A 115,343-nucleotide genomic window follows, 5' to 3' on the forward strand; every position below is an offset into this window, starting at 1 on the left:
AGCACCCACACTTATCGGCTGTTGATTTTTAAAGAACATTCGCTAAAAGGCGCTGTTTTGCGCTGCTTTTTTGCGTCCTCAGCAACGAGGGAGGCGAATTTTGAGCCACCAGACACGCGGCGTCAAGGGAAATTGGAAAATATTTTTTTGATCATGCCGACTTCAAATACGAGCGATGACACACACCAGGACTAAAAGGACCGAAGTCCCTTCATGCCTAACGTCGTCGATGGCGCGAAAGATGCTCGACGATGCCTCTCATATCAAGCATGTGCCTAAAGCAGATACATCAGGACATGGGCTACGTGCGCGCGAACTCTGTCTCCTTCACGGCTTCGGCCAGATAGTCGACGAACGAGGCGATCCGCGCCGAGATTGCCGTGTTGCGATAGTAGACGGCATGAATGGGTTGCCGGACATCCTGTGTTTGCCGGGGAAAAAGCTGGACGAACCTGCCTTCGCGACGGTCACGTCCCGTCATGAAGTCCGACAGGCAAACGATGCCGGCGCTCTCCAGCGCAAGCTGCCGCAATGTTTCGCCGCTGGATGAAGCGATGGTCGGATTGATTCGATAGAGCTCATTGTCCGTCCCGACCAATGGCCAGACATTGAGCGACTCGGGCTGCGTGAATCCGAGCAGCGAATGATTCGCGAGGTCATCCACGCGTTTCGGATGACCATGTTTCTTCAGATACGCCGGTGTCGCGAGCACCCGTATCCGGCTGCTGCCGACCGGCCGGCTGTGCAACGTCGAATCCTTGAGCCTGCCGATCCGGATTGCGACATCGGTACGACGCTCGATCAGATCGATGATGCCTTCGTTGCTGTTCAATTCCAACTCGACCTGCGGATAGCGCGCCCGATAGCCCGCCAGCAGCGGCACGATCACATGCAGCATGAACGGCGTGGCGGCATCGATGCGCAGCCGGCCCGAAGGCTTCTCGCGGCGCGCGGCAAGCTGTTCTTCCGCGTTCTCCACCGCGTCGATGATTCCCCGCGCATCGTGCAGAAACGCCTTGCCTTCCTCCGTCAACTCGAGCCGCCGCGTGGTCCGGCGCAGCAGCGTGGTTTGCAGCTTTTCTTCAAGTCTTCCGAGCGTCCGGCTCGCGCCCGACACGGTCTGGTTCAACTGTTCCGCGGCGGCCGTGATCGAACCCGTATCGACCACGGTCGCAAAGGTCTGCAATTCGTCGAGGGTGACTTTCATATTTGATTTGAAATCAAAAGTGTTTCGTTTATAGACCAGTTTTTCCGCAAAAGTAAAGTTGGCACACTTCGTCCGTCCAATCAAGATTCCTGGTAGACGACCATGCCACTCGCACTTTTCGCGCTGACGCTCAGCGCTTTTGCAATCGGGACGACCGAGTTCGTCATTGTCGGCCTCATCCCGACGATCGCCGCCGACCTCGGCGTCAATCTGCCGTCGGCGGGCCTGCTCGTCAGTCTGTATGCGTTGAGCGTCGCCGTCGGCGCGCCGCTACTGACCGCGCTGACGGGGCGCGTGCCGCGCAAGGCTTTGCTGATCGCGCTGATGGCGCTCTTTACGATCGGAAATCTGATCGCATGGCGCGCGCCTTCGTATGAATCGCTCGTCGTCGCGCGCATTCTGACGGGACTGGCGCACGGCGTGTTCTTCTCGGTCGGCTCGATCATTGCGACGACCCTCGTGCCAAAAGAAAAGTCCGCGAGCGCAATTGCAACGATGTTCAGCGGCATGACCGTCGCGTTCGTCGCGGGCATTCCGCTCGGCACGTTCATCGGCCAGCATTTCGGCTGGCGTGCGACGTTTTTCGTCGTCGCGCTGTTCGGCCTCGCCGCGCTGCTCGGCGCCCTGTTCTTCATGCCGAACAACCTGCCGCACCAGCGCCCGGCAGCGCTTCTCCAGCAAGTGCGCGTCATTGCTCACCCGCGCCTGTTGCTGGTGTATGCGATGACGGCCGTCGGTTACGGCGGCTCGTTGATTGCGTTCACGTTCATGGCGCCAATTCTGGAACAGATCTCGGGATTCACACCGTCGCAGGTCAGCATGGTGCTCGTCGCGTACGGCGTGTCCGTCGCGGTCGGTAACGTGTGGGGCGGCAGGATCGCCGACGCGCTAGGACCCGTGAAGGCATTGAAGCGCATCTTTCTGCTTCTTGCCGCCGTGCTTCTGGTGTTCACGTTCACTTCGCACAATGCGTGGCTCGCCGTTCTGACCATGCTCGCGTGGGGCGCTGTTGCATTCGGCAATGTGCCAGGTCTTCAGGTCTACGTCGTCAAGCAGGCCCAGCAGTTTGCGCCGCAGGCGACCGATGTTGCGGCGGGCTTCAACATCGCCGCGTTCAACCTCGGTGTCGCAGGCGGATCGTCGCTGGGCGGTCTGATCGTCGCGCACCTCGGGCTTGGCCATACGCCCTGGATCGCCGCTGCCGTAACCGTCGTGGCCTTTGCGCTGACTGCGCTGAGCGGACGCCTCGATCGGCGCACGCGACTGCCCGGGCACACAGCCGCGGCCGTCGCGGTGACCCATTGAATCCCATTCGAATCTTTGCGGAGTCAGTCCCGCTCGTTCTTCAGACCGCGAACTCGATATGCACCGCCCTGAAGGCAGCTTGTGCGGGATCTGACTGGCAGCACGAGCCTGCTCGCACTGGCTCGATCCACCCTTGATCAAAAATCACGCTATCAAGCTGGAGAGCAATTCCATGAATCACATTCCGCCATTCGGCCTCGGCACGTTTCGCCTGCAAGGCCAGGCCGTCATCGATTCCGTGCGCAATGGCCTCGAACTCGGCTATCGCACGATCGACACCGCTCAAATCTATGGCAACGAAGCGGAAGTCGGCACGGCGATCGCGGCCTCGGGCGTCGCGCGCCACGAGCTGTTTCTGACGACCAAGATCTGGGTCGATAACTACTCGCGTAGCAAGCTCGTTCCCAGCCTGAAAGAGAGCCTGGCTAAACTGCGCGCCGATCACGTCGACCTGACGCTGATTCACTGGCCCGCTCCCGATAACGGCGTCCCGCTAGAAGAATTCATGAGCGCGCTTGCGGATGCAAAGGCACAAGGGCTCACGCGACAAATCGGCATCTCCAACTTCAACATTGAATTGACGAAGCAGGCAATGGCCGTGGTCGGCAAGCACAATCTGGCGACCAATCAGATCGAATTGAGCCCGTATTTGCAGAACCGCAAGCTCGTCGAGTTCCTTCGCGAGCAAGGCATTCATGTCACGTCATACATGACGCTTGCCTACGGCAGGGTGCTGAAAGACCCCGTGATCGGCGAAATCGCAAAGCGACACAACGCGACTGCGGCGCAAGTCACGCTCGCGTGGGCGCTGCAACTGGGTTACTCGGTGATTCCGTCGTCGACGAAACGCGAGAACCTCGCGAGCAATCTGCTCGCGCAACAACTCGAACTGACTGCCGAAGACATCGCGCAAATCTCCACGCTAGAACGCGACGGCCGCGAAGTCAGTCCGGCAGGGCTCGCACCCGTGTGGGACTGAAGCAATACCGCAATTTCAACCTGAACGCTTGCAGCGAAACACGCCGCAAGCGGCGCAAGGAATCTGCATCATGAAGAATGACCCGCTTTTCGAACCTCTCGCATTGGGTGAACTCACGCTTCCCAACCGGATCGTGATGCCGCCAATGACACGCTCGCGCGCAAGCCAGCCCGGCGATGAAGCCAACGATCTGATGGCCGCTTATTATGCGCAGCGTGCGAGTGCCGGGCTGATCGTCAGCGAAGGCACCTATATCTCGCCGCTCGCGAAGGGCTATGCATGGACACCCGGTATTCACACGCACGCGCAGACCGCCGGCTGGCGCAAGGTCACCACGGCTGTGCACAATGCGGGCGGACGCATCTTCGCACAGCTGTGGCATGTCGGCCGACTGAGCCATACGAGCCTGCTCGATGGCGAGCAGCCGGTTTCGTCATCCGCGATTCAGGCCAAAGGCGTCAACGTCTTCATTGCCACTGCAGACAGCGGCAACGTGCCGGGATTCGTGCAGGCTTCGGCGCCGCGCGCCCTTACGACGCTGGAAATCGCCGAGGTCGCCGGCCAGTTTCGCGACGCGGCCCGCAACGCGATACTGGCGGGATTCGACGGGGTCGAACTGCATGCGGCCAATGGCTACCTCGTCAATCAGTTCATCGACTCCAACGCGAACAACCGCACCGATGAATACGGCGGCTCGCTCAAAAATCGCCTGCGGTTCCTGGACGAAGTCACGCGGGCGCTTGTCGAAGGCACCGGCGACGCACGGCGCGTCGGCATCCGGCTCGCGCCGCTGACGACGTTGAACGGCTGCGTCGACGCAGATCCCGAAACGACCTACCTTGCGGCTGCGAGGAAGCTCGGCGAAATCGGCGTCGCTTACATCCATATCGCAGAGGCCGATTGGGACGACGCGCCGCATATGCCCGTCGAGTTCAAGCAGAAGCTTCGACAAGCCTATCCGGGCGTGCTGATCTACGCAGGCAAATACACAGCCGATCGTGCCCGTGAAGCAATCGATGGCGGCTGGGCCGATCTCATCGCCTTTGGACGTCCATTCGTTGCGAATCCCGATCTTCCGCAACGCCTGCGCACGGGCGCCGATCTTGCCGAGCATCATCGCGAAACGCTGTTTGGCGGCGGCGCTGAGGGACTGACTGACTATCCGGCCCTGACGGGCACGACGGACTAACGAACGAATATCGGGCGCTGTCCGTCGCGTGATAACGGAGTACTCAACGCAACGTCTGATCCTCGACGAGCACGAGGCGACTGCGAGGCGCGACCTCGGTGCTCGGCCGGCGTCATCAGCCCGAACGCTCCGACCCCGGCTCTCTGAAGCGTGACGGCATCGCGTAGTCAGGTGCGTTCAACATGAGCGCAGTGCCCAGCCAGTCGCTGGCGATGCTCGTGCAGATGGCTACGCGCCAGCCTGCTCACGGACCATGAATCCGGCATACCAGTCGGGCCAGTTTTCATCATGCTTGCCCGTCTGTTTCTCGTGCTCGCCGTGAGCGGCCGCCGCGCGGCGCAGCGCACCCGCGAGTTCCGTCGCCGAAGCGAACGTCGTTTCCTGCTCCACACGGCCGGGGAGCCGAGCGGTCACCTCCTGGAAAACCCAGCCGTTTCCATCTGGGTCGCTGAAAGACGCGAAAGAACCGTAGCTTTTTCGCTCCGGATGCGGGCCGCTAACGCGGCCTTCTTCGCCAGCATGATGGAATACGCCGCCGACGTCGTGAAAGATTTCGCTCACATCGACGCCCCGACCGACAAGCTCTGCGCGCGCTGCTTCGACGTCCGACACGATGAGATGGAGTCCCTGTACGGAGCCGGGCTCCTCCGTCGTGACACCCTTGCCGAACAGCACTGAGCATTGCGAGCCTGGAGGCGTGAAGTGTACGACCCGAAACTGATCGTCCTTCGCGATATCGACGTCGAGCCTCCAGCCTAAACCCGCGTAGAACTGCTTCGCGCGATCGACGTCCGACACGGGAATGACGACTACCTCGAGCTTCATGGTCTGTGTGTTGCTCATGTCAAGCTCCTTACGCCTAGGCTATGCAAGGGTGGCACATGCAAACGGGCAAACTACAAGCGAGACAGGCGGCCGAGACGAGTACCGGCCTGATGCCGCGGTTGCGTGCAGGACTGAATCCTCGTACGAGAGGCTTCGAGTGAATTGCTGTTCCTTACGCAAAAGTTTCTAAAAGACCTCTGCTCACGTCAAGAACATTTGCTGCGCGATTGCAGGCGCAAATTCAGGCCGCGGGTGCCATCCGCCATATGACCGTTGGCCGGACATTCTTTAGCTTGTCATCGCAAGCGACACGAAGCGCGCAACCCCGCGAAGCATTCGGGCCGCGCGCCTGCATGCGTCATTGCCGGCTCGACTCAGGCCTTCGACAATTCGCCATCGGTGAGACGCCAGATGCCTGACGGATTGCCGCGCTTCAACGCTTCCGGTAGCAAATCGTCCGGGAAACCCTGGTAGCAAACTGGCCGCAGAAATCGCTCGATTGCCGTCATGCCGACTGAAGTGAAGCGACTGTCGGAGGTTGCGGGGAACGGTCCGCCATGAATCGATGCGTACGACACCCTCTTGCGGATGCGAGAACGCATTGATAACGATGCGCCCCGTACGACGTTCGAGAATAGGCACCAGCCGCGCAGCAAGCGCGTGGTCGGCGGGATCGATTTGCATCGTTGCAGAGAGTTGTCCGCGAAACTGCCTTGCAATAGCAATCATTTGCTCGACGTCTTTCACGCGCACCAATAACGCCGTAGGGCGAAAGACTTCCTCCGACAGCAATGGGTCTTCCAGCATGCGCGCGCCATCGACTTCGAAAAGTACTGATTGGCCGTCCCACTTGCCTTGGGGCTCGCCACCCGTGGCGATGCGTTGCGCACCCGAATTGTGCTGGCGCTCGAGGTTCTTGCGAAACGCCGAATTGATGCCGGGCGTCAGCATCGTTCGGGCAGGCGCGTCCATGACGCGGGGACTCGTCGCTTTGCGCAGCTCGTCGTGGCCAGGCCCGCCGATGGCCAGCAGGATTGCAGGCTTCAGACACGCCTCGCCGACCGTGACGAGCATGCGCTCAGTGAAGCCATCGCCGATTTCAGCACCGCGCGCCGCGAGCGCCGCCGGCAACGCTCAACTTTTTTGCGCCGAAGCGGCGCCGCGGAAGTCGACCGCGCGGCACGGCTGGCCGACGAAGCGACCTCGTCCATCTGGCCGATTGCCTGATTCAACTGTTCAATGCCGCGTCGCTGCTGGTCGGATGCCGCGCTGATCTCCTGGTTGACGCCTCATATCGCCCCAGCAATCGCGTCGAAATGTCGCTTTGACTACCAAAGCCACGAGCCTATCATTTAGTTGATATGTCCACCAGAAGATTCGAATATTTCGCGCAACCGCAGCCGGACATAAATTGGACGTTTTCGATCCTACCCGTATATTTCGTCACTTTTTCGACATTGGTCTTCCGACACCCATTTTTGATGATAAGTCAATCAACTGTCACGAACCCGGAATTGACGCTCAAGATCAGCCCGCCCCGTGCACCGCGGCACATGCTGGCCCGCGCACGCCTGAGTTCGGACAGCGGGCGCTTCCGCGACATTTCCGCGACCATCGTGCAGGCGCCGCCCGGGTTCGGCAAGACGTCTCTATTGATCCAGTGGCGTCAGGAATTCCTGATGCGCGGAAGTACGGTCGCGTGGCTCTCGCTCGACGGCCACGACGATCCGTCGCGCCTGCTCGCAGGCCTCACGCTTGCGGTGCGCGCGGGGTCCGGGCGGGCTTCGTTCGGAAGACGTCTGCTGGAAGGAAGGACTTTGTCCGACTCACCATTTGAAGGCGTGGCAGCCTGGCTGGCCGAAGTCGATCGCACGGCGCTCGATATGGTCCTGATGCTCGACGAAGCCGAGCAGTTGGCACAGGCGAGTATGGAAACGCTCACCTACGTTCTTGAGAACCTGCCTTCAAATCTGCGCATCGTGATCGCGTCACGCACCGGGTTTGACAAGATCATCAAGCGCCTGGGCCCCTATGGACAATGCGCCGCCGTAGATGCCGCGGCGCTGCGCTTTCGGTTAGACGAAACGATGGATCTGATCGGCGGCCGCATGGGCGCAAAGGCCGATGCCGAGGCATGCGCGCGCTTGCACGACATCACGGAAGGCTGGCCGCTTGCTTTGCAAATGGCGCTGGCTGCGATCGCGGACACGGACGATCCCGTCTCCAGCTTCGACGCCTTCGCCGGCAGCACCGTCCATATTCGCGAACAGTTCGTCACTGCACTGCTAGAGCGGCTCAGTGGCGAGGATATCGACTTGCTAACCCGTCTTTCGGTCGTGGACCTGCTGCATGAAGATCTGTGCGAAGCGCTTACCGGAATGCCTGACGCGAAGCGGCGACTCTTGCAGCTCGCCCGGGATACACCGCTCTTTTCCAGCCCGCACGGAGGTGGCAAGTGGTTTCGCCTGCACCGGATCGCACGTGAAGCGTTACGCAGCCGTCTGGCGGCTCTCCCGTGTGCGGCGCAAGCCGACCTGCATCGACGCGCGACGCACTGGCTAGCCGATCACGGCATGACGGAGTCCGCCGCGCGCCACGCGCTTGCATGCGGGCAGGAGGATACCGCCTGGCTGCTCGCGCAGCGGTCTTTGCACGAGGCGGTCACGCAAGGTCGGCTGGCCGCTGTACTCGAATGGCTCGAATGGTTGCCCGAGCCCATACTGGAGCGCCATCCACGGCTGCGGCTTGCCGTCGCCTGGGCGCTTGCATTGAGCGATCGTCAGCAGCAGGCTCAGGCGCATGCGCAAGCGATCCTGCGCAGCGCAGCACCCGACGAAGCGATGCGCTACGAGATCGACCTCATTCTGAGTGCGGCCGCCTATTTCGAGGATGAACCCGACCGCGCCGCCAGACTGATGGATCGCTGGGGCGAGACGCCGCCAGTGAGTGACGCGTGGCTGCAACAGGTGCATGCGAACCGGCTCGCCGTGCGAGCGCTCACGGAGGGCGAATACGCAAAAGCCCGCCGATACTGGCGGCACACACCGCCAGGGGACCAAAGCGCCGCCTACCGGTACGTGGTTCGTTGGCGAGCCTATATGACGGGGCTCGGCTATCTGCTCGAAGGGCAAATGGTGCTGGCCGAACGCACGCTGCGCCCGGCCCTGCTGCAAGCAGACGACGATCTCGGCCGCCGACACCCATTTTCCTGCATGATCGCCGCGCTGCTTGCGACGACCCGGTTCAAGCGCGGCGCGTTCGACGAAGCGGCTGCATTGCTGGCTAACCGGATGGATGTGCTCGAACGCAGCGGCACACCCGACGCAGTGATTTTCGCCTATCGGACGGCCGCGCGCGTCTTCGCTGCGAACGGCGCGGAATACCGTGCGCTGGACTTGCTCGAAACGCTTCACGCGATTGGCGCCGCGCGTCGGATGCCAAGGCTATGCGTGGCGAGCCTGACAGAGCAGATCAGGCTGCACAGCGGCCGCTTCAGATCGGCGACCTGTCGCACGCTGTTCCGCCGGCTGGAGCAACTGGTGGCTGAGCACGCGGCGCCCGAATGTCCGCTCAGGCGTCGCACGCTGCTTCTGCATCAGCATATCGCGCAGGCTTTCGTCGCGATCGCAGGGCAAGACTGGGGCGCGGCCGACCATGCACTCGCGCTGGCGGAGGAAGGCGCGGAGGCCACCAAGCTCGGCAGTGTCGGCGTTGACTTGATGGCATTGCGCGCTTTCGTGCAGGACAGTCTCGGCGAAAGCGGCACCGCGCTGCTCTGTGAAGCCGTGGATCTGGGCGCCGCGTACGGGATGAGTCTCGCTGCGCCCGACCTCCATCCGGCATTCACCGAATGGCTGCAAGAGCGCGGCGCGGACGGCGCACCGCGACCCGGCGCCATGCTCAAACCGCAGTCCGCACCCGAGGCGGCCTCACCGGTGAGACCCAGGTCTGATGTCGCGCCGCGCGCGACCCCGAGTCAGACGCTGACGCCGAAGGAACGCTGCGTGCTGGAGCTGGTCAGCCGCCACCTCACCAACAAGGAAATCGCACTCGCGATGGGAGTCGGCCAGGAAACGGTGAAGTGGCATATGAAGAACCTCTTCCAGAAACTGGACGTGACTTCGCGCCGGCAGATCGTGCGTAGAGCGCAGATGATGGGTCTTTTGCAGGAAGCCGCCTGAGCCTTTGGTTTATGGAATTCAATCACCGGTAAAGTTGAATAAACAATTATAAGAATGATAATTCAACATATGTATGACCTGAAATTCCTGCGAGGCTAATGTCTTCACCTCCCTGTTTCGTCACCAATCTGCAACATGAATGAGCACTTTCACCGCCCGATGAACGCGAGCGCGATTTGACGGGTGGCTTGCAACCCCTATCACATAAGGCTGGACCACCGTCTCGATACGCCGGTATTACGACAAACCCTCCCCCCCACCGGTGGGGGCAGTACAAATGAGTGGGGGTCAGTATTCTTCGTGTATCAGATGCTGCGCGCTTTCATCCGAACGCGGGTGTGGCATCCAGCAGTTGAATATCATTACGCAGGAGACCACATGAAGTTGAGGATTACGGTAGCCGCAACATTCCTTGCAGCCGCGGCAACCGCACACGCGCAGTCGTCAGTCACGCTTTACGGCACGGTTGATTCCGGCCTGCTCTGGCAAAGCACCGCAGCGGCGAATTTTTTGCCGATCGCATCGAGAAACCCTAACCTCGGGCACGTCTTCCGTTTCAAGGACGGCGGTATCTACTCGAGCCTCTTCGGACTGAAGGGCAGCGAAGACATCGGCGGTGGCTACAAGATCAACTTCCGGCTCCAAGGCTCGTTCGACAGCGGTACGGGTAAGTTCACGCTAAGCGACACGGCAAATACCCCGGCGCTGTTCAACCAGATCGCGACGGTCGGCGTGTCAGGCCCGTTCGGCAAGTTCGACGCCGGTCGACAGCTTGCGCCTATGGCTTACGCTCTTGCGGAAACCGACGTGCGCAACGCGTGGTTCTTCGGCAGCGTGCTCACCGCATGGCTCACGATGAACCAGCAGTCGGGCTGGACGGCCAACAGCACGAACGGGAGCATCGGTGCGCTGTACGACAGCAATGCGCTTGTCTACAACTCGCCATCCTTCTATGGCGTGTCGGTCGCGCTCGAGTATGCGCCTGGCGGCGTGCCGGGCCATTTTCAGGGCGGCACGCGCGAGTCGGCCGTGCTCAAGTACTCGAATTACGGTCTGAATGCCGCAGCCGTCTACTACAACGGGCATGACGCAAGCCCATTCACGTACGCGGGCACGACCGTCCCCGCGACGGGCGTGAACAACAACCGCTTCGTCTATTTCGGCGCAAAGTACACGTGGAAGGGCATCTCGGTTTCCGGTTCGTTCAGCAACGGGCGCAACCCCGCGAACCCGAACGGAAACCTTGCTGCGGGAATCGCCTCTGGTGATTTCGACATGTGGACGGGTGGCCTCGGCTATCGCTTCAACCCAGCCTTCGAGGTCACGTCGGGCATCTACTACGTGAAGGATGAGAAGCACAACCAGAACCAGTCGACCGCCTACGTGCTGGGCGCCGATTACAACCTGTCCAAGAGCACGACGTTGTACGCTCAGGGCGGCTACGTCTCCAACCGTGGCACGATGAACCAGACGCTCGTGTACGGACAACCTGTCGCGGTCGGCAAGAATACCGCCGCAGGCATGGTGGGTATCCGTCACGCCTTCTGATGTCCAAACCTGCGCGGGCACCAATGCCGGTTGCCCAGCATGCCGTGCCCCGTACCACACCCGAAGCCACCCGCCCAGGCGAGGTGGCTTTTTCGCCTGTGTCGGGTTAATTGAGTTATCAACTGTAAACGTATTGACGCAACACAGCGCGCCTGCCGTCCTGGTTCGGGAAAAATTGACCTTACCCACCGTTCGGGAGCAACATAGTCGAGTTTATCCCTGCAAATCCTGAGTTACATTTTTGAGCGACACTATGGTGACGATTGAGTCCAGTCCCGACGAATCCCTGACCTACCGGCTAAAGGCGCTAACCAAGATAGCCGACCGCATGAGCGCCGAGTTGTCCCGGGAAAAGCTCGGCGTGCCTTACCCGGAGGCAAGCATCATTGGGGTAATCGGTACATTCGGTCCGCAGACCATCATGGATATTTCCCGGCGCGCCAACCTCGACAAGAGTCAGGCGAGCCGCACCGTGGACGCCCTGCTCGGAAAGGGAATCCTCGGGCGCGCGAGCAGTGAGGAGGACGGGCGCAGCGTCATCATTTCGCTGACAGCGGAGGGGAAGAGGATCTTCAAGAAAGTTGGCCCAACGATGGACCGGCGCGACAAGGCGCTATTCGAGTGTCTGAGCGAGCCAGAAGCTGAAGCGCTGCGTTACTTGCTGGACAAGATCCTGGCAGCGAACGGCTGGGAGGCCAGCTGATTTACAGGCGGCGCGCGCACGGCCGTGCGCGGCGCCTGGATGATGCAATATCAACTGAAGGTTCACCGACGCGGCAGGGCCTGGCCGCCTCGGCGTGTTTTTTCCAACCTGTGAGGTCGCGAACTGATCCGGCTTACATGCCGCCAAACGGCTTCTGCACCGTGAGCTTGTTGGTCACGGAAGTCACGCCGGGAACACCCTTCGTAATCTCCACAACCTTGTCGATCTGCGAAGCATCCGTAACTGAACCATTCAGCGTCACTGCACCGTTTTTCGCGGTGACACTGATGTTCCCGGCGCTGATCTCCTTTTGCTTTCCGATCGCGGCATACACCTTCCGGCGCAGCGCGCGATCTGCTTTCTTGCCGTTGGCGGGTGCGACTGCGCCGGACGCCGCCGTCGCCGATGCACCCGGCGCGTTGGCAGGCGCACTGGCCGTCTGGCCCGACTGCGACCACGCATTCGTGGACATGACAACTATCAGGGTGGCGACCGCCAGTTGAACTGCCTGATTGCTTTTCATCGTGTACTCCCGTTGTTATGGATGGCGGAATCAGAAGGTGTGGCGAACGCCCATCATCACCGCAGTGGTGGACGTTCCCGGCGCAACCGGGGCGCCGTAGATGATCGTCTGGTTCATGGTTCCCTTGTTGTCGACATACCCTACCTGCGCGTATGCCTTCGTCCTTTGCGACAGGTTGTATTCCGCGCCCACTGCGAATTCGCTCGAGTGGTTTGACGAATTGTTCCGGTCTTTCAGGTAGTAGTAGCCGGACGTGACCTTGAAACGCGGGCTGAACTGGTAGCCAAGGCCACCCGACACCATCTCGAAGTCCGCGGTATTGCTCTTCGCGGGGTTCTTGCCGATGCCATACGAGGCGGAGACAGAAAATCCGCTGATCGTGTACATCGCGCCGAAATAGTAGAAGCGGTTATTGGCCAGACCCGTCGCCGGCACGGCGGGAGCGGCCGGATAGGTCAGCGGAAATGGATTGGTATCGTGTCCGTTGTAGTACACAGCGGACAGATTCAGACCATAGTTCGAATACTTGAGCACGGCAGACTCGCGCGTGCCGCCCTGGAATTGGCCGGCCACGCCGCCCGGCGCGTACTCGAGCGCGAGCGACGCACCATAGAATTTCGGCGAGTTATAGACCAGCGCATTGCTGTCATACAGCGCGCCGATCGGCGCGTTCGTGCTGGTGCCGGGCCAACCGGCCGCCTGATTGATGCCGAGCCACGCGGTCAGGATACTGCCGAAGTACTGTGCGCCGCGCACATCGGTTTCCGCCATCGCATAGATCATCGGGATGATCTGCCGGCCGGCGTCGAAGGTGCCGAAAGGCCCGGACACGCCGATCGTCGCGAACTGGTTGAAGATCGCCGTGGTGCCCGGCGTGTCGGCGAGACCGAACCTGCCGTTGGTGGAATTGAACACGCCTTGCAGCTTGAAGTTGACCTTATAGCCGCCGCCGATGTCTTCGCTTCCCTTCAGGCCCCAGTAGCTCGCGTAGATCCCACCATCCTTGAGTTGCCACACATGGCCCAGGTTCGGCGCATGCGGCTGAAACGTGGCCGCCGACGTGCTCTGATACAGCAGGCCGCTGTCGATCACGCCATACAGCGTGACCGACGATTGGGCATGGGCTGCGTTGGCGACCAACGCCATCGCCGCAATCCCGCTTAATTTAAACTTTGATTTCATTGTTGTCTCCTCCGGACTCGATCGCGCCGGACAGGTCGGCGTGTCACGCCGTCAGGTAGTAGTCCCCAAACTGATCTCGCAACTGGTGCTTGAGCACCTTGCCCGTTGCACCAAGGGGAACCGTATCGACGAACACGACTGCATCGGGCTTCCACCACTTCGCAACACGGCCGTCGAAGAAGCCTAGCAGTTCGTCCGCGCCCAGTGCGCTGCCCGGCCTCTTCACGATCAGCAGCAGCGGCCGTTCGTCCCACTTCGGATGCCGCGCAGCGATACACACCGCCGCCGTGACTTCCGGGTGCAGGCACGCGACGTTCTCGATCTCGGTCGAGCTGATCCATTCTCCGCCGGACTTGATGACGTCCTTGCTGCGATCCGTGATCTGCATGAAACCGTCGGCGTCGATCCTTGCGACGTCACCCGTCGGAAACCAGCCGCCGCGCAGCGGCGACGCGTCATCGCTGCCGAAGTACTGCCGCGTGACCCACTGACCACGAACCATCAGATCGCCCGCGGCTTTGCCGTCCCACGGCAATTCTTCGCCATCCGGGCCGACGATCTTCATATCGATGCCGAAGACCGAGCGCCCCTGCTTCGCCTGAACCGCGTAACGCTCGTTCGTCGGCAGGGCAACCTGATGGGCCTTGAAACTGCAAACGGTGCCGACCGGGCTCAATTCCGTCATGCCCCATGCGTGCAGCACGTCGACCCGATAGCGGCTCTGAAATGCGGCCGTCATCGCTGTCGGACAAGGCGCGCCGCCGATGATCGTGCGCGTCATCGACGAGAACGCGCCGTCGATCGCCTCGACATGCGCGAGCAGTCCCTGCCAGACGGTCGGCACACCCGCCGACAGCGTGACCTGTTCCGTTTCGATCAGTTCGTAGAGCGACTTGCCGTCGAGCGCCGGTCCCGGAAAGACCAGCTTTGCGCCGACCATGCAGGCGATGTACGGCAGTCCCCACGCATTCACATGAAACATCGGCACGACGGGCAGAATCACGTCGCGCGCCGAACAGTTCAGCGAATCAGGCAGAGCGGCCGCATAGGTGTGCAGCAGCGTCGAGCGGTGGCTGTACAGCACGCCCTTCGGGTTGCCCGTGGTGCCCGACGTATAGCACAGCGACGATGCACTGTTCTCGTCGAGCAACGGCCAGTCGAAGGCGTCGTCGTGAAGATCGACGAGGTCCTCGTAGCACATCAGCATCGACGACAGGCCGTGCGTTTGCGGCATGTGTGCGCGGTCGGTCATGGCCACGAAAACCTTCGGGCTTTTCACGCGCGGCGCGACGCTCTCGATCAGCGGGAGAAACGTCAGGTCGAAGAACACGACGCGATCGTCGGCATGCTCGATGATGTACGCCAGCTGATCGACGTGCAGCCGGGGGTTGAGCGTATGCAGCACGGACCCGGACCCCGACACGGCAAAATACAGCTCCATGTGACGATAGCCGTTCCATGCGAGCGTCCCCACCCGCTCGCCCTGTTCGATGCCGAGCGCGGCCAGCGCGTTCGCCATGCGGCGCGCGCGTTGCGCGAGCTCGCGGTACGTATAGCGGTGAATGTCTCCTTCGACTCGTCGCGAGACGATTTCCTGCTGACCGTGATGGCGTTCGGCGTGCATGAGCAGCGAAGCGACCAGCAGCGGCTGCTGCATCATCAAACCTTGCATCGTTCCTTCTCCTGATTGGTTTTCGGGCCCACGCCCTTGATCACGTTGACGCTCTGCACGTTTGCGCACGCAAGGGCGTCGCGGCCTGCCCGTCGAGACTCACGACCAGTTGCCCATCGATTGCATGGACCGGGAAAGTCGTCACACTCAACCCGCCTGCCCCCGGCATGCAGCCCGTGCGCACATCGAACCGCAGGCCGTGCGCGGGGCAGCGCAGCACGCAGCCGTCCAGTTGGCCGCTCGCGAGGGAAGCCCCGTTGTGGGGGCACGCGTTGTCGATTGCGTGAATCGTGCCGTCGATGTTGAACAGGACGATGCTGCCGCCATCAATAAAGGCGAGCTTGCGTTGACCAGGTCCGAGCTCATCGACTCTGCCCACATGTATCTGACGTGACATCCCAGATTCCTTTTTTCGATCTGACGCGACCTGCGCCGGATCACAGCAACTCATGAATCAGCATCTCCGCCATCGGCCATTCGCCAAAGCCCGCAGCGGGATTGAGGTGACCGACTTCGCCGAGGTCGACGAGGCTGCTGCCCCAATCCTTCGCCATTGCTTCGACACGCTCGAACTTCGCGAGTGGATCGTTGCGGCTGGCTCCGACGATGCTCGGGAACGGCAGCGGCGTGCGCGCAACGGGATGCCAGCCGTTCTGCGCGAGCGCGTCAATGGTCGGATAGCCGGCCGGCAACGGTGTTTCGAGGTCCGCGGGCGCGGCCAGCAGTGCACCGTGAATCTTGCGCTTGTGCCGCTGCGCCCACTGCACGGTGATCATCACGCCCGCGCTGTGCGCGACGAGGATCACCGGGCCGTCGATTTTCGCGAGCGCCGCATCGAGTGCGGCAACACGCGCCGCGCAACTGAGCTTGTCGTGCTCGAGCGGCGGCACCGACGCCGCCTTCGAGAGCTTTTTCTCCAGCAAGGTTTGCCAGTGCTGTGCGACGTGGTCGCGCAAGCCAGGCACCATCAGAATGGTCGGTGTTGTATCGAGGGACATGAATCAGCTTCCTGCGCGATCAGTACGGCTTGTCGCCGATAATCCCGGCGCGCTCCATCTTGCGGTGGCACGGCGGGTAGTCCATCACCGCGTAGTGCTGCGTGCTGCGGTTGTCCCAGATCGCGATGCTGTTCTTCTGCCAGCGCCAGCGCACCTGGTACTCGGGGATGTACGCCTGGCTGATCAGATAGCGCAGCAGATCGCCCGCACCCGGATTCGCGTCCTGCCCGAAGCGCACCCGCGACGGCGTGTGATAGTTCGTGAAATGGGTGGTGAACGCGCTCACGAACAACACCTTCTCGCCCGTCTCGGGGTGCGTGCGCACCACCGGATGCTCCGCGTCGGGGAATTGCGCCTTCAGCGCAAGACGCTTCTCGATGGGCATCACCGCGCCAAAGCTCGCCTCGATGCTGTGGCGCCCGCGCAGGTCCGCGATCTGCGTCTTGATGTGCTCCGGCAGGTTCTCGTAAGCGAGCACCATGTTCGCCCACATCGTATCGCCGCCGACGGGCGGACACTCGACGCAGCGCAGCACCGCGCCGAACTGCGGCGCCTCGCGCCAGGTCGCATCCGCGTGCCACGCGTTTTCGTAGCGGTCGTTGGGCTGGTCCGGCGTCTTGTAGATACGCACGAGGCCCGGGTGTTCCGGATCGCTGCCCGCGACGGGATGATCTTCCAGTTCGCCAAAGCGGCGCGCAAACGCGACATGCTCGGCGCGCGTGATCTCCTGTTCACGCACGAACAGCACTCGATGCTTCAGCAGCGCGGCGCGGATTTCGGCAAACAGGCCGTCATCGTGGATCGCATCGGCGAGATTCACGCCGACCAGTTCCGCGCCGATCGCACACGTCAATTGTTCGATTCGCATGACTGGCTCCTCAGATAACGAAGACCGACGAACCCGTCGTCTTGCGCGATTCCAGGTCGCGGTGGGCTTGCGCCGCGTCCTCCAGCGCGTAACGCTGGTTCAGTTCGATCTTGATGCGGCCCGCAGCGATATGCCCGAAAATTTCGCCCGCGAGTTCGTTCTTCTCGGCGGGATCGGCAATGTAGTCCGCCAATGCCGGGCGTGTCATATAGAGCGAGCCCTTGACCGCGAGGATCTGCGGATTGAACGGCGGAATCGGGCCCGACGCCGTGCCTACGCAGACCATCAGGCCACGACGCTTGAGCGAATCGAGCGAGGCCTCGAAAGTATCCTTGCCGACGCTGTCGAACACCACGTTCACGCCGACGCCCTCGGTCAGTTCACGCACGCGTTTCGCGACGTTTTCCTTGCTGTAGTTGATGATGTGGTCGCAGCCATGCGCGCGCGCGACCTCGGCCTTGGCTTGCGTCGACACCGTGCCGATCACCGTGAGACCCAGCAGCTTCGCCCATTGCGACACGATCAGTCCGACCCCGCCCGCGGCCGCATGCAGCAGAATGGTGTCGCCCGCCTTGAAGTCGTAGATGCGGCGCATCAGATACGACGCAGTCAGGCCGCGCATCGTCATGCCGGCAGCCGTTTCGCAGCTGATCCCATCGGGCAGCTTGATGAGGGGGGCCGCCGGAATCAGGCGTTCGGTGCTATAGGCGCCAAGCGTATTGACAAAGCCGGTATAGGTCACACGATCGCCCGGCGCCACGTTCGTCACGTCGGGACCGATCGCTTCCACCACACCCGCCGCCTCGACGCCCATCCCCGCGGGCAGCGGAACGGGATACAGGCCGCTGCGGAAGTAGGTGTCGGCGAAATTCAGGCCCACCGCTTCATGGCGCAGGCGGACCTGTCCGGGGCCGGGGTTGCCCACTTCAACGTCCTCGTAGCGCAACACTTCGGGACCACCGGTTTCATGGAAGCGCACTGCTTTGGCCATGTTGAATCTCCTATCTTTTCAAACTGCGGTTCTAGTCAGTTTCCATGTCAACTTAACCAGTTGACATATCAATTATATGGCCGAACGAGCTTACCTTTCAGGTGACTTACTGTCGCATGCCAAGGTGCTGCTTCCGATGCCCGGCCCGGTGACGCGAGTGGGAACTCTGTCTTCAGCGAACGGCCTGCTCGCGCAGCGCGTTCACGCGATCCAGATCCCGCGAGTAATTCCGCCTGCCGATGAAAAATGCGATCGAGGCGACGAGCGGCGCAATGGGAACGAGCTGCAACGCCCCAAGCAGGCCGATCCGGTCGGCGATCAAACCCGTCAGAACGGCGGCGGGCGCGAGGCCCAACAGGTTGTTCGCGAGTGTCAGGGTTGCGAACGCCGAGGCGTGAATCGACGGCGGCGTGAGGTTCGCGACCATTGCGCCCGAGGGACCCGTCGCGCCTGCGCTGAAGAACATGCCGACGCCGATCACGATGAGCTGCAACGGACCTGCGGGCAGGCAAAAGCCGATCGCGAGCAATGCGAAGCAGGTCAGGCAGTAGGCGATCGCGGTCGCCCACTTTCTTTCCCGCACATTCTTGCTGAGCCGGTCGGCCAGATTTCCGCACACCACCATGCCGAGACCCGTCACCAGCACGAACAGCGCCGCGCTTGCTGCTGCCTTGCCGGCAGGCATGCCGTAGTAGCGATTCAGGAAGCTCGGCATCCACGCCCAGACAGCGGCGGGAACCAGCAGATGAATGCCGCTGCCGACATACGCGCATACAACCGACTTGGTCGAGAAGAGACCCTTCATCAGCGCACGGAAGCTCATGCGCACACCGAGTCCTTCGCCTTGCCGGCTCACGCCTGCCGGTTGCAGCGGCGCAAGACGTTTTTCAGTGACGACGAATCGGTAGACGATGACGAGTACGATGCCCATGACGGCCATCGCGCCGAATGCCCAGCGCCAGCCCATGTGAGCCGCGACCGCGCCGCCGAGGGCCATGCCCAGCACCGAGCCGAACGCGCCGCCCGCCATGAAGGTGCCCGTGAGCGTCGAGCGCAGCCGCGCCGGGAAAATGCTGAGGACGACCGCGATCCCGACACTACCGTAGGCCGCTTCGCCGATGCCGACGAACGCACGCGCCAGCAGCATCTCGCCGTAGTTCGTCGAAATCGCGCAGCCCAGCGTCGCGAGGCTCCACATCGCTGCCATCAGGACGATGCTTTTGACGCGGCCCCAGCGGTCGGCGAGCACCGACAGCGGGAACGTCAGCACGCCGACCATCAATGCGACCACGCTGCTAAGCGAACCCAGCCGTGTGTCGGAAAGATTCCATGCCGCCTTGAGCAACGGAAACACGGCATTCAGCACCTGACGCGACATGTAGTCGGAAAGCAGCAATCCGACCGTCAATGCAAATACGACCCAGGCATAGGCGCGCACATCCGTTTTTGTTGCCGACAGATCGCCCGTCGTGGGCTCGGCATGCTGCATCAGCATGGTTTGTCTCCTTCACGTCTCGTTCAGTTCGCGGCCGTCGTTTTCCGCACCGGGAAAGTGCCGCTTATTGATACCGCTCGCTCTCCGGCTCGCGCCGGGAAGCACTGTCATCAGAACCCGGCGTCAGCGGATGCATCGGCCGGGGTTCGTTCCGTCATGCCGCGCGCAGCGGCAGATTCCGGACGCCCGCCTGGCGGTTCGGCGCCATGCCGTTCGCAGCGAGCGTTTCTTCGACCGTCTCGTACTGCACGCCGATGCGGTAGATCTCGCGCGCTTCCTTGCCCGTGGCGATCTCGCGCCCGAGTTCACGCGCGACGCGCACGCACTGTTCGATCTGCTGCACCGACGTAAAGCGATTGCCGTGCTGGTCGATGATCGTGTCCTCGATGCCGCAGCGCGGATGCAAGCCCATCGCCATCGCCATCATGTTGAACGGCAGCACGTTCTTGAGCAGCGATTCCGCCGTGAGCGTGCAGCCATCCGGCGCGCGATGCACGAAGTTGAAGAAGTTAAACGGGTTAGGACCGTCAAAGCCGCCACCGATGCCGATCCACGTCAGGTTCAGCGGACCTTTGTAGACGCCCTTGCGCACCAGCCGGTCGAGCGTCTCGAGCGCGTGGATGCCAGTCAGCTGGAAGTGCGGCTGAATGCCCGCCGCCTGCAGACGACGCAGATGCTCCTCGACCCACGCCGGGCCCGCCGGTACGGTCATTTCGCTATACGCTGCCATGAACGCAGGATTGGACAACGAAGTGCCTTCCAGATACTCAGGATAGAGCAACTCCATGATGTTCATCTGCGTGGTGTTGATCGCAACCGTCACCTGATCCGGCGCCGGTTCGAGATCGGCAAGCATGTGACGCGTGTCGTCGGACAGCCACTTCGCGGCCTGGCCTTCGTCTTCCGGTGCAAACGAAATCGAGCCGCCGACCTGGATGATCATGTCGGGCACAGCGGCTCGCACGCCCGCGATCAGTTCGTTGAACTTCGACAGGCGCTTCGAACCCTTGCCGTCCAGTTCACGCACATGCAGATGCAGTACCGTGGCGCCCGCGTTATAGCAGTCGACGGCTTTCTGGATCTGTTCGTCCATCGTCACCGGAATGTCTTCCGGAAAATCTTCGGGCATCCATTCCGGGCCGTACGGCGCCGTGGTGATGACTACCTTGTCCTGATTCTCGGGGTGAAGCGAATCGTCGAGAAACTGCATCTCGTTCTCCAAAGTGAGGTGATGGACTTCCGACGTTTGCGACACGATGAATCGCGTTTGCGAGTCGGAAAATGAAGTACCGTTGAGATCGCACGATACGGCAATCACGCATTACACTTTTATGATTGAGCGCCAACGTTTTAGCAGTTGATGCCACTACGCGTTAACACCAGTAAGCGTGCGCAGTAGGCATTTCATTACGGAACGGCAGGCGCAGTGTCAGTTGCGTGCGGAGAGACAACAATGGAAACGATGCTGCGGTCGGTGGCGATGAGCGGCTACTTCGACGTGACGCGGCGGCTCGGACTGAACCCGGTCGAGCTCGCTCACGAAGTCGGGATCGATGCCGTGGCGCTGGCGAATGCGGACGATCGCATATCCGCTGCCGGCGCCTGCCGGCTGATGGAACTCACCGCCGAAAAGGCGTCATGTCCAACGTTCGCGCTGCAGATGGCCGAGACGCGACAGAAGTTCGGGACGGGCGTGGTCAACGTCCTGCTTGCGCACAAGCGCACGCTGCGTGAGGTGTTGCTGGCCGCGGTCGAATACCGGCATCTGATCAACGAAGCACTGGCCATCTATGTCGAGGACGCGGGCAAAACGGTGACCATCCGGGAAGAGCTCGTCGTCGAACCGGGTACGCCAACGCGGCAGGCCATCGAACTTGCAATCGGTGTGCTCGGCCGTCATTCGAGCGCTCTGCTCGGCACTCACTGGAAACCGCGCGCTGTCCATTTCGTTCATCACGGGCCCGCTGATCTGACTTTTCACCGGCGATTTTTTGGCTGTCCGCTGGAATTCGACAGCGACTTCAACGGTTTCGTGTGTTCGTCCGCCGATCTGGACTATCCGAATCCCGTCGCTGATCCCGAACTGGTGCGGTACGCCGAAAGCCTTGTCAATCCGCTCAACGTAACGGGCGCGGATTCGACCGCACTCGAAGTGCGCAAGGCGATCTATCTGCTGCTGCCCCTCGAACAGGCCACTGTCGAACTGGTTGCGCATCATTTGCGCATGAGCGTGCGCACCATGCAGCGCCAGCTTGGATCGCTGAAGATCAGCTTTTCAGCGCTCGTCGATGAAGTTCGGCGCGAGCTTGCGGTGCGCTACATGAGCAACCCACGCTATCCGATAGGACGGGTTGCCACGATGCTCGGCTATGCACAACAGGGTTCGTTCACGAACTGGTTCACACGACAGTTCGGCATGACGCCACGTGACTGGCGCAACAGCCATATGAAATAACGCCTCTCCACACTTAGGACGCCGTGCGCGCCGCCTTGGGCGCGCCTTTCCTGGTGGTCCTGGTGGTGCTCGTCCTCTTCGGCGCCTTGAGCGGGATCTTGCGTCGAAAGTCGATGCCGGCTTCCTCTAACAGTCTGACGGCGGGCGACTCGTCACGCGCGCCGGTGGCCGCCGGCGTCACGATTGCGACGGAAGCCGCACCTCGATTCTTCGCACGCGTCCCCCCGCGCACGGCGGGCATCGGATCGCGCAACTCATCGGCGGAGATGTCATAACGCGCCATCTCCGCGCGAATCCTCCCGATCGCTGCGTCGCGCTCCTCACTGCGCACGGCGGCTGCTTCCCGTTGCAGTTTCTGGATCTCCGCCTGAATCGCATCGTAGGATCGTTTCATCACATGACTCCGGCTGATTATGTGTGGCCGAATTATAAGCCTCGGCCTGCCGCGAGGATGCCGTTGACCAATGTCCAGTTAGAGGATATCTCATCCAAATAGGTTGACTAATCTACTTAATTGTTATTAAGTGACTACTGGCTCCAGGTGCGGCAGAACGCCACTCACGCCTGCGCGCCGGCTTTATAGACTTACAGATAGCAAAGTTAAGTAAGCAATGCAGGAGATCAGCATGGTTGAGCAAGTCAGGAAAGAAGTTCATTGGGAGCCGCTCATCGCAATCGCCAGCGAGGAACTTGGCATTCATTCACTAACGGAGTCAGGCAAGGCCACAGCCGACATTCGGCTCGTCCGCGTTTCGAGTGTCGCCAAAGCCCTCGAGCGGGCCTACGACTTCGGCCTGTTGATGGGTCATAGCGTCGGTCGAGCCGAACATCCGAAGACAAGGCGATCTGAATTGACGTCTCACGCGGAACGGGATAGGGTGCGAGCCGCGGCCGCGGACATTCTCGACAGCTATTGGCGCTAATGCCGAAAACTGGAAGTAAGCATGGTCCATAGAATCAGGAAAGAGACTTACTGGCCGGCGCTGCTCGCGATTGCCGACCAGGACATCGAAATCAAATCGTTCGAGCAGACGGGAAAAAAGCTGGTCGACAACAGGCTGCTTCGCATGACGGACGTCGCGAACGCGCTCGAGCAGGCCTATTCAGATGGGGGTCGTGACGGGTTACAACGCTGAGCCGATGTAATCCGGCGCAAAGAAAAAATTTGAGGGAACCCTACGGTTTTGCAGGCGCGTGCCGATAAGACCGCTCACAAGCCCCTGCAAGACGAGGTTCCCCATGCCATTCGATACTATCGCCAGACCCTCGGCCCGACTCGGACGCACTGTCGTCATTCTCATTGGCTGTGCCGGCGTGCTCGCCAGCCTGTCGATCTGGGGCAGGGTCCCTGCCGATGTACTCGCTGACGCCGACCGGGAGGCGGCCAACTTCGGCCCCGCACTGACGGGGGCCGCGTGCCAGGCCGAAGGGGCCGTCTCGAGGGACTCTCGCGGCGCCCTCCTGATGTGCTGGAAACAGGTCTGGAGCAAGCCGTAGCGTTTGCTCCCGTCCTGACCCGGCGCTCGTGCGCACAGTCAGGCGTCCATGTCCTTCAGTTCGATCAGAAGGTCCTTCGCGGCCACCCGGTCGCCCGGCTGGACGTGGACCGCGGCAATCTCGCAGTCGCGCTCAGCCGCGATGTGCGTTTCCATTTTCATCGCCTCCAGAGCGACCAGCGTGCTGCCGGCCGACACACGCTGCCCGGGCCGCACCGCGACCGTGACAACCGATCCCGGCATCGGCGCGGCGACGTGCTGCGCATTCGCCGGATCGGCGACGGGCCGGCCTTTGCGCGCGGGTCCCGCATGCACCGCGCTGCGCTTTTCCACGACGGCCGTGCGCGACTGTCCGTTCAGCTCGAACTGGACTTTGACCATGCCCTCTTCGGCATCGGCATTCTGTCCCTGTAGCGACACCAGCAGCGTCTTGCCCGCGTCGATATCGACGGCGACTTCTTCCTGCGGCTGCAGGCCATACAAAAAGGCTGGCGTCGGCAACACGGAGGTGTCGCTGTATGCGCGCAGATGCGCGTGGTAGTCGACTGTCTGCTTTGGATACATCAGGTATGACGCAAGCTGCCTGTCGTCGAGGGGATGTTCGCAGGCCGCCTCGCCTTGTGCGCGTGCCGCGTCCAGGTCGACGGCCGGAAGCTGGTCACCCGGCCGATACGGCGCGGGCGGTTCGCCTCGCAAGACCTTGCGCGACAGGCCCGCTGGAAAGCCGTCCGGCGGGAAGCCGAGTTCCCCTCTGAACAACGAGACAACCGATTCCGGAAACGCGATTTCCTTCGACGGGTCGCACACGTCAGCCGCGCTCAGGTCGTTCGCCACCATCATCAGCGCCATGTCGCCGACCACCTTCGAGGTGGGCGTCACCTTGACGATATCGCCGAACATCCGGTTGACGTCCGCATACGCGCGCGACACCTCCGTCCAGCGATGTTCGATCCCGAGCGAGCGAGCCTGCTCGCGCAGGTTCGTGTACTGTCCACCCGGCATCTCGTGCCGATAGACATCCGCCGTGCCCGCGCGGATCTCCGATTCGAACGGTGCATAGTAGCGACGCACGCCTTCCCAGTACATCGACGCTTCGTGCAGCCGTTCCAGACTGAGCCCCGGATCGCGCCCGGTGCCCGCGAGCGCGGCGGCAATGCTCGACAGATTCGGTTGCGAGGTGAGGCCGCTCATCGCGTCGAGCGCGCCGTCGACGGCATCGCATCCGGCATCGATCGCCGCGAGCGCCGACGCGGCGGAAATGCCACTGGTGTCGTGCGTATGGAAGTGCACAGGCAAGCCCGTCTCTTCCTTGAGCGCCTTCACGAGCGCCGCGGCAGCCTGTGGACGGCAGATGCCCGCCATGTCCTTGATGCCCAGAACATGCACGCCGGCGCGCTGGAGTTCACGCGCGACGCCGACGTAGTATTTCAGGTCGTACTTCGGCCGCGAAGCGTCGAACAGATCGCCCGTATAGCAGATGGCGCCTTCGCACAGCGCACCGCTTTCGCACACCGCGTCGATCGCGACGCGCATATTGCGCACCCAGTTCAGCGAATCGAACACGCGGAACACATCGACGCCCGCGCTCGCGGCCTGCTGCACGAAGAAGCGCACGACATTGTCCGCGTAGTTCGTATAGCCGACGGCATTCGAGCCACGCAGCAACATCTGGAAAAGGATGTTGGGCACGCGTTCGCGCAACTGCGCAAGGCGCTCCCACGGATCTTCCTTCAGGAAGCGCAGCGCCACGTCGAAGGTCGCCCCGCCCCAGCATTCCATTGAAAAGAGCTGCGCAAGCTCGCGGGCGTAAAACGGTGCGATCGGCAGCATGTCGGCCGTGCGCATGCGCGTGGCAAACAACGACTGGTGCGCATCGCGCATGGTCGTGTCCGTCAGCAGCACCTGCTTCTGGTCCAGCATCCAGCGCGCGAACTTTTCGGCGCCCAGTTCGCGCAGACGGTCGCGAGTCCCTGTCGGCAACGGGCCGGAAGTATCCACGGCGGGAAGCACGGGTCTCGCCAGCGGCAGCGACGGCAGCGAGCGTCCGCCCATTTCCGGATTGCCGTTGACGCACACCTCGCCGAGATAGCGCAGCAGTTTGGTCGCCCGGTCACGCCGTTTCGTAAACGCGAGCAGCTCCGGCGTCAGGTCGATGAAACGCGTCGTCACGTCGCCTCGCCCAAAGGCCGGATGGTTGATCACGTTCTCAAGAAACTGCAGGTTCGACGCGACACCTCGAATGCGGAATTCGCGCAGCGCGCGGTCCATCCGCCGGATCGATTCGGCGGCAGTCGGCGCCCACGTGGTCACCTTCACCAGCAGCGAATCGTAATACGGCGTGATCACCGCGCCGCCGTAAGCCGTGCCCGCATCGAGGCGCACGCCGAATCCCGCGGCGCTACGGTAGGCGGTGAGCCGCCCATAGTCGGGCAGGAAGCCATTGTCGGGATCTTCCGTGGTGATCCGGCATTGAAGCGCATGCCCGTTCAGCGGAATCTCAGCCTGCGCCGGCACACCGGCGGCACGCGTGCTGACGGCGCCGTCGTGATCCAGCCTGTCTTCCGTGAGCCCGATCGTGCCGCCTTCCGTAATGCGGATCTGCGCCTTGACGATGTCGACGCCGGTGATCACCTCGGTCACCGTATGTTCGACCTGGATGCGCGGATTCACCTCGATGAAGTAGAACTGGCCCGAGTCCGCGTCCATCAGAAATTCGACGGTCCCGGCGTGCGTGTAGCCGACCGCGCGCATCAACCGCAGCGCGGACTCGCATAACTCGGCACGTTTCGCGTGATCCAGGTAAGGGGCGGGCGCCCGCTCGACGACTTTCTGATTGCGCCGCTGCACGGTGCAGTCCCGCTCATGCAGATGCACGAGATTGCCGTGCGCGTCGCCGAGCACCTGCACCTCGACGTGGCGCGCATGCCGCACCAGCTTCTCGACGTACACCTCGTCATTGCCGAACGCGGCGAGCGCTTCGCGCCGCGCCGCGGCCAGGGCCGTTTCGAGATCCCGCTCGGTTTCGAGCACCCGCATGCCCCGCCCGCCGCCGCCCCAGCTTGCCTTGAGCATCAGCGGATAGCCGATTCCGGCCGCGAGGCGCTTGCATGCGTCCAGGTCGCGGGGCAACGGGTCCGTGGCGGGCATCACGGGCACCCCGGCCGCGATCGCCGCGTTGCGCGCCGCCACCTTGTTGCCGAGCATGCGCATGACGTCCGGCGTGGGGCCGACCCAGCGTATGCCCGCATCGATAACAGCTTGCGCGAACTCAGGGTTCTCCGAGAGAAAACCGTAACCCGGATGAATGGCGTCGACCTTTGCCTGTCTTGCGACGCGCAGAACATCGTCGATATCGAGGTAGGCGGCGAGCGGCTTTTTGCCCTCACCCACCAGATAGCTCTCGTCGGCCTTGAAACGATGAAGCGCGAGCCGGTCTTCCTTCGAGTAGATGGCCACGGTCCGGATGTCCATCTCGGCGGCCGCGCGCATCACGCGGATCGCGATCTCGGAACGGTTGGCGATTAACAGGGATCTGATCGGGGCGTAGTTCATGTAGACGGAAACTCTTAGATGGTCGCGACACGCCCGCAAACCAGGGTGTCGCAAGTGGGCAGCCGTTCGCACTCACCTTCAGCCGCGCTCGGCGCAAAGGCGGCCGATGGAACTCATTGCATACTAGGCCCGCGAAGCGGACCGTGATTGTCAGAAAGCGCCATTGGCATGTGCGCGCGAGCCACACCGCGCACGCGCATGTTCAGATTAGATCGAAAGCCGCGCCGTTGCGCGCTGAAGCCGATCGTGAGGAGGAAACGGCGCGGCAGCGATCTATTCAACCGCTAGTCGAGGGTTGCGAATGGCACGTGGGAATCCATCCAGTCGTAGTGACCTTGTCCCGTTGACCATGCCCAGTTCGTGAAGGATTCCGATGGGCCCTTTTTGCTTTCGTCGCCCGCATCGCGCTGTTGCGCGCTCGCCTTCAAATCGTAATCGACGTGTACCGATTGTCCCCTGCCTGCTACGCGATTCATTGCGGTCCTTCCTGTTAAGTTTGGCTGAAAAATTGCTCCGCTACTGGACAGCAAGAACCAAGCCAGCTTGCATGACCGCTCGAAGCGGTTGATTTATCAACCTTCCACCGTTCACGGCGTCAAAGTCTGGTTTCAGTATTGAACTCTGGCATTTCGGATTTGAGTAATTCGCGCGCACGGCGGGCACCGCTGCGCTTCTCCAATGCGCCGCCAAAGTCTCGCCACAGACTCGGTTAGCCAGCGAACTTAACGACACTTCAGACGTTTGCCTGTCACGCACGGCGTTGTACGATTCCTTATCAATAACCATAAAGGGAGGGCTTCATGGACAGAAGCTCGAGGCGGACCTCGGCCGTCGTATTACTGGCCGCAGGCTGTGTGTTTTCGGCGTCGTCGCACGCGTACAACGCAGCCGAGGATGCCGACGCGCAGGACCGGGAAGTGAAGGCCGCCTACGATCGCGGCTACAAGGCGGCAAAAGAGGAATACGCGCGCGAGGCCGCCACCCGGCAGAGTGCCTCGCCGAACACAGCCAACGCGCCGCCCGCAACGGCAGCGCCAACTCAAAAGACTTCGACGCCGCCCGTGCGCAAGCCGATCCTCGACATCAAGCACGTGTACAGCGACACGAGCGACGTCGAAACCGTGCAGGAGGTGCCCGTCACGGCAAGACCGCTACCCGGCCAGCAAAGCACGCAGACGCCTCCCGCCACCGAAGCGCACGCCGCGCCGCCGCAGCCGGCGGCCCGGCGCTTCACGGCCGATGCAGCCGAAGCCGCCGACGCCTCGGCTGCGCCCGCGCCGCGACAGAACCAGCAACCGGTCCGAAGCGCGGATGCGCAAGTGCGCAACAGCAGTACGCGGCCCTATACGGGACGCACGGCGCAGTATGTGACGCCGCCGCCGCAGGTCGCCGACGACGAAGACGAAGCCGGCGATGAAGCCGTCGCGCCGCGCGCGGCACAGGTGTACACCACGCAGCCTCGCTACGCACCCCGGCCGCAGCCGCAATACGCGCCGCCACCCGCGGCGATGCGGCCAGCGCCGCAGCCGTACGGCTATGTGCAGCAACCAGCGTATGCGGCTCCGCGCCCCTATCCGTACTATTCGCCTCCCGCGCCCTGGGTTGCCCAGTATCAGCCGGCACCGCAAACCGGCCGTTGGTACTGGTCGCCGGAATATGGGCGCTGGCTTTACTACTGAACGGTTGAACCGTCGAAGGGGACGGCGTGGCCGAAAGCAGAGCGGCATCCACCCGCTCGCGGCTGTCCCCGATCGATTACTTCCAGTCCGGCTGCTGCAGCGTCAAGCCGTGCTGACCCTTGTAGGCAGCGACGGGCGGCGGCGACCATCCGTCGAGCAATTGCGGCGCGAGCCGGTAAACATCGACGCCGAGCGGCCTGCACACTTCGAGCGGATCACGCGCATCGGGGCCCCACATCGGCAGCGACAGGTCGCCGCCCGGACACGTCGATAACGCACACAGCAAGTCGATCTCCGCAAAGAACTCCAGATAGTCGCCCTTTTTTGCCGGGCATGCCTTCATGAAGTACTTGTCATCGAGATTCAATCCCGTGCACTGGAAGACGTTCAGGACATCGTGGACGTCGTACTCGGTCAGTCCATATGGCGCGATGGCGCGAGTCAGGTTCGAATGGCAATGAAAGTGGAAGTCCTCCCCCGTCAGCATGCGGTTCACGTAGGGATCGCAACGGGTGCCAAGCAGATCGTGAACGCGGCCGCCATGCTCGTCGATGCCATAGTCTGCCAGGCTGTCGTCCGTGATCGTCACCATCGGGCGCAGAAACGGAAGCGTCGACCATAGCCGGTCGAAGGTGCTCACGTGCGCCGCCTGAAGCTGGCGCGTGCGCGACGCCCACATCCGTTCGCGCGGATTGTGCAGATTCCATAGATTGAGGTCCGCAACCTGCGGCCCCTCGATCGTCACAATGCGGAAAACATGCCCGGCTGGCACCGTCCACGCGCGGCCCGAACGTATCGGAACGACGATCGACTCGACCAGCTCACGGCCATCGTGCTCGGCCGCGATGCGCCGATAGAAGTCCTTGTCGACGTCGAGCGCGGAACCTGTTGTCGACTGATAGGCGGCAGGGTAGTTCAACATGAGGTCGCTCCTTGAAAAAGCGGTCAGCGTGCGCAGCCTGGCACGGCGCCGGCACCCGTCACATTCACGTGATGCCGGCACAGGCCTCGCCCGTCAAGCCGCCGACGACGCACTGCCTCCAAGATACGCGGCGCGGACCCGGCTGTCGTTGACGAGATCCCGCGACGCGCCCGACAGCGCCATGCTCCCGCCTTCCAGCACATACGCCCGGTGCGCGATGCGAAGCGCCTGTCTGACGTTCTGCTCGACAAGCAGCACCGCCGCGCCTTCCGTACAGACATCCGCGATCATGCCGAAGATCGCGCGGACCAGTTTCGGCGCGAGCCCCATCGACGGCTCGTCGAGCAACACGAGCCTCGGCTTGAGCATCAACGCGCGCGCGATGGCGAGCATCTGCTGTTCGCCGCCGCTGAGCGTGCCCGCCAGTTGGCCGCGCCGCTCGCCGAGCCGCGGAAAGGTCTCATAGAGGGAGCCGACACGGCGTTCGAGCGCGGCAGCGTCGCGGCGCAACAGATAGCCGCCAAGCCGCAGGTTCTCTTCGACGCTCAGCGCGCCGAACACGCGCCGCCCTTCAGGCACGTGTCCGATGCCGAGCGCGACGATCTGATGGGAATGCATGCCCGTCAGCGGCCGTCCGGACAGCGCAATCCGTCCGGCGCGCGGCCGGATCAGGCCCGAGATGGTCCTGAGCATCGTGGTCTTGCCCGCGCCATTGGCGCCCAGCAGTGCAACGATCTCGCCCGCTCCGACATCGAGCGAGACGCCATGCAATGCCTCGATATTGCCGTAGCTCACGCGCAGATCGCGGACTTCTAGGAGTTCCACAGCGACTTCTCCCCGCTGGCGACATCGCCCGTGTCATCTTCGTCAGCCGTGCCGAGATAAGCATCGATCACACGCGGATCGCTCTGGACCTGCGCGGGCGGACCCTCGGCGATGATCACGCCGTGATCCATCACGATAATCCGGTCCGACACGCCCATGACCAGCGTCATGTCGTGTTCGATCAGCAGCACCGTGACGCCCAGCGCGCGAATGCGCCGGATCAGCTCCATCAGCGCGTGCTTCTCGGTCGGGTTCATCCCGGCGGCCGGCTCGTCCAGCAGCAGCAGGCGCGGATTGCTGGCCAATGCGCGCGCGATTTCGAGCCGGCGCTGATCGCCGTACGGCAGATCGGCCGCGTATTCGCGCGCCCGCGCGGCAAGGCCGACCATGTCGAGCCAGCGCATCCCTTGCGCCTCGTGTTCGGCCGCCTCGGCGTGGGCGGACGGCGTCCCCATCAGTTCGGCGGCAAGCGGCGTATGCAACCGGTGGTCCATCCCCGTCAGCACGTTCTCGAACGCGCTCATGTGCCCGAACAGGCGAATGCCCTGAAAGGTGCGAGCGATGCCGCGATGCACGTTGCGGTGCGGCGCGCCGCCGCCGAGCGGGGCGCCGCACCAGAACAGACGCCCGGCGCTCGCGCGGATCACGCCCGTCAGGCAGTTGAAGACCGTCGTCTTGCCCGCCCCGTTCGGGCCGATCAGCGCAAGAATCTCGCCGCCGCGCACGTCGAAGCTGATTCCTCCCACCGCCAGCACGCCGCCGAAGCGGCACGCCAGATCGCGAACCTCGAGCAGTGTTTCGCCCGCCCCGGTCGTGACGGCGGGCGGTGCGGGCGCAGGCGCCACGCCCGACAGATCCGCCTGCGGCATCGCGTGTTTTGCGCGGACAGGCCACAGGCCTTGCGGTCGCAGCAGCATCAAGATCACGAGCGCGACGGCAAAGCCGAAGATGCGCCACAGGTTCAGAAAGCGCAGCAATTCCGGCACACCGGCGACGATGATCGCGCCGAGAATCACGCCCGGAATGCTGCCCCGTCCGCCGAGCACGACGATGATGAGAATCGTCACGGATTGCAGATACGTGAAGCCCGTGGGATCGATGGTGCCGAAGCGCGCGGCGAACAGACTGCCCGCACTGCCGCCGATCAGCGCGCCCATCACGTACGCGAGAAGCTTCACGCGCAGTGTCGGAACGCCGACCGCCTCGGCGGCCGCCTCGTCCTCGCGGATGCTCGTCCACGCACGCCCGAGCCGCGACCGGCCAAGACGCACGGCGAACAGCAGCACGACGACGAGAAACGCCATGCCCAGTTCGAACACCGCGCGCGGCGAGCTGATCTCATAGCCGAACAGACTCGGGCTCGCGATCCCGTAGATTCCGTTCGGACCGCCCGTGATGTCGAGATTGGTCGCGACGATGCGCGTAATCTCGCCGAAGCCCAGCGTGACGATGGCCAGATAGTCGCTGCGCAGACGCAGCGTCGGATAGCCGATCACCACGCCCGACACGCCCGCAAACGCGAGGCTGAACGGCAGCGTCTCCCAGAACGAAAAGCCCAGCAGTGTTTCGAGCAGGGCCGTCGTGTACGCGCCGATCGCGAAGAATGCCGCGTAGCCGAGATCGAGCAGCCCCGCATAGCCGACGACGATATTCAGCCCGAGGCCGAGGATCGAGTACGTGACGATGGTCAGCGCGACATCGACCACGTAGTTGCTGGAGAAAGCCGGCAGCGCGACGGCGATGGCGAGCAGCCCGACCGTGACGATCGTCGGCCATGCTGGCATCGAAGCCGGTGCGCGCATGGGCTACATCCTCTCGACGACGCGCTCGCCGAACAGGCCCGTCGGCTTGACCACCAGCACCGCGATCAGCACGCCGAACACGAACACGTCCGTCCATTGCGACGACACATAGCCCGCGCCGAATGCTTCGAGCAGGCCGATCAGCAGGCCGCCCGCCATCGCACCGGGAATATTGCCGATGCCGCCGAGCACGGCCGCCGTGAAGGCGCGCAAGCCGAGCACGAAGCCCATGAAAAAGTTGATCTGCGTATAAAAGAGACCCTCCATCACGCCCGCGACGGCCGCGAGAACCGAGCCGATGAAGAAGGTGAGCTGGATCATCCGCTCGACGTCGATCCCCATCAGGCGGGCCGCATCCTGATCGATGGCGAGCGCGCGCATCGCGGTGCCGAGGAACGTGTGATGGACGAAAAAGTAGAGCCCCAGCATCAGCGCGAAGCTCGCGGCAACGATGCCGATCTGCGCAAACGTGATTTGCACGTCGAGCAGATTCAGCCCCGTGTGCGTGAGCAGGTGCGGATAGGTGCGAAAGCCGGCGCCATAGATCAGCAGCACGGCGTTTTCGAGCGCCAGCGAAATACCCAGCGCGGTAATGAGGATCGACAGGCGCGGCGCGCGCAGCAGCGGCTGATAGGCGACGCGCGCAATCGCGACACCGAGTGCGCCTGTCGCGACCATCGAAGCCGCGAATGCGGCGAGCAGCGCCAGCGCGAGGGGCAGATGCGCGCTGGCGAGCGCCGCGAGGCTGGTCCAGCCGATGAACGCGCCGACCATGAACAGGTCGCCATGCGCAAAATTGATGAGCCGGATGATGCCGTAGACCATCGTGTAGCCGAGGGCCACGAGCGCGTAGAACGAGCCGATCGTCAGCCCTTCGACGACGTACTGGAAAAAGGTGCTCATGGCCTCGACAAGTCCGCCGCAGCGCCTATTTCATCGCCACCCAGTTACCGGCCGCGTCCTGTCTCTGGTAGGCCGTGAACTGGTCGTTACGCACGATGATCGTGATATAGACGGCGCGGGTTCGATCGCCCTTGGGATCGAAACCGATCGTGCCTGTCAGGCCTGGATAGTCCTTGATCTTGTGCAGCGCGGCGACGATTGCCTTCGGATCAGCCGATTTCGCATCGGCGATCGCCTTCGCCGTGACGGCGACGGCGTCGTATTCGTACACCGAATAGGGGCCTGGGGCCTGGCCGTAGGCCTTCGTATAGTCGTCGACGTAGCCGTGCGCGCCGGAAAGGAATTGCGCGAGCGGAGAGGTCGTGATGATCATGCCGTCGGCGGCCGGTCCGGCCGTTTTCATCAGCGTCGGGTCGTTGGTCGCGTCGCCGCCCATGAGCGTCATCTTGAGGCCCAGTTGCCGCGCTTCCTTCACGAGCAGTCCCGCTTCCGAGAAGTAGCCGGTGTAGTAGATCACGTCCGGTTTCAGCGACGCGACTTTGGTGAGAGTCGGCGAGTAGTCCATCTGGCCAGGCGTGATCGAGTCGGCATAGACGACCTCGACGCCGCCTTTTTTGAGGGCTTCGACCGTGTTCTGCGCCAGTCCCTTCGAGTAGGTTGTGTTGTCATCGATGACGGCCGCGCGCTTCGCGTGCAGCGAATTCTTGATGAAGCTGGCCGCGAACGGGCCCTGCTGATCGTCACGTCCAATGGTGCGGAACACATTGTCGTAACCCATTTCGGTGAGCTTCGGGTTGGTCGACGCATCCAGCACGAAGGGAATGCCGGAGCGGTGAAGCGCCGTCAACTCGGGCAACGCGGCACTGGAGCAATATCCGCCCGCCACCGCGACCACGCCCGCGTCGATCAGCTTCTGCGCGGCCTGCACGGCCGTTTGGGCGTCGCAGGCGTCATCCTCCGGCACGAGTTCGATCTGTTTGCCGAGCACGCCGCCCGCCGCGTTGATCTTCGCTGCCGCCAGCTTCGCGCCGTTCACGATATCCGCCCCGGCATTGGCGCTGCTGCCCGACAGCGGCACGGGTACGCCGATCTTGATGGTCTGGCTGTGCGCCGCTTCGGGCGTGAGCGCTGCGAGAGCCGCCAGCGCGACGATCGCGGCGCTGACGGTTTGCCGCAGAACGCGGACGGCGTCGGGCATGCCATTGTTCTGAGTATTCATGTTCGTGGCTCCTGACTGTGAATCCGACCGGACGCCCCGCGAGGCGGGTAAGCCAGCGGTCAGTTAGCGCAACGTAATGGATCGTCATGTTGCGGTATCGCGCGAGCTGGGATACAGCTGTCGCGCTAGCGGCGCAAAAGCGCCTTCTCCATGATAGATCCCGAAGTCCGCAAGGCCGGTATAGGGTATGCGCGTATAAATCACCCCTGCAGGCGGCGGCAGACTTATATTTCGTAGATCACGGCAGGAGGCGCGCGTGAAGAGCATCGTGCTGGGCGCCGGCATTGCAGGCGTGACCACGGCGTACTACCTCGCGCGGGACGGCCGCGCCGTCACCGTGCTCGATCGCCGTCCGGGCGTTGCGCTCGAAACCAGTTTTGCCAACGCCGGACTCGTCGCGCCGGGGCATTCGTACACCTGGGCTTCGCCGCGCGCGCCCAAAATCCTGCTGAAATCGTTATTCGTCGAAGGACAGGCGCTTCGGCTGCGGCTCAACGCCGATCCGCACATGTGGGCGTGGTGCGTGCTGTTCCTGCGCAACTGCACGGCGGCGCGCTCGCGCGAAAACACCGCGCGCAAGGTACGGCTGTGCCGCTATGCGCAGCATCAGCTGCAGCAGTTGACGGCAAACGAGCAGCTGCAATACGACGGGATCAGGCGCGGGCTGCTGTATCTCTATCGCGATGCGGCGTCGTTCGAGCGCGGCCGCGCGAACATGACGATCCTCGTCGAAAACGGCTTGCAACTCGAAACGCTCGATGCCGCGCAAGTCGCGCAACGCGAGCCGGCGCTCGCGCAGGCCCGCGAGCGCATTGCAGGCGCGATCTACTGTCCGACCGACGAAAGCGGCGACGCGCATCAGTTCACCCGGCAGTTGCAACGCGCGTGCGAGCGTCTCGGCGTGCGCTTCGTGTTCGACGCGCCCATCAGCAGGATCGAAGCCACGGCGGACAGGATCACAGGCGTCCGTACGTCGGCGGGGCTCATGGAAGGGGACGACTACGTGCTGGCGCTCGGCTCGTATTCGCCGATTCTCGCGCGGCCGCTCGGATACAGGCTGGCCATCTATCCCGTCAAAGGCTATTCGGCGACCTTTCCGGTCGGGCCCGCGCATCGTCCGCCGCAAATGGGCGGCGTCGACGAAAACCATCTCGTTGCGTGGGCGCGCTTCGGCGAGCGGCTGCGCTTCACCGCGACGGCCGAGTTCGCGGGCTATGACACGCATCACACGCCCGCCGACTTCGATTCAATCCTGCGCACGGCACGCGAGCTCTTTCCCGACGGCGCCGATTACACGAAGCCGGGCTATTGGGCCGGGCTGCGTCCGATGACGCCCGAAGGCACGCCGCTGATCGGCGCGACGCGCCACCGCAATCTGTTTCTGAACACGGGTCACGGACACATGGGGTGGACGATGGCGTGCGGCACCGCAAGACTGCTCGCCGACATCATGGCCGGGCGCACACCCGAACTCGACATGACAGGGATGACGATCAAATGAGCACGACCTCACTGCGTCAGGACGCCTATATGAAGCTCGATTGCGAGTTCGACGACGGGATCGCAAGCCGCGCCGCGATCGGTCTCGTCGTGCTGGCAACCGACCACACGATCGAACACGAATGGCGGCAGCTGCTCCGGCAAGACGGCGTCGCGTATTACGAAAGCCGTCTGGAGAACTCGCCCGACATCACGCCGGCGCGACTCGCGGAAATCGAGTCCCGCATCGCGCCCGCCGTCGGCCTGCTTCTGCCCGGCGAGCGGCTCGACGTGGTGGCATTCGGCTGCACGTCGGCATCCATGGTGATCGGCGAGGAGCGCGTGTTCGAACGCATACGCGAGGCGCGTCCCGGCATCGCGTGCACGACGCCGATCACGGCAGCCATCGCGGCGCTCGCTGCGCTGGAGGTGCGGCGGGTCGCGTTGCTGACACCGTATGTGCGCACCATCAACGACTTCATGCGCGACTACATCGACGCACGTGGAATCGGCGTGCCGCGCGTGGCGTCGTTCGAACATGCGGACGATAACGAAGTCGCCCGCATCGATGCCCCATCGATCCGCTCGGCAATCGCGCAACTCGCGCAGCACGACGATACGGACGCCGTGTTCGTCTCCTGCACGAGCCTGCGGGTCGCATCGTTGATTCCGCAACTGGAGGCACAGACGGGCAAGCCCGTTCTATCGAGTAACTTCGCGATGGCCTGGCATGCGTTGCGGCTTGCAGCCGTGCGCGACAGCGAGCCGCAGCTCGGACAGCTGTTTGCGGTGTAGCGGCGGGAAGCGCACCACGCGCGTGCCGGCCGCACCCGCCTGCCCCGCTGCGCGAAACTAGAAGCGGTGGGTCATGCCGAGCACAGCCAACGTCTGCGACGTGCCTTTCGCCTTGACGCTGACGAACGGCCAGCTCGTCGTCGCTTCGCCATGATTCTTCATGTAGCCGGCGCGGACGCAGAGGCTCGTGCGCTTCGACAGAAAATGGTCGTAGCCGGCCTGGATTCCCCAGGTGCTGTCGTCGGCGCCGCGCACGTTGCGGTTGATGCCTGTGATTTCGAACACATCGGCGGGCGTCGCCTGGATCGCCGCGCCCACTTCGGCAAGACTGTACGGATGCGAAGCGTGCAGCAGCGCCGCCAGCGAGCGCGCCGGCACATCCTTCGCGCGGTTGTACGAATAGTTGGCTTGAAGATTGACGATGCCGATGCGATACGCGAGCCCCGCCGAATAGTGCTCGGTATCGGCGAGCGTCAGCGCGACGGGCAGACCCGGAATGGTCTCGAACCCGAATGCTGGTACTGATGGGCAATGCCGGCGCACAGTCCGTAGCCGCTATACGATGCCGAAACATCGAGAATATTGCCCGTCGTCGCAGGCGTTCGAACCTGTTTCTGGTTCCGCTCGACGGCGAGCGCAACTGGTATCGCTATCACCGGCTGTTTGCGAGTTTCCTGCGTCACCGGCTGCACGCCGGTCATCCGGAGCGCGAAGCGCAGATCCATCGGGCAGCCGCACGCTGGTTCATCGAGGAAGCGCAGCCGATTCCCGCAATCGAGCATCTGCTGGATGCCGAAGAGCACGAGGCAGCGCTGGCGCAAATCGTCCGGCACTCGCGACGCCTGCTCGGCGCGGGCCGCATCCGTTTGCTAATGCGCTGGCTCGACCGCATCGGGCCTGCGCTGCTCGCGTCGGAGCCGCGCATCGGACTGGTTTACGCATGGGTGCAATGCGAAGCTCGGTGCGCACAACGGGACCCAGGCCGTCGCGATAGGACGAGAAAAGGGTTGGATCCCATGACGGCAGGCTTCGCAGTGCGCGACGCCGTGCACGGCTGCTTGCCCATGTCGAACGGGCGAGCCGCGTGTACGATAGAAAGTGTTGACCAGAGGGTTCAAGGAGGCGTCATGAAAGCGGTGTGCCCGCTGCACGGGCCAACGACCATCATCCGCACCAACGCGTACGGGTTTCCTGTGTATGCGTGCTGCTGCGAAGACGTGCCCTATGTAATGCCCCCGGACGCATGCACGAGGGCGCCGACTCAACGCGGCTCCGACCCGCAGCAGAAGCGGGAGCAAGAGAAGACGAAAAGAGAATGACGGCGGAGAATGACGGCGGAGAACGGGTCCGTCGTCCGGATACTGCAGCGGCTTCGGACGACGGACGTGCGCATTGCACTGGCAGGCAATACGGCTTGCACTCCCGTGCAAACGTTCATTTCAGCCCGGCGATATCGTTGTCTCACTCACACACCCGCTGAACTTTCCCGACCGGTACATAGAAAGAAGCGGCCTGCTCATCAGTAGGACGTTCCCTATCGCACCCTTTTATTCGAAGCTAGAGTTGCCGCGAGCGGGAAAAGCTACCCTCATGTGAAGCAGCCCGGCAATTGTTGCGCCGCGTAATTCGCATGAGCGTCGGCTGAACGCGTGCAACGCCAGCCGCGCTCTACCATGCATGGGTTCCCGCTAATTCGCCGCGCCCGAATAGGCCGCTTTCAGCGCGGCGACGTCGAACTTCGTCATGCTCATCATGGCCTGCGCAACGCGTGTGGCTTTTACTGGATCGGGGTCGGCCATCATCCCGATGAGATCGTTCGGAACGATCTGCCATGAGACGCCGAAGCGGTCCTTCAACCAGCCGCACGCCTCGGTCACGCTGCCACCTTCGAGAAAGGCGCCCCAATAGCGGTCGAGTTCCGTCTGATCGTCACAGTTGACCATCAGCGATATCGCGTGATTGAACGAGTCGGGTCCCTTGGAGCTCATCGCGATGAACGGCTGTCCAAAGAGCTCGAACTCGACGACCTTCGTCGAACCAGCACTTGGCACCTCCGTGACCCGAACCACGCGTGAGTCGGGAAAGATAGCCGTATAGAACGCAGCAGCCTCCTCAGCTTGCGTGGAGTACCAGAGAAAAGGCGTGATCTTTTGAATCGTCATCGAGAATCTCCTGTCAATGTTGGCGAAATGCGAAAGCAAGCCGCATGCTGCCGTTTGAACGACGAGGGAAGACCATCAAATTCGACATGCCGGGAACTCAATTTTCGACGACCGGCTCAGACGTGCTCAACGCCGCAAGAGCCACAGCAGCGCCGACAGCACGGCCGAAATCACGATGCACGTGACGATCGGGAAATGAAAGTTGAATCCGTCCCGGACGATATGAATGTCGCCGGGCAACCGGCCAAACGGGATGCGCGCGAGCCAGTGCCATCCGAGGCCAGCAAGAATGCACAGCATGCCAACAACGATGAGGAAGCGGTTCATGGTGCGTAGGGTCGCCGATGCCGTCATCATAGCCCAGGTCGAACCGTTCGAAGCGAATCAAAACGGGCGTTCGAGCCTACGGTCTGGACACGCCAGCACAAGCCGCACGCAATCGTTCGATATCCAGAATATTGATCTCGCCGAATTTCAGGCTCACTATCCCCTGGCTTTCAAGATTCTTGAGCAACTGATTGGTGGTCTGCCGTGTCAGCGAGACCATCGATGCAAGGCTGTCTTGCGAGAGCCGGATCTTGCTCTGTGTCGCATTGAGCCCGTCATACCCTTCGGCGATCATCAGCAGGCGGCTCGCGACGCGTTGCGCCGCCGGCAGCAACGTCAACGACTCGGCATTCTTGAACGACACCCTCAGGCGCTGCGCCATCAACAATGCGAAATCACGCCAGTAGCGCGGCGTCGTGTCGAGAAGGCTTTGCAACGCGGCTTCCGGCACATGCATGAACAACGCACGGGTCGCGGCGATCGCGTCGTGTGGACGCGGCAGCCCGTCGAACATCGAGATTTCTCCGACCCAGGCAGTCGGCCCCAGCACCGCGAGCAACGCTTCCTTGCCGTCGGCGCCAACCGTCCCGACCGCGAGCGCACCTTCGAGCACCGCATACAGGCCGTAAGACGGATCGCCGTATCGATACAGCACTTCTCCCTTTTCCAGCCGGAGCAGCGTCGCGTGGCTCACCAGATAGTCCCGCAACTCGACGGGCAGGCTGCGGAACCATGCAGTCGATTCAAGTTGTGGACGATAGCGCAGCAGCGTGGATTCCATGGACATGTCGACGTGTCGGCTATCCGACAGATTTTACGCGCGATTCCCGCCATCATGCGGCCACGGCGTCTGAAGACGCAGCGAGGCCGGCCGGCGCATCGCATTTTGATGCAAGCGTGCCCGATGCAAGTGCGCGCCGCGCCGTTGCAGTTTTCCGAATTGCTGGAACCCATTGAATAAGGAGTGTCGACGTGGCCTCAACTGATGTCAGCCTGAAGCACGCAGTTTCATCTGCCGAATGGGAAGCCCGGGTCAATCTTGCGGCGGCCTACCGTCTTGTCGCGCTGTTCGGCTGGGACGACCTCGTGTTCACGCATATTTCCGCGCGCGTGCCAGGCCCGGAGCACCATTTCCTGATCAACCCGTACGGGATGATGTTCGACGAGATCACCGCGTCATCGCTGGTCAAGGTCGATCTCGACGGCCGCAAGGTGTCCGACTCGCCGTATGACGTCAATCCTGCCGGCTTCAACATCCATAGCGCGGTGCATGCGGCGCGCGAGGACGCGCTGTGCGTGATGCACACGCACTCGATCAACGGCGTCGCCGTGTCCGCGCAGCAAGCGGGCTTGCTGCCGCTTTCCCAGCAGTCGCTCATCGTGCTCGCGTCGCTCGGCTATCACGACTATGAGGGCATCGCCCTCAACGAAGATGAGAAGCCGCGTCTCGTGCGCGACCTCGGCAGCAACACGTATCTGATGCTGCGCAACCACGGCCTGCTGACCGTCGGCGCGACGCCCGCGGACGCATTCGCCGCAATGTACTTCTTCGAAGCGTCGTGCATGATCCAGGTGCGGGCGCAGTCGGGCGGGTCGAAGCTCTCGCCGATCGCGCAACCGATCCTCGACGGCATCCGGCATCAAGCGATGCAGGCGACGCGGGGTGTCAGCGCAGGCGCGCTCGTATGGCCGGGGCTGCTGCGCCGGCTCGACCGCGCGAATCCCGGCTACGCGAGCTAACCCGCGCACTCGACGACGACAACAAGCGATGCGCAAAGCGAACGGCACGAGCGTAATGAGCCGGTCTTGCTGTTCAGCGCATCAATAGTGTCACCAGTCGGCTCAATCGGACATGGCATGGCAAAGATCTGTATCTACGGCGCGGGCTCCATCGGCTGCTACATTGGCGGACGACTGCTCGCGGGAGGAAGCGACGTCAACTTCGTTGCGCGTGAGCGCGTCGACAATATGCTGCGCACGCATGGGCTCACGCTGTCGCAGTTCGGCGAGCGCCGCTGGTCTGTGCCGCCTGCGCGCATCGATGCGTCGACGGACCGCGCCGCGGCCGCTGCGGCTGATCTGGTGCTCGTCACGGTGAAGTCCGCGGCGACACCGACCGTCGCGGTGGAGTTATCGAGTGTGCTGCGCGCCGATACGATCGTGGTCAGCTTTCAGAACGGCATTGGCAACGCCGACGTTTTGCGCGCCGCGTTGCCGCGCAATACGGTGCTCGAAGGCGTGGTGCCGTTCAACGTCGTCGAACGCGGCCCGGGCGCCTTTCATCAGGGCTCGGCAGGCGAGCTGGAAATCCGGCGCGCGCCCGGTATGCAGCCGTTCGCCGGCGACTTCGAGAAAGCGGGACTTCCGCTGGTCCAACACGTCGATATGCTGCCCGTGCAGTGGGCCAAACTGCTGCTCAACCTCAACAATGCGATCAACGCGCTGTCGAACCGGCCGCTAAAGGAAGAACTCGCCCAACGCGCTTACCGTCTGTGCCTCGGCATGGCGCAGAAAGAAGCGCTGGCGCTGCTTGCACGGGCGGGCATCGAGCCGGCGAGGCTGACGGCGATCCCGCCCGCGTGGATGCCGCGCGTCCTCGCGATACCCGATGCATGGTTCGCGCGGCTCGGACGCGCGATGTTGACGATCGATCCGTTGGCGCGCTCGTCGATGTCCGATGACCTCGCGGCGGGACGCGCGACGGAAATCGACTGGATCAACGGTGAAGTGGTCAAACTCGCCCGGCGCGTCGGGCGCAGGGCGCCCGTGAATGAGCGCTTGTGTGAACTTGTACGGCAAGCCGAGCGTAGCGACGTGCGTCCTTCATGGACGGGCGACGCGCTATTGGCCGAGTTGCGCGCCGCGACAAGCGGCTCCAGATAGATAAAAAGAAGGCCGCCCGTCACTCGTTGACACCAAGCAGATTCTCAATGTGTCCTTCGATGCGAGCGCGCGCCTCCGCGGCCGCCTGTTCCGTCGTGCGGGAAACCAGCGGAAAGGCGAGACCATTTCCCTTGAACATGCCCGCGTGGTGCACCCACGAGTTGTACGCGTACACGCCGGAATCACGCCGGACGAGGTTGATGGTCACGTTGTACGTGCGTTGCATTCCTCCCATTCGCGTGTAGGGGAATCTGTAGATCTCCGAGTGAATCATGAAATGCCTTCTCCTATCTCTCGCACTTCCAGCAATGACTTAATTGGCCAGGATCTCACATGGAGGACGCGGCATCGGCTCGTCGTCCACGAACGCGGTGCCGCATCGCACAGCAAATGCAAATGCCGATTGCCGGTTCGCGAAATGCCCCAGATCACCGAGCGATGTCGCTTCGCCATCCTCTTCGAGAATGGAAACGCGTGCGACAAAGGTATTCCCGCTTCTCGCAACGGACGGTTGAATCGCGATACCTCGATGATAAAAGTGCATGACGTCTCCTTGGTGTCCGGATGTATCTGCCAGTTCGCCCCCCACTTCTTGAATGCCAGCAACGCGATGAGAGAGCTCAGTGCGCAGTGTAAGGCATTTGTTAGCTACAACCAAGATGCATTGCGATCGGCTGCGTGCTTTATTGCCGCACGGGCAGGTAATGGAGTGTTGACATCAATTGCGCGCCGGCGGACGCAATCCTTTGGGCGTTCAATAAGGGGCATACCCTGGAAAAGACCGTCAAGCGCTGTGCGGCGAACGAGTACCGCAATTCTCATTCGACCCGTTTCTAGTGGCGCACAACAGCCGCGCGAGACGGATAAAGCGATTCGATTTCGTGTTGAAACGTCGCTCGTGAAAACGGTCCGAGATGAACCGCTAGCAGTCTGCCGTGTTCGTCGAAGAACAGGGTAGTTGGAAATCCACGGGCATGCACCGACTGGGCAACTGCGAGCGTCCGATCGAGTATCACGTTATCTGGCGCCAGCTTCTGCGCTGAAAGAAAGTCGCGCACCGCTTCGGGCGATTCTCCCTGATTGACGAAGTCAAGTTCGATATTGCGCAGTTCGTGCTGTGCGCGGGTCAACATCGGCATTTCCGAGCGACACGGCGCGCACCAGCTCGCCCACAGATTGACGACGACAGGTTTGCCATTTGCTCCGCCAAGCGTGCGGGAATTGCCGTCGATATCGACGAGTCTGACGGCTGGCATCGTCTGTACTTGCGTCGATGCACCAACGGCGGCTGTCAATGCGAGCCAGCTTGAAACACCTGCTGCAGCGGCGAACATCAAAGCGCGCCGTAAGCGTGGCCTACGGGCGAACACGAACAGCAGCATCGCCGCACCGGCGACGATGCCCGCCATCGGATCGAAGCCCAGATCCCGAAAGTCGAAAATGCTGAGCCAGTCCTCGCGGTAAGCAGGCAGATAGCGCGCGACGAACGAGATTCTAGACACGACCAATGCGGCCAGCACGATGTTCACGATTGGCGCTTCGGAATCGACAGCATGTCGGCTGATGAGCCGCCCAACCATCAGTGATATTGCAACGCTGGCAACCAGAATGAGTGGCGCGACCGGAATGACGAGTTCACCGATTTTCATTACGCCACGCACTTTTGATGACACGCGCGGCGTTGCAACACTGCACTGAAAGACATGATCGAACGCCTCGAAAGTTGAAGTCGCGGTTCGGCCATATCGTAGAGTTTTGCTGCGTGAAAGACCACGTCGACGAGGCTCACGAACATGCTCTTGCGTCTCAACATGCCCGCGGTTCTCAAAAGCTCATCTTTAGTCCAACGCGTGTACTGAGTTGACGGATGCACCCGATGGTTCGAGTACACCGCCGACGAGTGCTTGCGCGCCTGAGTTGGTCCGCTGATAAACGGCCTCGGCGTACGCTACTGTGCGCTTTTACAATACGTAGGCGGCGATTGCGCTGACCTGGTGCGCGTGTCCTTACCGCACGGCCGGCTGCCCGCAGTGCGCACGCTGGTCGACTATCCTGCCGTCGTGATGCCCGAGGTAACGGCGTTCGACGGGTGCTAGAAGGAGCACAGCAATGAAGATCCAGTATTTCCTCGTGGCGGCAGGTGTCGCCATGATGGCCTGCCCGGCGTTTTCCCAGCCGCAGACGTCGGTCGAGATCCAGCGAGGAACGGACAAGACCACCGTGACAGGAACGGCAACCGTCATTGCCACCGTCGTCGCCATCGATCCCGCTACCCGGACCGTCACGCTCAAGGACAAGAACGGAAAGATCGAAAAACTCGAGGCGGGCAACGAAGTGCACAACTTCGACCAACTCAAGATCGGCGATGTGGTCACCACCGAGTACCAGGAGGCGAGGTCTTTGAGTCTCAAGAAGACAAACGGCCCGCGCTCCCGCAAGGAGCGGCAGATCTTGCAGCCCGCCGCGTCGGGGACCAAACCGGGCGGCACGATCACGCGTGAGGTGACGGTAGTGGGCGATGTCGTCACCGTCGATGCAAAGCGCAGTCACATCACGATAAGGGGGCCGCAGGGCAAGGTGGATGTGGTGGTCGACCCCGAGCAACTGAAGCACATTCGCGTGGGCGATCAGGTTGAGATCGTGCATACGGAAGCGGTTGCCATATCCGTGACGCCCGAAGCGGCGAAGTAGACGTCGGCTATTTACTTGCTCGTCTGCCGCGCCAACTCCGCCATCGCGATCTCTGCGACCCGCGCGACGTGTGCCGTCGCCGCGTCGCGTGCGCGCTGCGGGTCGTGCGCGCGAATTGCGTCGAGTATCCGGTTCATTTCCTGAACCGCCATACGGCCACGGTCGTCGGACGCGATCGTCAACGCGCGCAGCCGGTTGATGCGCGAGTTCAGCGTCTGCACGATTTCCCACGCGACCCTTCTGCCGCCGCCATGAAACATCTGCTCATAGAACGCCGTCGTCAGTTCGCGAACCTCCTGATGCGCGTGCAGCGCGAACGCCCGCTCGATCTGCGTGATGCACTCAGCGAGTCTCGCGACCAGCACCGCGTCCGCCGTTTGCGCACACGCCATCGCGGCGTCGCCCTCCAGCAGCGCCCGAATCTCGTAGATCTCGGCAGCCGTCGGCGCGTCGAGCATCGCGACAATCGGCCCCTGGTTCGGGATCGAATCGACGAGCCCTTCCGTCTCCAGGTGGCGCAACACCTCCCGCACCACCGTGCGGCTCACGCCTAGCTCCTCGCACAGCGAACGCTCGACCAGCCGTTCGCCCGGATGAAAATGCGCATCGAGAATCGCGGTGCGCATCTTCTCCAGCGCGAGTTCGCGCAACGTCGTCGTGCGGCGCTCGACCTTGAGCGATGGCAGTGCGTCACTCATGACAGCCGTCACGCTTGAGCAAACAGCCGGACATCGCGCGCGTCCCAATCGACGAGCGCCTGCGTGCCGATCGACAGGCCGCTGTCATGCCGATGGCCCGCCGGCATGCGGATCGAGATCTCCTGTTGCCACGGGGTCGCGACGGCGTAATGCATCGCGTCGCCGAGATATGTGATGTCGCGCACGGTGACGGGCAGGCCCGCCGCGCTGTCCGCGTTGCGCAGCGAGCGGATGCGCATCTGCTCGGGGCGGATCATCAGCGTGCCGTCGCCGCCCGCCGTCAGCGCCGGATTGAAGCCGGCTGCCGCGATTTCGTGGCCGTTCGGAAATACGCCGTTCATGCGGCCGTCGTGATTCGACGTCACGCGCACGGGCAGGAAATTCGAATTGCCGATAAAGCTCGCGACGAAGCGCGACGCAGGGTTGGCGTACAGCTCCTCGCCTGTGCCGACCTGCTCGATGCGCCCTTTGTTGAACACTGCGATCCGGTCCGACAGCCGCAGCGCTTCTTCCTGATCGTGCGTCACATAGAGAATCGTGACACCCGTCTCCTGATGAATGCGGCGCAGCTCCAGCTGGATTTCCTCGCGCAGCTTCTTGTCGAGCGCCGAAAGCGGTTCGTCCATCAGCAGCACGGGCGGATCGTACGCAAGCGCACGCGCAATCGCGACGCGCTGCTGCTGTCCACCCGACAGTTGCGCCGGCATCCGGTCGCGGCACTCGGACAGATGCACGAGCTTGAGCATCTGGTCGACTTTCGCCTTCACTTCCGAGTCGGGGCGGCGCCGCACGCGCAGCGGAAAGGCAACATTCTCGCCAACCGTCAGATGCGGGAACAGCGTATAGCGCTGAAACACCATGCCGATATTGCGCTTGTTCGGCGCGACCTGAAGCAGCGGCTTGCCGTCGAGCAGCACGCGCCCCTCGCTCGGCTCCTGAAAGCCCGCGACGATATACAGCGTCGTGCTCTTGCCCGACCCCGACGGCCCGAGAAAGGTCATGAACTCGCCCTTGCGGACATCGAGCGAAACTTGATCGATCGCGACGACGTCGTCGTAAGTCTTGCGCAGGCGCTGGATTTGCAGGAATGCGGAAGTCATGGCTCATTCACCTCAGTTATCGCGCGCGGCGCAGCAACGCGCTGGCCAGCATCAAAACGGTCGTCAAACCGACGAGTAGCGAGGACGCCGCCGCAACGACGGGCGTCAGGTCTTGTCTCAGCGTCGCCCAGATCCGCACGGGCAGCGTTTGCAGCGTCGGGCTCGCCATGAAGATCGACACGACCACTTCGTCCCACGAAGCGAGGAACGAGAAGATCGCGGCGGCAAAAATGCCGAGCCGGATCGCGGGCAGCGTCACGCGCAGCTTCACTTCGAGCGGCGCCGCGCCGCAGATCAACGCGGCGTCTTCGAGCGCGGTGTCGAAGCTCGCCAGCGAGTTGCTGATCGAGATGATCGAGAACGGCAACGCGATGATCAGATGGCCGATCACGAATCCCGTCATCGTGCCGTTCAAGCCGATGCGCAGAAAGAACGCATACAGCGCGACGGCCAGCACGACGACGGGGAGCACCATTGGCGTGAGAAAAAACGCCTGCACTGCGCCGCGTCCGCGAAACTTGCCGCGCACGAGCGCGAGCGACGCGAGAAAGCCGATCAGCACGGAAAGCACCGTGACGATCACCGCGAGCTTTGCGCTCGTCAGCAGCGAATCGATCCAGCCGGCGTCGGTGAAAAGCTGGCGATACCATTCCAGCGTCCAGCCTGGCGGCGGAAAGATCAGCCACTGCGAATCGCCGAACGACAATGCGACGATGAACACGATCGGCACCAACAGAAACAGCGCGACAGCGGCGCCGACTGCGAGCAGTACCCAGCGCAGCGAACCCAGTCGATCGAAATCGAGCAACATGTCAGTCCTCCTGGCGGGCCGAACGTAGAGAGCGTGAGAGGTGTTCCATCAGCGGCCTCCAAGACTTGCGCGCGCCCCGCCCGTGAAGCGCAGTTGCAGCGCGTAGAGCGCGAGGGTCACGGCGAGCAGCACGAACGCGGCCGCGCCGGCGAGACCCCAGTTCAGCAGTTGCTGCACGAGCTGCGCGATCAGTTCCGCGAGCATCATGTACGACGCGCCGCCGAGCAATGCAGGCGTGACGAAGTAGCCGAGCGCCATCACGAACACCATCAGCGCGCCTGATGCGATGCCCGGCATCGCAAGCGGCACCAGCACGCGCCAGAACGCCTGCCAGCGGCTCGCGCCGCAGATGGCCGCGGCGCGCAGCGTCGACGCGTCGATGCCCCGCAGCGTCGCGTGCAAAGGCATCACGAGAAACGGCAGCATGATGTAAGTCATGCCGATGGTCACGCCGACCAGGTTGTTCACGAGCGTCAACGGCTCGCTGATTACGCCGAGCGCCATCAGCAGGCGATTGATCGGGCCCGTCTGCTGCAGCAGCACCATCCACGCGAACGTGCGAGCGAGCAGATTGGTCCACATCGACAGCAGCAGGATCGCGAACAGCAGCGAGCTCAGCTTGCGCGGCGCGATGGCGAGCAGCCATGCCGTCGGAAAGCCGATCGCGAGCGTCGCGAGCGTCACGACCGTCGCGACCAGAAACGTGTTGCCGAACACGCGCAGATAAGTCGTCGAGCCGACCAGCTGCGCGTAGTTCTGCAGGCCCGGCGTCGGATCGAGCACGCTGCGCAACAAGAGCGACAGCACAGGCAGAAGGAAGAAGATCACGAGCAGCAGCAGCGCGGGCACCAGCAGTCGGACGCTGCGCCAGTCGCGCCGCCGGCGCGCGGCCGTCGCGGGCGGGTGTGCGACGGTACTCAGAACATTAGGCATGGTGTCTCCCCATCCACTGCGGTGACTGTGCGACGCTCGGGCGCAACACGGTTATTTCGACTGCCACGCGTACCAGCGCTTCGCGATGGCATCGCGATTCTCGGCCCAGTACTTCATGTCGAGATTGATCTGCGAGTTCTTGTATTGGTCGGGCAACGTCTTCGCGATCGCAGGCGACATCAGCGCGGCCGACTTCACGTTGATGGGCGCGTAGCCCGTATCGGTTGCGAACTTCGCCTGCGCTTGCGGGCTCGTGGCGGCCGCGAGGTACTTCATCGCCTCGGCCTTGTGCTTCGCGCCCTTCGGGATCACGAGCATGTCGGCCGCCGTCAGGTTCTGGTTCCACGAAATGCCGACAGGCACGCCCGTCTGTTCGAGCGCGTGCAGGCGTCCGTTCCAGAACATGCCGATGGGCGCTTCGCCCGACGCGAGCAGTTGCTGCGATTGCGCGCCGCCGCTCCACCAGACGATGTCGCCCTTGATCGTGTCGAGCTTCTTGAACGCGCGGTCGAGATCGAGCGGATAGAGCTTGTTCGGCGGCACGCCATCGGCGAGCAGCGCGATTTCGAGGACGCCCGGCGCCGACCACTTGTAGAACGTGCGCTTGCCGGGAAACTTCTTCGTGTCGAACATATCGGCCCACGTGGACGGCTGCGCGCCCGCGTACTTCGCCTTGTTGTAGCCGAGCACGAACGAGTAATAGAAGCTGCCCACTGCGTCCGGCGTCGAGAAGCGCGGATCGAGTTCATCTTTCTTCACGACGGAATAATCAATCGGCTCGATCAGTCCCGCCTTCTGCGCCGCATACGCGAAATCGCCTTCGACGTCGACGACATCCCAGTTCACGTTGCCGCTATCGACCATTGCCTTGAGCTTGCCGTAATCCGTCGGGCCGTCCATCAGCACGTTGATGCCCGTCGCCTGCGTGAACGGCTGCGCCCAGTTCTTCTGCTGCGACGACTGCGTGGTGCCGCCCCAGCTCGTGAAGACGATCGGGTCCGCCGCATGGACGGGGGCCACCGGGAGCGTCGCCGCGCAAAGCGCGATCAGCGGCGCGAGATACGAGGTGCTTCTGCTGCTCATGTCTGTCTCCAAGGATTTCAGTTGGTATCGATGCAATGTGAACCGCGGGCGGCCGGTCGAATGCTCTCTCAGGCAAGCGGCGAAAAACGCGCTGGCTTCATGATCTTGTTTTCCATCTCTTCCATCAGCGCCTGGATCTTCGGCGCGAAGGCCTGCCATGCCGGGTCTTCGGCGAGCGCGGCGCGGCGGCGCTCGCGTTCGTCGAGACTTGGATAGGCCCAGATATGCACGATCTGGTTCAGCGGACCGACCTCCGAAAAGAAGTAGCCGATCAATTGACCGAGATACCGCTTCTGCAACGCAATGCCCTCTTCCTCGACAAGCTTCAGATAGGCGGGCACGGCGCCTGTCCTGATACGGTATGTGCGGATTTCGTAGAACATGCGGACTCCTGGTCTCGCGGTGTGAAGCGATCGGACGTGCTCAGCGCATCACGAATGGATCGGCGATCGGCTCATCCGACGTACGGATCCAGACGGACTTCGTGCGCGTGTACTCGAGCACCGCTTCGAGCCCGCCTTCGCGTCCGAGGCCACTCAAGCCATAGCCGCCGAACGGCACGATGGGCGACACCGCGCGATACGTGTTGACCCACACGATGCCCGCGCGCAACGCACGCGTGAGCCGGTGCGCGCGTGTCAGGTCGCGCGTGAACACGCCGGATGCAAGGCCATAGCGCGTGTCGTTGGCAAGCGCGATCGCATCGGCTTCCGTATCGAACGTGACGACGCTCAGCACCGGCCCGAACAGTTCTTCCATCACGCTCGGCACCTGCGCATTCGGGCAATCGACGATGGTCGGCAGAAAGTAGTTGCCCTTGCCAGTGCCTTGCGGCTCTTTTCCACCCGTGACGATGCGCCCGCCCGCTTCGACACTAGCGCGCAGAACCTTCCGGATATGGTCGAGTTGACGGCGCGTCGCGAGCGGACCCATTTCGGTCGACGTCTCCTGCGGATTGCCGATCCGAATGGCCTGCGCTTTCGTCGCGAGGCGCTCGATCAGCGCGTCGTGAATGCCGCGCTGCACGACGAGCCGCGAACCGGCGACACAGCTTTGCCCCGTCGCCGCGAAGATGCCCGCAATGACGGCATTGCAAGCGCTGTCGAGATCGGCGTCATCGAAGACCAGCACGGGCGACTTGCCGCCCAGTTCCAGCGACATCGCAGCGAGGTTCTCCGCCGAATTGCGCACGACATGGCGTGCGGTTTCGGGGCCGCCCGTGAAGGCGATGCGCGATACGAGCGGATGGCTCGTCAGCGTGCGTCCGCAATCGTTGCCGAAGCCCGTCACGATGTTGACGACGCCTTGCGGAAAGCCGGCTTCATGCACGAGCCGCGCGAATTCGAGCAACGGCGCGGGCGCGTCCTCGGAAGCCTTGAGGACGATCGTGCAGCCCGCCGCGAGCGCCGGACCGACCTTGACGGCCGACAGAAAGAGCTGCGAATTCCACGGCACGATGCCCGCGACGACGCCAACGGGCTCGCGCCGCAGCGTCACTTCCATATCGGGTTTATCGACGGGCAGCCACGCGCCCTGGATCTTGTCGGCGACGCCCGCGTAATAGCGGTAGTACTCCGCGACATAGCCGACCTGGCTGCGCGTCTCGCGGATGATCTTGCCCGTGTCCTGCGTTTCGAGTTCGGCAAGACGCGGCGCATGTTGCGCGACGAGATCGGCGAGCCTGTACAGCAGTTTGCCGCGCGCGCTCGCCGTCAGATTCGCCCACGCCGGGTCGTGCAGCGCGCGATGCGCGGCGCGCACGGCACGCTCGACATCGTCGGCGCTCGCGGCGGGCATCTGCGCCCACACGTCTCCCGTCGAGGGATCGACGCTGTCGAAGTGCTCGCGCGCATCTTCGAACGCGCCGTCGATGTACTGCTGGAACCGCTGGACCATGTCAGCCACTCCGTTGAAGCGTTGCGTGAAGAAGTCGGTCAGCGCGCTGCGAAAGCGGGCATCACGTCGGAGATGAAGAGCTCCAGCGACTTGCGCTTGCGCTCGAAGCTCATGTGACTGTCGAGCCAGAAGCTGTACTGGTCATAGCCCAGCTCCTCGTAGCCCTTGAGCCGCGCGATCACCTGTTTTGGCTCGCCGATCACGAGGTTCTTGCGGATCGACTCCGGCGAATACTGCGGGAACATCTCGACGTCGGCATCCGTGAGCGGCTCGATGAAGCCTTGCCCGATCGGGCGCTCGTTCTTGAACCATTTGCTGAAGTAGCAATAGAAGCGCGCAAGATCCTCGACGGCGGCGTCGACTTCGGCGGCATTCGCGCCGACGAACGTATGCATCAGCATCATCACCTGCGGGCGCGGCGCCTCGGGGTGCGCGGCGCACGCCGCGTTGAAGCGCTCCATCAGGCTCACGACTTCGGCATCGCCCGCGGCCAGCGACGTCACCTGCACGTTGCAGCCGTTCGCGATCGCGAACGCATGCGAATTCGGATCGCGCGCGGCCAGCCACATCGGCGGATGCGGCTGCTGGATGGGGCGCGGCACGGGCGTGGTCGAGGGCCACGACCAGAACTCGCCCTGATGTGCGTAGTCGCCTTTGAAGAGCTTGCGCAGCGCGGGCACCAGTTCGCGCATTCTTGCGCCAGCCGTCATCGCGTCGAGCCCCGGCAGCAGACGCTCATATTCGAACGAATAGGCGCCGCGTGCGATGCCGAGATCGAGCCGCCCATTGCTCGCGACATCGACCATGCCTGCTTCGCCCGCCAACGCTATCGGATGCCAGAACGGCGCGATCACCGTGCCCGTGCCCAGACGAATGCGCTCCGTTTTCGCGGCGAGGTAAGACAGATTGATGAACGGATTGGGCGCGATCGTGAACTCCATCGCATGATGCTCGCCGATCCATGCCGTCTCGAAGCCGCCACGTTCGGCGATCTGCACGAGCTCGGTCATCTGGTCGAAGAGTTCGCGGTGCGACGTCGTGTCGTCGTACCGCTCCATGTGCAGGAACAACGAAAACTTCATGATGTCTGTCTCCCTACGTTCATTGTGCAAGCGCGAGCGTCTGCACCGTGCCCGCTTCCGTATCGCCGACATAGATGCCGTAGGCGTCTTCGCTGCGTTCGCGCACATAGCGTTCGAGCATCGAGCGCACAGCGGGGTCGCGCAATTCGTCCCACGGAATCTGCATCAACGGAACGATGCGGATCGCGCTGTCGATCCACGCGGCTCCGCTGTCGATCACGCGGCCGCGATAATAGATTTGCACACTCGGCGTTTGCCCGCCGCCCGATTCGAATACGGCAAACAGAAAGTCGAGATGCACGTCGAGGCCGAGCTTCGTGAGCACGCCGCGCAGGCTTGCCGCGTCGCTCGACGGTTCGAGCTTGTTGCCCGTCGGCAGTTGCAGGCCGTTCGGCGTGTCGAGCAGCACGAGTCCATCGCGATGTTCGAGAATCGCGCCCACTTGCGCGCGCGAGCCGGCCGCCGCCAACGCATCCTGCGACAGGCTGAAGTTCACATACGCGCCCCGGCAATAACCGAGCGGCGACGAGCTCGTATGAAGAAAATCGATGACACGTCCGATCAGAATGATGTGATCGCCTGCATCGACGACTTCGTGCGTCGTGCAATCGAAGCTCGCGGCCGCGCCGTCGATCACGGGTGCGCCCGTGGCGCGCGCCTGCCACGCGACCTGGTTGAACTTGTCGGCCGCCTTCGACGCGAACACGCCGGACACGCTTTTCTGGTCTTCGGCGAGCACGCTCACGGCGAAGTTGCGCGTCTGCGAAAACACCGCGTAGCTCGATGCCGTCTTCGCGATGCACACGAGAATCAGCGGCGGATCGAGCGACACCGACGTGAACGAGTTCGCCGTGAAGCCGCGCGGCGAGCCGTCTGGCTGGATCGTCGTCACGACCGTCACGCCCGTCACGAACGCGCCGAGCGCACGGCGAAAATCACCGATGTCGAAAGCCTGTTCGCGGGTCTGTCCGATGATCGGCTCAGTCATGGCGTTCTCCAGAAATCGTTCCCGGCGTTGTACGCGTTGTACGCGCTGTGCTCGCTGCTCGCGTGGCGGCCTGCGCCGAGGCTTCGGCGAGGAACGTGAGCAGCCGTTCGTTGACGCGGGCGGGATCGGTGACGTTCATCATGTGACGTTCGTTCGCGATGATCTCCGCGCGGCCGTACGGCGCGGCTTGCGCCATCGCGCGCGACATCGACGGGCTCGAGTTCGGATCGCATTCGCCCGTAAGAAACAGCGCGGGCACGGCGAGCGTTGCGAGACGCCCGACATGGGCATCGTCCGAACTCGCGAAGAGCCGGTAGGTCCGCGCATAGCCGATGGGATCGACGGACACCAGCAGGTCGCGTACCGCCTGCGCCGCCTGTGTCAAATGAACAGGAATCGGATCGCCGAACCAGCGCGACAGCGTCGCGTCCACGCCCTGGTCGACGCGCGGGTCGCCGAGCATCGCCGCGCGGCTCATCACGGCTTCGCGCTGCGCGGGCGTGCGGTCATACACGGCGTTCAGCGCGACGACGCTCAACGTGCGTTGCGGATGCGTGAGCGCGAATTCGAGTGCGACGAGCGCGCCCATCGAATGCCCGACGACATGCGCGCGCTCGATCAGCGTCGCGTCGAGCAGCGCTTCGAGTTGCGATGCGTATTCGTCGAGCGTCGGCGCGGGCGTCGGCAGCGCGCTGTCGCCGTGACCGAGCATGTCGTACGTGACGACCTGGTAGGACGCCGTCAGCGCGTCGATCTGCGGCACCCAGACGCTCCGGTTCATGCCGACGCCGTGAATCAGCACGACTGTCTCGTGCGCTTCACCGGACTGCGGCGCGTAGACGCTGTAGCTCGTGCCCGCGGCCTCGCCACGCGACACGGCGCGCTCGGACACAAGCTCACGCTTCATTGGACTCGAGCTCCTTCAGGTCCTGATAGCGGTCGCCGATGCGATGATGCGGACGGCCGCCAATCGATGCGCCGAGCGCGATCACGAGTTCGTCGGGCGCGGGTGCATCGACGATCGAAAACTGCACCGTCAGATAGTGCGAGCGCATGCCTTCGTCGTGCTTGTGCATCAGCGGAATCGAGATCGGGCAGTTCGGGCCGCCGCGAAGGTTGGTGAAGCTCAGATAGCTCTTCGCGCCGACGGCGTTGCGGTAGAGGTTGCCGAAACGCAGCGTATGAATCAGCGCGGACGCGTGCTCGATCTCGCCCGATGTGCCGACGATGGCCGCCTTGCCGTAACCCTCGATTGCATCGCCCGAGCCCGCGACGCGCAGCATTTCCGCCGTCAGCATTTCGCCGAGTTGCGGCGCGAGCGCGCGAATCTCCGGCTTCAGGTCTTCGACGAAGCCGCGCCCCGCCCACGGGTTGCGCAGCACGGCCGCCGCGCCGAACAGCTTCAGCGGCCGCGCCGCGGCCTTGCCACCCTCGATAAAGGTCTCTTCGACGTATGTGACCAGCTTGCGCACTTCCAGCTTCATATCGTTTCTCCTGACGGGCACGGGGCCGTGAATGTCGTTCGTTGAGATTATGGTATGCCATCTTATGGCCCACACCAAGGCCGAAAGTATTATGGAATACCATGATATGGCAGACGGGCTTGCGGGCATGTTTTCAGCCGGGGCGCCGTGTTGGCGACGCGGCTGCTTGCGCATCTATCGTCGGATGAAAACGGGAATGCCCGCCCGAAGGCAGAAAGGAAAAGGCCGCCGGGGACACCGGCGGCCTTCGCTAACGGATTTGCGCGAACGGACTCAGGTGTTCCCGGCCGCCTTGTCCTGCTGCGCCAGCGCACTCAGCGCGAGTTCGGCGGTCCGCCGGATATGCGCGAACGACGCAGCGGACGCCGCGTCGCCATCGCGCCGCTCGATGGCGTCGAGCAGCGTGTTCATCTCACGGTTCGACTCGTTGCCGCGCCCCGGCACCGCGATCGTCAACGCGCGCAAGCGGTTGATGCGCGCGTTCAACGTCTTCACGACGGCCAGCGACACGTGCTTCTGCGCACCTTCGAACATCGCGTCGTAGAAGCGCTCGGTGTATTCGAGCACGCGCGGCAGGTCTTCTTTCTCGAACGCGTCCTCGATGGTCTTGCGGATGTCGCGCAGCCGCTGCACGAGCTCGGGCGTCGAATGCTCGGCGCACGCGCGCGCGGCGTTCGCTTCGAGCAGGCCGCGCAGCTCATAGATTTCGCCGACCTGGTCGCGGTCGAGCCGCGCGACGATCGGCCCCTGCCGCGCGACGATTTCGACGAGCCCTTCCGTCTCCAGATGCCGCAGCACCTCGCGCACCACCGTGCGGCTCACGCCGAGTTCGTCGCACAGCGTGCGTTCGACGAGCCGCGCGCCTGGCCGGAAGTACCCTTGCACTATCGCGCCGCGCAGCTTGTCCAGCGTGAGTTCGCGCAAAGTCTTCGCGTTGCGGTCGATTCTGAGGTCTGACATAGGAGGCAAAAAAACGCAGCAAAAAAGCAATGGACGGTAGCCCTCACGCGCGCCCGATTTGTCGTCGCGCACATGGGTGGAATGCCATATTATCGTCCATCCAGGCGGGATGACTATCCGCCTGCGCGTTGCCGCGCGCTCAACCGTTGCATCCGGGCGTTCGATCTGCTCAGGAGCTCCATCATGCATGTCGCGAGTCTCATCCTGCCGATCTTCGCCATCATCGTGAGCGGCTGGCTGGCGGGCACCTTGGGCTATCTGCCGCGCACCATCGCCGGCCCGCTGATGCAGTTCGCCTATTTTCTCGCGATGCCGGCGCTCGTCTTTCTGACCGTCGCGAAGGAGCCGCTCGGTTCGCTGCTGGAGTGGCGCTTTCTCGTGGCGTTCGGCGGAGGTTCGCTGCTCTGCTTCGTCGTCGTGCTGCTGGCAGCACGCTTGGGCGCGCACGCGCCGCTGGGCAAAAGCGCGATGCTCGGCGCGATTGTCGCGATGACCAACACGGGGTTCGTCGCGCTGCCGATCCTCAGAGCACTGCAAGGACCGCCCGGTGTCCTCGCGGCGGCCGTCGCGACGGTCTTCGTCGGCGCGGTCCTGTTTCCCGCCCTCGTCGTGCTGCTCGAAATCGACCAGCATGCCAGTTCGGGCAAGCTGCGCGCGGGCGCGTTCGCAAAGCAGATCGGCACCAACCCCGTGATCCTTGCGACGCTCCTCGGCCTGCTATGGTCGGTCAGCGGACTGACGCTGCCCGCGCCTGTCGCCACATACCTCGGCATTCTCGGCGAAGCGCTGACGCCATGCGCGTTGTTTGCCATTGGCCTCGACCTGTCGATCAGCGAACTGCGTGGCCATCCGAGCCGCTACGCGCTGCTGGCCGCGCTCAAGCTGGTGGTGATGCCGTTCGTCGTGTACGGGCTATGCGTCGCGGCCGGACTGAACAGGGCCTTTACCATCGCGGCCGTGATCTGCGCCGCCGTGCCGACGGCCAAGAGCGCCTATGTGCTCGCGAGCGAGTACGACGTCGAAAAGACCACGACGGGCGCCGCCATTTCCATGACGACGCTGTTCTCGATCGTGACGCTGCTTGCCTGGCTTTACTGGCTCTAGATTTCCGGCTCGCGCCTCCATGCGCTGGCGTCTCACGCGCCGGAACACGGTTGCGCCGCATTCGGCCCAGCATTCGGCCCGGTCTGTCAAGACGAACGCTGGCGGACCGGCGCTGTTGTGCCGGAAACACACGCATGATTTTTAGCGCAAATACATCGCAAACGATTGCTTATACTCTGTGCATCTCATTTTTCGAGATAAGGGTATGGGGCAGGAATGGCTTGAATATTTCCAGCGACTCAGCTGGAACACGCCGATCTCTCTGGCGCTCGCGTCAGGTGCGGTCGGCTCGGTGGTATCGCTCGCGTGGATCTCGGCAAGGGACGCCGGCAGCCGCAGGCGGCAGCGACGCGACACTGCACTGGAACTGGCGCTTTCGCTCGAAAGCTATGCCCGAACCTGCCGGACGATGATGCACAAGGCCGCGTGGGCAGCGGCGGAACCGGCGGGGTCCATGAGCCGGGAAGCCACCAGGACCGTCTCCATTCCGGCGTTCGTCTATCCGGACAGGATTCAATGGAGCGTGCTGGGACGCAAGGTGATTTCCGAGCTGCGCGAGTACCCCGCGACGGTGCACGCCGCAAGGGAATACGTGGAGGCGTTCCGGGAGTTCGGTGAGCCGCTCGACCTCTGCCACCAGGTCGAATACGAATGCGCGAAAACCGCGATGGCCGCGCTGTCGCTGGCCAGGGTGACGCGCCGCCGGCACGGCGCCGCGACGTGGAAGCCGGGCGCCAAGGATTCAGCGATGGAGCGCGAACTGTCGGACTTCATTGCGAGCGCCGAGGACAAGCGCAAGGCTTCGCTCGAACGGCGGAAGGTGGTCACGTCCGATCAGCGAATCGGCACGCAGCCTTTCGAACAGCCGCTAGGCGCCTGATATCCGGCGCACGCGAGCGGCAACCCGTCCGCTCGCGCGCACGGCATCACGGCCTCTGGGCGCTTTGCGCGACAGGTTGAGTGAAAGTGCCGTCCAGCCGGAAGAAGGCGACTGTCTGGTTCAGCTGACGCCCGCGCATTTCAAGCGACTGCGAAGCCGCGCTCGCCTCTTCTACAAGCGCCGCGTTCTGTTGCGTGACCTTGTCCATCTGCGAGATCGCCTGATGGACCTGTTCGATGCCACGGCTTTGCTCGCTCGTCGCCGCCGCGATCTCTCCCATGATGTCGTTCACGCGGTCGACGGCGCGCGTGACCTCCGACATCGTCTTTCCCGCCTGGTCCGCCAGCTCCGAGCCGTCCCGAATCTTCTGCACGGACGCCACGATCAATTCCTTGATTTCCTTCGCCGCGCTCGACGAGCGCTGCGCAAGGCTCCTGACTTCGCTCGCCACGACCGCGAAGCCGCGTCCCTGCTCTCCGGCGCGCGCCGCTTCGACTGCGGCATTCAGCGCGAGAATGTTGGTTTGAAACGCGATGCCTTCGATGATGCCCGTGATCTCCGCGATCTTCGACGAACTCGCGCTGATCTCCGTCATCGTCCCGACGACGTGCCCGACGGCTGTGCTGCCCTTCAACGCAATGTCCGATGCACTCGCCGTGAGCGTGCTCGCCTGCTGCGCGTTTTCGGCGTTCTGCTTCACAGTGGAAGTAAGCTCCTCCATGCTCGCCGCCGTTTCTTCGAGGCTCGCGGCCTGTTCTTCCGTGCGTTGCGACAGGTTGGTATTGCCCGACGCGATTTCCTGAGCGGCCGAATTGATCACACCGACGCTGCCGCTGATATTGCGCACGATCTCCAGCAGCGACGCGTTCATTCGCTTTAGCGCCTCCATTAGCCTGCCCAGTTCGTCATGACGCGTGACGTCGAACTGCTGGGTCAGATCGCCGCCGGCAACCGCCTCGGCCACCTGGAGCGCAGTCCGCACCTGAGCGACGATCGACCGGTACATCGCACTGAACAGCACGACCACGATCGCCATCACTGCGATTGCAATGCCGACATAGATATCGCGCTCGACGCTCAGTCGTTCGATTCGCGCCAGCAGCAAACCGTCGAGCGCCTGCCGCGCACTTTCCGCGAATCGCGAGGCGCTTTGCGCAGCGGCGTTCGCCTGCTCCGCGACACGATTCCCGTTGACCACCAGCGCGCTCGACAACGCCTGCTCATGCACGGCGTCGCTGGCCTTTCGGGCCGCGTCGCCGAACGCGGACATCGCGCCGCCGAGCACGGGCTTGAGCGGCGCGTTGGCGGAGAACACCTTGTCCATGTCGCCGCCGGCCGCTTCGACGGCCTGCTGCGACAGCGGCCGCAGCTCGATCAGACGAATGCGCGCGTCGTCGTCCAGACGGTTGCGCGCGAGCGCGTCGCCGACGACCCTGCGCTGCTCTCCGATAAAGCCAATCGTGTTCGGAATCTGCGTGCAGAAGCTGTCGACCAGATAGTAGCTGTCGAGATCCGGGTCCAGCGACAGATTGCTCTTGTCACAGACCGTGCTCAACAAGGCCCTGACGGCGTCCACCCACTTGCTCGCGTTCGCCGCAGCATCGGGCGATGGCGATGCGTTGCGCGACCTGTTCCAGGTTTCGCGCAACGCCTGGAAATCGTCGTGTACGCCAAGTGCAGTTCCCAATCTCTGGTCAGCGGCATCGAGCGTCGTCAAGGCGCGATCGACATCGGTTGCCGCATTGGCCGTCTGCACGGTGGCCTCGCCCGCCGCGGCTCGCGACGCGAGGTCGCGGAAATGCTGCGCCTTTTCGAGCAGATCAGGAAGGCTCGCGACGTAATCGACGCCGAGCCTTTCCTGCTGCGCAAAGCTGATATTGGTCTGACTGGTGCGGAACAGCAGATAGGTCAGTAAAGTCGTGGAAAGCGCGATCAGGATGCCGAGCAGCGCAAACTTGCGCGTCAACGACAAGCGATCCATCAAGGCGGTCAGGTGTGACATCGATTCTCCCCGTGCGTCGGACCCATTCTGAGTTGTTCTTTCTGGTCGGCGGATGATTCGTTCGCGACCTGGGTGACTCTGGTTTAACGGACCAACTGCCCGTTTGCTTGAGGTAGGGCCCATAGAAGAACCCGTCTAATCGACGGCCGCGCCACCAGGGAGTGCAGAGAAACAAGCGGTTTTGCTCCGCTTCGTACTGGCGGATTTGCATCGTTGACAAGCAGTCCGATGTTCCGAACCGATAGTCCGTTCGATCGGCCCGCGCTATCTCATGACAGATCAATTACAGAAACTATCCCAGACTTCGGTTCCAACCATGGCAGACATATTATAAAGTTGGCTAAACAAGCAATGGGAGGCAAGTCTTATGTCCGCATGGTCCGAGGTCGATGACACCGAATGCCCGGTCGCCCGCGCGCAGAGTGTCGTGGGCGAACGCTGGACAGTACTGGTCATACGAGAACTGTTCATGGGAAACAGCCGTTTTGACGACATTCAGATTCAAACGGGCGCCACACCGCAGATGCTCGCCGCACGCCTGAAGAAGCTGGAGGCAGCGGGCCTGATCGAGCGCCGGCCGTACAGCACGCGGCCGCTGCGCCACGAATATGTGCTGACGGAAATGGGCATGGACTTCTACCCTGTGATCCTCGCGCTGCGGGCATGGGGAGAGAAATGGTGCAAGCCCAGGAAGAAGGGCGTCGCGGTTCGCTATATCCACATTCCTTGCGGCAAGGACCCCGGTCTCGGAACCGTCTGCCGGTCATGTGGACTGGAACTGAAACGCGCGGACCTCGTCTCGAAGATAACCCCCGACTACGCGCGGGAACGCGAGGGCCGGGCCGCGCAAGCCAAGTCGGCCTGACGAGCGGCTGACGCGCCGTCCTCTTCTGTTCAGGGCCGCGCCGCTGCACCGCTGCCGCCAGGCCTCGTCAATCTCGGAAGACGTGCGACGAAGACCCAGTCCGCATAGTGCCGCTTGTCTTCGAATCCGAGGAAGTCCGGCGGGAAATGCGCGATCTTGATCGGCTGCGCGACGGATGCGCTGTGTATCCCGACAATCGTCTGTCCATCGGGCGATTTGACCAGCACCCAGTTCGGCTTGCCCGTCACCGGGTCCGCGTAGAGTTTGCGCAAGTGGCGCATCGGATTCGGATAGCGCGGGTCGCGCACGAGATCGTCGAGCGTGCGGGGCAGCGTCGGCTGGCCGGCTGGCGTGGCCGCGGCATAGCTCAGCAGTGCGCGCTGAAATTCACCGCCGACGAAGAGCAGTTCCTCTTCGGCCATGCGCCGCTGATACACCCCGCCGAGCTGCACAGCAGCCGCAGCCGTCACGCCGATGATGGCGATCAGGATCAGCAGCGCCAGATAGGCGTAGCCGCCTTGCGCCGTACGTGCGGAACGCGTTGGCCTGGTCCCGTTCATAGCGCGCCGTACGGCTGCCCGCCGGGCGTCGAGCCGGGCGCGCCGCTCTTGATGTCATAGACCTTGCCGGGAACCTGCTCGTCGGGGGGAGCAATGATCACCCAGGTCGTCGCGCTGTCCGTAACGGGATCGAAAGGCAGCGCGCGCAGATAGTGCTTGTCCACGAGCTCATCGAGCGAGTCCGGGTATCGCCCGACATCCCCGTAGAATTTGTCGATGGCATCGCGCGTCACCAGCAGGTTCTCCGCGAGGACCTTGTCCTTCGATGCATCGATCGAATGAAAGTATTGCGGCAACGCCAGCGTCAGCAGCAGCGACACGATGGCGAGCACGAGCAGCAGCTCGATCAGCGTGAAGCCGCGCGCGTCGCGCAAACGGTATGTCATGGCGTCACCAGGTCCCGTAAGGAATGCCGTTGAGCCCGACCGCCTTCGATGTCGTGTAGACGTCGTACACGTCGTCGCCTTCCTGCGGGTCGTCTGCCTCGCTTGCATAGCAGCGCTTGCCCCACGTCGCGGCGTCGGTGAGATCGGGATCGTTGTTCATCGGGTCGCGCGGGATGCGGCGCAGAAAGTACAGCTTGTGTCCTTTCGGATCGGTCTTGTCCTGCACGCCATCGACGAGCACTTCCAGCTTCGGCGGATACCCCGTCGCGCCCGCCTCCACGGCGACGCGCCCTTCCTTCGACGCAGCCTTGTAGGCATCGATTGCGTAGCGGATTTCGTGCAGCGCCTGCCGCAATTCCTGCTCGCGCTCGCGCTGGCGCATCACCTGCGCGACGGGCACCGTCATGCAAGCGAGCACGCCGAGAATAGCGAGCGTGACCAGCAGCTCGATCAATGTGAAGCCGGCGGGCGGATGGCGGAACCTGCGGCCATGCGCATGAGCGGCAGCACGTCCGGCTGCATGTTCAGCTACAGGTTCGGCTGCACTTCCGGCTGCACTTCCGGCTGCACGTCCGGCACGTCCGGCACGTTCGACACGTTCGACACGTTCGGCTGCATGTTCGACCGCCCATGCAAAGCCGCCGCTCGCAGCCGCGTGGCGAGAGCCGCGCGTCATTGGGCCCCCACCACGCCGAAGGTGTAGGCGGACGGCGGCGCCATCGTGATCGGCGTGCCGCTCACGCCGATCACGGAGCCAGGCTGGATCTGTACCGACGTCTGCGAGGTCGCCGCCAGCGCCTTGAAGCTCAGCACAGCAAACGTGCCCGGCGACGATGCACCGGAGCCGCCCTGGACCGAGTCGCTCAGCACCAGATGCCCGCCCTGCGCGAGGCGGTTGGAAAAGCTGGTCGGCGAGCCCCCCTGCTTGAGGAAGTCGCCTTCCGTCACGCCGATGAACTGCAGCTTCGTGCTGTCGAAGCTCACGTTCGACGACACGCTCGTCACCGGCTGGTCCGCCTGCATCGTGACCGCGACACTCACGGAGTCGCCGACTTTCACCTGAGGCGGCCCCTGGACGGCCATCTGCGCGGTGCCCACGCCCGCGCCGACGCCGCCGCCGCCCACGTAGGGCATGCTGCCGTCGCCGCCGTAGTAAGCTCCTGTGCCCGCTCCGTACGATCCGTTCGCCCCGTACGATCCGTTCGCGCCATAAGCCCCATATGCGCCGTTTGCCCCATACGCCCCGTTCGCCCCATACGCGCCGTTCGTTCCGTTGCCTGCGCCATAACCACTGTTGAGTCCGTTCGGCGAACCGTTCGATGTCTGGCGCGCCGCGCCCTCGTTCGTCGTCGATGCGTTGAGTGAAGGCGACGAAGAAGGAGCGGGAAGCCCGTTCGACTGAACCATGCTGCGCATGTTCGATTCCGTGCCGGACGTGAAGTATGCGAGGTCGGCGTCAGGACGCTGGATGTTGCGAATCAGATGCGGCGTGATCGACAGCACGATCTCGGTGTTCTTGTCGTCGTCCGTCGTCGCGCCGAACACGCGGCCGAGGACGGGAAGCTGCCCAAGGCCGGGCAGCTTGTTGCCGGACGTGCGCTCCTGACTGTCGATCAGCCCGGCGAGCACATCCGTCTCGCCGTTCTTCAACTGCAGCACCGTGCTGGCCGTGCGCGTGCCGATCTCATAGGCCGTCGTTCCCGCCGCGCCCGATACCTGGTTGAGCAGGCTGCTGACTTCGAGCGACACCTTGATGCCGACCGAGTCGTCGAGGTAGATCGCCGGCTCGACGCTCAGCGTGAGGCCGATATCCAGATAATTGACCGACTGCGAAACGAAGCCCGTCGAGGTCGCCGTCGAAGTGATATTCGGCACGCGCTCGCCGATCAGGATCTTGGCCTTCTCGTGGTTGTGCACACGGATGCGCGGATTGGTCAGCAGCTTCGCGTCGGAATCCTGCAGGTTCGTGTTGACGGTCGCCTGCAACGACGACAGCCCGAGCGTGCGCGACGTCTGGTGCAGCAGGTCGTGCAGCGTCAGCGACGGCGACGAGCCCGTCGACGATGTCGTGCCGAACGATCCGGTGGTGCTGCCCGACGAGCTTCCCGTGTTGTCGCCCGTGACGACAGGGTTGATCACGCTGCCCACGGGCAGCGGCGTCACGGTGACGGAACCCGGCCACGCGATGCCGAGATGCTGGAGTTTCGTGCGCTGTATTTCGAGCACCTCGACTTCGAGCATCACCTCGGGCTCCGCGACGTCCTGAAGCGCGACGAGCCTTTCCGCCATCTTGATGGCCTCGGGCGTGTCGCGCACGATCACCATGTTGAGCTTCTCGTCGGCCACGACATCGTGAGACTTCACGATCGTCTTCAGCGTGTTGGCGACCGTCTTCGCGTCGGCATTCGACAGGAAGAACGTGCGCACCGCCAGTTCCTGATAGTCCTTCTGCTTGGCGGGCGTCGCGGGATAGATCAGCACCGTGTTTTCATCGAGCACCTGCTGCGCAAGCTGGTTCGTCGCGAGTATGTAGCGCACGGTCGCGTCGATGGTGCTGTTCTTCAGGAAGATCGACGTGCGCTGGTCCGTCTTCACGTCCTTGTCGAACAGGAAGTTCAGCCCCGAGCTATGCGAGATGATCTCGAACACCTGCTTGAGCGGCGCGTCCCTGAAATCGATGCGAATCGGCTTGCGGTAGGCAACGGCCAGCGCCGCCTCGACGCGCGCCGCGCCCGTATCCGCGTTGAGCCTGCGCTTGAGCGCGAGGGCGCGCCGGTTGGCGGGCGCTTCCGTCAGGACGACGTTGAGCATGCGGCGCGCGTCGTCGGGCTGCTGCCTGGCGGCGAGCGCTTCCGCCCGGCTGAGCATGCCGTCGATCCGCGCGCCGTTCTCGAGTGCGGCGAGGCCGGCCAGCGCGCGTTCGTTATTGGGCTCGATCGCGAGCGCGTGCTCGTACATCTTGCGCGCTGCGTCGCGCGCGCCGCTCGCGGCGAGGCGGTCACCTTGCTCGTCGTAGTGCACGAGCGCCCTTTCGCGCTCGGCGATCCAGGTCGCGCGGTACTGCGCGTCCTGCGGCTCCTGCTTGACGGCGTCCGCCAGCTTGGCAAGGCCTTCGTCGACCTTGCCCTGCTGCACGAACTGCTGGCCGTCGCGATACGCCTTTTGCGCCGCGCAGCCGGCCAGCAGCACAGGCAGCGCGACCATCAGCGCGCGCCGCATCACGCTGCGCACCGCGAAGTTGCGTCGGGCATCACGTTCGATTCGTGTCGGAGATTGCGTATGCAACGGTTGTTTCCTCTTGTCGCGCGGCTCAGTCGGCACTGCCGATATCCAGCGTCTGGACCAGTTTGGTAGGCAAATACACGAGTGTCATGGTCGGCGGGGCGATCGCCTCGATCCGATACGTCCCGTCGACGATCGTCTGCTCGCGCACGATCAGCGTGTCGTCGCCGCGCGCCAGGTAGACTTCCCACCGGCCATCGGCCGTCTGCTTGCCGATATAGGTGAAGGGAATATCCGGCGCAGGCGGCGTCGAAGGCAGCGGCGGCACATCGGCGCCCGGTGGCGCGCCGGAAGGCAGCGGCGGCGCGAGCGAGAGCGCGCCGAACAACGCATGGCGCCCGCCCGCCCCGGCTGCGGCGCGTTCGGCGCGCGCGCGCAATGCGACGATGGCCACGGCGGAAGCAGCGCCGCCTGGCCGGGCGACCGCAGTCGCTGGCGCGGCGTGCGGGCGCGGCGCGGCTTCGACGACCTGATCAGTCGGGCTGTGGTCGGTGAATGCGAGCAGCGCCGCGCTTGCGACGAACAGCGCGCCGAGAACGAGGTGCTTGCGCTTCATTTGCGCACCTCGGCTGCGGGCGCGCGTGCCAGTACCGAAGCAGGCTGCGCCGGCGATTTCGATGCACGATCCGATGCGTCGTGCGGTGGCGACGACGCGGGAATCGTCACCGACGCGGCTAGCGATGGGGGTCGCGTTGCGGACGCCATCGACGGCGGCAATGGAGGCGCGAGCGAGCGCACGAACGACGAAGCGGGAGACTGTGCCGCCCCTCCAGGCGAAACGGGAGCGGACGATGACGAGACTGCCGTGGACGATGCAGATTCGGATATCGATGCCGCAGAGGCCGCCGCGGGTGCGGATGCCGACGCCGCAGACCACGCCGCGCGTGCGGACGCCGATGCCGATGCCGATGCCGATGCCGATGCCGATGCCGATGCCGATGCCGATGCCGATGCCGATGTCGATGTCGATGTCGATGTCGATGCCGATGCCGATGCCGATGCCGATGCCGATGCCGATGCAGACGCCGATGCAGATGCAGATGCAGACGCCGATGCCGATGCAGATGCAGACGCCGATGCCGATGCCGTCGCCGTCGCCGACGCAGACACAGACACAGGCGCCGACACCAGCACCGTCGTCGGCGCGGGCGCCCATGTCGCGGGCCGCAGAAACGCGGTGAAACGCAGGTTCGCCTCGACTGTCTGATCGCTCATCGAGTTGCGCTTGAAGCGCATGTCGTCGAGGGCCGCATACGGGACGCTCGCGAGGACTTTCTCGCTGAAGCGCCGCAAGCTCGAATAGTCCCCTTTGACGGGCAATACGATCGTGTATACGTCGAAGCGGCCGGCGATATCATGCGCAGGCTTGTACTCGCCCTTGTCCAGCGCGACGCCCGTCTCCGATGCAGCATCGAACAAACGCGCGACGATCCCGTCGGTGTGCGCGCCGTCGCCTAGCGCCGCGTAAAACATGGCCAGCCGCTGGGACGCCAGCGCCGGCGCGGACACGGCAGGCTTCGGCACGGGCATCGAACGCGCATGCGCGACGGCGCGCGCGCGCTGATCGACGCGCGCCGATAGGCCCGGCAGCAACACGGCCCACAGCAGCGCGGCCCCGAGCAGAAGCGCACCGGCGATCAACGCGCCCGTGCCGAATCGCGCGAACGCAAGACGGACCCTCAACAGGCCCCGCGTGACACTCGGACCCAGGCTCGGACCCAGACTCGGACTCATACCCGGCATCTTCACGATCCCGTCCCCCGCCACTGCACGTCTACATCGAAGCGGATCACGCTATCCTGGCCGTCCTTCGTGACCTCGTGCTTGACCAGATTGACCGCGCCGAACAGCGGCTGCCGCTCGAGCGACGTCAGATAGTCGAGCATGTCCTTGCTGCCGCCGCACTCGGCTTCGATTCGGATCAGCGCGCGGCCAGGCTCGGGCGTGATCGACAGCAGCGCGACCTGCGATGGCGTCGCGGCTTCGAGCGCATCGAGCAAAGCATCCCAGGGCAGATTGAGCCGCATCACAGCGGCGTTGACGGCCGCGCCCTGCTTCGCATCGACCGGCTCGCTTTTCACGCTCGTCGATGCACGCATCGCTCGCTCCGCACGCGCCGCGATCCGCTGCGCCTCACGGTCCAGCGCGTCGAGCCGCGTGAGGCGCTCGTGCACGCGAAGACCGGCGAGCACGCACAGCAGCAATCCCGCCACCGCGAGCACGCGCGCGAGCGGACGTATCCGATGAAGCTCGCGCCGCATGCTGAACGGGGCGAGGTCGAGCGACAGGCGTTTCATGAAGCAGCGCCGCTCCGTCCAAAGCGCGAGAGGAACGATGCGCTCCCGTCTTTGAATGAGCGCGGCCGCGAGCCGGATTCGCGCCACAGCACCTTCATGCCCGCTTCGCCGGACGACGCGGCCTCCTGCCAGGCCGGCATCTGCGGACCATGAACATGCAGCGCGGCAGGCGCGGCCACGTTATCGAGCAGCGCCGTGCGCGCGACGGATTCGCGCAGCCACGTCAACGGCGGATTCGGCTCCGGCAGCATCAACGTACGCACGCTCGCGAGACGCGGCTTCGACGTATCGGCGACGAGGCCGAGCGTCAGCGCGCTATCACTCAGCGTCGCGAGCCATGCATTCGCGCCGATCTGCTTGCGCGAACGGTTCCACGCGCTGACGAAATTGGGCGTCACGGATACGAGGCACCCGCCGCGCTGTTTCACTGCGATTTGCAATGCCGCCGACACGCGGCGCAACACCGCGCATCCGAGAAACGGCTCGGCCGCTTGCCAGTCGGCGGCCACTTGCCACGCCGACGCGGCGTCGCCATAGAGCGTCTGGAAGCGCAGTTCGACGGCAGCGCGCAGGTCCTGCATCCGTGCGCCGTTGGCGGGCGGCGTCACGATGAAATAGCGCACGAGGTCGTCGGCGAGCGTCGCGTGGACGGGCAATCCGTTGCAGCCCGCTTCATCGAGTGCGGCGGCAAGCTGCGCGGCGAACATATCGGCGGCCGCGTCATGGTGCCCGTCCAGCCCTGCAAGCTTTCGCTCGACGACGACGGGCGCCGCCTTGCGCGAAGCGCCCACGCGCCGCACCGAGACGGCGTCGCGCGACAACACGAGCCCGCAGTGTCCGCGCGGCCTTAGACGCCTGAACAGATCACGCATTGAGGGTCACCCGCTTGACTTCGGCCAGCGTGGTCTCGCCGCGCCTGACGAGACCCAGCGCGACCTCGCGTAGCTGGCGCGTGCCGTTCTTGCGCGCGGCCTCCTTGATGACGCGGATCGGCTGCTTTTCGACCACCATGTCGCGGATCTCGTCGTCGAGAATCAGGATTTCCGCGATTGCGCGCCGCCCGCGATACCCCGTGCCACGGCAGTCGCCGCAGCCGGTGCCCTGGCGAAACGCGAACTCGGCGACATCGGCGCGGCTGAGTCCGAGCCGCGCCAGCTCCGCATCGCCAGGAACATACGGCGCGGCGCAATGCGTGCAGTTCACGCGCAACAGACGTTGCGCCCAGATGCCGTTCAGCGCCGACACGAATGCATACGGATCGATGCCCATGTGACTGAAGCGGCCGAATACGTCGAACACGTTGTTCGCGTGCACGGTCGTCAGCACGAGGTGGCCTGTCAGCGCGGATTGCACGGCGATCTCCGCCGTTTCGCGGTCGCGGATCTCGCCCACCATGATCTTGTCCGGGTCGTGCCGGAGGATCGAACGCAAGCCTCGGGCAAATGTGAGCCCCTTCTTCTCGTTGACGGGAATCTGCAGGATGCCCGGCAACTGATATTCGACAGGGTCTTCGATCGTGATGATCTTGTCGCGCCCGTTGTGTATCTCCGTCAGCGCGGCATAGAGCGTCGTCGTCTTGCCCGAGCCCGTGGGGCCCGTCACGAGCAGCATGCCGTAGGGCTCTTCGGCGAGCGAACGCAGCGCGACCAGCGACTCGCTGTCGTAGCCGAGCGCTTCGAGCGTGAGCGAACCGTAGGCCTCGATCATCGCGCGCTTGTCGAGAATCCGGATCACGGCATCCTCGCCGTGAATGCTCGGCATGATCGACACGCGCAGATCGATATCGCGTCCGCCCGCCGCCACGCGAAAGCTCCCGTCCTGCGGCACGCGCCGCTCGGCGATGTCGAGTTCCGCGAGCACCTTGAGGCGCGATATCACCTGCTCCGCCGTCTCGACGCCATGCAGCGTCGCCGCCGCGTCGAGCACGCCGTCCACGCGGTACTTCAATGCGAGCCCCGTGGCCGTGCTTTCGAGGTGAATATCGGAAGCCCCCCCCTTGAGCGCGTCATAGAGCGTCGAATTGACGAGCTTCACGGCGGGGCTCGCGGCCTCGCTGACCGACTGGAACGACAGCACCTGCGCGGAGCGCGCGTCGGACTGCGCTTCGCCGCCCTCCGTCACGAGGCTGTCGATCGCGCGCGCCGACTCTTCCATCCGCGTGTGATACGCCTGCAGATCGGAAGGCAGCGCGAGCCTCACATCGATCACGCCACCCGCCTGAGCCGCGAGCCAGGTTTGCAGATCGAGATCGAATGGGCTCGTCACCACGCCGATCAGCGCGCCGCCGTCGCCGCGCAGCAACGCGCAGCGCCGCTGCATCGCGCGCGTGAGCGGCACGCGGTCGAACGCGGGCTTGAGCGCGAGCATGTCGGCCGTCTCGATGACCTGCATCGCGAGCCGCTGCGCGAGCGACTGCAACAACTGGCGCGGTTCGATGCCCGTCAGCGTTTCGAGTTCGTCGATGATATGGCGCTGGGTCGCGGCTGCCTGCGCACGCGCGCGCGTCAGCGTATCGGCGTCGAACATCGGCTCGATCGTGTCTCGCATCGTCATGACAGGCTTTCCGCGAGATCGAAGATCGGCATGTACAGCAGCACGACGATCGTGCCGACGACGACACCGATCGCCGACATCAGAAGCGGCTCGAACATCCGCGTGAAGCGGTCGATCCAGCGGCTGATCTCGCCGTCATAGAACGCCGCCGACTGCGTGAGCATCGCGCCCATTTCGCCCGAGCGCTCGCCGACGCGCAGCATCCGCAATGAGATCGGCGTGGTGAGCGCCTGCGCCTGAAACGCGCCGGACAACGGCTCGCCGGACTGCACGGCGGCGCGCGCGCGCATCAGCGCTTCGCGCAATGCCGGCGAAACCGTGCCGCCCGCCGTTTCCATCGCGGCGACGATGGGGATGCCGCCTTCGAGCAGCATCCCGAGTGTCAGGTAGAGGCGCGACAACTGATAGATGCGCAGATGCGGGCCGAGCATCGGCACGCGTGCGAGCAGCGTCACGAGACCGACCCTCGCAATGGCCGCGCGCATCGCCATGCCGGCGGAAATGGCGGCAACGAGCGCGCCCGCGAGCAACGGCAAGCCGTGCGCCGCCGCGAACTTGCCCCAGTCGAGCAGCGCCTGCGACATCCAGGGCAGCGTGCGCCCGGTGCCTTCATAGATCGTCGCGAAGCGCGGCACCACGAACGCAATCAGAAACGCGGACACGCCGCCGCCGACCACGAGCAGGATGCTCGGATAAATCGCGGCGCTGATGAGCTTGTTGCGCACCGTGTCGATGCGCGCCTGGTAGTCGACATAGCGCTGCAGCGCGCGCGGCAGGTCGCTCGTGCCCTCGGCCGCGCGCACGATGCCGACGTATAGCGGCGGAAACACCTCGGGCTGCTCGGCGAGCAGGCTCGAAAAGCGCTTGCCTTCGCGCAGGCCCGCGAGAAGCCGCTCCAGAATGCCGCGCAATCTCGCGCCGCCCTCGCGTTCGAGCAGCGCCTCGAGCCCTTCGACGATCGACAGTCCCGCCATCAGCAGCGCGAGCAGTTCCTGGCTGAACAGCACGAGCGACACGCCGCCGCGCGAGCCGACAGCGGGCCTGAACGTGCGCACAGGGGCAAGCCGCGTCGGATGAAGTCCACGGGCCTCGACTTGCGCGCGCGCGTCGCCCTCGTCCTGCGCGTCGATGACGAGGGCGACGATCTGGTTCTCCGGTGAGAGCGCTCTCACTTCGTATTGCATGGTGCTGTGCTATGTATTGCGGCTGGGCGGAACGTGCGTTGTACGGGCTGGACGCCACGCACGGTCTCCTGGTGTCATTCGCTGCTGACGTCGGAGTCGTCTCCGGTGCCGCCTGGCTGGCCGTCGCGGCCATACGCGATCACCGCGTAGTCGCCCTTCGTGCCCGGCACCTGATACACATACGGATGTCCCCAAGGATCGAGTGGGACTTCCTTCTTCAGATACGGCCCGGCCCACTTGTCCGCGCTCGCCGGCTTGACGACGAGCGCCTGCAAGCCTTCTTCCGCTGCCGGATAGCGGCCCACGTCGAGCCGGAAGTTGTCGATCGCCTTGGTGAGGACGTCGATCTGCGCGCGGGCCACGGTCGCCTGCGACTTGCCCAGTTGCGAGAAATAGCGCGGCCCGACGATGGCCGCGAGCATGCCGATAATGACGAGAACCACCAGCAGTTCGAGCAGCGTGAAGCCCCGCGCGCCACGCCCGTTGATCATCTCTTTCCGATACCGCATCGATACATCCTTGAAAAAGGGGGCGCCCGTCGCTGCGGGCGCCCGTTTCATGTTGCCTGCCACGTTGGCTCAAGCGGACATCACCAGCCGATGCCCATGACGATGTGCTCCGGATTCGGCGCGTAGACCGTCGAACTCGCGTTGGCGACGTCGTCATACGCGAAGCCGTAGGCCAGCCCGCTTACGCCGTGGTCATGCCAGAAGCGCGCGTACTCGTTCGACGGCGATGCCGCGTACCACGCCGACGGCGTGCTCCACTTCGTCACGTCTTCCATCACGTGGCGGTTGAACGCCGCACAGATCTGCGCTTCGATCGCCAGTTCCATCGTGTTGCCCGTCGCGAGCGCGCCGCTGCCTTCGAGAATCGCCTGCGTCGTCGGCTTGCCGACGTTGTAGAGGCCGCCCACATACGCGCCGTTGTTCTGGTTCACCTCCGTGAAGACCAGCTGATCGTTCTGCGCACGCCCGACGAACTTGCGCGCGCCGACCGTCACGACGAGATCATTCGACGCGTAGTGGCTCCACACCTGGTTCACGTACGCATCGAAGTAGTTGCCGTTCGGCTGGCCTGCCGCGAAGCTGCTCTTGGCGGGCGCCATGATCCGGTAGTTCGAGCGCGGCACGGGCTGGAACGCGGCCGACACTTCGTTCGCGTAGGCCGCGAACAGATCGGCGCGGCGCTGCGTGATGCCCGTCTGCTGATGCCACGTGCCGTTCTTGCCGTAGATGTCCTGCGTCAACGGGAAGCCGAACTCGTCGACCTGCGTCGTGTTGATATAGATGCCGCCGTCGTTGTAGGTGAACTCGTACCAGTCGAAGTTGATGTTCAGGTTCGGGTCCGTGCCGTTCTGCGGGTTCGGCCCCGCATAGCCGATGTTGCCGTTGGCATCGTTGAGAATTTTGATGTACAGCGGACTCCCGAGCGACACATAGACACGGCCCGAGAACAACGGCGGCAACTGCATCGTCTTGCTCTGTGCGAGCGTGAAGAAGTAGTTGCTGTAGTTCTGGCCGCCCGACGACAGATGGTTCGGCGCGTCGTTGTCCGAGGCGGACGCGGCCACGATCGTGCCGTCCGGCTTCAGCCACGCGAACTGGCCCGTCGCCGGATCGCGCGCGATCACGGCGACGTACACCTGATCGTCCGGATACGCGCCGTTCGTGTTGTTCACGAGGTCCACGCCGATCACGCCGGGCTTCACCGTGTACTTCGGCACTGTCGTGTTGACGGACAGCGTCGCGTTGTCCGACGTGACCGTGCCGTTCGGACCCGTCACCTTCACGCTATACACCGTGCCGTTATCGGCCGCCGTGGTGGCGGGCGTATCGAAGGTGCGCGCCGTCGCGCCCGCGACGGGCGTGCCGTTGCGCAACCACTGGTACGTGAACGGCCCCGTGCCCGAGATCAGCGCCGCGAAGTGGCCGTTCTGCCCGGCGGGCACCGTCTGTGTCGCCGGCTGCTCGACGAAAGCGGCCTGCGGCTGCGTCGTGCTCGCGTTGTTATATACCTCGAACTCGAACAGCGAGTAGCCGTACGGCGTCGAGCGCTGCACACCCTGCATGCGGATATAGCGCGCCGTCGTGCTCGCGAACGACACGTCTTCGACGCCGCCGTTGCTCGCGTTCTGCGTGTAGACCGTGTTCGACCAGTCGACGTTGTCGTGCGACACCTGGATCTGATAGGCCTTTGCGTGCGCATTCTCCCAACGCAGCATCACGCGGTTGAAGGTCTGCTCGGCACCGAGGTCGATCGTGATCCATGCGTTGTCGAAGAATGCCGACGACCAGCGCGTGTTCTGGTTGCCGTCGACGGCTGCCGAGGGCGGCGTGTTGCCGTTCTCGTCGCCGCTCGACGTCGCCTTGCGGTTCAGCGCGAGATTCACGCTAGCGCCTTGCTGCACGAAGCTCACGCTGATGCTGTGCGCGGCTTCCACATCCGTGAACGTGTACGACGACTGCAGGCCGACGGGCTTCCCATCGACGATCATCGAACCGACGGCATACCCCGCCGCCGGCACGGCCGTGAACGTCTGCGAACTGCCCTGAGGCACGCCCACCTGGCCGGCCGGGCTGATCGCGCCATTGGCGCCCGCGCTTGCCGTGATCGTGAACTTCGGCGTCGCGGCCGAGTTGTAGATCTCGAACTCGAACAGCGAGTAACCGTACGGCGTCGCGCGCTGCACACCCTGCATGCGCACGTAGCGTGCCGTCGTGAACGGCACATTGATCTCCTCGCTGCCGCCTTGACCCGCGCTTTGCGTGGCGATGTTCGACCACGTCGCGTTGTCGTTCGACGCCTGGATCAGATACGCCTTGCCATACGCATTCTCCCAACGCAGCACGACGCGATCGAACGCCTTCGGCTGGCCGAGATCGACGGTCATCCACGCGTTGTCGTTGAAGTCCGACGACCAGCGCGAGCCAGCGTTGCCGTCCACGGCATTGGCGGGCGAATAGCCGGCGTCCTGCGAGCCGCTTGCCGTTGCGTTCATGCCCAGCGCGAGGTTGGAACTCCCCGAACCACCGCCGTTGTTACCACTGCTCGCGGTGACCGTCAGCGTTGCACCTGCGCTCGTCACGCTGCCCGCCGCGTTGCTGACGACGACGCTGTACGTCGCGCCGTTGTCGCCCGCCGTGGTCGGCGGCGTCGTGTAGCTGGGCGTCGTCGTGGTCGCGACAGGCGCGCCGTTTCTCAGCCACTGGTAGCTGAGGGGAGCCGTGCCCGTCGCCGTCACCGCAAACGTCGCGGTGCTGCCCTGGGTCACGCTGATGGAGGCCGGCTGCACGGTGATGGCGGGCGCCACGGCCTTCACCGACAACGTTGCGCTCGCGCTCGTGACGCTGCCCGCCGCGTTGCTGACGACCACGGTGAACTGCGCGCCGTCGTCGCTTACCGTCGTCGGTGGCGTCGTGTAGCTGGGCGACGACGAGGTTGCGACAGCCGTGCCGTTCTTGAGCCACTGATAGCTCAACGGACCCGCGCCGCTCGCCGCCACCGTGAAGGTGGCCGTGTCGCCCGGCGTGACCGTGACGGACGCCGGCTGCGTCGTGATGACGGGCACGACCGGCTGGTTGTAGACCTGGAACTCGAACAGCGAGTAACCGTAGGCCGTGTTGCGCTGCGTGCCGTACATCCGCACATAGCGCGCCGTGACGGCCGGGAACGTGATGTCCTCGATGCCACCCTTGCCGTTCTTCTGGTCATAGGCGACGTGCGACCAGTCCACGCCGTCGTTCGACGTCTGGATCTGATACGCCGTGCCGTACGCGTTCTGCCAGAACAGGATCACGCGGTTGAACGTCCTTGCCGAGCCGAAGTCGAGCTGAATCCACGACGGGTCGACAAAAGCCGACGACCAGCGCGTATTCAGGTTGTTGTCGACAGCAGCCGACGCAGGGTACGCATCGCCTTCGAGACCGCTCGACGTCGCCGTCGAGCCGATCGCGAGGTTCACCGCGGCGGCAGCCGGACCGAACGTTACGTTGATGGTGTGCGCACCCTGCACGTTGTCGAACGTATAGCTGTCGACGATGCCGATGCTCTTGCCGTCGATCTGCACGCCCGTCACGGCCGAACCCGCCGCCGGCGTGAACGTGTAGGCCTGCGTGCCGCCCTGATACACCGACGTGCTGCCGTTCGGCGTGACCGTGCCGCTGCCGCTCGCGGCCGACGTCACCGGGAACTGCGGCGTGTTCGCCGTGTTGTAGACCTCGAACTCGAACAGCGAGTAGCCGTACTGCGTCGCGCGTTGCGTGCCGTACATGCGCACGTAGCGCGCCTGGGTTGCGGCGAAGCGGATGTCCTCGATGCCGCCCTTGCCGTTCGGCTGCGTGAACACGTCCTGCCAGGTCGAGTTGTCCGTGGACACCTGGACCTTGTACTTCACGCCATACGAGTCCTGCCAGCGCAGCACGACGCGATCGACGGTCTGGACCGAGCCCAGGTCGACGGCGATCCACGACGGATCGATGAACGCCGACGACCAGCGCGAACCCGTGTTGCCATCCGTCGCGTTGCCCGGCAGATAGCCCGCGTTTTCATTGCCGCTCGACGTCGTGGCCTTGCCGAGCGCGAGGTTGGCGCCCGGCGGCGGCGGGGGCGGCGGCGGCGTGCCGCCGTTACCGCCATCGTCACCGTTGCCACCATTACCGCCATTACCGCCGTTGCCGCCATTCCCACCCGTTGCGGCGGTGACCGTCAGCGTCGCCGTCGCGCTGGTCACGGTGCCGCCGCCGTTGCTGATCACGACGCTGTAGTTCGCGCCGTTGTCGTTGGCGATGCTCGTCGGGGGCGTCGTGTACGACGGGTTCGTCGTGATGGCCACGACCTGTCCGTTGCGCATCCACTGGAAGCTGAGCGGCCCTGTGCCCGTCACGCCAACCGTGAACTGCGCGCTTTGACCTTCGGGCACCGACACGTTTGCGAGCTGCGTCGTGATCGCAGGCGCCGCAGCCGATGCGCCGGACACACACAGCGCCCAGCCCGGCGTGTTGTTGATGATGCCGGGCCACGACTGCCCCGACGACGCGACCAGATACGCGTCCGTCGAAGCATTCGGCACGGGCGTCGTCGTCCATGTGCTCCACGGCGACGGGAACGCGCACGAAGCGTAGTTCGCGCGAGCGATCGTCAACGCCTCGGCTTGCGTCGGCAGGCGCATGCCCATCGCCGCACAGTATTGCTGCGCGACCGACTGCGTGAACTGCGCGCCCTGGTCAGGGAACGTCGTGTAGTACTGCTGCCAGACGAGACTGCTTACGTTGTCGCGAACGTTGGGCACATACGGCCCGGACGGCAGGCCCGCGATCGTCGACTGCCACGTGCCGGGCTTCGCGCCCAGCAGCGTATAGCGCTCGGTCGCGCTGCCGCACTGCGGTGCATCGACGACCTGGAATTCGAACAGCGAGTAGCCGTACTGCGTCGCGCGCTGCAGACCGAGCATGCGGACATAGCGCGCCGACGTGCTCGGGAAGTAGTGCGTCTCGGTGCCGCCGAAACCCTGCACCGGGCCGCCGAGGACACTTGTCCAGTTCTGGTTGTCGTTCGACACCTGGATGTCGTATTGCGACGCGTACGCGTTCTCCCATACGAGCACGACCTTGTCGAACGTCTGCACGGAGCCCAGATCGATCGCGATCCACGACGGATCGATGCCGGGCGCCGACGACCAGCGCGACGTGACGGAACCGTCGATCGCATATTGAGGCGCGAGGCCGCCGTTCTGCTGGCTGCTCGCCGTCGCCTTGCCGGTCAGCGCCAAGTTCGAGTTGTCCGCGCCGCTCACCGCGAGCGTCGCGGGAGCACTCGTCACGCTGCCCGCGCTGTTGGTGATCGTGACGGTGTATGTGCCCGAATCGGTGCCTTGCGCCTGCGAAATCAGATAGCTCGGCGAGTTCGAACCGATGGGCGAACCATTCTTGCTCCACTGATAGGTCAGCGGCGCAGAACCCGTCGCGATGACGTTGAACGTCACGCTCTGGCCGAACGGAACGCTCTGGCTCGCCGGTTGCGAGACGATCACGGGCGGCGTCGCGACACTGACCGTCAGCGTTGCCGCTGCCGATGTGATCGTGCCTGCGCTGTTCGTGACGACGACGCTATACGACGCCCCACTGTCCGCCGTCTGCATCACGGGCGTGTCGTACACCGGTTGCGTCGCGCCCGCAATCGGCGCGCCGTTCTTCAGCCATTGATAGGTCAGCACGGGCGAGCCGGATGCAAGCACCGTGAATTCCGCGCTTTGTCCGGCCGTGATGTTCTTCGACAGCGGCTGCGTGACGATGGTCGGCGCGGCCGGCTGCACGACGGTCACGCTCGCTGCGCGCGAGCTGACCTTGCCGCTCGCGTTGCTGACGGCGACGCTGTACGTTGCGCCGTTGTCGCTCGCCTGGACCGGCTGCGTCGTGTAGGTGTAGTTGGTCGCTCCCGCGATCGGCGTGCCGTTCTTGAACCACTGATAGCTGATCGGCGACGCGCCCGCCGTCAGCACGGCGAACTGCCCCGTCTGTCCCAGCGTGATCGTCTGATCGGCAGGTTGCGTGAGGATCTGCAACTCCGTCGGCTGCTGCGGACCGACGACGAGGTCGCTGCCATTAAACGTTTGCGCGTCGGTGGCGGGTACGACATTGAACGAGACCGTGCCGCTCCCCAGACCCGGCGATGTCGCCGTCACGGTCACCGTGCCCGTCGTGAACTGCGTACGCACGGCGATCTTCGTCATACCGCCTTCGGCCGACAGATTCGCGTCACCCGGCGCGTGATATCCCTGCGACTGGCTCGCCGTCACGTAATGGTCCGCGCCGCCGCGATACGTGCCGGGACCGCTGACTGCGAACGTCAGCGTCTGGCTCGCGTCGGGCACGAGCACGTTGTTCGCATCGACGACTTGCGCCGTGATGATGGCCGCGTCCGTTCCGTTGGCCGTCACTGCGAAGACATCGCCATTGGGCTTGGTGAGTCGCGGATCGACGGTGAGCCGGATATGGTCGGCAGGGCCCGCCGTCACGAGCTGGTCCGACGCGGCGACCTGGCGGTTCGCATCGAGACATTCGGCGCGCAGCGTGCCGGGTGCCCACGTGACGTTGTCCCAATGCACCTGGCCGGGCAGCAGCGTCGTGTTCTGGGTAAGGTCGGCACTCGGGTCCATGTTCGACGGATTCGGCACCTGCTCGCCGCCGATCTGCTGACCGTTGAGCACGAGCCGCACTGCCGGGCAATTGCTGAACGCGTTGACGCGCACGACGCCCGTGCGATTCCACGTATGCGCGAGCTTGACGACGGGCTTGATCTGGTACGGTGTCCAGACGGCTTCGTAGATGTAGTAGAGCAGACGCGGCAGACGGTTCCAGTCCATCATCGATGCGCCATTGGAGCGCACGTCCACGTCGGCAACGCCATCCGTCTGCCTATTGATTTCGCCCGGCGTATCGGCCAGATACCAATGCGCGATGCCGAACGACTTGCCGGCCACGCTATGCACCCAGTCCTTGATATACGTTGCGGCGTGTGCGATTTCGAAGTCGTACTTCCAGCGGCCGAGGCCGTCGCCCCAGTACTCCGAGCCCCAGGCCGGCGAGTTCGGGAAGGTCTTCTTCACGTTGATGTCGCAGCCCTGGCCGCTACAGCCAAGGATGTCGCCGTTCGCCGCATTCGGCGTGCGGTCGGCCTGCACCCGTGTATTGACCGGGTCCCATGTCTGCGACAGCGCCTTTAGCGATTGCGCGAACCCTGTATCGGTCGCGCCGTTGTCCGCCTCCCACGCAAGCACCGACGGGTGATTCCGATCGTGGACGATCATGTCGCGATGCAGTTCTTTCTTGAGCTGCACGTTATTGGCCGTCGTGCAGCCCGTCGTCACCGCCGACGAGCAGATCAGCGCGAAGCCGTTTTCGCCGTCGCCGCTCGGCTGGATCATCATGATGCCGTAGGCGTCGGCGGCTTCGAGGAAGTCGCGGCCCTGGCTCGAATGGCCGGGGCGATAGAGGCTGCCGCCTGCCTGCGCGAGCAGATACAGATCGCGCCATTGCAGTTCCGCCGGGACGGCCGAGCCGAGTGCCGGATAGTCATAGCGGCCCGACGCGCCCCACAGGTAATGCGGGTGACCGTTGATCACCGGAAAGTTCTGGTCCCACGTGAGCGTGCGAATGCCGAGCGGGGTTTCCTTCGAATCCACGACGACGCCGTTGATGCTCACCGAGTGAATCACGCGGTACATGTACGGGCGGCCATACGTGCTGTTGTTCGGATACCAGAGCGTCGGGTTGGCCACCGTCAGCACCTGGTCGAACAGCGTCGGGTTCAGCGCGCCTGCTCCGTTTGCAGGAAGCGTTTTCGCGTCCTGTGCGCTCGCCACGACGTTGCCGCCGGCGTCGACGATCTGCGTCGTCAGCGTCACCTGCTTATCGGCCGAATATTCGTTGGCGACATTCGTCTGCACGCGGATCGTCGCCGACGTGTCGTTGGCCGAGATCGTCGAGACGTACGTGCCCCACGTATTGAGCACCGCGTAGATGTTCTCCGGGATGTGCACACGATCCGTGATGTGCATCCACACGGGCCGGAAAATGCCCGTGTCGTCCTGCCCGAAACGGAATGCGCCCGCGAAGCTCGGCGACTCGAAGAACTTGTCGCCGCGCGCGACCTTGACGACCAGCACGTTGTCGGTTCCGTCGAATTTCACGTAATTCGTGATATCGACGATGAACGGAATGAAGCCGATCACGTGTGTCGCGTCGGGGTTGATCAGGCTGTTGCCGCGGATGAACTGGCCGTTGATGTAGACCTGCACGCCCGTGTGTGCGCCCTCGAACTCGACGAGGATCTTGCGGCTCGCAAGCGACGAATCAAGCGTGAAGTGCTTGCGATACCAGTTGACGTTGCCCGTCAGTTGGCCCTGGCCGCCGCCCGAAGGCAGGTTGATGAACGTGTCGTTGTCGGAGGGCGTCTGGGGCACGCCGATCGATTGCCAACGCGAGTCGTCGAAAGCCGGCGACATCGAGTTCTGATCGTCGGCGTCCTTGACGTACTTCCAGGGTGTCGCGCCCAGATTGATTTTGATGTGATTGGACGGCGGAAGCTTGTCAGCCGCAGCGACATAAGTCGCGGCAAACATCGACAGAACCCATAGCAATACTAACCAGAGTGCGTGCTTCCCCGCAATTTGCCCAAAGCGATCGCGCATTGTAGTTGTCCTTCTTGTATTTCTCTATGTTTGCTTTGTTTTCGTCCTGAGCAGTGCACTTTTACTTCGGCCCGGCACTACTTAGGATCCCCGTCTTCGTTTTCTGCCCCGCTACATCCAATTCGGCTTTTATTGCTTTCTTCCCGCTTTTCTCAATGCGTCTATTGCAGCGTGCGCCATCCGCAAACGTTTGATCTTCAGATCGAGCTTCTCTCTAAACACCTTACGCCGTGCACTTGCGCTGCAAATCTTGGGCTTTCACGCAGTCGGCGTTGCAACTCTTATTTTCATAGTTACATGCCGTGCTACGGACTCAAATACGCTAGCGAGAGCGATTGCATCGCTCAAGTCAGGTTCATCCGTCGCTTTCGAATCGCAAGAGAAAACTACGGGCTGAACTCTACACCAGGTTTTTTCCCGGTCATATGAAGTTTTTGTGTCTGTGTTGCGTGAACGCCTCGACGGCGAGTACTTGTGGGTCCGCCATTCCCACTCTTTGAGAACTTTCGCGATTCCGCAGCTACGAATTCCCTCTCGACGAGTACTTCAGGCCATCAATTCGATCAATTGACTCTGTCAAGCCGGACAATAGACAAGCTTAATTTTTGCGTCGCGTGTTTGAAGGTCAGGCCACAGCATCCTGGAAATGCTTTTCCGGTCCACTCATTTGTTTAGCCTGCTCGGATAGTGCACGGCGTCCTTGGCGCGCTGCATCCAGCCGGCCGGCGCAGATGCTAGTCGGTCAGACAGCCGATGCGCGTCGCCGTCCTGCAAAGGCATCGCATCGGCCGCATCGGCATGCAAGACGTCGCGCTCGACCGCGAATCGCACATGCAACACGGCGGCGAATGCGCGCTCGAAGGTTGCGGCGTGGTCGTCACCGGGCGTGATCGCCGCAAGCGCCTTTGCGAATCCCGACGCGCCTTCGACGGCCAACCGTTTCGTCAAATCCACGCTCATAGCGGACCCCGCGTCGACGCCCACAGGAGTTCATACTACGCCGAGCGGACTTTCGGGACGATTACGGGGCAGGCGTATCCACGCCGCCGGTCATATGGCTCGCGCTCACAGCGAAAACCTGCATGATCGAAGCCGCATTTCCCGGCATCCAGTTTCAGGCGATATCGCAAGCTCGTCAAAACGCTCGCAACCGTCAGATCAATCCGGTATGGTCCTTGCCCCTATCCCGTCACACGCGGGCGGCGAGCGTGGTCACGCAGCGGCTTCTTCGAAATGCCGCCACACTTGTTACTCCCAACCCATGATGCGCGAGTCCAAACTATCTCTCTGCAAACGTCGAATGCAATCGCGCGTCAATGACGAGCCGCACGCATTCGTCCCAATCAGGAGGTTGCAAAGCCATGACTACATCAGCCGAAAATGGAAGCAAAGGCACACAGCCTGTGATGCACACGCCATCCGTCGTCTCGTCGCAGGAGTGGGAAGCAGCGCGCGCGCAATTGCTCGTGAAGGAAAAGGCGCTGACGCGCGCCCGTGACGCGCTGGCCGCCGAGCGTCGCCGGATGCCCTGGATGGCCGTGACGGCGACGTATGCATTCGAAGGACCTTCAGGCAAGGTCAGCCTGCTCGATCTGTTTGAGGACAGGCATCAACTTATCGTCTACCGCGCCTTTTTCGAGCCTGGCGTGTTCGGCTGGCCCGATCATGCTTGCCGCGGCTGCTCGATGGTGGCCGACCAGGTCGCTCACCTCGCGCATCTGAATGCCCGCGATACGACGCTCGTGTTCGTCTCGCGCGCGCCTCAGGCCGACATCGAGCGGCTGAAGGCGCGAATGGGCTGGACGATGCCGTGGTACACGCTCACGGACAGCTTCGATACCGACTTCGGCGTAGGCGAATGGCACGGCACGAACGTGTTCTACCGCGACGGCGGCCGCGTCTATCGCACCTACTTCATCAACAATCGCGGCGACGAACAGATGGGCGGCACCTGGAATTACCTCGACATCACGCCGTTAGGCCGCCAGGAGCTCTGGGAGGATTCGCCCGAGGGCTACCCTCAGACTCCAACGTATAAATGGTGGAACTGGCACGACAGCTACGTCGCAGACGCGCCGCCCGACAAGAAATGGGTCGAGGTATCGGACGCCGGAGAGGCGGCGTTCCGTAACCAGCCGCCGAAAGACACGCGATGAACCCGCGCCTCCATGACAGACCCGGCGCCGAGCGCACCTTGCTGTGCGCCCCGTCGCACCCGACAAGCCATCGGCAACGCACGCTGCGCGCGCCGCCGTGCGGCCCCGTCAGATGCGCTTCGACGCCATTGTCGGTTTCGGAAAAGCAGTCGAGCGTCACGCCATAACTCACCCGGCCGCCATGTTCGCCGAATGCCGCTTCGAGCAGCCGCTCAGTTTCGTATTACGCGAACGACAGCGACTCATACGGCAAGCCGTGCTCAGGAATGCGCATGCTGCGCGCCGGGAAGATCGCGCCATCGACCCAGGTTTCAACCGTCAGCCACTCGCCCGCATCGATTGCGCGATCAACGATGCCCAGGTTGTCGAAGATTGCGAGCGTGCTCGGCGTAGTGCCGAGCGCCTTGCAGAAAAAATCCCTTCGCGGACATCCCGTCGATCACGCTCACCGCGATGCCGTCACGCTGCAATCCGGTTCCAGGCAGCAAGCCGACAGGCGCGGCGCCAGCCACGAGGACATCCACGTTTTCCATCTTCTGCTCCTCACAGGTCATTGCGCATCCTGTCAAAAGGAACTACCACGCGAACCAAAGAAGCATAAGCGATACGTCACGCGACAGCAGATCGACGGACGAATTGGAAGCGCGGCTCCTGCGCGCCGCCGCATTCGAAGCCGCACCTACGTTCGAGCCACTGCCGCCGCCTGCGCGAGCGGTGCGATGAAGCCGATACGCTACGCCGCTGACGCCCCTTCTCTCGCATCGTTCGCGCGCCGCCGCACCGACGCGGCAAGCAGCGTCAAACAGGCTGCAAGCAAGGCGACGTCTTTGAGCAGAAACTGCTCGAGCAGCGTCGACACAATCGGAAAGCCGGACGGGCTCGTCAGTGTGATGCCGGGCGTGCTGAAGACGAATGAGGTCGTCAGCACGAACGTCAACGCTGCCATTGCGGCCCCGGTCGCGGAGGCGACGGGCACCACCGATCCCGCGATCAGGAATGCTGCCGTGACCAGCTCGATCGTCCCGATGATCCGCGCTTCCCCGATTACACCGAATACTCCCAGCCAACTGATGAACGGGCTGTGAGAGATCAGCGGCGCAATCGCGTCGGCCGCATACGGAGTAAATTTCTGAATGCCGAACCAGACGAAAATCGCCACCATCGACCACCTAAGCAGCGCCAGATGATGGTTGTTCGTGCCGCTGCGCTCGGCTACCTGAAATTGCGTGGACATTGTCCGCTCCTGTCGTATTGCGCCCGCATCAGCCGGGCGCCTGCTCTATCACCTCGACGGGCGGGCCGGGCGAGCGATCGCGCCCGCCCCGGCCTGCCGGTTACTTCACCGGCGGGAAATCGACGGTGGTGTCGTTGATGCGGTTGAACGTGTTGGTGAAGATGGTCAGCGCGATCGCCAATGAGATCTCCGCGAGTTGGGTCTCCGTGTACTGCGCTGCACGGATCGCGTCGAAGTCCGCCTGCGAGAGCGTGCCGCTGCTCAACTGCAGCTTGCGCACGAAGGCGATGAGCGCATCGCGCTTCGAATCGCCCGTCGGCGCGCCCGCGCGGATGCCGTTGATCGCATCGGCGCTCAGGCCGACCATCTTGCCCAGCATCACGTGCGCGGCAACACAGTAGTCGCAGCCGGTCAATTCGCTGACAACCAGCTTGATCGTCTCCAGATCCTGCTTGCTGAGACTGCCACCCGCCAACGCGCCTTCGGCATTGAGCACGGCGGCCAGCGAAGCAGGCGCGAGATGGCCGAGCGCTGCGAACAGATTGGGTACGCTGCCTCCCGCAACCTTCTTGACCTGTGCATAGACTTCGGCAGTGGCGCCCGTCGCGGTGTTGATAGCGGGAATGGAAATGCGGCTCATGGTGTGACTCCTGATACGAACGTGGTGAAGGAGTCGCCACTTTACGACCGGTAGATGAGCTTGCCGAGACTCAAAAGCGCCAATAAAATGCTCAAACGTATCAACAGAGCGAGTGATGCCAGAAACCATCGATTGGCTCAGCCAGTTGCTCCAAATCATCACCGTGACGGGCGAAAGCGTTGCGCTCTTCGAGTCGGACGCTGTGGTGATCGGTCATCGTCCGCGTAAGGGGTTGGCTCGCTGGCTCGGCGAGCGCCCCGTTCACAATGACCTTGCCGAACAGTTGAAAGGCTCGACGCTCATCACCGTCACAGCCGCGTGAATCGCGCGTGCTACCGGCTTTAGCGGCCCACGTGACGTATCACGAAGCGCCCGGCAATGAAGAGACCGATACGCGATAGCCGCTGCCGACACGCACCGGCGCGAGATCGGATATTTCCTCGCCCTCCGCCACGGGGAGCGTCAGTTGACCCTCGCCCGCCCATGCGTCGCCCCGACATCACGAGCTCGTGGACAGCCCAGCGCCCTTCGTCGATACCGGCATTGAAGCGGCTCAATACGCGATGGTCGCCGCGTCGCGCAGTTCTTCGGCACTCGCGGTGCCGAAGCCGAAGAACTCCAGATAAGCGGGGATCATTTCGAACAGCATGTCGGTGCCGACCTGCACTTCGCAGCCCTTCTCGCGCGCCGCGCGCAGGAACGGCGTGTACTCCGACTTCATCACGACTTCGCCGACGAAGCATTCGGGCGAGATGCGCGCGACATCGAAGGGAAGCGGATCGTCCTCTTTCATGCCGAGCGGCGTCGCATTCACGACGACGTCGAAGCCTGCCGGGTCCTTCGAGCCCGTGCGCACCGTCAGCGCCGGATAGTGCTCGCGCAACCGCTGCGCGAGCCCGTCAGCCGATTCGCTGCGCGTGTCGTACAGGGCCAATTCGCCGACGCCCGCCGCCGCGAGCGAGGCGGCAATCGCCGAGCCGACCCCGCCCGAGCCCGAGACCAGCACCCGCGCGCCCTTGAGCTGCCGCCCCTTGCGCAGCACGCCGCGCACGAAGCCCGCGCCGTCGAACTGATCGCCGATCAGCGTCCCGTCGGGACGCTTGAGCACCGCGTTGCAGGCGCCCGCGATGCGCACCGCGGGCGTGACCTCATCCACGAGTCCAACGGTCGTGACCTTGTGCGGCATCGTGATCAGCGCCCCACGCAGGTTGCTGAAGCGGAAGATCGACTCGAAGCTCTGCAAGAAGTCTTCCGCCTTCACGCCCATCGGCACGACGACGGCGTCGATGCCCTTTTTATCGAACCAGGGGTTGTAGATCATCGGCGACTTGAAGCTCTCCGTCGGGAAGCCGATGTGCGCGATCAGGGTGGTCTTTCCGGAAATCATGGTCAGTGGTGCTCTCTCAGACGACAGTTGCGTTCAGTGTGCGAATGCAGCGGCGCGCGCGCGGTCGTACTCGGTCTTGTCGACGGGTTTCGCGTCCGGCTCGCCCAGATCGCTCATATGAACGCGGTAGGTTTCGCGGGCGCTGAACGCGGCCAGCGAGGCAATCACGGTGATGGCAAAAGCGAGGCCGCCGACCGTCAGCCAGATGTTCGCAGCACCCGGGGGCGCCACTGCCGTGAACAGCGCGGGCAGCATAGCGGTGATCGCGGTGCCGATGTTCTGTGCAATCGCCATCGCCGAGACGCGGGTGCGCGTCGGGAACAGTTCCGGGTAAAAGCTCGGGAACACCGCGTTGTAGCCCTGATAGACCACACCCCACATCAGGATCGACATCACGAAGGCGAACGGCACGTTATGAATGCTGATCGCGTACAGGTAGGCGAAGGAAAGCAGCCCCGCCAGCAGCGAACCGACGATCATGGGCGGCTTGCGGCCGATCTTGTCGGACAGGTTGCCGACGTACGGAATCACCAGCACGGCGACGATGTTGCCGACGACGGGAATCCACAGATACACGTCCTTTGCGAAGCCGATGCCGTAGGCGGGCTGCACTGCGTAGGCCGCGCCGAAGATGGTGGCGACGACGGGAATCACGTTCATCAGCGCCATGCAGATGACGCGCAGCATGTTCGGCGTGCTGTCCTTGAATGCGTCGATCACGGGCGAGCGCGCACGGCCTTTCTTCTCCCCGGCTTCCGTGAAGGCGGGCGTCTCCTCGACCTTGCGGCGAATGATCCAGCCCGCGATGATCACCACGAAGCTCAGCAGGAACGGAATGCGCCAGCCCCAGACATTGAACTGCTCGGCGGGCATGTAGTGCGCAAGCGGCAGGAACACGGCGGCGGCCAGGATCTGCCCTGCCTGCACGCCTTGCAGCGTGAAGCTGGAATAGAAGCCACGGCGGCCGAACGGCGCGTGTTCGAGGATCATGGAGCTCGCGCCGGAGATTTCGCCGGCCACCGCGAAGCCCTGAAGCAGGCGCAGGAGCACCAGCAGCACGGGCGCGAGCAGGCCGACCTGTTCGTAAGTCGGCAGCAGGCCCACGCCGATCGTCGAAAAGCCCATCAGGAACATACACGCGATCAGCACGTTCTTGCGCCCGTGCGTATCGCCGAGGTGGCCCAGCACGAACGCGCCGATGGGCCGCGCTACATAGCCCACTCCGTAGGTCGCCAGCGACGCGACGATGGCCGTCGTCGCATTGCCCTTCGGAAAGAAGATCTGCGGAAAGATCAGAGCTGAAGCCGTCGCGTAGATGAAGAAGTCGTAGTATTCGAGCGCAGAGCCGATCCAGCCGCTTGCGGCCGCTTTCTTCGACTGATGCTTGCCTTCTGGCTCGTGTGCCGTGGCTGGGGTCATGCTTGTCTCCTGATTGTGTAGGATCTTCGACCAGGTTCAAACGTCACCTGATGGACCGCAGCGTAGCCCTTAGCAGGGGCAGCAACAAGGGACTCGCGCGCCGGTTCGTTCGATTATCGCGCATATACGAGCGGTAATCGAACGGTCCAAGGGTTTCTCCGAGCACTCGCGGTGCCCCCGATTGCAAGGCAAAGAGGCCGCCAGGTGGTCGCGCGATGCCGCGCGACGCTGCGAAAAACAGCGTCGCGTGTCGACGTTCGGGAGGAAGCGCCAGCCGTGCCGCTGGGCGCTTTATTGACTGATCATTTCAGCGCTGTCCGCGCCGCACTTCACGCATGTCCGCGAAACAGCGCGCAGATCCTGAACGCTTCCTCGGAAAGCGGGATCTGCTTCGCGCGGCAGTAGCGCGTGGTCAGCTTCAGGAGTTCCTTGATGTCGCGTCCGCTCGATTTCGGCCAGGCGTTCGTCAGCGCTTCGATCAGACCGTCGTCGAGATCGGCGCCCAGTTGCCCGGCGAGCAACGTCCATAGCCGGATCGCGTCGGCCTTCGGTGGCGTCTCGTAGTGGACCTTTGCAATGCAGCGCGACAGGATTGCGTCGTCGACATCGTCGATCCGGTTGGTCGTCATGAACAGCAGGCCGCTGAAGTACTCGAGCGTGCGCAGGAACTCCGCGACGATCGCGTTGTGCTCCAGATCGTTGTCGCGGCGGCGGATGTAGACATCGGCTTCGTCCAGCAACAGGATCGCGTCCCAGCGCGTGGCGCGCTGCAAAATGCCCGACAGCGCCGCCCCGACGCAAGCCGCCGTCGTCCCGAGCTGCCCCGAATGCACGCGGTACAGCGGCTTGCCGACCACTTCCGAATAGACCTCCGCCGTCAACGTCTTGCCAAGCCCCGGCGCGCCCTGGCACAGGATCGTCGTGCCGCCCGACTTGCCCGGCACGAAGTCCTGCACGAACACGTTCGTCTTCGACGTGAGAATGTCGATCAGATCGCGGTGATGCTCCGGCAGAACCAGCTTATCGCGCAGTTCGGGCTGGTAGCGATACTCGGTCATGTGCTGGACATGCACCCAGATGTTCCGATGCCACTCCAGATGAAACAGGCACACATAGCAATGCAGCGGAACGTTGTCGAAGCCGCAATCGATGTTCGTGCCGCGCCAGAACCCGGCGTCGGCCGTCATCTGGAAGCGGCGCTCCAGCGTTTCTTCGTCGTTCACGCACTTCGCGCTCACGCCGTCGGCGATGCGGATCAGCTCGGCGGCGCCTTTTGCATCGACGGCATAGGCCGCGTTCGACACGACGAATTGCGCGCCGAAGCGAGGCTGAAAATCGAGGAAGCGCTGCGCGTGCCGCTCGTATTCGAGCTTGAATTCCGCGCACTCCTTGTAGAACCCGAACTCCGCCAGCAGTTCGGGGATCGTGCGGTTCACGACGTCGTGACGGTTGATGACGAGCGAAGTCGTCATGCCCGAAATACGCATGTGGGGATCGGTGCGCTCGGAGTTCGCGGACTGCATCGTATTCGCCAGCATGTCGATCACGACGTACGGCATGCCCTGCTCGGGCTCGACGAAACGCATGCGGCGTACGAGCCACGGCAGCAGCGTGCCGTCTTTCGCGCGGCTGTACAGCCAGCCGTCGATGGCATCGCGCGACAGATACGCAATCAGCCCCGGCACGAGTTGATCGAGCGCGGGGATGATGCGCGCCTGTGGCGCGTTGTAGATGTTGTCGAGCGCCAGCATCTGAAACATCAGCGCGCGCTCGTTGTTCGCCTTGCTCAGCGAATAGAGCGTGTTTAGCGATCTCGAATTGAACAGCTTGCTGGACACCAGCATCTTGCCGTGACACGCGCCATGCTGATTCAGTTGCCGTGCAAGCGGCGAACCGGATTCGATCATCGCAAGCAGGGGATGCACCAGTGATTCCGGTATTTCGAAGTCCATAGACGCACTCGTATCGGGTGGTGGCTCGAAGGCCTGGCTAGCCGACGAAGAACTGGATTGCCATGCCGACGACGGCCGGCTGGATCGCATGCAACCCGTTGAATTCGATGTATCGAACGTCGTAGCCGGCCGCCTTCAGCTTCGCCGCGTTCGCGCGGCCGCTGGTTTGGACTGGCAGTTGCTCGTCGCGCAAGCCGTGCGCGATGAAGACCTTGGGCGCGCCTTCCTGCGTGAAGATCGACATGAAGCCGCCGGAAAAGGCGATCACATGACTCGCGATGTCGCCGTTCGTGATGCCGATGGATAGCGCGTAACTCGCGCCGTCCGAGAATCCCGCAAAGGCGAGACGGCTGCCGTCGATACGGTAGCGGGACGCGACCTCGACCAGCGCGCGATCCAGCCGCTCGAGGTCCGGGCCGCTTCCGCCTATCACGATGTCCCAGGTGGGGTACATCGAATGCGGCGCGAGCACCAGAAACCGCTCGCGCTCCGCGTGCTCTTCGATGAATGGCAGGACCTTTTCGGGAAAGCCGCCCGCGCCATGAAACATCACGAAAAGCGGCACGGGCTTGTCAGGTTCGAGGTTCTGTGGCACGAACAGGATGGCGTCGCGCTCGGCGTCTATCCCGAGACGGTTGCGGCCGGGCGCCAACGCGCCTTTGGCGGGTTCAACGGGCGCAAACGACAGACGGCCAAGCAGCGATGGATCGAACATGGTGGAACCCGGATTGAACGCGCGGCGCGCCGCGCACGAGTGATCATTCCTGCCACTACCCGACTACGACCCATGCGTTCTCGACGCCCGGATTCTCTAGCTGCGTGCCGCGCGTGCGCTTCAGAGGCAGCCAACGGTAGAGGTTGATATGTAATATATCATGAATGAGGCGATGTATGGATAATGGGTATCACTCATGGGGAAGGATATCGATAGGTCAGTAGACAAACAATTCTGTTCCCCAATGCCCGGAAGCCCCAAACACCCCGATTACGCAAGTAAGTTTCCTAAAATTAGATGAGACAAAACAAGGGATCTTGCGCCCCCTAGCGCCTTGCGGTGGAAGCCTCAGCTCGCGGACGAGCACATGGTCAATCTTCCATACTCGGAACTGGAGTTTGCCAATCTGAGCAATGACGCTCGGGTATGGTTCACCACCACCACCACATACGCAGGTAAGTATGTTGGCGTTCGCTTATGCAGATTCCGAAATACCAAGTTGCCTTCGGTCTCTCGAAGAGGTCCTCAATGATCGTGGATTCCAGAGTCAAACTCTTGATGGAAAGAACGCTATATTCGCGTCGTGGCGTATGAGATACAACGAAAAACTTGCGTCCGAAATGGGACTTGGAAGGTCTCGCCACCGCCAAGTAGAACGCGCGCGATTCGGCCTAAGCGGTCGTTGGAGGGTCTGCAACCGAGCGGCAGCTGAGAGGCGCTTTGCCGCCGTTCGCGCCGTCGTAGCCTCGAATGTCAAATGCCGATGCGACTGAACGAGCACTCCCGACCCACTCCGGTCCGATAACTTTCTCCGAACCGGTCAGTCAGCCAAATCCAGGTTTTGCGAAGTGGAGTGCCGATAAGCGGCCGTTGGCGACCTCACCCGATCGGCCCAGCAGCGGTCATTTGTTAGTCTTTTACAGTGTCCCGCTGTTCCGCCCATTTAAGGAGAGCATCCAGAGCGGGACAAAACGCCTGTCCCCAGTCAGTCAGCCGGTATTCGACCTTGGGCGGAACCTCCGGATAGAGCTTTCTCGCCACGATGCCGTCCGCTTCCAATTGGCGTAGCTGCTGTGCCAGCATCTTCTGCGAAATCCCCGGGATAAGCTTTTCCAGAGCGGAGAATCGCTGTACCTTGCCATCGAACAGATGGAACAGGATGACCAGCTTCCAGCGTCCCTCCAGCAACTGGAGGACTTCCGCGACGCCGATTGCCGCCGTCGCGGGGGTATAAACCTTTCCCATAGGTATCTAACTTACTTTTTCGTGCGTTCTTGTTGAATAGTGAGTTTATAGCGAAAATTCCTGTATCCCATAGTTTGCCATTAAAGCTCCAGATCATGAGCATTTCACTACCGGATTCGGTTGCCATTTTCTTTGAGGTGAGCAACGGCGTCGCGCCTTCGGTCCTGCGACACGCTTTTTCTGAACGTGCCGTCGTCCACGACGAAGGCGAGAGCTATCGAGGACATGAAGCTATCGAAGCCTGACTCGCAGGAGCGCAACGCAAGTACGCCTATCTCGTCGAGCCGTTGACGGCCGTGCCGGACACTGTTGGCGTTACCGTCGTGGCTCGATATGTCGGGCAATTTCCCAGGCAGTCCTACTGACCTTAGACATGTATTCCGGCTTAGCAACGACAAGATTGAATTTTTGGAGATTCACTGATGACCATGAACCTCGAACTCGAAGGCAAGCGCGTGCTTGTCACGGCCGGTACCAAGGGCGTTGGCAAGGCCGTTGTCGAACTGCTCAGCGAACTCGGCGCTCGCGTCCTCACCACGGCTCGCGCGAAACCGGACTTCATACCCGATGCGATCTTCGTCGCGGCCGACCTTACCACGCCTAAAGGCTGCGCCACAGTCGCGGAGGCCGTTGAAGACAGACTGGGCGGTGTGGACGCCATCGTCCATGTCCTGGGTGGATCATCGGCCCCACCCGGGGGCTTTATTGCACTCGACGATACGGAGTGGCAAAAGGAGCTTAACCTCAATCTATTTCCTGCTGTGCGACTTGATCGAGCGTTGCTGCCGGGAATGATCGCGCGAGGCGCTGGCGTCATCATTCATGTCACATCCATCCAGAATCGACTGCCGTTGCCGGCCTCGACAACGGCCTACGCTGCGGCCAAGGCGGCACTGTCCACGTACAGTAAGAGTCTGTCGAAGGAAGTTACGCCTAAAGGTGTACGCGTCGTGCGCGTGTCACCGGGTTGGGTGGAAACTGAGGCCGCTGTGGCCTTGGCGGAACGGCTCGCCAGCCAAGCCGGTACTGATTACGAAGGAGGCAAGCGGATCATCATGGATGCGCTGGGTGGTATTCCGCTAGGACGCCCGTCGAAGCCCGAGGAAGTGGCCGATCTGATCGCTTTCCTGATTTCGCCGCGTGCTGCGGCGATTAGTGGAACGGAATTCGTCATCGATGGCGGAACCATTCCAGTCGCGTAATGTAAGCTCGTAACGGATCTCCGCTGATAGGCGGCCCGTCACTCAAGCGCGGCTGCCTGTCCGAATAGCCGTTTGGGGTGTGGACCACTGTCCCCTTTCGGGTCGGGCTGCGTCAGTCTGCTCCTCGAACTCATCGCTCGAAAGCGGTCACTTGAATTCAGCGGCCTGAAAGCAGCCAGTCGGCAGTGGGTACTCCCGACCCGAAGCGGTCCTAGATGGCCTCATCGGCGAAGGGCCTGCCTTAGCCGAACTCTGCCGACCAGCAAGATCACCGGAATTCTCCGCAGCAGCAGTACCGCCGCCCACGCAGCCACCCGTCTGCCGTATGCAAAACGCCGCGAATCAAAGGACCTGTCACGGCAATCAACCGTCAAGGGATCTCAACATCCGCGCCGGAGGCTCTGTGCTTCCAGCGGCAAGGAAGCGATGGTCGAAATCATTCAACTGCCGAATCAATGCGACGAAACGTATATCGAGGCCGGCTCCGCGTCGGGCAGCGCGAAATGCCGCTTCATCCGTCGCAATTCTTCCGAAGGCGTGCCGCCAAAGAGCCGCTTGAACTCGCGGCTGAACTGCGACGCGCTTTCATAGCCCACTTCGGCGCTTGCCGCGGCGGCGGTCATTCCATGCCGCGCCATCAATAGCCTCGCCTGATGCAGTCGTGTCGACTTGATGTACTGCAGCGGAGACGTCTTCGTAGCCGCCTTGAAATGCATATGAAACGACGGCACGCTCATCGTCGCTTCTCTTGCGAGCGTTTCGATCGTCAGCGCCTCGGCATAGCTCGAATGAATCTTGCGCAGCACTCTGGAAATGCGCCCGAAGTTTCCGTCCAGGTTGAGCGCCGCACGCATCGAAGCGCCCTGCTCTCCGACAAAGACGCGAAAGTAAATCTCCCGCACCAGCGACGGCCCCAATAGCGCGGCTTCGAGCGGATCGCGCATTGCATCGAGAAACCGCAGTATGGTTTCGCCGAGTGCCAGATCGAGCCTCGTCGTGGCCATGCCGCCCGGTTCGCCCGGCACCACGCCGCTGCGCTCGTCGATCTGCAGCAATACGTCGGCGGCAAGCATCGGATCAAGGCGCACGTACACCGCGAGCAATGGTTCGTCGGCGGAGGCGTCGGTCTCCATGGAGAACGGCAGCGGCAAGGCGACGGCCAGATAGTGCTGCGCATCGTAGATATATATGTTGCTGCCGAGATAGCCGCGTTTGCGACCTTGCGCGATGAGGACGATACCCGGCTCGTACAGCACCGGCGTGCGCATCAGCGGGCGGTTCGATCGTAACAGGCGAATGTCGGACATCGGCGTCGAGTTATAGCCTTCGTTCGGCGCCAGATCCAGCAGCCGGCTCACCATCGAGGCGTGCACCCGAGCCAGTGCTGCGCCTTCGGTTTCCGTCGTCGGCAATCTGTGAGAGCGATGCGTCTTCATGCTTCGGGTTCGCTAAGGGTATTCATAGGATCGGGCAAGCTTCGCAGACGATCGCACATTCCCGCCCTGTCACAACAGCCCTAGCATTCGATCATGCATCCGCAGCGTGAATCGCGCCGCGTCGATGCGCTGAGAAGGCTCACTTACTTCGGAGAATAAAGCATGATCGATGTACTCAATCCCGCCGACGGCACAGTCGTCGGGCAAGTCGAACATCATTCGGAAGCCCAGGTGCGCGCGGCCATCGACCGCACATGCGCGGCCTTTCCGGTCTGGTCGCGCACCCTGGCGCGCGAACGAAGTAATCTGCTGCGCAAATGGTTCGACCTGGTCAGCGCCGACAAGACCGCATTCGCTGAACTGATGTGTCGCGAGAACGGCAAGTGCCTGTCGGAAGCCTTCGGCGAGATCGAGTATGGGCTCGGCTTCATCGAATGGTACGCGGAGGAAGCTAAACGCGTATATGGCGATACCATCCCCACTCACGCGAAAGACGCAGCGGTGATCGTCACGAAAGAACCTGTCGGGCCAGTTGCGTCGATCACGCCGTGGAATTTCCCGTTCATGATGATCACGCGCAAGGTCGCGACCGCGCTCGCGGCGGGCTGCACGATCCTCTTGAAGCCTGCCGAGGAAACCCCGCTGACCGCGTACAAGCTGCTCGAATACGCGCGTCGTGCCGGCATTCCGGAAGGCGTGTTCGAGCTGGTGACCGGCGACCCTGTGCAGATCGGCAAGCTGATCACCGACGATCCGCGCATCCGGAAGATCTCGTTTACGGGTTCGACCGCGGTCGGCAAGTTGCTCGCCGCGCAGTGCGCTGGCACGCTGAAGACGATGACGATGGAACTCGGCGGCAACGCACCATTCGTGGTCTTCGACGACGCCGATCTCGATGCGGCCGCAAAAGCACTCGTGTCTGCAAAGCTGCGCAACAGCGGGCAGGTCTGCATCTCGCCGAACCGCGTTTATGTCCAGGCGAGCGTGCACGACGCGTTCGTTCAGCGCGTCAAGGCGCTCGTCGAGGCCATTCCGGTCGATCAAGGGTTGCAGGAACGGTTCGTCGTCGGTCCGTTGATCAATCGGGCGGCCATCGACAAGGTCGGCCAGCTCGTCGACGATTCCCGCAAGCGCGGCGCCGAGATCGTGCTCGGCGGACATCCGCACGCAAAAGGCGGACTCTTCTATGCGCCCACGATTCTCGTCGATGTCGCTGACGATATGCCGATCGCCTCGACCGAAATATTCGGACCCGTCTTCCCGATCTATCGCTTCTCCACCGAGGCCGAAGTCATTGCACGCAGCAACGACACCGAATATGGTCTCGTCGCCTATGCGTTCACTCCCGATCTGGGCCGTGCATTCCGGCTGTCGCGCGACCTCGAGGCGGGCATGGTGATTCTGAATTCCGGCTCGGTAGGCACGGCTTCGGTGCCGTTCGGCGGCGTGAAGCAATCCGGGTACGGGCGCGAAGGCAGTCATCATGGAATCGAGGAATATGTGCACGTGAAATACACGCTGATGAGCGGTCTCGCCTGAACGGCGCGAGGCGCGACATCGCGATGCCGCGCCTCGTGTCATCGCTGGCTCAGCGTACCGGCAACTGGGCCGCGTCCGCAGGGCTTGCGCACTGGACTTCGTGATTGCGCTGACGGATGAGCCGATCCTGCCGCAGTCCCCAGAAGAACGTGACGGCGAGACAGGGCAACAGCGACACAATCGAGTACCCGACGCCCGCAAGCGGGTTGCCAGTCAGATTGACGAGCGAAAGACTGATCAACGGAAGGAACCCGCCGAACAGGACATTGCCGAGCTGTTGCGACAATCCAAAGCCCGTGGTCCGGCTTTGGGGCGGAAAACATTCGGCGATGAACGCCGGCAACGGCGCCATGATCATCGCGGTCAACACGGCCAGCAGCGCGATGAGCAGCGTCACCGCAGCCCAGCCGACCGCAACCGCATTCGTCCTGATACCCGCGAACGCCGGATACGCTGCAAGTATCCAGAGCACGATGCCGATCAACATGACGCGCGACCGGCCGATCGCGTCGGACAGACGGCCGAACACCGGATAAAGCGGCGCGGCCACGACGATCGCAATACCGAGGCACAGATTCGCGCGTGAAGGATCGACCTTCAACACGTTCTGCAGGAAGTACAGCATGTAGACGATCGACGTATAGAGCGATACCGACGTTCCTCCCTGGGCGCCGAACATCGCGACAAGAATCGCCTTCCATGATGTCGCGCTCGACAAGGTGTCCTGCAGCGGCGATTTCGACAGACGGCCGGCCTGCTTCATCTCCGCGAACACGGGCGTTTCCGTCATGCCGAGCCGAATCCATGTCGCCACCGCGACGATCGGCGCCGAGATCAGGAACGGGACGCGCCAGCCCCAGGATTCGAACGCCGATGCATCGAGCGCAAACTTCAGCGCGGACACGATCGCCAGCGCCAGCAGCAGGCCGACGCTCGCGGTGCTCTGCAGCACGCTGGTCGCCATGCCTTTGCGGCCCGCGGGCGCATGCTCCATCACGTACACCACCGCGGAGCCGTATTCGCCGCCGAGCGCGACGCCCTGCAACACGCGCAGCGTGATCAGGCCGATCGGCGCAAGCACGCCGGCCGCCGCGTAGGTCGGCAGACAGCCGATGCCCACCGTCGCGATACCCATGATCGCGAGCGTGATGACGAACGTCTTCTTGCGTCCGATCCGGTCGGCCATCGGGCTGAAGATGATCGTGCCCAACGGCCGCGCGACATACGCGATGCCGAACGTGGCGACGCCCGCCATCGCGGCGACGGTCCGGTCGGCCGATGGAAGGAACAAGTTCGTCAAGGTCGACGTCAGCGCGACGTAGACAAAGAAATCGTAGTACTCGAGCATCGTGCCGAGGCTCGATGTGGCGATGATCCGCAGCATGCCGGGCTTTGGCTTGCGGGCTCCGGAAGTCGTGGACATGGTCGTCTCCTCTGATTCAGTTTGTGAGGCCCCGCGCGCTCGACGCGGTGGCCGTATCGGCACATCACATGTGCGTGCGCTTTTTCGCCGCCTGTTGTTCGAGAAACCGGCCGACGGCCTCTTTGTGCTCGTGGCCGCACAAGAGAATGGCCTGCATGCTTGCCGCCATGTCGAGCGTCGTCGAGAGCGAAGCGTCGGCCGCTTCGCGCACGAGCCGCTTCGCCATGCGCAGCGCCGTCGGCGGGTTCTGCGCGATGTGCTTCGCCAGCGATCGGGCCTCGATGTCGAGCGCGTCTTCCGGCACCACCTTGTACACGATGCCCAGGCCCAGCGCCGCTTCTGCATCGATGAACTCGTTGGTGAGCGTCAGTTCGAGCGCCTTCGCGTGGCCCACGATACGCGCAAGGAACCACGATCCGCCAATGCCCGACACCAGCCCGAGCCGCAAGAAACTTTCTGCGAACACGGCTTTCGTGCTCGCCACGCGGATATCGCACATGAGCGCGAGATCGCAGCCCGCTCCGATCGCGGCGCCATTGACCGCGCACACCGACGGCACGTCGAGACCACTCAGTGCGCGCGTGATCCTGTGCAGGCTGCGAAGCAGGCGGTCGCGTACTTCCTCGACGCTGCCGCTCATGAGATCGCTGCCGCTTTGCATGTCCTTCACATTGCCGCCGGTGCAGAAGTGCCGCGACGACGAACGCAGCAGAACACAGTGCATGTCGCGCCGGTCGTTGACCTGCTCAAGCGCGCCCGACAGTGCCTCCGTCATCGCGACGTTCAGCGCGTTGCCGTCGCTCGGGCTGTTGAGCGTGAGCGTGAGCACGCCGTCATCGACGGACGACTCGACCAGTGAACCGGCATCGTTTGGATAAGCTGACACGAAGAAGTCTCCTGATTTTTCCCGGCTACTACCGGTTCTGGAATGCGGGCTGACGGCGTTCCAGAAACGCGGCCATGCCTTCTTTCTGATCGGCGAACGAAAAGCCCGCGTGAAATAGCCTTCGCTCGAACAACAGCCCCTCCGATAGCGACGTCTCGAATGCGCGATTGACGGCTTCCTTGATCGCGACGATCACCGGCAGCGACTGACGCGCAATCTGTTCGCCGACGCGCATCGCTTCGTCGATCAACCGCTCGCGGGCGACGACCTTCGACACGAGGCCGTAAGCCAGTGCTTCCTTCGCGCTAAGCGGCTCGCCGGTGAGACACGCGAGCATCGCGGTCGATTTGCCGACCGCGCGCGGCAAGCGCTGCGTGCCGCCCGCGCCCGGCACGATGCCGAGCTTGATTTCCGGCTGCCCGAAAACCGCGTCGTCAGCGGCGATGACGATGTCGCACATCATCGCCAGCTCGCAGCCCCCGCCGAGCGCATAACCGCCCACCGCCGCGATCAGCGGTTTGCGAGCCGTGCGGATGCGGTCCCAGCTACGGCCGATGTAGTCATCCGAGAATGCGCTGGCATAGTCGAGCTTCGACATCGCGACGATGTCCGCGCCGGCGGCGAAGGCCTTGTCGGATCCTGTCAAAACGGTCGCGTGAACCTGCGGGTCGGTTTCATTGCGCAGCAGGACGTCGCTCAGCTGGTCCATCAACGCGTCGGCCAACGGATTGAGCGGGTTGCCTGACGCCAGACGAACGAGCGCGACCTGCGCGCGTTGTTCGCTTCGGATCATCGCGGCGCTCATGCGGTCACCTTGCGGTCGTCGTCGCAGGTCTCGCGCGATGCGCGGCCCACGCGGATCACGCCCGCGTTCAGCAGTCCGGCGATCTCGCTTTCGGCGAAGCCGTATCGCTCGAGCATCTGCAGCGTGTGCTGGCCCGTGAGCGGCGCGGGCAGGTCCGGCGCGGCTGGCCGGTCGGATGGGCCGAGCGCGAAGCCATGCGTGCGTATCGTGCCCGCGACCGGATGTTCGATCGTCTGTGCCAGCCCGCATTCGGCATACTCCGCCGATTCGACGACATCGCCGTAGGTTGCGACGGGCGCGCACAAAATGTCCCGCGCCGCGAGCCGTTCCATCCATTCCGCCGTGGTCCGTTCGATGAAGCGCGCGGCGAGTATGGGATGCAGTGTCGCGCGATGGCGCACGCGGTCGTCGTTGGTTCCGAACCTCGGGTCGGCTTCGAGCGCCGGCGATGCGAGCACCTCACATAGCGCGTGCCATCGCTCCGGATGGTAGGCGACGACCATCATCCAGCCGTCTGCCGTCGGGAACGCTTCGTTCGGACACGCATAAGGCGCGGCACTGCCGGTCTTTTCCGGCTCGCGCCCCGACGCGAAGAACGCGGCGAAGCCGATCTGCTGCAGCATCAGCGTCGCGTTGTAGAGACTCACGTCGAGATGCTGCCCGCCGCCGCCCGTGCGGACCTGATGCAGCGCGCCGAGAATCGCGATCGACGCGAGATAGCCGCCCATCATGTCCGCAACGGGGATTGGGACTTTGAGCGGCTCGGCGTGCGTCGTGCCGAGCGTGCTCATCAGACCGCTGACGGCCTGGATCACGCCATCGACGCCCGGCCGCTTGCGATTCGCGCCCGTCTGACCGAATGCAGAAATCGAGCAGTAGACGAGCCGTGGATTCAGTTGCCGCAACGCGTCGAAGTCGAGTCCCATCGACGCCATCACGCCCGGCCGGAAGTTCTCGACCAGCACGTCCGACTCCCGCACCATACGGCGAACGGCCTGGCGCCCGGCATCGGTTTTAAGATCGATCGCGACGCTGTACTTGTTCCGGTTGACGCTGATGAAGGCCGGGCTTTCGCCGCTTATCCACGGCGGCCCGATGCGCCGCCCGATTTCCCCATCGGGCGGCTCGATCTTGACGACGTGCGCGCCGAGATCGGCAAGCGTCATCGAGCAGACCGGTCCGGCGACGACATGCGAGAAATCGATCACCCGCACGCCGTTGAGGCTGTCTCTTGGCATTTGTGATTGTCCTGTCTCGTGACTCGCCACTGCAGCGAATCATGGCGACGAGATTACGTTCTCGCCGCCCTCCCGGACAATCGACAATTTAGAAACGAGCCCTTGACTTTTTGTTAAAGGATCGACGGCTCGCAAGAGCTATTCGTTGAGCAGCGTGAGCAGCCATCGGCGGAAAATCTTCAGCGCATCCGATTGCGGACGCCCCGTCGGCCATGCGAAGTAGTAAGTGTGATGCCCGCGGTCGAGCTCGAATGAAAACGGTGCGACCAGCAGCCCGCTGTCCAGTTCGCCGCGCACCAGCGCCTTCTGCGCGATTGCGACGCCGTGCCCTTCTATGGCCGCCTGATAGGCGAGCAGCGACGTTTCGTAGCGCATCTCACGGCGTCGCCCGTTCAATGGAAGACCCGCTGCCTTCAGCCACAACGTCCAGTCTTCTGGGCGCGCGAGCGTATGCAGGAGCGTTTCGCCCTGAAGTTGCGAGCGGGCCTTGACCTGTCTGGAAGGCGCCGCGACCGGCAGCAGCTCGTTCGCGATCAGACGCTGCACCCGCAGGCCGGGCCATTTGCCGTCGCCCAACTGGATGCCTCCGTCGATGTCTTCACGCGCGAAATTCAGCGGAGCCGACGATGTCGTCAGTTGAACGTCGATATTTTCGTGCAGTCTATGAAAGCTTGCGAGACGCGGAATCAGCCAGCGCACCGCAAACGTCGCAGGAGAGCGGATCTTGAGTACGCGGGTGCGCCGCTCGGGCGAGCGCAGGCTGTCAGTGGCTGCGCGCAGCGATGCGAAAAGCGGCATCAGTTCCGCGAGATACCGCGCTCCCGCCGACGTCAGCTCGAGCCGCCCCTTCACTCGCTCGAACAGATCGACGCCAAGGTAGGCTTCCAGCGTGCGTACCTGCCGGCTAACGGCGGCAGGCGTGACGGCCAACTCGTCAGCGGCCTTAGAGATGCTCAACAAGCGTCCCGTCGCCTCAAATGCCCGTGTGGGATTCAGCGGAGGAAGCAGCGCACGACGTTCCATAGTCTGTCCGTGTAGAAGCATATTCGTATTGTGGCGCGAAATGCCCGAGGGAAGGTCCGGGATACTGCCACAAACCGGATAGTGGAACGCGGATGAACGAGACTGGAGCAAAAGGCATTCGAACAGCGCACAAATCGCGCTCAAATGACGGTTTTTGGTCGAGGGCGATGTACCACTGGCAGCCGCTTACGACCCGTTTCTGCGCTTCGACGACCTTGTAAGCGGTCATTCGATCGGCTCACAACCGGAGCCTTTGTTGACTAATTTGGTTCTCGACAACCCCTACAAACCGATATACATAACGAATCCCTTCGTCCATACGACGTGGCCGCCTTGATCCACTTTCCAATAGACTTGTGCGGACACATCGTACGGCAGGAGGCCCACTCCTTTCCTGAAAAAGCCGGCAATGTGGATCGACCCGTCTGTGTTACAGACACCGTCAATGTGGAATCCTTCTTTCACGAGGGTATTTTCGAGTTTCTGACCATCCGATCCGGGAGGGAAATCGGTATTCAATCGGGCGTCAAGCTCAGGTGAAGTTGCAAGTCCTCCTGTGGTCGGCGGGCATGCGCCCCAGTAACCACCATGCGCCGTGACGTTTCGCAATAACGCGGGCAGTTCGTTCGGTGCCTGCGCATAAGCACTAAACGTCAAGCCAAGGGTAAGTGTCGCGGCAATTGAAACGTGTGATCTAAGACTGGATCGCATCTTCGTGCGCCTCCCTCACGGCAACGACTTTGATTGGTCCCACGCTTGTTTGTTGACTGTCGAGCGCTTCCCACGTTGATTGTCGGCGATCTTGGCAGTAGTGTCGAATCGACCGGAATTGGCCGAGCTCTGCCCCACGCGGCCCGCCGCAGCCGACACGCCGCAGCTGTCACGCGCCGAGGCGCGCGCCGTACCGGGTCCCGATCTCGACTAGCTTTGAGACATCGGGCGGCATCGCGGTGACTTCACGGTCGAGCTTTTTCAAGTCACCACCGGGGAGGAGGCCTAACGCAATGAAACGAGGGGACGCTTCGCGGCAATTTGAGTCCGAATTGAAACGTTCTTCGCAAAACACACCGTCTTTTCGCACTCGTTGCCGAACCGCGCGGCAGTTGCCCGGGATACTCACTATACGACCAGCATGTGAACTTCCCTGCACCGGACTCCGGGTAGTGGGGCAAGTAAATGAACGAAGGCCGTCTCATGGTCGAGAACGCTCTGGTCGATGTCACCTTCGAGGCGAAGCCGAACGAGATCAATTTCGGACCCGCTAATTCACGGCGTCTTTGTCAGTTTAGGAACCCGTTTTATGCGAGTGAGTCAACGTCTTTCTTCGTTCCACAACGAACCGGCTGCCCTTCCGGCAGGCTCAGCCTCCGCCACGACTACTAATCCGGCTCAAACGGGGACACTCGAGATCACACATGCTTTGTGTCGCTAGCGGCGAGTGGTTTGTCCTCGGACGCAGCCACGCACAATGCCCTACGATCACGGGTATCTCTCGCAGGATTAAATGCACAATTGAATGCCATTACATCACGTACACGACCTGCCCCCTCACGGGTTCCTTGCCAAAATCCGGCCAACCGTTGAAGGACGCCGTTCCAGTCGATGGGCGAAGAATTATTAAACGACATCGAAGCGGGGGATCGCGCATTCTTCTTGAAAGTACAAGGAAGCAACTTCTACACGTCAGTGGTTCGTCCCATCGCAATAACACGCTCCGCCATCCGGATATTCGCGTAGTCGACGAGCTTGCCGTCAACCTGTACGGCACCACGCCCTTCTTTCTCCGCCTCAGTCAGCGCGGCGATGACGCGTCGAGCATTACACACTTCGTCGTCACTCGGAACAAATGCTCTATGCGTCGCATTAATCTGGCAAGGGTGAATAACCTGTTTGCCGTCATATCCCATTGTTGCGGCCTTGATCGCCAACGCGGAGGACAACGTAACGTCACGGAACGCCCCGCAGGGTCCATCGATAGCTCTAAGGCCGTGAGCCCGGGCTGCAACCAGAATGCGCATCATCGGATAAGCCCACATATCGAGCGCCGTACTTGAGCAATCCCCTTGCTGCGAGCGGGACGTCAGTTGATACGCCGGATGCGAGAGCCCGATGTCGATTCCTTTTGCACCAATTGATGCGGAAAAGTCGCCTACGCCAAAGTGCAGCGACTCGATCAATGGCGAGTGCCCGGCAATCTGCTCACAGTTCGCGAGTCCGAGAGCCGTTTCTATCATGACTTCGAGACCGACTGGCGTCGATCGATGTTGGCCGTACCTGCCAACCATGCGGACCACGCTATCGATGTCGGCTGTCCGCTCAACCTTCGGAATGAGAAGCGTATCGAGCCGCGGCGCGGACATCGACAACCGCGCGATTTCCGTTTCAATAGTCCCGCTGCCCGGCACATTGACGCGAACACTCACCGCTTTTTTGCCCCAGTCGAGCTCGTTGATCGCTTCGATGGCGCCGATGAGAGCGGCCTCTTTTTGATCTTGCGGAACGGCATCCTCCAGATCAAGAAAGACCGCGTCTGCGGCACTACGAGCGGCTGATTCGACCATGCGACGGTGATTCGCTGGCACCGCAAGAAAGGTTCGGGTTACACGCATGCAAAAGGTCCTGGAACGGTTCGGGGGTAAATCAAGCTATGCGCAGGCGGGACGGATGCAATCCCAGTTCTCCGAGGATCTCCTCTGTGTGCTCTCCCACGTCAGGTACGCTTTTCATTGCAGGCGAAAGTCCGTCAACAATCATCGGGGGAAGAAATACCTCCAGCGGGCCCTCTGGACTGCCGATCGACGTCACTCGTCCGCGTTCGTGCAATTGTGGATGCGCGAGGAATTCCTCGACCGTGTTCATGCGTCCATTAGCGATTGCCGCCCGCTCAAGAAGGTCGCTCAGTTCGCCGCTCGTCCATTTAGCGAAGTTGTCGTTAATCAACGCCTCGAGTGCCTCCCGATTTCGCACGCGATCCGGATTCGTCGCGAAGCGCGGATCGGTTCGCACCTTCGGGTCTCGTAGAACCTGTTCACAAAAGCTACGCCATTCCCGTTCGTTCTGGACTCCGAAAAAAATGGTTTTCCCGTCGCCCGCGGTAAATGGACCATATGGCGCGATCGTCGCGTGGCGAGCGCCTGAGCGTTCGACCGGCTTTCCGCTGTCGCGCGTGTAATATGCCGGGTAGCTCATCCATTCCGCCATGGCGTCGAACAATGAAACTTCAAATGCAGTTCCCTTGCCTGTGCGCTCACGGCGATAGAGCGCGAGCAGAATTCCATTCAGTGCGTACATCCCGGTTGCGATATCGACAATGGACAAACCGCACTTCGCCTGCTCAGCAGGCGTTCCATTGATTGACAAGAACCCGGTTTCACATTGAACCAGAAGGTCGTAGGCTTTTTTTTGCGCGTACGGACCTGTCGATCCGTAGCCCGAAATATCACAGGCTATGAGGCGCGGATAGCGTTCGACTATGGCTTTCGCATCGAGACCGAGCCGCTTCGCCGCGCCCGGCGCGAGATTTTGAATGAACACGTCCGCGCGCGGCAACAACTCGTCTAGTACCTCCTGTCCAAAATCGGATTTTACGTCGAGCGCAAGACTCTCTTTCGAACGGTTCGCCCAAACGAATTGACTTGATAAGCCGTGCATCGCCGTGTCGTATCCCCGAGCAAAATCGCCGCTTCCCGGTCTTTCGACCTTAATGACGCGTGCACCCCAGTCAGCAAGATGCCGACTCGCAAGCGGAGCAGCTATTGCCTGCTCCAGCGATACCACCGTGATGTTTTCCAGAGGAAGTTTCATTTCCGACGCTTTCCCAAGTTGTTTGACGACGGTATAACGGGCTCGTTGTTTGGCCGCGCCCATCTCCTGGAAAGAGTTTCCCGCAGGCAAAACCGTATGTGAACCATCGAGTTTCGAAAGCCGCGTTCACAAATGAAGACTTGCGTGTGCGTTACTATGACAGTTCAGACCGGGGGACCGATCGATCCGATGCTTGCGTCGTATCAGGCCACGCGGTTCGCGGTGCGTTGCTCCAAAAAACTCGCTACGTTCGCGGAAACAGCAAGTGCAAGCGCTTCGACCGTGGAAGCGCTTGCCCAGGCGACATGAGGTGTCAGCAAGAGGTTGTCAGGTCGACCGGTGACAAAACGATGCTTTTCGTGCGGTGGCTCGACCTGCAACACGTCTAGCGCAGCTCCAGCGATGACTTGACTGAGCAGTGCCGCTTCGAGCGCCCGTTCGTCGACGAGCGCTCCTCGCGCGGTGTTAATCAGCACTGCGGTGCGACGCATCATTGAAAGCTCGCGTTCGCCAATCAGACCCTGCGTGTCAGGGGACAAAGGACAGTGCAGTGAAATCACATCGCTTGTTGCAAGTACACGTTCGAATGCGGTATAGCCGGGCCGAACTTCGGTTCTGCCTTTGCGCTCGCTTTGCAGTACTTGCATACCCAACGCGATCGCTATCCTCATGACCTCCCTGCCTATTGCGCCCGAACCGATCAGGCCCAGTGTGGCACCACGGACCTCGCGGATGGGCGCGCCATGAACACAAAATACGGGAGATGCAGTCCAAGCGGACGACGACGCCAATTGGCCATAAGAAAGCATTTGCCTTCGCAGCATGAAGATGCAGGCAACGACGTGCTCGGCCACACTCGAAGCGGCGTATGCCGGCACATTCGAGACCTGAACGCCGTGTTCTCGACAATAAGCTACGTCCACACTGTCGTAGCCGCTTGCAGCAACGCAGATGTACTTGAGCCGCGGAAGTTGACGCAGCGCATCCGCACGCAATGGCACCTTATTCGTGATCGCAATATCAGCATCGGCAAGCGCCTCGAGAAGCTCATGTTCGCGGGTAGTTGCTCGCTCTGTCCAGCGGTCCGAGGCGCGGGGTCGCGGTACGCGCACGGGCAGCGTCGCGCTGTCGAGAAAGACGATATGGCTCATGTCAGTGGATATCTCCCACGTTCGATTGCGCCCTCCGCCTCTGGCGTAAGGCCCGGGTATGAACGTTGCAAATGCCGGACGAAATTTTGTGCCGAGCGCGGCAACGCGTCGAAGTCACGATAGCCGATCAGACTTTCCAGCCTCGCCCATTCATCGGTGAAAGGGACGACCTTGTAGCCGAAGCTCTCATCTGGCGTGCCCACAGTTACGTCCGACATGACTGCAAGGCCGATCCCGGAACGCACCATGGTGCGCATCGCATCGAAGCTCGTGACCTGCAGGCGGATGCGCAACTTGCGCTGAAGGTCTGCGGCGTACGACTGCATCATCCGGAAGATCAAGCTGCCCTCGTGGAAAGCGATCAGATCGTAGTCCAGCGTCTCGGCGAACGAGACTTCACTGCGGTCCGCGAGCGCGTGCTGCAAGGGCACCACGGCGACAAGGTTCGAACGTCTGAACGGTTGCACAACTAGTCCAGCTGTCGAAACGCCCGACCAGAAGACACCCAGATCCGCGATCCCGTCGCGTAACGCCCGAACGATGAACGGGGTGCTCCACTCTTCCAGATGAACGTCGATCTGCGGGTAGGCTTCAAGAAACGTACGAATGGTCGGACCGAGGAAACCGACGATCGCAGTACTATTGGCGAAAACGCGAACTTCGCCCTTTGACCCGTCACCGAATTCGCTCATCTGCGCACGCATGCGGGCCATCACCAGCATCATGTCCTTCGCGTGCGTAACGAGTTCCAGTCCGGCGGGCGTCGGCCGCACTCCCATATTGCGGCGTTCGAGCAATTGCACGCCGAGCACGTCCTCGAGATCGCTGATCCGCTTACTGACGGCGGACGTCGCAATAAAGTGACGTTCGGCCGCTCGCGCGAGATTTCGCTCCTCAATAACCGTCAGGAATATTTTTAGCGTAACGAGGTCGATCCGCATGCAGGGTCCGTAATGCGTCGGCGACGCGACAATTGCGCACGCAGCTTTTCTTCGATGATCAAGCGCCGCGCACGCAACTGGCCGCCTTAGCCGTGGTTAAGAGTAATTGTCTTCAGGGTGGTAAAGCTCAATAGACCCTCCATCCCCTTTTCGCGGCCATAGCCGCTTTGCTTGACGCCGCCGAATGGCAACTCTATGCCCCCGCCCGCGCCGTAGCAGTTGACGAAAACCTGGCCTCCATGAAATGCGTGAGCCAGTCTCATTTGACGACCGCCGTCACGAGTCCAGATTCCTGCGACAAGCCCGAAGGCGGTATCGTTGGCGAGATGAACGGCCTCGGCTTCGTCTGCAAACGGCATCGCAACCAGTACGGGCCCGAACACTTCGTCCTGGGCCAACGTATGCTTGTGCGGTACGTCACGCAGGAGGACAGGCGGCTGAAAGTAGCCTCCATGTGCGGCATCCGGCGCTAGTCTTCCCATCGCCGCGAAGCCGATGTTGTCGGCATCTGCCCTGGCAAGGAAGGTCTTTACCCGATCCAGTTGGGCCGCGCTGATCAGAGGTCCGCAGTCGTAATCCCCGTCTGCGGGGCCCGCTGTCACAGCCTCGAAGCTGTGCGCGAGTCGTTCGATAACCTCCTCATAGAGCGACGACTGCACCAGCAATCGGCTGCCGGCCGAACACGTCTGGCCGCTGTTTTGCACGATTGCGTTTCGAATGACCGGCAATGCGGCATCCAGATCGACGTCCTCGAAGACGATCTGCGGGGATTTGCCGCCAAGTTCGAGGGTCACCGGGCAATGATGTCGAGCCGCAGCCTGCGCGACGGCTGTACCGGTGGCCGGCGAGCCCGTGAAGGAAATATGCGCAATGCCTGGGTGTTCAGCGAGCGCGGCGCCGGCCTCCCGGCCATAACCTGTCACGATGTTCAGCACGCCTGCGGGTAAACCCGCTTCGGCTGCCAGTTCGGCCAGCTTGAGATACGAAAGGCACGCATCTTCGGCTGGCTTGACCACACATGTGTTGCCCGCCGCGAGCGAAGCGGCGACACTGCGGCCGAACATTGCCGCTGGATAGTTCCAAGGAATGATATGCCCGGTAACACCATGCGGTTCGCGGACGGCTAGTACAGTATGCCCCTGCAGGAAAGGAATGGTGTCCCCATGCAGTTTGTCGCAGGCGCCAGCATAGAATTCCATGTAGCGAGCGCATACGGTGATGTCAGCCGCAGCTTGCTTTAGTGGCTTGCCAGTGTCCTCCGATTCAATTCGCGTGAGCGACTCGTGATTGTCGAGGATGAGTTGACCCAGTCGCGAGAGAATGCGGCCGCGCTCGACCGGGCCGATACGCCGCCAGACCGTGTCGAAGGCTTTGCGCGCTGCGTTAACTGCAGCATCGATGTCGGCCGCATTGCCGCGCGCAATGCGAGTGAATTCCAGACCAGTAGACGGGTTGACCACGGCTATCGTCTCGCCATTCGCGGGAGCTAACCACTGATTGCCGATGAAATGTTGTGCTGTCACGTTAGTTTCCCTCTACCAAGATCTCGCGTTCCTCACAGCGTTTGCCGGCGCTAAGAATTCCATCATCGCTTTGGATGGGAATCGGTGCCCAGTTTGTCGAACGCACGAAGTCGCCGCGAGGTTTCTCGACCTCACGCGGACGGTTGGCAACCCGGTTGTAAGTGATGTACGCCTGCCAACGGTTTTCCGCCGACATATTCACGCCAGAGCCATGAATAGTGAGGCAATGAAACAGCACCAGTGTGCCCGCTTTGCCGACAATCGGCACTGGCGCACCGGACGTCTCCAGGATCTGCTTGATGTGTTCACGCTGCACGGCACGTTGAGGCAGTTGGTATGCAGCCTGGCTATCGTCATAGTAGTGCTCCACGAGACCCAGTTTGTGGCTGCCGGGGATCATATACAACGAGCCGTGAATTTCCTGCGTGTCGCTGAGCATCACCATGGCTGTCAGCATGTCGTTCTCCGGGTAACCATCGTGTACCCAGTAGCCAAAGTCCTGATGCCAGAGCCAGCCCGTGCCCTCCAGCGCCGACTTGGTGTTCACCTTCGTGTGGGAGATATACACCTCCTCGCTGTCAAGCACCTGCATCACTGGCCGCAGCAGACGCGGTGTGCGCGTCAGTGCCCGATACTGCGGCGAGGCAACCGGACCGTCTTCTTCGTGCACTCGAAAAATGGAGCGGATCGCGCCCGTGCGCTCTCGAAAGACCGAGTCCGCCTGAATGGCGCTGAGACGTTCGGTGTCCCGCCTTAGCGCACGCACTTCCTCGGCGCTGTAGCAATTCGGAATGACGATAAATCCGTCGCGGTGGTACTCCGCAATCTGTTGTTTGTTGAGTTCCATCTCGTCTCCTTGTTTAACTGGACCAGCCTACGAAGCCAGTCTAAAACAGCGGACGCCGCCTCTGGTTGTCCAATCGCGATGACGGCGTTGCCAAGTTGAGAATGGCTCGGCCACCCTCTGCTCTTGCATACTAGGTGTGCGCACTGCTCGGAATCGCTTACGTCAAGTGGCGCGAACCGAAGCGTAACAAGAGGGTCGCAAAACCTAATATGGAGCGAGACATGTCAATCAACCCTACGGCCGCCATGCCTTACGTGGAAGCACCGCTAGACGAACGCCGCGTCTATTCGAAGGTGTCGTGGCGATTAATCCCCTTTCTGCTCTTGTGCTATACGGCCGGATACCTCGACCGCGTGAACGTCGGTTTCGCAAAGCTACAAATGCTCGATCAATTGAAGTTCAGTGAGACGGTCTACGGGCTTGGGGCAGGCATATTCTTCATCGGTTACGTGATCTTTGAAGTTCCAAGCAACATCGTGATGCACAAAGTCGGCGCCAGGATCTGGATAGCGCGGATCATGATCACGTGGGGACTCGTTTCGGCGGCGATGGTATTCGTCAAAACGCCGACCGTGTTTTACGTGCTGCGGTTCCTTCTTGGGGTAGCGGAAGCCGGGTTTCTGCCTGGAATCCTGCTATATCTGACGTACTGGTATCCGTCGTCACGCCGCGGAAGCATCATCGCACTCTTCCTCGGGGGAATCCCGCTTGCCGGTATGCTCGGCGGCCCCCTATCCGGCTGGATCATGCACGCGTCTGCCAATCTCAGCGGATGGTCCGGATGGCAGATGATGTTTCTGCTGGAAGCTCTCCCCTCAGTGCTGCTCGGCATCGCCGTATTCTTTGTACTGGGCAACGATGTCCGCTCCGCGAAATGGCTGACCGAATCCGAGAAGAAATTGCTGGAAGCGAATCTCGAACGCGAGACACCGGACGCTCAGGTACATTCGCTGCGCGGCGCGTTCTCCGAACTGCGCAGCTGGATCTTGTGCGCCATGTATGCCTTCATCCTAATGGGCGAATATGGCGTTCTGTTCTGGATGCCAACCATCATCAAGGACACTGGCGTCTCCGATCCACTTCAGGTCGGCTGGCTTACGGCCATTCCCTATACTGCGACCGTAATTGCGATGTTTGTCGTCGGACGGCACTCGGACCGAACACGTGAGCGCCGGTGGCATCTTGCCTTGCCCGGTGCTGTTGCCGCAGTCGGCCTTGCGCTCGCCGCGATGTATCCGCACAGCACCGTTATGGCCATAGTCGGATTGACGATCGGCACGATGGGCGTCCTCGCTGTTGTATCGCAGTTCTGGAACCTGCCTCCGGCGCTGCTAGGTGGCATCGCGGCCGCTGCAGGCATCGCGCTCATCAACTCAGTCGGCAACCTTGCTGGCTTCGTCAGCCCCTACATGCTTGGGTGGATCAAGCAAAGCACCGGCACGACGAGCATCGGACTTTATATACTCGCCGCATGCATGGTCGTCGGAAGCGTGACAGTTTTCTGCTTTCCCTCGCGGTTGATTGATCGTTAGCGACTGGTGAAGTGAACGGCTGCTGAGCGCGTAGGAGCGGACACTTTCGCCTCAGCACTCCAACGCCACCCGCTGTCCGCTGATGGCCCAGAGCGTGTCAAAACAGACCCGTGGAAGTTCAGCCGAACTGAACGCTGTCGAGAATAGCTCCGGCAGAACAACGAACCCATCGCGCTCGTACGCTTCCAACTGTGACGCGGTAAGTTTCATGAGGGGATCTCCTGACTCGTTGGTGTGATGTCACGATCCTAAGAGCGATCACGTTCAATGTAAAAGATATAATAAGTTGCGTATCGATACCTAAGAGGTTCCAAATGGAACTGCGTCATCTTCGCTACTTTCTGACGGTGGCACGCACACTCAACTTCACGAAGGCGGCGGATGAACTGCACATGGCGCAGCCGCCGTTGAGCCGGCAGATACGGGAACTGGAAGAGGAACTCGGCGTAGCGCTTTTTGAGCGCCGGGGCAAACGAGTGTTTCTTTCATCGGCGGGCCAGGTTTTCGAAGAACGGGCCAGGCGAATTCTGGCGGAGACGAACTCCGCGATCGTGGATTCGCAACGCGCAGCAAGAGGGGAAATCGGCCGGGTGGCGGTCGGGTTCTTCGAGCACATCGCGTACACGCTGCTGCCACCGCTCTTGCGTGAATTCCAGCAGCGTTACCCCGCGGTGACAGTCGAACTTCGATGGTTTTCCTCTGCGGAACAGATCAATGCTCTGGACCGAGGCGACGTCGATGTGGCGTTCGTCCGCTCTTTGCCGCCGGATACTCAACTGAACAGCGTCTTGTTGCTTCAGGAGCCGTTTTACGTTGCCATCGCTAAGGATAACCCTCTCGCAGCCAAACGGCAGATCTCCATCAAGGACTGTATGCAGTTGCGCGTCATCAATTACCAGAAAGATGTCGCACCGGACTATCACGCCACCATCAATCAGTTGTGCGCACTTGCCGGCTTTTCTCCTTCCACCAGCTTTGAAATGGGGCAGATCTACGCTTCCCTTGGCCTCGTAAGCGCCGGGTTTGGTGTGACGCTCGTACCGGCGTCAGTTCAACGAACGCACATCGACAACGTCGTCTATCGTCCTCTGCGCGAACAGCACGTGAAAAGCGAGCTCTACCTTGCATGGAAGGAGCCCAATCCGCCTGCTGCGCTAGGCTGTTTTGTTCAACTCGCGTGCGAGATAGCCGCGCAAGCACCGCGAAAAGCAAAGGTCAAGTAAGCGCGAAGCGGTACGGCTTCAATTGCGATGAACAGGTTAGTTTTTGCTGGTCGAAACCGTCAGTAAACCTGCTTTGGTTCGCGGCCGCCGTATGCGACACTGATGCGATTGCTTGACTGATAGTGTGGAGGTCGGTGTGAACCGTGCTGAAACATCTCCTTTAACGTCTCATGTCTCGCCTTAGCGCGATCCGCGCGAGCGAGGACAGCGGCCGAATCATCGGGGATACAGTCCGCGTCGACGATCGCGATAGGTAGTTGACGGACAGCTTTACGGTGCAGAACCGCCGTTTGACTGTCCTCCCATGCCTCCGAAACAATGACCGCACATGGCCACGGCAAGCGACCCCTCGCTCACCAGCTTACCTCGCACTTCCGTCTGCTCCGCCATCTCAAGAGCGTCGTCGACTTCGATGCCACGCTCCGCCGCCGGTTGACCTCCGCCCAAAGCTCATCGCTGTCGTCATTGCGCAGCAGGACCACCCAGTCCAGTTGATTGTCGGCCACGCCGAAGTATTCCAGGATTTCCCTGCGAACGGCATCGACGAACTGCGCGTATTCCGGGGTTGCGTGGGCCTGCGCGTGCACGGCCCGAAACTCTTCGTTGATCGGGGTCGCTCCCCCCCGAGCTGCCGCCGAAGCCGATACATAGCGTCAATGGGTCGACTTCCGCGCTGGATGATTTCGGTAGCGCGCAACGTTATTCGCCAGTGCTGCACCTATTTGCGTAACGTCGATCCGCCATCGCTCGTAAAATCCCTCCATCGCGACGAGGACCTTACTGGGCTGTTGTTCGACATCTGCGCGCAGCAACGCAACCGCATCGTAGAAGTTTGGATCGACGAAATATTGCCCATGGAAATCGATCAGTTGGCCTCGTTCCAGCACGCTGGCGGCCCGCCCAATTCGCGGAAAGCAGATCAGGCTTGGAATCTCTGAATACCGGGTTATGAGCAGATACCGCCAGCGATGCCCGGGCGTTCCGCCGGCGGGCACCAGTTCCACGCTGCTCTTCGCCTGACCCTGTTCGATCAGGAAGTTATACGCGTTCAGGACTCGCTCCGTCTCATTGCCTGCAATGAGCACGTAGCGTTCGGCCGACGTAACGGGGTGAGTCCCATCCTTCAAAAGCTTCCCATAGTCATACTTGAGACCGACGAGCTTCATCAATCGCGACAGCACATGCTCATCCAACGCTGCCTTTCCGGCGATGTAGGAATCAAGTGCACGATTTGCGGCGCCGACCCTTTTCGCAACCGTCAGTAACGGCTCGGGCCAGCAACCAAGTAAGGCGCACACGATCTCGTAACAGGTAAACTCGTGCACGATTGCCTCCTCAGACGGGAAAACGTATCGTAATGTGAAACCACCCTGCTCTGCCGGAACTGCCTCCACAAGCTTCTTCGCATCGACGCGCTTCGTACGGCACGCACCCAGCCTCGTGCCCCTCGCCGGCAAGCGCACGCTCGCCGAACGGCCCCAACAGTTTGATGTCCATCCGAATCGGATTGCCTATAAGGACCTCCGCGCGCACGCTCCGTTCATCGGCAGCGTAGCGGAACAACTGGATGGCTCCGGCCGATCGTGCGACGGAAGGCGCCCAAGCTCCCGATCAAAGCGACGGCGGCTGCGATCAAGGCTTCATATGTCCGGCTTCGGTGAACCTCTGATGCCACGACAAGGCTTCGCCAAGCAAGTGCGGGGTGTGCTTACCCACACTGTCACGGCAGGCGCGGTCGAAATAGTCTCGCAGAAGCGGTCTGTAATCCGGGTGAGCGCAATTGTCGATGACCACACGCGCTCGTTGCTTGGGCGACAACCCGCGCAGGTCCGCCAGCCCCTGTTCCGTGACGATCACGGTGACATCGTGCTCGGTGTGGTCGACGTGGCTGACCATCGGCACGATGCAGGAGATCGCTCCGTTCTTGGCTGTACTCGGCGTAACGAAGCATGCAAGAAAGCCATTGCGGGCGAAATCACCTGAACCGCCGATGCCATTGATGATCGAAGTGCCGGCCACGTGCGTCGAGTTGACGTTGCCATAGATATCAGCTTCAACCATACCGTTGATGGCAATACAGCCCAACCTGCGAACCAGTTCGGCGTGGTTCGAGATCTCCTGCGGACGCAGAACGATGCGGCTGCGGTAGTGGTCGATATTGCGGCTGAATTCTTCGACACCTTCCGGACTTAGCGACAGAGCAGTCGCCGATGCGGTTTGGATGGTATCGGTCCTGATCAGATTCAGCATCCCATCCTGAATCACTTCCGTAAACGCGGTAAGCCCTTCAAATCCGCCGTCGCGCAGCCCGCTCAACACTGCATTGGCGATATTCCCTACCCCGGACTGCAACGGCAACAAGTGCTGCCCGAGCCTGCCCTTCGCGATTTCGTGCCGGAAGAACTCTACCAAGTGATTCGCAATTCGAATGCTGCTGTCATCCGGCTGGGCGAATCGGCCCAGCCGGTCAGGACCGCGGGTTTCCACAACGGCGATCACTTTCGATGGATCGACGCGCAGGTACGGCTCCCCAATACGGTCGCCGGGACGGACCAATGGAATCGGCTGACGATCCGGTGGCAAAGTCGTACCGTAGTAGATGTCGTGCATGCCATCCAGACCGGCAGGCTGAGCCGAATTCACTTCGATGATGACTTTGTCGGCAAGGTCAAGCCACGTCTTGTTGTTGCCGACCGATGTCGATGGAATCAAAGGTCCGTCGGACAATATGCCGGAAACCTCGATGACTGCCACGTCGATCTTGCCGAGGAACCCAAACCAGGTGTACTGCGCGACCTGCCCCAGATGGATATCCATGTACTCGATCTCGCCACGGTTGATCCGTGCGCGAAGTTCCGGATCGGACTGATAGGGCAAGCGAAAGTCGATGCCCCCCACTTTGGCGAGCGCACCGTCCAGTTCCGGCGCAGTGGAAGCGCCAGTCAGTATGCGGAGCGCAAACTTTTCTCCGCGGGCATGAGCGTCTTCGATGCGTGCCGCCAGCGCCAGGGGCACCGCCTTGGGGTATCCGGAGCCGGTGAACCCGCTCATTCCGACGGTCATGCCCGGTAAAATGTGGGCCGCCGCCCGATCGGCTGGCATGACCTTGGACGCGAGATACGAATTCTGGATGCGCTTTTCCATATCGATTCCTCTGTCTTTGCGGATCCTGGCTCTTAACGAGTCATGCAAGAAAGGGACAGCAAGTGCAGTACCTGACCGTCGGAAACTGCTGAGGGTCAACCGTCGCGGTTACGTCGCGATCGAACGGGGGAGACGGAAGTCACGATCGAGTACGACGACACGCGTGCGCGACGACTCCGGTTCGGCTATGGGGCATACGGATTAGGCGCGACCGTCGTCGGCCTCACGATCGTCGTATGGTCCGGTAGGCGTTGTAGTGGCGGATTGCACGTGTCTGCTGGCCCAGTTCCTCATGAATGCGCGCCGCGTTAAAGTGTGCGTCCGCGAAGTCGTGTTTCAGTTCGAATGCTGCGCCGGTACGCGATGAGGGCCTGTTCGAGGCGGCCTGAGTCTTAGAGCGCAGCGCCCAGATTGAAGTGAAGCAGGTGATGGTCCGGGTTTTCTAGCAGGGCAGTGCGCCATACCTCGATAGCCTCGTCGTAGCGGCCGCACTATCGGGCAGCAGGCATCCGAGGTTAAGGTAGGTCTCGAGATATAGGCCGGGTCCGAGTCAATGGCGCGCCTGTAGCCGGATTCGGCGCCGTCCACATCGCCCTCAGCTTCCCTTGCGGAAGCATCCGCGAATTCGTCGGGCGACGAGCGAAGGTCAAGCAGAAAATTCTTGTCATCTGTTCATTATCTCGA

The 115,343-nt window shown here is 62.6% G+C and carries 102 protein-coding genes and 4 pseudogenes; 28 read left to right on the forward strand and 78 right to left on the reverse strand.

The features are described from left to right. Positions 1-195: hypothetical protein (locus J8I87_RS13190; RefSeq protein WP_209931904.1), on the forward strand; the 195-nt coding region annotated here is incomplete at its 5' end. Between the two features lie 106 nt (positions 196-301). On the opposite strand, the gene J8I87_RS13195 is transcribed toward J8I87_RS13190, so the two are convergent. Then, positions 302-1,207: a LysR family transcriptional regulator gene (locus tag J8I87_RS13195; RefSeq protein ID WP_209931905.1), complete on the reverse strand. Its 906-nt coding sequence runs from the start codon at positions 1,205-1,207 to the stop codon at positions 302-304. Between the two features lie 102 nt (positions 1,208-1,309). Here J8I87_RS13195 and J8I87_RS13200 point away from each other — a divergent pair, with 102 nt between their 5' ends. The 3 genes from J8I87_RS13200 (at position 1,310) to J8I87_RS13210 (ending at position 4,680) form a co-directional block, all read left to right on the forward strand. Next, a complete protein-coding gene (locus tag J8I87_RS13200; protein WP_209931906.1) occupies positions 1,310-2,512 on the forward strand; it encodes an MFS transporter in 1,203 nt (400 codons plus the stop codon). Between the two features lie 172 nt (positions 2,513-2,684). After that, positions 2,685-3,491: a 2,5-didehydrogluconate reductase DkgB gene (gene dkgB / locus J8I87_RS13205; protein ID WP_209931907.1), complete on the forward strand. Its 807-nt coding sequence runs from the start codon at positions 2,685-2,687 to the stop codon at positions 3,489-3,491. A 70-nt stretch (positions 3,492-3,561) separates the two neighbouring features. Then, positions 3,562-4,680 carry an alkene reductase gene (locus J8I87_RS13210; RefSeq protein WP_209931908.1) on the forward strand — a complete coding sequence of 373 codons (1,119 nt, stop codon included), beginning with the start codon at positions 3,562-3,564 and terminating at the stop codon, positions 4,678-4,680. Between the two features lie 228 nt (positions 4,681-4,908). On the opposite strand, the gene J8I87_RS13215 is transcribed toward J8I87_RS13210, so the two are convergent. Continuing rightward, positions 4,909-5,523 carry a VOC family protein gene (locus tag J8I87_RS13215; RefSeq protein WP_209931909.1) on the reverse strand — a complete coding sequence of 205 codons (615 nt, stop codon included), beginning with the start codon at positions 5,521-5,523 and terminating at the stop codon, positions 4,909-4,911. A gap of 270 nt (positions 5,524-5,793) precedes the next feature. Further along, the gene (locus J8I87_RS13220) at positions 5,794-6,477 is read right to left on the reverse strand and encodes a hypothetical protein (RefSeq protein WP_245253903.1); all 684 of its coding nucleotides are present in this window, start codon (positions 6,475-6,477) and stop codon (positions 5,794-5,796) included. 33 nt (positions 6,478-6,510) lie between these two features. Between J8I87_RS13220 and J8I87_RS44680 the strand changes: the two genes are divergently transcribed. From J8I87_RS44680 to J8I87_RS13235, 4 genes are all read left to right on the forward strand, one after another. Further along, positions 6,511-6,732, forward strand: a complete 222-nt coding sequence (locus J8I87_RS44680) for a hypothetical protein (protein WP_245253904.1) — start codon at positions 6,511-6,513, stop codon at positions 6,730-6,732. Positions 6,733-7,058: 326 nt separating this feature from the next. After that, complete coding sequence (locus J8I87_RS13225) at positions 7,059-9,686, forward strand: LuxR C-terminal-related transcriptional regulator (protein WP_245253905.1); 2,628 nt, start codon at positions 7,059-7,061, stop codon at positions 9,684-9,686. A 378-nt stretch (positions 9,687-10,064) separates the two neighbouring features. Then, a complete protein-coding gene (locus tag J8I87_RS13230) occupies positions 10,065-11,234 on the forward strand; it encodes a porin (RefSeq protein WP_209931911.1) in 1,170 nt (389 codons plus the stop codon). A 253-nt stretch (positions 11,235-11,487) separates the two neighbouring features. Then, positions 11,488-11,937, forward strand: a complete 450-nt coding sequence (locus J8I87_RS13235; RefSeq protein ID WP_209931912.1) for a MarR family winged helix-turn-helix transcriptional regulator — start codon at positions 11,488-11,490, stop codon at positions 11,935-11,937. Between the two features lie 133 nt (positions 11,938-12,070). Here J8I87_RS13235 and J8I87_RS13240 read toward each other — a convergent pair whose 3' ends face one another. From J8I87_RS13240 to J8I87_RS13280, 9 genes are all read right to left on the reverse strand, one after another. Beyond that, positions 12,071-12,460, reverse strand: coding sequence for a BON domain-containing protein (locus J8I87_RS13240; RefSeq protein WP_209931913.1), 390 nt, complete (start codon positions 12,458-12,460; stop codon positions 12,071-12,073). A 30-nt stretch (positions 12,461-12,490) separates the two neighbouring features. After that, the gene (locus J8I87_RS13245; RefSeq protein ID WP_209931914.1) at positions 12,491-13,642 is read right to left on the reverse strand and encodes a porin; all 1,152 of its coding nucleotides are present in this window, start codon (positions 13,640-13,642) and stop codon (positions 12,491-12,493) included. 43 nt (positions 13,643-13,685) lie between these two features. After that, on the reverse strand, positions 13,686-15,314 hold the full coding sequence (locus tag J8I87_RS13250; protein WP_209931915.1) for a 3-(methylthio)propionyl-CoA ligase: 1,629 nt from the start codon (positions 15,312-15,314) through the stop codon (positions 13,686-13,688). A gap of 40 nt (positions 15,315-15,354) precedes the next feature. Further along, on the reverse strand, positions 15,355-15,711 hold the full coding sequence (locus tag J8I87_RS13255) for a Rieske 2Fe-2S domain-containing protein (protein WP_209931916.1): 357 nt from the start codon (positions 15,709-15,711) through the stop codon (positions 15,355-15,357). Between the two features lie 40 nt (positions 15,712-15,751). Continuing rightward, the gene (locus J8I87_RS13260) at positions 15,752-16,312 is read right to left on the reverse strand and encodes an RBBP9/YdeN family alpha/beta hydrolase (RefSeq protein ID WP_209931917.1); all 561 of its coding nucleotides are present in this window, start codon (positions 16,310-16,312) and stop codon (positions 15,752-15,754) included. A gap of 19 nt (positions 16,313-16,331) precedes the next feature. Then, a complete protein-coding gene (locus J8I87_RS13265) occupies positions 16,332-17,180 on the reverse strand; it encodes a TauD/TfdA dioxygenase family protein (RefSeq protein WP_209931918.1) in 849 nt (282 codons plus the stop codon). Between the two features lie 10 nt (positions 17,181-17,190). Beyond that, a complete protein-coding gene (locus tag J8I87_RS13270; RefSeq protein ID WP_209931919.1) occupies positions 17,191-18,171 on the reverse strand; it encodes a quinone oxidoreductase in 981 nt (326 codons plus the stop codon). A gap of 172 nt (positions 18,172-18,343) precedes the next feature. Continuing rightward, positions 18,344-19,666: an MFS transporter gene (locus J8I87_RS13275; protein WP_209931920.1), complete on the reverse strand. Its 1,323-nt coding sequence runs from the start codon at positions 19,664-19,666 to the stop codon at positions 18,344-18,346. A gap of 154 nt (positions 19,667-19,820) precedes the next feature. Next, positions 19,821-20,876, reverse strand: coding sequence for a 3-keto-5-aminohexanoate cleavage protein (locus J8I87_RS13280; RefSeq protein ID WP_209932042.1), 1,056 nt, complete (start codon positions 20,874-20,876; stop codon positions 19,821-19,823). Positions 20,877-21,119: 243 nt separating this feature from the next. Here J8I87_RS13280 and J8I87_RS13285 point away from each other — a divergent pair, with 243 nt between their 5' ends. After that, positions 21,120-22,121, forward strand: coding sequence for an AraC family transcriptional regulator (locus J8I87_RS13285; RefSeq protein ID WP_209931921.1), 1,002 nt, complete (start codon positions 21,120-21,122; stop codon positions 22,119-22,121). A gap of 13 nt (positions 22,122-22,134) precedes the next feature. Here the strand turns inward: J8I87_RS13285 and J8I87_RS13290 are convergent, their stop codons facing one another. Further along, on the reverse strand, positions 22,135-22,515 hold the full coding sequence (locus J8I87_RS13290) for an H-NS family nucleoid-associated regulatory protein (protein ID WP_209931922.1): 381 nt from the start codon (positions 22,513-22,515) through the stop codon (positions 22,135-22,137). Between the two features lie 232 nt (positions 22,516-22,747). On the opposite strand from J8I87_RS13290, the gene J8I87_RS13295 reads away from it, so the two are divergent. Beyond that, positions 22,748-23,044, forward strand: a complete 297-nt coding sequence (locus tag J8I87_RS13295; protein ID WP_209931923.1) for a DUF6900 domain-containing protein — start codon at positions 22,748-22,750, stop codon at positions 23,042-23,044. A gap of 21 nt (positions 23,045-23,065) precedes the next feature. Further along, positions 23,066-23,257, forward strand: coding sequence for a hypothetical protein (locus J8I87_RS13300; RefSeq protein WP_209931924.1), 192 nt, complete (start codon positions 23,066-23,068; stop codon positions 23,255-23,257). Between the two features lie 399 nt (positions 23,258-23,656). On the opposite strand, the gene J8I87_RS13305 is transcribed toward J8I87_RS13300, so the two are convergent. Next, positions 23,657-27,169, reverse strand: coding sequence for a pyruvate carboxylase (locus J8I87_RS13305; protein ID WP_209931925.1), 3,513 nt, complete (start codon positions 27,167-27,169; stop codon positions 23,657-23,659). Between the two features lie 284 nt (positions 27,170-27,453). Beyond that, positions 27,454-27,645: a hypothetical protein gene (locus J8I87_RS13310; protein ID WP_209931926.1), complete on the reverse strand. Its 192-nt coding sequence runs from the start codon at positions 27,643-27,645 to the stop codon at positions 27,454-27,456. 324 nt (positions 27,646-27,969) lie between these two features. Here J8I87_RS13310 and J8I87_RS13315 point away from each other — a divergent pair, with 324 nt between their 5' ends. Further along, positions 27,970-28,848: a hypothetical protein gene (locus J8I87_RS13315; protein ID WP_209931927.1), complete on the forward strand. Its 879-nt coding sequence runs from the start codon at positions 27,970-27,972 to the stop codon at positions 28,846-28,848. Between the two features lie 76 nt (positions 28,849-28,924). Here J8I87_RS13315 and J8I87_RS13320 read toward each other — a convergent pair whose 3' ends face one another. The 5 genes from J8I87_RS13320 to J8I87_RS13340 all read right to left on the reverse strand — a co-directional run bounded on the left by J8I87_RS13320 (position 28,925) and on the right by J8I87_RS13340 (position 34,519). Further along, the gene (locus J8I87_RS13320; protein ID WP_209931928.1) at positions 28,925-29,770 is read right to left on the reverse strand and encodes a DUF1989 domain-containing protein; all 846 of its coding nucleotides are present in this window, start codon (positions 29,768-29,770) and stop codon (positions 28,925-28,927) included. A gap of 93 nt (positions 29,771-29,863) precedes the next feature. Beyond that, on the reverse strand, positions 29,864-30,595 hold the full coding sequence (locus J8I87_RS13325) for an ABC transporter ATP-binding protein (protein ID WP_209931929.1): 732 nt from the start codon (positions 30,593-30,595) through the stop codon (positions 29,864-29,866). Beyond that, positions 30,583-32,397, reverse strand: a complete 1,815-nt coding sequence (locus tag J8I87_RS13330; RefSeq protein WP_209931930.1) for an ABC transporter permease subunit — start codon at positions 32,395-32,397, stop codon at positions 30,583-30,585. The genes J8I87_RS13325 and J8I87_RS13330 overlap by 13 nt, the downstream gene beginning before the upstream one ends. 3 nt (positions 32,398-32,400) lie before the next feature. Then, positions 32,401-33,300 (reverse strand): branched-chain amino acid ABC transporter permease, encoded by a 900-nt coding sequence (locus J8I87_RS13335; protein ID WP_209931931.1) that lies wholly within the window; start codon positions 33,298-33,300, stop codon positions 32,401-32,403. A 25-nt stretch (positions 33,301-33,325) separates the two neighbouring features. Further along, positions 33,326-34,519, reverse strand: a complete 1,194-nt coding sequence (locus J8I87_RS13340; protein ID WP_209931932.1) for a branched-chain amino acid ABC transporter substrate-binding protein — start codon at positions 34,517-34,519, stop codon at positions 33,326-33,328. Positions 34,520-34,775: 256 nt separating this feature from the next. Between J8I87_RS13340 and J8I87_RS13345 the strand changes: the two genes are divergently transcribed. Then, on the forward strand, positions 34,776-36,020 hold the full coding sequence (locus J8I87_RS13345; protein WP_209931933.1) for a D-amino acid dehydrogenase: 1,245 nt from the start codon (positions 34,776-34,778) through the stop codon (positions 36,018-36,020). Beyond that, positions 36,017-36,793 carry an aspartate/glutamate racemase family protein gene (locus J8I87_RS13350; RefSeq protein WP_209931934.1) on the forward strand — a complete coding sequence of 259 codons (777 nt, stop codon included), beginning with the start codon at positions 36,017-36,019 and terminating at the stop codon, positions 36,791-36,793. Before J8I87_RS13345 ends, J8I87_RS13350 begins: the two co-directional genes overlap by 4 nt. A gap of 57 nt (positions 36,794-36,850) precedes the next feature. Here J8I87_RS13350 and J8I87_RS44685 read toward each other — a convergent pair whose 3' ends face one another. Continuing rightward, the gene (locus J8I87_RS44685) at positions 36,851-37,336 is read right to left on the reverse strand and encodes a porin (protein ID WP_313064448.1); all 486 of its coding nucleotides are present in this window, start codon (positions 37,334-37,336) and stop codon (positions 36,851-36,853) included. Here J8I87_RS44685 and J8I87_RS44690 point away from each other — a divergent pair. Next, the gene (locus tag J8I87_RS44690) at positions 37,306-38,112 is read left to right on the forward strand and encodes a hypothetical protein (RefSeq protein ID WP_245253906.1); all 807 of its coding nucleotides are present in this window, start codon (positions 37,306-37,308) and stop codon (positions 38,110-38,112) included. The two genes, J8I87_RS44685 and J8I87_RS44690, sit on opposite strands and share 31 nt — an antisense overlap. A gap of 369 nt (positions 38,113-38,481) precedes the next feature. On the opposite strand, the gene J8I87_RS13365 is transcribed toward J8I87_RS44690, so the two are convergent. The 3 genes from J8I87_RS13365 to J8I87_RS13375 form a co-directional block, all read right to left on the reverse strand. Continuing rightward, positions 38,482-38,955 (reverse strand): VOC family protein, encoded by a 474-nt coding sequence (locus J8I87_RS13365; RefSeq protein ID WP_209931936.1) that lies wholly within the window; start codon positions 38,953-38,955, stop codon positions 38,482-38,484. Between the two features lie 126 nt (positions 38,956-39,081). Next, positions 39,082-39,282 carry a DUF2905 domain-containing protein gene (locus tag J8I87_RS13370; protein WP_209931937.1) on the reverse strand — a complete coding sequence of 67 codons (201 nt, stop codon included), beginning with the start codon at positions 39,280-39,282 and terminating at the stop codon, positions 39,082-39,084. Between the two features lie 76 nt (positions 39,283-39,358). Beyond that, positions 39,359-40,063, reverse strand: a complete 705-nt coding sequence (locus J8I87_RS13375; protein WP_209932043.1) for a Crp/Fnr family transcriptional regulator — start codon at positions 40,061-40,063, stop codon at positions 39,359-39,361. A 191-nt stretch (positions 40,064-40,254) separates the two neighbouring features. Here J8I87_RS13375 and J8I87_RS13380 point away from each other — a divergent pair, with 191 nt between their 5' ends. Then, positions 40,255-41,022: a class II aldolase/adducin family protein gene (locus tag J8I87_RS13380; protein ID WP_209931938.1), complete on the forward strand. Its 768-nt coding sequence runs from the start codon at positions 40,255-40,257 to the stop codon at positions 41,020-41,022. A 117-nt stretch (positions 41,023-41,139) separates the two neighbouring features. Further along, positions 41,140-42,165, forward strand: coding sequence for a 2-dehydropantoate 2-reductase (locus tag J8I87_RS13385; protein ID WP_209931939.1), 1,026 nt, complete (start codon positions 41,140-41,142; stop codon positions 42,163-42,165). Positions 42,166-42,184: 19 nt separating this feature from the next. On the opposite strand, the gene J8I87_RS13390 is transcribed toward J8I87_RS13385, so the two are convergent. The 3 genes from J8I87_RS13390 to J8I87_RS13395 form a co-directional block, all read right to left on the reverse strand. Continuing rightward, positions 42,185-42,439 carry a hypothetical protein gene (locus J8I87_RS13390; RefSeq protein ID WP_209931940.1) on the reverse strand — a complete coding sequence of 85 codons (255 nt, stop codon included), beginning with the start codon at positions 42,437-42,439 and terminating at the stop codon, positions 42,185-42,187. Positions 42,440-42,478: 39 nt separating this feature from the next. Continuing rightward, positions 42,479-42,709, reverse strand: a complete 231-nt coding sequence (locus J8I87_RS44695; RefSeq protein WP_245253907.1) for a hypothetical protein — start codon at positions 42,707-42,709, stop codon at positions 42,479-42,481. 289 nt (positions 42,710-42,998) lie between these two features. After that, the gene (locus J8I87_RS13395) at positions 42,999-43,814 is read right to left on the reverse strand and encodes a TlpA disulfide reductase family protein (protein WP_209931941.1); all 816 of its coding nucleotides are present in this window, start codon (positions 43,812-43,814) and stop codon (positions 42,999-43,001) included. Between the two features lie 460 nt (positions 43,815-44,274). Here J8I87_RS13395 and J8I87_RS13400 point away from each other — a divergent pair, with 460 nt between their 5' ends. Beyond that, positions 44,275-44,856 carry a hypothetical protein gene (locus J8I87_RS13400; protein WP_209931942.1) on the forward strand — a complete coding sequence of 194 codons (582 nt, stop codon included), beginning with the start codon at positions 44,275-44,277 and terminating at the stop codon, positions 44,854-44,856. Between the two features lie 11 nt (positions 44,857-44,867). On the opposite strand, the gene J8I87_RS13405 is transcribed toward J8I87_RS13400, so the two are convergent. The 12 genes from J8I87_RS13405 to J8I87_RS13460 form a co-directional block, all read right to left on the reverse strand. Continuing rightward, positions 44,868-45,554 carry a GntR family transcriptional regulator gene (locus J8I87_RS13405; protein ID WP_209931943.1) on the reverse strand — a complete coding sequence of 229 codons (687 nt, stop codon included), beginning with the start codon at positions 45,552-45,554 and terminating at the stop codon, positions 44,868-44,870. Positions 45,555-45,562: 8 nt separating this feature from the next. Next, positions 45,563-46,654 carry an ABC transporter ATP-binding protein gene (locus J8I87_RS13410; RefSeq protein ID WP_209931944.1) on the reverse strand — a complete coding sequence of 364 codons (1,092 nt, stop codon included), beginning with the start codon at positions 46,652-46,654 and terminating at the stop codon, positions 45,563-45,565. 16 nt (positions 46,655-46,670) lie between these two features. Then, complete coding sequence (locus J8I87_RS13415) at positions 46,671-47,465, reverse strand: ABC transporter permease (protein ID WP_209931945.1); 795 nt, start codon at positions 47,463-47,465, stop codon at positions 46,671-46,673. 48 nt (positions 47,466-47,513) lie between these two features. Continuing rightward, entirely contained in the window at positions 47,514-48,398 is an 885-nt protein-coding gene (locus J8I87_RS13420) for an ABC transporter permease (protein ID WP_209931946.1), read from the reverse strand. Positions 48,399-48,449: 51 nt separating this feature from the next. Next, positions 48,450-49,481, reverse strand: coding sequence for an ABC transporter substrate-binding protein (locus J8I87_RS13425; RefSeq protein WP_209931947.1), 1,032 nt, complete (start codon positions 49,479-49,481; stop codon positions 48,450-48,452). A gap of 68 nt (positions 49,482-49,549) precedes the next feature. Next, positions 49,550-49,864, reverse strand: coding sequence for an NIPSNAP family protein (locus J8I87_RS13430; protein WP_079503006.1), 315 nt, complete (start codon positions 49,862-49,864; stop codon positions 49,550-49,552). A 40-nt stretch (positions 49,865-49,904) separates the two neighbouring features. After that, complete coding sequence (locus J8I87_RS13435; protein ID WP_209931948.1) at positions 49,905-51,377, reverse strand: aldehyde dehydrogenase; 1,473 nt, start codon at positions 51,375-51,377, stop codon at positions 49,905-49,907. A 38-nt stretch (positions 51,378-51,415) separates the two neighbouring features. Continuing rightward, positions 51,416-52,459 (reverse strand): LLM class flavin-dependent oxidoreductase, encoded by a 1,044-nt coding sequence (locus J8I87_RS13440; RefSeq protein WP_209931949.1) that lies wholly within the window; start codon positions 52,457-52,459, stop codon positions 51,416-51,418. A 19-nt stretch (positions 52,460-52,478) separates the two neighbouring features. Further along, positions 52,479-53,447 (reverse strand): flavin reductase, encoded by a 969-nt coding sequence (locus J8I87_RS13445; RefSeq protein WP_209931950.1) that lies wholly within the window; start codon positions 53,445-53,447, stop codon positions 52,479-52,481. Beyond that, positions 53,440-54,354: an alpha/beta fold hydrolase gene (locus J8I87_RS13450; protein WP_209931951.1), complete on the reverse strand. Its 915-nt coding sequence runs from the start codon at positions 54,352-54,354 to the stop codon at positions 53,440-53,442. Before J8I87_RS13450 ends, J8I87_RS13445 begins: the two co-directional genes overlap by 8 nt. Beyond that, the gene (locus J8I87_RS13455; RefSeq protein ID WP_209931952.1) at positions 54,344-54,931 is read right to left on the reverse strand and encodes an amino acid synthesis family protein; all 588 of its coding nucleotides are present in this window, start codon (positions 54,929-54,931) and stop codon (positions 54,344-54,346) included. The genes J8I87_RS13450 and J8I87_RS13455 overlap by 11 nt, the downstream gene beginning before the upstream one ends. A 273-nt stretch (positions 54,932-55,204) precedes the next feature. Further along, complete coding sequence (locus tag J8I87_RS13460; RefSeq protein ID WP_209931953.1) at positions 55,205-55,891, reverse strand: GntR family transcriptional regulator; 687 nt, start codon at positions 55,889-55,891, stop codon at positions 55,205-55,207. Positions 55,892-56,074: 183 nt separating this feature from the next. On the opposite strand from J8I87_RS13460, the gene J8I87_RS13465 reads away from it, so the two are divergent. After that, positions 56,075-56,995, forward strand: a complete 921-nt coding sequence (locus J8I87_RS13465) for an AEC family transporter (RefSeq protein WP_209931954.1) — start codon at positions 56,075-56,077, stop codon at positions 56,993-56,995. 205 nt (positions 56,996-57,200) lie between these two features. Then, entirely contained in the window at positions 57,201-57,875 is a 675-nt protein-coding gene (locus J8I87_RS13470; RefSeq protein WP_209931955.1) for a hypothetical protein, read from the forward strand. Between the two features lie 46 nt (positions 57,876-57,921). Here J8I87_RS13470 and J8I87_RS13475 read toward each other — a convergent pair whose 3' ends face one another. Next, positions 57,922-59,877: a methyl-accepting chemotaxis protein gene (locus J8I87_RS13475; protein ID WP_245253908.1), complete on the reverse strand. Its 1,956-nt coding sequence runs from the start codon at positions 59,875-59,877 to the stop codon at positions 57,922-57,924. A 367-nt stretch (positions 59,878-60,244) separates the two neighbouring features. Here J8I87_RS13475 and J8I87_RS13480 point away from each other — a divergent pair, with 367 nt between their 5' ends. Continuing rightward, positions 60,245-60,742: a helix-turn-helix domain-containing protein gene (locus J8I87_RS13480; RefSeq protein ID WP_209931956.1), complete on the forward strand. Its 498-nt coding sequence runs from the start codon at positions 60,245-60,247 to the stop codon at positions 60,740-60,742. 29 nt (positions 60,743-60,771) lie between these two features. On the opposite strand, the gene J8I87_RS13485 is transcribed toward J8I87_RS13480, so the two are convergent. The 12 genes and pseudogenes from J8I87_RS13485 to J8I87_RS13540 all read right to left on the reverse strand — a co-directional run bounded on the left by J8I87_RS13485 (position 60,772) and on the right by J8I87_RS13540 (position 81,178). After that, entirely contained in the window at positions 60,772-61,302 is a 531-nt protein-coding gene (locus J8I87_RS13485; RefSeq protein WP_209931957.1) for a type II secretion system protein, read from the reverse strand. Beyond that, entirely contained in the window at positions 61,299-61,688 is a 390-nt protein-coding gene (locus J8I87_RS13490) for a type II secretion system protein (RefSeq protein ID WP_209931958.1), read from the reverse strand. Before J8I87_RS13490 ends, J8I87_RS13485 begins: the two co-directional genes overlap by 4 nt. 4 nt (positions 61,689-61,692) lie before the next feature. After that, a pseudogene (locus J8I87_RS13495) lies at positions 61,693-62,166 on the reverse strand (type II secretion system protein); the annotation flags it as partial. A gap of 194 nt (positions 62,167-62,360) precedes the next feature. Continuing rightward, complete coding sequence (locus tag J8I87_RS13500) at positions 62,361-64,973, reverse strand: cohesin domain-containing protein (protein ID WP_245253909.1); 2,613 nt, start codon at positions 64,971-64,973, stop codon at positions 62,361-62,363. Between the two features lie 25 nt (positions 64,974-64,998). Next, positions 64,999-66,126 (reverse strand): hypothetical protein, encoded by a 1,128-nt coding sequence (locus J8I87_RS44700; protein ID WP_245253910.1) that lies wholly within the window; start codon positions 66,124-66,126, stop codon positions 64,999-65,001. Between the two features lie 589 nt (positions 66,127-66,715). After that, complete coding sequence (locus J8I87_RS13510) at positions 66,716-67,267, reverse strand: PilN domain-containing protein (protein WP_209931960.1); 552 nt, start codon at positions 67,265-67,267, stop codon at positions 66,716-66,718. Beyond that, positions 67,264-68,139, reverse strand: a complete 876-nt coding sequence (locus tag J8I87_RS13515; protein ID WP_209931961.1) for a hypothetical protein — start codon at positions 68,137-68,139, stop codon at positions 67,264-67,266. The genes J8I87_RS13510 and J8I87_RS13515 overlap by 4 nt, the downstream gene beginning before the upstream one ends. Next, positions 68,132-69,820, reverse strand: a complete 1,689-nt coding sequence (locus tag J8I87_RS13520) for a GspE/PulE family protein (RefSeq protein WP_209931962.1) — start codon at positions 69,818-69,820, stop codon at positions 68,132-68,134. The genes J8I87_RS13515 and J8I87_RS13520 overlap by 8 nt, the downstream gene beginning before the upstream one ends. After that, complete coding sequence (locus J8I87_RS13525; protein ID WP_209931963.1) at positions 69,817-71,004, reverse strand: type II secretion system F family protein; 1,188 nt, start codon at positions 71,002-71,004, stop codon at positions 69,817-69,819. The genes J8I87_RS13520 and J8I87_RS13525 overlap by 4 nt, the downstream gene beginning before the upstream one ends. A gap of 74 nt (positions 71,005-71,078) precedes the next feature. Continuing rightward, positions 71,079-71,513, reverse strand: a complete 435-nt coding sequence (gspG, locus tag J8I87_RS13530) for a type II secretion system major pseudopilin GspG (protein WP_209931964.1) — start codon at positions 71,511-71,513, stop codon at positions 71,079-71,081. An 80-nt stretch (positions 71,514-71,593) separates the two neighbouring features. Then, entirely contained in the window at positions 71,594-80,194 is an 8,601-nt protein-coding gene (locus tag J8I87_RS13535; RefSeq protein WP_209931965.1) for a discoidin domain-containing protein, read from the reverse strand. 663 nt (positions 80,195-80,857) lie between these two features. Beyond that, complete coding sequence (locus J8I87_RS13540; RefSeq protein WP_209932053.1) at positions 80,858-81,178, reverse strand: hypothetical protein; 321 nt, start codon at positions 81,176-81,178, stop codon at positions 80,858-80,860. Positions 81,179-81,555: 377 nt separating this feature from the next. On the opposite strand from J8I87_RS13540, the gene J8I87_RS13545 reads away from it, so the two are divergent. Beyond that, entirely contained in the window at positions 81,556-82,350 is a 795-nt protein-coding gene (locus tag J8I87_RS13545; protein WP_209931966.1) for a DUF899 domain-containing protein, read from the forward strand. A gap of 58 nt (positions 82,351-82,408) precedes the next feature. Here J8I87_RS13545 and J8I87_RS44705 read toward each other — a convergent pair. From J8I87_RS44705 to J8I87_RS13560, 4 genes and pseudogenes are all read right to left on the reverse strand, one after another. After that, positions 82,409-82,522: pseudogene (locus J8I87_RS44705) on the reverse strand (hypothetical protein); the annotation flags it as partial. 175 nt (positions 82,523-82,697) lie between these two features. Beyond that, on the reverse strand, positions 82,698-82,883 hold the full coding sequence (locus tag J8I87_RS44710; RefSeq protein WP_245253911.1) for a hypothetical protein: 186 nt from the start codon (positions 82,881-82,883) through the stop codon (positions 82,698-82,700). Between the two features lie 200 nt (positions 82,884-83,083). Further along, a complete protein-coding gene (locus tag J8I87_RS13555; protein WP_209931967.1) occupies positions 83,084-83,584 on the reverse strand; it encodes a DUF417 family protein in 501 nt (166 codons plus the stop codon). Positions 83,585-83,684: 100 nt separating this feature from the next. Next, positions 83,685-84,224 carry a carboxymuconolactone decarboxylase family protein gene (locus tag J8I87_RS13560; protein ID WP_209931968.1) on the reverse strand — a complete coding sequence of 180 codons (540 nt, stop codon included), beginning with the start codon at positions 84,222-84,224 and terminating at the stop codon, positions 83,685-83,687. 115 nt (positions 84,225-84,339) lie between these two features. Here J8I87_RS13560 and J8I87_RS13565 point away from each other — a divergent pair, with 115 nt between their 5' ends. After that, complete coding sequence (locus J8I87_RS13565) at positions 84,340-84,546, forward strand: hypothetical protein (protein WP_209931969.1); 207 nt, start codon at positions 84,340-84,342, stop codon at positions 84,544-84,546. 231 nt (positions 84,547-84,777) lie between these two features. Here the strand turns inward: J8I87_RS13565 and J8I87_RS13570 are convergent, their stop codons facing one another. The 5 genes from J8I87_RS13570 to J8I87_RS13590 form a co-directional block, all read right to left on the reverse strand. Next, entirely contained in the window at positions 84,778-85,611 is an 834-nt protein-coding gene (locus J8I87_RS13570) for a shikimate dehydrogenase family protein (protein ID WP_209931970.1), read from the reverse strand. Between the two features lie 33 nt (positions 85,612-85,644). Continuing rightward, entirely contained in the window at positions 85,645-87,030 is a 1,386-nt protein-coding gene (locus tag J8I87_RS13575; protein ID WP_209931971.1) for an MFS transporter, read from the reverse strand. A gap of 329 nt (positions 87,031-87,359) precedes the next feature. Further along, on the reverse strand, positions 87,360-88,982 hold the full coding sequence (locus J8I87_RS13580; protein WP_209931972.1) for an ATP-binding protein: 1,623 nt from the start codon (positions 88,980-88,982) through the stop codon (positions 87,360-87,362). A gap of 37 nt (positions 88,983-89,019) precedes the next feature. Next, positions 89,020-89,697: an alpha/beta hydrolase gene (locus J8I87_RS13585; protein WP_209931973.1), complete on the reverse strand. Its 678-nt coding sequence runs from the start codon at positions 89,695-89,697 to the stop codon at positions 89,020-89,022. 909 nt (positions 89,698-90,606) lie between these two features. After that, on the reverse strand, positions 90,607-90,942 hold the full coding sequence (locus J8I87_RS13590) for a winged helix-turn-helix transcriptional regulator (protein ID WP_209931974.1): 336 nt from the start codon (positions 90,940-90,942) through the stop codon (positions 90,607-90,609). Positions 90,943-91,037: 95 nt separating this feature from the next. On the opposite strand from J8I87_RS13590, the gene J8I87_RS13595 reads away from it, so the two are divergent. Both J8I87_RS13595 and J8I87_RS13600 read left to right on the forward strand, forming a co-directional pair. Further along, positions 91,038-91,187 carry a hypothetical protein gene (locus J8I87_RS13595; protein WP_209931975.1) on the forward strand — a complete coding sequence of 50 codons (150 nt, stop codon included), beginning with the start codon at positions 91,038-91,040 and terminating at the stop codon, positions 91,185-91,187. A gap of 177 nt (positions 91,188-91,364) precedes the next feature. Continuing rightward, a complete protein-coding gene (locus J8I87_RS13600; RefSeq protein WP_209931976.1) occupies positions 91,365-92,144 on the forward strand; it encodes an SDR family oxidoreductase in 780 nt (259 codons plus the stop codon). A gap of 452 nt (positions 92,145-92,596) precedes the next feature. Here the strand turns inward: J8I87_RS13600 and J8I87_RS13605 are convergent, their stop codons facing one another. Then, positions 92,597-93,580: an AraC family transcriptional regulator gene (locus J8I87_RS13605; RefSeq protein ID WP_209931977.1), complete on the reverse strand. Its 984-nt coding sequence runs from the start codon at positions 93,578-93,580 to the stop codon at positions 92,597-92,599. A 162-nt stretch (positions 93,581-93,742) separates the two neighbouring features. On the opposite strand from J8I87_RS13605, the gene J8I87_RS13610 reads away from it, so the two are divergent. Next, positions 93,743-95,119: an NAD-dependent succinate-semialdehyde dehydrogenase gene (locus J8I87_RS13610; protein WP_209931978.1), complete on the forward strand. Its 1,377-nt coding sequence runs from the start codon at positions 93,743-93,745 to the stop codon at positions 95,117-95,119. Between the two features lie 49 nt (positions 95,120-95,168). Here the strand turns inward: J8I87_RS13610 and J8I87_RS13615 are convergent, their stop codons facing one another. From J8I87_RS13615 to J8I87_RS13665, 11 genes are all read right to left on the reverse strand, one after another. After that, positions 95,169-96,542 (reverse strand): MFS transporter, encoded by a 1,374-nt coding sequence (locus tag J8I87_RS13615; RefSeq protein WP_209931979.1) that lies wholly within the window; start codon positions 96,540-96,542, stop codon positions 95,169-95,171. A gap of 64 nt (positions 96,543-96,606) precedes the next feature. Further along, complete coding sequence (locus tag J8I87_RS13620) at positions 96,607-97,428, reverse strand: enoyl-CoA hydratase-related protein (RefSeq protein ID WP_209931980.1); 822 nt, start codon at positions 97,426-97,428, stop codon at positions 96,607-96,609. A gap of 28 nt (positions 97,429-97,456) precedes the next feature. Continuing rightward, entirely contained in the window at positions 97,457-98,233 is a 777-nt protein-coding gene (locus tag J8I87_RS13625) for an enoyl-CoA hydratase-related protein (protein WP_209931981.1), read from the reverse strand. Continuing rightward, positions 98,230-99,471, reverse strand: coding sequence for a CaiB/BaiF CoA-transferase family protein (locus tag J8I87_RS13630; RefSeq protein WP_209931982.1), 1,242 nt, complete (start codon positions 99,469-99,471; stop codon positions 98,230-98,232). The genes J8I87_RS13625 and J8I87_RS13630 overlap by 4 nt, the downstream gene beginning before the upstream one ends. A gap of 138 nt (positions 99,472-99,609) precedes the next feature. Beyond that, positions 99,610-100,494, reverse strand: coding sequence for a LysR substrate-binding domain-containing protein (locus J8I87_RS13635; protein WP_209931983.1), 885 nt, complete (start codon positions 100,492-100,494; stop codon positions 99,610-99,612). 1,676 nt (positions 100,495-102,170) lie between these two features. Beyond that, positions 102,171-103,103: a CoA ester lyase gene (locus J8I87_RS13640; RefSeq protein ID WP_209931984.1), complete on the reverse strand. Its 933-nt coding sequence runs from the start codon at positions 103,101-103,103 to the stop codon at positions 102,171-102,173. 31 nt (positions 103,104-103,134) lie between these two features. Next, positions 103,135-104,298 carry a CaiB/BaiF CoA-transferase family protein gene (locus J8I87_RS13645; protein ID WP_209931985.1) on the reverse strand — a complete coding sequence of 388 codons (1,164 nt, stop codon included), beginning with the start codon at positions 104,296-104,298 and terminating at the stop codon, positions 103,135-103,137. Between the two features lie 203 nt (positions 104,299-104,501). Further along, on the reverse strand, positions 104,502-105,449 hold the full coding sequence (locus tag J8I87_RS13650) for a D-2-hydroxyacid dehydrogenase (RefSeq protein WP_209931986.1): 948 nt from the start codon (positions 105,447-105,449) through the stop codon (positions 104,502-104,504). Further along, positions 105,446-106,390 (reverse strand): LysR family transcriptional regulator, encoded by a 945-nt coding sequence (locus J8I87_RS13655; protein ID WP_209931987.1) that lies wholly within the window; start codon positions 106,388-106,390, stop codon positions 105,446-105,448. Before J8I87_RS13655 ends, J8I87_RS13650 begins: the two co-directional genes overlap by 4 nt. Positions 106,391-106,476: 86 nt before the next feature. After that, complete coding sequence (locus J8I87_RS13660; RefSeq protein ID WP_209931988.1) at positions 106,477-107,913, reverse strand: aldehyde dehydrogenase family protein; 1,437 nt, start codon at positions 107,911-107,913, stop codon at positions 106,477-106,479. 1 nt (position 107,914) lies between these two features. Next, a complete protein-coding gene (locus J8I87_RS13665; protein WP_209931989.1) occupies positions 107,915-108,760 on the reverse strand; it encodes a phytanoyl-CoA dioxygenase family protein in 846 nt (281 codons plus the stop codon). A 221-nt stretch (positions 108,761-108,981) separates the two neighbouring features. Here J8I87_RS13665 and J8I87_RS13670 point away from each other — a divergent pair, with 221 nt between their 5' ends. Beyond that, on the forward strand, positions 108,982-110,292 hold the full coding sequence (locus tag J8I87_RS13670) for an MFS transporter (RefSeq protein WP_209931990.1): 1,311 nt from the start codon (positions 108,982-108,984) through the stop codon (positions 110,290-110,292). A gap of 51 nt (positions 110,293-110,343) precedes the next feature. On the opposite strand, the gene J8I87_RS13675 is transcribed toward J8I87_RS13670, so the two are convergent. Next, positions 110,344-110,502, reverse strand: coding sequence for a hypothetical protein (locus J8I87_RS13675; protein ID WP_209931991.1), 159 nt, complete (start codon positions 110,500-110,502; stop codon positions 110,344-110,346). Between the two features lie 104 nt (positions 110,503-110,606). Here J8I87_RS13675 and J8I87_RS13680 point away from each other — a divergent pair, with 104 nt between their 5' ends. Beyond that, positions 110,607-111,515, forward strand: a complete 909-nt coding sequence (locus J8I87_RS13680) for a LysR family transcriptional regulator (protein WP_209931992.1) — start codon at positions 110,607-110,609, stop codon at positions 111,513-111,515. Between the two features lie 353 nt (positions 111,516-111,868). Here the strand turns inward: J8I87_RS13680 and J8I87_RS13685 are convergent. The 4 genes and pseudogenes from J8I87_RS13685 to J8I87_RS46320 form a co-directional block, all read right to left on the reverse strand. Beyond that, positions 111,869-112,108, reverse strand: a pseudogene (locus tag J8I87_RS13685) (hypothetical protein); the annotation flags it as partial. A 60-nt stretch (positions 112,109-112,168) separates the two neighbouring features. Further along, positions 112,169-112,840 carry a hypothetical protein gene (locus tag J8I87_RS13690; protein WP_209931993.1) on the reverse strand — a complete coding sequence of 224 codons (672 nt, stop codon included), beginning with the start codon at positions 112,838-112,840 and terminating at the stop codon, positions 112,169-112,171. Positions 112,841-113,147: 307 nt separating this feature from the next. Then, complete coding sequence (locus J8I87_RS13695; protein ID WP_209931994.1) at positions 113,148-114,659, reverse strand: acetyl-CoA hydrolase/transferase family protein; 1,512 nt, start codon at positions 114,657-114,659, stop codon at positions 113,148-113,150. A 392-nt stretch (positions 114,660-115,051) separates the two neighbouring features. Next, positions 115,052-115,135 (reverse strand): annotated as a pseudogene (locus J8I87_RS46320) (hypothetical protein); the annotation flags it as partial. Positions 115,136-115,343 lie beyond the last annotated feature (208 nt).

The organism is Paraburkholderia sp. LEh10, assembly GCF_017814945.1.
Taxonomy (GTDB): Bacteria; Pseudomonadota; Gammaproteobacteria; order Burkholderiales; family Burkholderiaceae; genus Paraburkholderia.

Coding starts and splice junctions, on each gene's coding strand:
- J8I87_RS13655 (WP_209931987.1), bottom strand. CDS start 106,390: ATGCGGATCGACCTCGTTACGCTAAAAATATTCCTGACGGTTATTGAG.
- J8I87_RS13695 (WP_209931994.1), bottom strand. CDS start 114,659: ATGGAAAAGCGCATCCAGAATTCGTATCTCGCGTCCAAGGTCATGCCA.
- J8I87_RS13320 (WP_209931928.1), bottom strand. CDS start 29,770: ATGTTGAACTACCCTGCCGCCTATCAGTCGACAACAGGTTCCGCGCTC.
- J8I87_RS13300 (WP_209931924.1), top strand. CDS start 23,066: ATGGTCCATAGAATCAGGAAAGAGACTTACTGGCCGGCGCTGCTCGCG.
- J8I87_RS13430 (WP_079503006.1), bottom strand. CDS start 49,864: ATGTTCTACGAAATCCGCACATACCGTATCAGGACAGGCGCCGTGCCC.
- J8I87_RS13260 (WP_209931917.1), bottom strand. CDS start 16,312: ATGTCCCTCGATACAACACCGACCATTCTGATGGTGCCTGGCTTGCGC.
- J8I87_RS13385 (WP_209931939.1), top strand. CDS start 41,140: ATGGCAAAGATCTGTATCTACGGCGCGGGCTCCATCGGCTGCTACATT.
- J8I87_RS13605 (WP_209931977.1), bottom strand. CDS start 93,580: ATGAAGACGCATCGCTCTCACAGATTGCCGACGACGGAAACCGAAGGC.
- J8I87_RS13305 (WP_209931925.1), bottom strand. CDS start 27,169: ATGAACTACGCCCCGATCAGATCCCTGTTAATCGCCAACCGTTCCGAG.
- J8I87_RS13650 (WP_209931986.1), bottom strand. CDS start 105,449: ATGAGCCATATCGTCTTTCTCGACAGCGCGACGCTGCCCGTGCGCGTA.
- J8I87_RS13265 (WP_209931918.1), bottom strand. CDS start 17,180: ATGCGAATCGAACAATTGACGTGTGCGATCGGCGCGGAACTGGTCGGC.
- J8I87_RS13490 (WP_209931958.1), bottom strand. CDS start 61,688: ATGACATACCGTTTGCGCGACGCGCGCGGCTTCACGCTGATCGAGCTG.
- J8I87_RS13670 (WP_209931990.1), top strand. CDS start 108,982: ATGTCAATCAACCCTACGGCCGCCATGCCTTACGTGGAAGCACCGCTA.
- J8I87_RS13455 (WP_209931952.1), bottom strand. CDS start 54,931: ATGAAGCTGGAAGTGCGCAAGCTGGTCACATACGTCGAAGAGACCTTT.
- J8I87_RS13425 (WP_209931947.1), bottom strand. CDS start 49,481: ATGAGCAGCAGAAGCACCTCGTATCTCGCGCCGCTGATCGCGCTTTGC.
- J8I87_RS13520 (WP_209931962.1), bottom strand. CDS start 69,820: ATGACGATGCGAGACACGATCGAGCCGATGTTCGACGCCGATACGCTG.
- J8I87_RS13640 (WP_209931984.1), bottom strand. CDS start 103,103: ATGCGTGTAACCCGAACCTTTCTTGCGGTGCCAGCGAATCACCGTCGC.
- J8I87_RS13370 (WP_209931937.1), bottom strand. CDS start 39,282: ATGAACCGCTTCCTCATCGTTGTTGGCATGCTGTGCATTCTTGCTGGC.
- J8I87_RS13680 (WP_209931992.1), top strand. CDS start 110,607: ATGGAACTGCGTCATCTTCGCTACTTTCTGACGGTGGCACGCACACTC.
- J8I87_RS13535 (WP_209931965.1), bottom strand. CDS start 80,194: ATGCGCGATCGCTTTGGGCAAATTGCGGGGAAGCACGCACTCTGGTTA.
- J8I87_RS13445 (WP_209931950.1), bottom strand. CDS start 53,447: ATGACTGAGCCGATCATCGGACAGACCCGCGAACAGGCTTTCGACATC.
- J8I87_RS13570 (WP_209931970.1), bottom strand. CDS start 85,611: ATGATTTCCGGAAAGACCACCCTGATCGCGCACATCGGCTTCCCGACG.
- J8I87_RS13555 (WP_209931967.1), bottom strand. CDS start 83,584: ATGTCCACGCAATTTCAGGTAGCCGAGCGCAGCGGCACGAACAACCAT.
- J8I87_RS13315 (WP_209931927.1), top strand. CDS start 27,970: ATGGACAGAAGCTCGAGGCGGACCTCGGCCGTCGTATTACTGGCCGCA.
- J8I87_RS13485 (WP_209931957.1), bottom strand. CDS start 61,302: ATGAACGGGACCAGGCCAACGCGTTCCGCACGTACGGCGCAAGGCGGC.
- J8I87_RS13420 (WP_209931946.1), bottom strand. CDS start 48,398: ATGCCTAATGTTCTGAGTACCGTCGCACACCCGCCCGCGACGGCCGCG.
- J8I87_RS13215 (WP_209931909.1), bottom strand. CDS start 5,523: ATGAGCAACACACAGACCATGAAGCTCGAGGTAGTCGTCATTCCCGTG.
- J8I87_RS13390 (WP_209931940.1), bottom strand. CDS start 42,439: ATGATTCACTCGGAGATCTACAGATTCCCCTACACGCGAATGGGAGGA.
- J8I87_RS13245 (WP_209931914.1), bottom strand. CDS start 13,642: ATGAAATCAAAGTTTAAATTAAGCGGGATTGCGGCGATGGCGTTGGTC.
- J8I87_RS13610 (WP_209931978.1), top strand. CDS start 93,743: ATGATCGATGTACTCAATCCCGCCGACGGCACAGTCGTCGGGCAAGTC.
- J8I87_RS13565 (WP_209931969.1), top strand. CDS start 84,340: ATGCCAGAAACCATCGATTGGCTCAGCCAGTTGCTCCAAATCATCACC.
- J8I87_RS44690 (WP_245253906.1), top strand. CDS start 37,306: ATGCTGGTACTGATGGGCAATGCCGGCGCACAGTCCGTAGCCGCTATA.
- J8I87_RS13340 (WP_209931932.1), bottom strand. CDS start 34,519: ATGAATACTCAGAACAATGGCATGCCCGACGCCGTCCGCGTTCTGCGG.
- J8I87_RS13440 (WP_209931949.1), bottom strand. CDS start 52,459: ATGAAGTTTTCGTTGTTCCTGCACATGGAGCGGTACGACGACACGACG.
- J8I87_RS13210 (WP_209931908.1), top strand. CDS start 3,562: ATGAAGAATGACCCGCTTTTCGAACCTCTCGCATTGGGTGAACTCACG.
- J8I87_RS13290 (WP_209931922.1), bottom strand. CDS start 22,515: ATGAAACGATCCTACGATGCGATTCAGGCGGAGATCCAGAAACTGCAA.
- J8I87_RS13615 (WP_209931979.1), bottom strand. CDS start 96,542: ATGTCCACGACTTCCGGAGCCCGCAAGCCAAAGCCCGGCATGCTGCGG.
- J8I87_RS13225 (WP_245253905.1), top strand. CDS start 7,059: ATGCTGGCCCGCGCACGCCTGAGTTCGGACAGCGGGCGCTTCCGCGAC.
- J8I87_RS13330 (WP_209931930.1), bottom strand. CDS start 32,397: ATGCGCGCACCGGCTTCGATGCCAGCATGGCCGACGATCGTCACGGTC.
- J8I87_RS13310 (WP_209931926.1), bottom strand. CDS start 27,645: ATGAATCGCGTAGCAGGCAGGGGACAATCGGTACACGTCGATTACGAT.
- J8I87_RS13295 (WP_209931923.1), top strand. CDS start 22,748: ATGGTTGAGCAAGTCAGGAAAGAAGTTCATTGGGAGCCGCTCATCGCA.
- J8I87_RS13230 (WP_209931911.1), top strand. CDS start 10,065: ATGAAGTTGAGGATTACGGTAGCCGCAACATTCCTTGCAGCCGCGGCA.
- J8I87_RS13435 (WP_209931948.1), bottom strand. CDS start 51,377: ATGGTCCAGCGGTTCCAGCAGTACATCGACGGCGCGTTCGAAGATGCG.
- J8I87_RS13240 (WP_209931913.1), bottom strand. CDS start 12,460: ATGAAAAGCAATCAGGCAGTTCAACTGGCGGTCGCCACCCTGATAGTT.
- J8I87_RS13365 (WP_209931936.1), bottom strand. CDS start 38,955: ATGACGATTCAAAAGATCACGCCTTTTCTCTGGTACTCCACGCAAGCT.
- J8I87_RS13250 (WP_209931915.1), bottom strand. CDS start 15,314: ATGCAAGGTTTGATGATGCAGCAGCCGCTGCTGGTCGCTTCGCTGCTC.
- J8I87_RS13545 (WP_209931966.1), top strand. CDS start 81,556: ATGACTACATCAGCCGAAAATGGAAGCAAAGGCACACAGCCTGTGATG.
- J8I87_RS13350 (WP_209931934.1), top strand. CDS start 36,017: ATGAGCACGACCTCACTGCGTCAGGACGCCTATATGAAGCTCGATTGC.
- J8I87_RS13665 (WP_209931989.1), bottom strand. CDS start 108,760: ATGGAACTCAACAAACAACAGATTGCGGAGTACCACCGCGACGGATTT.
- dkgB (WP_209931907.1), top strand. CDS start 2,685: ATGAATCACATTCCGCCATTCGGCCTCGGCACGTTTCGCCTGCAAGGC.
- J8I87_RS13560 (WP_209931968.1), bottom strand. CDS start 84,224: ATGAGCCGCATTTCCATTCCCGCTATCAACACCGCGACGGGCGCCACT.
- J8I87_RS13585 (WP_209931973.1), bottom strand. CDS start 89,697: ATGTTCGATCCATCGCTGCTTGGCCGTCTGTCGTTTGCGCCCGTTGAA.
- J8I87_RS13635 (WP_209931983.1), bottom strand. CDS start 100,494: ATGGAACGTCGTGCGCTGCTTCCTCCGCTGAATCCCACACGGGCATTT.
- J8I87_RS13460 (WP_209931953.1), bottom strand. CDS start 55,891: ATGTCAGACCTCAGAATCGACCGCAACGCGAAGACTTTGCGCGAACTC.
- gspG (WP_209931964.1), bottom strand. CDS start 71,513: ATGCGGTATCGGAAAGAGATGATCAACGGGCGTGGCGCGCGGGGCTTC.
- J8I87_RS44695 (WP_245253907.1), bottom strand. CDS start 42,709: ATGCACTTTTATCATCGAGGTATCGCGATTCAACCGTCCGTTGCGAGA.
- J8I87_RS13400 (WP_209931942.1), top strand. CDS start 44,275: ATGAAGATCCAGTATTTCCTCGTGGCGGCAGGTGTCGCCATGATGGCC.
- J8I87_RS13480 (WP_209931956.1), top strand. CDS start 60,245: ATGTCCGCATGGTCCGAGGTCGATGACACCGAATGCCCGGTCGCCCGC.
- J8I87_RS13675 (WP_209931991.1), bottom strand. CDS start 110,502: ATGAAACTTACCGCGTCACAGTTGGAAGCGTACGAGCGCGATGGGTTC.
- J8I87_RS13525 (WP_209931963.1), bottom strand. CDS start 71,004: ATGCAATACGAAGTGAGAGCGCTCTCACCGGAGAACCAGATCGTCGCC.
- J8I87_RS13375 (WP_209932043.1), bottom strand. CDS start 40,063: ATGGAATCCACGCTGCTGCGCTATCGTCCACAACTTGAATCGACTGCA.
- J8I87_RS13405 (WP_209931943.1), bottom strand. CDS start 45,554: ATGAGTGACGCACTGCCATCGCTCAAGGTCGAGCGCCGCACGACGACG.
- J8I87_RS44700 (WP_245253910.1), bottom strand. CDS start 66,126: ATGGGCGCCCGCGCCGACGACGGTGCTGGTGTCGGCGCCTGTGTCTGT.
- J8I87_RS13335 (WP_209931931.1), bottom strand. CDS start 33,300: ATGAGCACCTTTTTCCAGTACGTCGTCGAAGGGCTGACGATCGGCTCG.
- J8I87_RS13465 (WP_209931954.1), top strand. CDS start 56,075: ATGCATGTCGCGAGTCTCATCCTGCCGATCTTCGCCATCATCGTGAGC.
- J8I87_RS13275 (WP_209931920.1), bottom strand. CDS start 19,666: ATGCTGATGCAGCATGCCGAGCCCACGACGGGCGATCTGTCGGCAACA.
- J8I87_RS13220 (WP_245253903.1), bottom strand. CDS start 6,477: ATGGACGCGCCTGCCCGAACGATGCTGACGCCCGGCATCAATTCGGCG.
- J8I87_RS13235 (WP_209931912.1), top strand. CDS start 11,488: ATGGTGACGATTGAGTCCAGTCCCGACGAATCCCTGACCTACCGGCTA.
- J8I87_RS13580 (WP_209931972.1), bottom strand. CDS start 88,982: ATGGACTTCGAAATACCGGAATCACTGGTGCATCCCCTGCTTGCGATG.
- J8I87_RS13270 (WP_209931919.1), bottom strand. CDS start 18,171: ATGGCCAAAGCAGTGCGCTTCCATGAAACCGGTGGTCCCGAAGTGTTG.
- J8I87_RS13395 (WP_209931941.1), bottom strand. CDS start 43,814: ATGAAAATCGGTGAACTCGTCATTCCGGTCGCGCCACTCATTCTGGTT.
- J8I87_RS13595 (WP_209931975.1), top strand. CDS start 91,038: ATGAGCATTTCACTACCGGATTCGGTTGCCATTTTCTTTGAGGTGAGC.
- J8I87_RS13630 (WP_209931982.1), bottom strand. CDS start 99,471: ATGCCAAGAGACAGCCTCAACGGCGTGCGGGTGATCGATTTCTCGCAT.
- J8I87_RS13645 (WP_209931985.1), bottom strand. CDS start 104,298: ATGAAACTTCCTCTGGAAAACATCACGGTGGTATCGCTGGAGCAGGCA.
- J8I87_RS13590 (WP_209931974.1), bottom strand. CDS start 90,942: ATGGGAAAGGTTTATACCCCCGCGACGGCGGCAATCGGCGTCGCGGAA.
- J8I87_RS13450 (WP_209931951.1), bottom strand. CDS start 54,354: ATGAAGCGTGAGCTTGTGTCCGAGCGCGCCGTGTCGCGTGGCGAGGCC.
- J8I87_RS44710 (WP_245253911.1), bottom strand. CDS start 82,883: ATGGAAAACGTGGATGTCCTCGTGGCTGGCGCCGCGCCTGTCGGCTTG.
- J8I87_RS13255 (WP_209931916.1), bottom strand. CDS start 15,711: ATGTCACGTCAGATACATGTGGGCAGAGTCGATGAGCTCGGACCTGGT.
- J8I87_RS13200 (WP_209931906.1), top strand. CDS start 1,310: ATGCCACTCGCACTTTTCGCGCTGACGCTCAGCGCTTTTGCAATCGGG.
- J8I87_RS13475 (WP_245253908.1), bottom strand. CDS start 59,877: ATGTCACACCTGACCGCCTTGATGGATCGCTTGTCGTTGACGCGCAAG.
- J8I87_RS13285 (WP_209931921.1), top strand. CDS start 21,120: ATGGAAACGATGCTGCGGTCGGTGGCGATGAGCGGCTACTTCGACGTG.
- J8I87_RS13600 (WP_209931976.1), top strand. CDS start 91,365: ATGACCATGAACCTCGAACTCGAAGGCAAGCGCGTGCTTGTCACGGCC.
- J8I87_RS13515 (WP_209931961.1), bottom strand. CDS start 68,139: ATGCGTGATCTGTTCAGGCGTCTAAGGCCGCGCGGACACTGCGGGCTC.
- J8I87_RS13470 (WP_209931955.1), top strand. CDS start 57,201: ATGGGGCAGGAATGGCTTGAATATTTCCAGCGACTCAGCTGGAACACG.
- J8I87_RS13510 (WP_209931960.1), bottom strand. CDS start 67,267: ATGAAACGCCTGTCGCTCGACCTCGCCCCGTTCAGCATGCGGCGCGAG.
- J8I87_RS13280 (WP_209932042.1), bottom strand. CDS start 20,876: ATGCAGTTTCTCGACGATTCGCTTCACCCCGAGAATCAGGACAAGGTA.
- J8I87_RS13575 (WP_209931971.1), bottom strand. CDS start 87,030: ATGACCCCAGCCACGGCACACGAGCCAGAAGGCAAGCATCAGTCGAAG.
- J8I87_RS13410 (WP_209931944.1), bottom strand. CDS start 46,654: ATGACTTCCGCATTCCTGCAAATCCAGCGCCTGCGCAAGACTTACGAC.
- J8I87_RS13195 (WP_209931905.1), bottom strand. CDS start 1,207: ATGAAAGTCACCCTCGACGAATTGCAGACCTTTGCGACCGTGGTCGAT.
- J8I87_RS13625 (WP_209931981.1), bottom strand. CDS start 98,233: ATGAGCGCCGCGATGATCCGAAGCGAACAACGCGCGCAGGTCGCGCTC.
- J8I87_RS13415 (WP_209931945.1), bottom strand. CDS start 47,465: ATGTTGCTCGATTTCGATCGACTGGGTTCGCTGCGCTGGGTACTGCTC.